This window comes from Vibrio sp. HA2012, assembly GCF_002812955.1.
GTDB lineage: Bacteria > Pseudomonadota > Gammaproteobacteria > Enterobacterales > Vibrionaceae > Vibrio.
Genome location: NZ_PFXK01000003.1, coordinates 346,029 through 461,371, shown reverse-complemented (window position 1 = coordinate 461,371; position 115,343 = coordinate 346,029). Strand labels below are relative to the sequence as shown.

The 115,343-nt window shown below is 43.7% G+C and carries 85 protein-coding genes and 1 pseudogene (2 of these 86 cut by a window edge); 46 read left to right on the top strand and 40 right to left on the bottom strand.

Features of this window, described 5'->3' with window-relative positions; all coding sequences use genetic code 11:
- The 4 genes from CSW98_RS08205 to CSW98_RS08190 all read left to right on the top strand — a co-directional run.
- Nucleotides 1-914 carry the 3' portion of a vWA domain-containing protein gene (locus tag CSW98_RS08205; RefSeq protein ID WP_100800053.1) on the top strand. Its footprint begins 877 nt before the window's first position, so only the last 914 of its 1,791 coding nucleotides appear in the window; its start codon lies beyond the left edge, outside the window; its stop codon occupies nucleotides 912-914.
- A gap of 22 nt (nucleotides 915-936) precedes the next feature.
- Nucleotides 937-2,595, top strand: a complete 1,659-nt coding sequence (locus CSW98_RS08200) for a BatD family protein (RefSeq protein WP_100799975.1) — start codon at nucleotides 937-939, stop codon at nucleotides 2,593-2,595.
- Between the two features lie 97 nt (nucleotides 2,596-2,692).
- The gene (locus CSW98_RS08195; RefSeq protein ID WP_100799974.1) at nucleotides 2,693-3,028 is read left to right on the top strand and encodes a fructose PTS transporter subunit IIB; all 336 of its coding nucleotides are present in this window, start codon (nucleotides 2,693-2,695) and stop codon (nucleotides 3,026-3,028) included.
- Nucleotides 3,029-3,139: 111 nt separating this feature from the next.
- Nucleotides 3,140-3,427 carry an Lpp/OprI family alanine-zipper lipoprotein gene (locus CSW98_RS08190; RefSeq protein ID WP_100799973.1) on the top strand — a complete coding sequence of 96 codons (288 nt, stop codon included), beginning with the start codon at nucleotides 3,140-3,142 and terminating at the stop codon, nucleotides 3,425-3,427.
- 68 nt (nucleotides 3,428-3,495) lie between these two features.
- On the opposite strand, the gene CSW98_RS08185 is transcribed toward CSW98_RS08190, so the two are convergent.
- Genes CSW98_RS08185 through CSW98_RS08170 form a run of 4 tightly spaced genes read right to left on the bottom strand, consistent with a single transcriptional unit; the run spans nucleotide 3,496 to nucleotide 7,665 of the window.
- Nucleotides 3,496-4,437, bottom strand: coding sequence for a L,D-transpeptidase family protein (locus CSW98_RS08185; RefSeq protein WP_443083655.1), 942 nt, complete (start codon nucleotides 4,435-4,437; stop codon nucleotides 3,496-3,498).
- Entirely contained in the window at nucleotides 4,412-5,851 is a 1,440-nt protein-coding gene (gene phrB, locus CSW98_RS08180) for a deoxyribodipyrimidine photo-lyase (RefSeq protein WP_100799971.1), read from the bottom strand. The genes CSW98_RS08185 and phrB overlap by 26 nt, the downstream gene beginning before the upstream one ends.
- 56 nt (nucleotides 5,852-5,907) lie before the next feature.
- Nucleotides 5,908-6,684, bottom strand: a complete 777-nt coding sequence (locus tag CSW98_RS08175) for a MerR family transcriptional regulator (protein ID WP_100799970.1) — start codon at nucleotides 6,682-6,684, stop codon at nucleotides 5,908-5,910.
- A gap of 12 nt (nucleotides 6,685-6,696) precedes the next feature.
- Nucleotides 6,697-7,665: a YbgA family protein gene (locus tag CSW98_RS08170; RefSeq protein WP_100799969.1), complete on the bottom strand. Its 969-nt coding sequence runs from the start codon at nucleotides 7,663-7,665 to the stop codon at nucleotides 6,697-6,699.
- A gap of 363 nt (nucleotides 7,666-8,028) precedes the next feature.
- Between CSW98_RS08170 and CSW98_RS08165 the strand changes: the two genes are divergently transcribed.
- Together CSW98_RS08165 and CSW98_RS08160 are read left to right on the top strand one after the other, a co-directional pair.
- A complete protein-coding gene (locus tag CSW98_RS08165; protein WP_100799968.1) occupies nucleotides 8,029-9,501 on the top strand; it encodes a tetratricopeptide repeat protein in 1,473 nt (490 codons plus the stop codon).
- Nucleotides 9,482-11,062, top strand: a complete 1,581-nt coding sequence (locus CSW98_RS08160; protein WP_100799967.1) for a GGDEF domain-containing protein — start codon at nucleotides 9,482-9,484, stop codon at nucleotides 11,060-11,062. The genes CSW98_RS08165 and CSW98_RS08160 overlap by 20 nt, the downstream gene beginning before the upstream one ends.
- Before the next feature lie 46 nt (nucleotides 11,063-11,108).
- On the opposite strand, the gene CSW98_RS08155 is transcribed toward CSW98_RS08160, so the two are convergent.
- The gene (locus CSW98_RS08155; RefSeq protein ID WP_100799966.1) at nucleotides 11,109-11,873 is read right to left on the bottom strand and encodes a siderophore-interacting protein; all 765 of its coding nucleotides are present in this window, start codon (nucleotides 11,871-11,873) and stop codon (nucleotides 11,109-11,111) included.
- Between the two features lie 245 nt (nucleotides 11,874-12,118).
- Here CSW98_RS08155 and CSW98_RS08150 point away from each other — a divergent pair, with 245 nt between their 5' ends.
- A complete protein-coding gene (locus CSW98_RS08150; protein WP_100800052.1) occupies nucleotides 12,119-13,141 on the top strand; it encodes a GGDEF domain-containing protein in 1,023 nt (340 codons plus the stop codon).
- Nucleotides 13,142-13,203: 62 nt separating this feature from the next.
- On the opposite strand, the gene CSW98_RS08145 is transcribed toward CSW98_RS08150, so the two are convergent.
- Nucleotides 13,204-14,562, bottom strand: a complete 1,359-nt coding sequence (locus CSW98_RS08145) for a diguanylate cyclase (RefSeq protein ID WP_232733491.1) — start codon at nucleotides 14,560-14,562, stop codon at nucleotides 13,204-13,206.
- A gap of 147 nt (nucleotides 14,563-14,709) precedes the next feature.
- Between CSW98_RS08145 and nhaD the strand changes: the two are divergent.
- Nucleotides 14,710-16,056 (top strand): annotated as a pseudogene (nhaD, locus tag CSW98_RS08140) (sodium:proton antiporter NhaD); the annotation flags it as partial.
- A 54-nt stretch (nucleotides 16,057-16,110) separates the two neighbouring features.
- Here nhaD and CSW98_RS08135 read toward each other — a convergent pair.
- Entirely contained in the window at nucleotides 16,111-16,362 is a 252-nt protein-coding gene (locus CSW98_RS08135; RefSeq protein ID WP_100799964.1) for a DUF3081 domain-containing protein, read from the bottom strand.
- A gap of 249 nt (nucleotides 16,363-16,611) precedes the next feature.
- On the opposite strand from CSW98_RS08135, the gene CSW98_RS08130 reads away from it, so the two are divergent.
- Nucleotides 16,612-18,276, top strand: a complete 1,665-nt coding sequence (locus CSW98_RS08130; protein WP_100799963.1) for a methyl-accepting chemotaxis protein — start codon at nucleotides 16,612-16,614, stop codon at nucleotides 18,274-18,276.
- A 76-nt stretch (nucleotides 18,277-18,352) separates the two neighbouring features.
- Here CSW98_RS08130 and CSW98_RS08125 read toward each other — a convergent pair whose 3' ends face one another.
- The 4 genes from CSW98_RS08125 to CSW98_RS08110 all read right to left on the bottom strand — a co-directional run bounded on the left by CSW98_RS08125 (nucleotide 18,353) and on the right by CSW98_RS08110 (nucleotide 22,168).
- Nucleotides 18,353-19,072 (bottom strand): YebC/PmpR family DNA-binding transcriptional regulator, encoded by a 720-nt coding sequence (locus CSW98_RS08125; protein WP_100799962.1) that lies wholly within the window; start codon nucleotides 19,070-19,072, stop codon nucleotides 18,353-18,355.
- Between the two features lie 64 nt (nucleotides 19,073-19,136).
- Nucleotides 19,137-19,346: a DUF3283 family protein gene (locus CSW98_RS08120; protein ID WP_100799961.1), complete on the bottom strand. Its 210-nt coding sequence runs from the start codon at nucleotides 19,344-19,346 to the stop codon at nucleotides 19,137-19,139.
- A gap of 136 nt (nucleotides 19,347-19,482) precedes the next feature.
- On the bottom strand, nucleotides 19,483-19,677 hold the full coding sequence (locus tag CSW98_RS08115; protein WP_100799960.1) for a hypothetical protein: 195 nt from the start codon (nucleotides 19,675-19,677) through the stop codon (nucleotides 19,483-19,485).
- Nucleotides 19,678-20,191: 514 nt separating this feature from the next.
- Complete coding sequence (locus CSW98_RS08110; protein ID WP_100799959.1) at nucleotides 20,192-22,168, bottom strand: replication initiator protein RctB domain-containing protein; 1,977 nt, start codon at nucleotides 22,166-22,168, stop codon at nucleotides 20,192-20,194.
- A gap of 1,292 nt (nucleotides 22,169-23,460) precedes the next feature.
- Between CSW98_RS08110 and CSW98_RS08105 the strand changes: the two genes are divergently transcribed.
- From CSW98_RS08105 to CSW98_RS08090, 4 genes are all read left to right on the top strand, one after another.
- Entirely contained in the window at nucleotides 23,461-24,678 is a 1,218-nt protein-coding gene (locus CSW98_RS08105) for a ParA family protein (protein WP_100799958.1), read from the top strand.
- A 6-nt stretch (nucleotides 24,679-24,684) separates the two neighbouring features.
- Entirely contained in the window at nucleotides 24,685-25,656 is a 972-nt protein-coding gene (locus CSW98_RS08100) for a ParB/RepB/Spo0J family partition protein (protein ID WP_100799957.1), read from the top strand.
- Nucleotides 25,657-25,788: 132 nt separating this feature from the next.
- Nucleotides 25,789-27,840: a tRNA(Met) cytidine acetyltransferase TmcA domain-containing protein gene (locus CSW98_RS08095; protein ID WP_198517314.1), complete on the top strand. Its 2,052-nt coding sequence runs from the start codon at nucleotides 25,789-25,791 to the stop codon at nucleotides 27,838-27,840.
- A 124-nt stretch (nucleotides 27,841-27,964) separates the two neighbouring features.
- On the top strand, nucleotides 27,965-29,650 hold the full coding sequence (locus CSW98_RS08090; RefSeq protein ID WP_100799955.1) for a flagellar assembly protein A: 1,686 nt from the start codon (nucleotides 27,965-27,967) through the stop codon (nucleotides 29,648-29,650).
- A gap of 52 nt (nucleotides 29,651-29,702) precedes the next feature.
- On the opposite strand, the gene CSW98_RS08085 is transcribed toward CSW98_RS08090, so the two are convergent.
- From CSW98_RS08085 to CSW98_RS08065, 5 genes are all read right to left on the bottom strand, one after another.
- Nucleotides 29,703-29,978 (bottom strand): nitrogenase-stabilizing/protective protein NifW, encoded by a 276-nt coding sequence (locus tag CSW98_RS08085; RefSeq protein ID WP_100799954.1) that lies wholly within the window; start codon nucleotides 29,976-29,978, stop codon nucleotides 29,703-29,705.
- A 27-nt stretch (nucleotides 29,979-30,005) separates the two neighbouring features.
- On the bottom strand, nucleotides 30,006-32,120 hold the full coding sequence (locus CSW98_RS08080; RefSeq protein WP_100799953.1) for a type I secretion system permease/ATPase: 2,115 nt from the start codon (nucleotides 32,118-32,120) through the stop codon (nucleotides 30,006-30,008).
- Nucleotides 32,121-32,156: 36 nt separating this feature from the next.
- The gene (locus tag CSW98_RS08075; RefSeq protein WP_100799952.1) at nucleotides 32,157-34,070 is read right to left on the bottom strand and encodes a bifunctional diguanylate cyclase/phosphodiesterase; all 1,914 of its coding nucleotides are present in this window, start codon (nucleotides 34,068-34,070) and stop codon (nucleotides 32,157-32,159) included.
- Nucleotides 34,067-34,750 (bottom strand): transglutaminase-like cysteine peptidase, encoded by a 684-nt coding sequence (locus CSW98_RS08070; RefSeq protein ID WP_443083657.1) that lies wholly within the window; start codon nucleotides 34,748-34,750, stop codon nucleotides 34,067-34,069. The genes CSW98_RS08075 and CSW98_RS08070 overlap by 4 nt, the downstream gene beginning before the upstream one ends.
- Nucleotides 34,751-34,844: 94 nt before the next feature.
- Nucleotides 34,845-36,236, bottom strand: a complete 1,392-nt coding sequence (locus CSW98_RS08065) for an HlyD family type I secretion periplasmic adaptor subunit (RefSeq protein WP_100799950.1) — start codon at nucleotides 36,234-36,236, stop codon at nucleotides 34,845-34,847.
- A gap of 165 nt (nucleotides 36,237-36,401) precedes the next feature.
- Here CSW98_RS08065 and pdxH point away from each other — a divergent pair, with 165 nt between their 5' ends.
- Nucleotides 36,402-37,037 carry a pyridoxamine 5'-phosphate oxidase gene (pdxH, locus tag CSW98_RS08060; RefSeq protein WP_100799949.1) on the top strand — a complete coding sequence of 212 codons (636 nt, stop codon included), beginning with the start codon at nucleotides 36,402-36,404 and terminating at the stop codon, nucleotides 37,035-37,037.
- A 192-nt stretch (nucleotides 37,038-37,229) separates the two neighbouring features.
- On the opposite strand, the gene CSW98_RS08055 is transcribed toward pdxH, so the two are convergent.
- Nucleotides 37,230-39,071: an SUMF1/EgtB/PvdO family nonheme iron enzyme gene (locus CSW98_RS08055; protein WP_100799948.1), complete on the bottom strand. Its 1,842-nt coding sequence runs from the start codon at nucleotides 39,069-39,071 to the stop codon at nucleotides 37,230-37,232.
- A 142-nt stretch (nucleotides 39,072-39,213) separates the two neighbouring features.
- Nucleotides 39,214-40,314 (bottom strand): PEGA domain-containing protein, encoded by a 1,101-nt coding sequence (locus CSW98_RS08050; protein WP_100800050.1) that lies wholly within the window; start codon nucleotides 40,312-40,314, stop codon nucleotides 39,214-39,216.
- A gap of 797 nt (nucleotides 40,315-41,111) precedes the next feature.
- Here CSW98_RS08050 and putP point away from each other — a divergent pair.
- Nucleotides 41,112-42,602, top strand: a complete 1,491-nt coding sequence (gene putP, locus CSW98_RS08045; RefSeq protein ID WP_100800049.1) for a sodium/proline symporter PutP — start codon at nucleotides 41,112-41,114, stop codon at nucleotides 42,600-42,602.
- A gap of 247 nt (nucleotides 42,603-42,849) precedes the next feature.
- Nucleotides 42,850-43,125 (top strand): hypothetical protein, encoded by a 276-nt coding sequence (locus CSW98_RS08040; protein WP_198517313.1) that lies wholly within the window; start codon nucleotides 42,850-42,852, stop codon nucleotides 43,123-43,125.
- 108 nt (nucleotides 43,126-43,233) lie between these two features.
- Here CSW98_RS08040 and CSW98_RS08035 read toward each other — a convergent pair whose 3' ends face one another.
- Entirely contained in the window at nucleotides 43,234-45,072 is a 1,839-nt protein-coding gene (locus tag CSW98_RS08035) for an ABC transporter ATP-binding protein (RefSeq protein WP_100799947.1), read from the bottom strand.
- A 254-nt stretch (nucleotides 45,073-45,326) separates the two neighbouring features.
- Entirely contained in the window at nucleotides 45,327-47,423 is a 2,097-nt protein-coding gene (gene glgX, locus CSW98_RS08030; RefSeq protein WP_100799946.1) for a glycogen debranching protein GlgX, read from the bottom strand.
- 460 nt (nucleotides 47,424-47,883) lie between these two features.
- Here glgX and CSW98_RS08025 point away from each other — a divergent pair, with 460 nt between their 5' ends.
- The 6 genes from CSW98_RS08025 to CSW98_RS08000 all read left to right on the top strand — a co-directional run bounded on the left by CSW98_RS08025 (nucleotide 47,884) and on the right by CSW98_RS08000 (nucleotide 59,032).
- Complete coding sequence (locus CSW98_RS08025) at nucleotides 47,884-49,170, top strand: carbohydrate porin (protein ID WP_100799945.1); 1,287 nt, start codon at nucleotides 47,884-47,886, stop codon at nucleotides 49,168-49,170.
- A 60-nt stretch (nucleotides 49,171-49,230) separates the two neighbouring features.
- Nucleotides 49,231-50,118, top strand: coding sequence for a MalM family protein (locus tag CSW98_RS08020; protein WP_100799944.1), 888 nt, complete (start codon nucleotides 49,231-49,233; stop codon nucleotides 50,116-50,118).
- A 40-nt stretch (nucleotides 50,119-50,158) separates the two neighbouring features.
- On the top strand, nucleotides 50,159-51,796 hold the full coding sequence (locus CSW98_RS08015) for a glycoside hydrolase family 13 protein (RefSeq protein WP_100799943.1): 1,638 nt from the start codon (nucleotides 50,159-50,161) through the stop codon (nucleotides 51,794-51,796).
- A gap of 12 nt (nucleotides 51,797-51,808) precedes the next feature.
- Nucleotides 51,809-54,460, top strand: a complete 2,652-nt coding sequence (locus tag CSW98_RS08010; RefSeq protein ID WP_100799942.1) for a glycoside hydrolase family 31 protein — start codon at nucleotides 51,809-51,811, stop codon at nucleotides 54,458-54,460.
- A gap of 187 nt (nucleotides 54,461-54,647) precedes the next feature.
- Nucleotides 54,648-56,075 (top strand): sensor domain-containing diguanylate cyclase, encoded by a 1,428-nt coding sequence (locus CSW98_RS08005; RefSeq protein ID WP_100799941.1) that lies wholly within the window; start codon nucleotides 54,648-54,650, stop codon nucleotides 56,073-56,075.
- A gap of 125 nt (nucleotides 56,076-56,200) precedes the next feature.
- Nucleotides 56,201-59,032 carry an alpha-amylase family glycosyl hydrolase gene (locus CSW98_RS08000; RefSeq protein ID WP_100799940.1) on the top strand — a complete coding sequence of 944 codons (2,832 nt, stop codon included), beginning with the start codon at nucleotides 56,201-56,203 and terminating at the stop codon, nucleotides 59,030-59,032.
- 57 nt (nucleotides 59,033-59,089) lie between these two features.
- Here CSW98_RS08000 and CSW98_RS07995 read toward each other — a convergent pair whose 3' ends face one another.
- Nucleotides 59,090-60,112, bottom strand: coding sequence for a LacI family DNA-binding transcriptional regulator (locus CSW98_RS07995; protein WP_100799939.1), 1,023 nt, complete (start codon nucleotides 60,110-60,112; stop codon nucleotides 59,090-59,092).
- A 187-nt stretch (nucleotides 60,113-60,299) separates the two neighbouring features.
- Between CSW98_RS07995 and CSW98_RS07990 the strand changes: the two genes are divergently transcribed.
- Complete coding sequence (locus CSW98_RS07990; RefSeq protein ID WP_198517312.1) at nucleotides 60,300-61,277, top strand: ADP-ribosylglycohydrolase family protein; 978 nt, start codon at nucleotides 60,300-60,302, stop codon at nucleotides 61,275-61,277.
- The gene (locus tag CSW98_RS07985; RefSeq protein ID WP_157810365.1) at nucleotides 61,267-62,127 is read left to right on the top strand and encodes an NAD(+)--dinitrogen-reductase ADP-D-ribosyltransferase; all 861 of its coding nucleotides are present in this window, start codon (nucleotides 61,267-61,269) and stop codon (nucleotides 62,125-62,127) included. The genes CSW98_RS07990 and CSW98_RS07985 overlap by 11 nt, the downstream gene beginning before the upstream one ends.
- A 53-nt stretch (nucleotides 62,128-62,180) precedes the next feature.
- Here the strand turns inward: CSW98_RS07985 and malE are convergent, their stop codons facing one another.
- Together malE and CSW98_RS07975 are read right to left on the bottom strand one after the other, a co-directional pair.
- Nucleotides 62,181-63,365, bottom strand: a complete 1,185-nt coding sequence (gene malE / locus CSW98_RS07980; protein WP_100799936.1) for a maltose/maltodextrin ABC transporter substrate-binding protein MalE — start codon at nucleotides 63,363-63,365, stop codon at nucleotides 62,181-62,183.
- 318 nt (nucleotides 63,366-63,683) lie between these two features.
- Nucleotides 63,684-65,438, bottom strand: a complete 1,755-nt coding sequence (locus CSW98_RS07975) for an alpha-amylase family glycosyl hydrolase (protein ID WP_100800048.1) — start codon at nucleotides 65,436-65,438, stop codon at nucleotides 63,684-63,686.
- Between the two features lie 303 nt (nucleotides 65,439-65,741).
- Here CSW98_RS07975 and CSW98_RS07970 point away from each other — a divergent pair, with 303 nt between their 5' ends.
- A complete protein-coding gene (locus CSW98_RS07970) occupies nucleotides 65,742-66,884 on the top strand; it encodes a tetratricopeptide repeat protein (protein WP_232733490.1) in 1,143 nt (380 codons plus the stop codon).
- A 67-nt stretch (nucleotides 66,885-66,951) separates the two neighbouring features.
- On the opposite strand, the gene sstT is transcribed toward CSW98_RS07970, so the two are convergent.
- The 5 genes from sstT to malT all read right to left on the bottom strand — a co-directional run bounded on the left by sstT (nucleotide 66,952) and on the right by malT (nucleotide 74,516).
- Complete coding sequence (gene sstT / locus CSW98_RS07965; protein WP_100799935.1) at nucleotides 66,952-68,172, bottom strand: serine/threonine transporter SstT; 1,221 nt, start codon at nucleotides 68,170-68,172, stop codon at nucleotides 66,952-66,954.
- A 250-nt stretch (nucleotides 68,173-68,422) separates the two neighbouring features.
- Nucleotides 68,423-69,505: a ribosome small subunit-dependent GTPase A gene (rsgA, locus tag CSW98_RS07960; RefSeq protein WP_100799934.1), complete on the bottom strand. Its 1,083-nt coding sequence runs from the start codon at nucleotides 69,503-69,505 to the stop codon at nucleotides 68,423-68,425.
- Between the two features lie 298 nt (nucleotides 69,506-69,803).
- Nucleotides 69,804-70,715, bottom strand: coding sequence for a polyprenyl-phosphate transporter (locus tag CSW98_RS07955; RefSeq protein ID WP_100799933.1), 912 nt, complete (start codon nucleotides 70,713-70,715; stop codon nucleotides 69,804-69,806).
- A gap of 358 nt (nucleotides 70,716-71,073) precedes the next feature.
- On the bottom strand, nucleotides 71,074-71,766 hold the full coding sequence (locus tag CSW98_RS07950; protein WP_100799932.1) for a DUF4336 domain-containing protein: 693 nt from the start codon (nucleotides 71,764-71,766) through the stop codon (nucleotides 71,074-71,076).
- Nucleotides 71,767-71,807: 41 nt separating this feature from the next.
- Nucleotides 71,808-74,516, bottom strand: coding sequence for an HTH-type transcriptional regulator MalT (gene malT / locus CSW98_RS07945; protein WP_100799931.1), 2,709 nt, complete (start codon nucleotides 74,514-74,516; stop codon nucleotides 71,808-71,810).
- 683 nt (nucleotides 74,517-75,199) lie between these two features.
- Here malT and CSW98_RS07940 point away from each other — a divergent pair.
- The 3 genes from CSW98_RS07940 to glgB all read left to right on the top strand — a co-directional run bounded on the left by CSW98_RS07940 (nucleotide 75,200) and on the right by glgB (nucleotide 82,547).
- On the top strand, nucleotides 75,200-77,653 hold the full coding sequence (locus tag CSW98_RS07940; protein ID WP_100799930.1) for a glycogen/starch/alpha-glucan phosphorylase: 2,454 nt from the start codon (nucleotides 75,200-75,202) through the stop codon (nucleotides 77,651-77,653).
- A gap of 163 nt (nucleotides 77,654-77,816) precedes the next feature.
- On the top strand, nucleotides 77,817-79,994 hold the full coding sequence (gene malQ, locus CSW98_RS07935) for a 4-alpha-glucanotransferase (RefSeq protein ID WP_100799929.1): 2,178 nt from the start codon (nucleotides 77,817-77,819) through the stop codon (nucleotides 79,992-79,994).
- 369 nt (nucleotides 79,995-80,363) lie between these two features.
- Entirely contained in the window at nucleotides 80,364-82,547 is a 2,184-nt protein-coding gene (glgB, locus tag CSW98_RS07930; protein ID WP_100799928.1) for a 1,4-alpha-glucan branching protein GlgB, read from the top strand.
- Nucleotides 82,548-82,648: 101 nt separating this feature from the next.
- On the opposite strand, the gene CSW98_RS07925 is transcribed toward glgB, so the two are convergent.
- The 5 genes from CSW98_RS07925 to CSW98_RS07905 form a co-directional block, all read right to left on the bottom strand.
- Entirely contained in the window at nucleotides 82,649-83,707 is a 1,059-nt protein-coding gene (locus tag CSW98_RS07925; RefSeq protein ID WP_100799927.1) for an ABC transporter ATP-binding protein, read from the bottom strand.
- Between the two features lie 123 nt (nucleotides 83,708-83,830).
- A complete protein-coding gene (locus CSW98_RS07920) occupies nucleotides 83,831-84,379 on the bottom strand; it encodes an ABC transporter transmembrane domain-containing protein (RefSeq protein ID WP_100799926.1) in 549 nt (182 codons plus the stop codon).
- Nucleotides 84,379-86,145 carry an ABC transporter ATP-binding protein gene (locus CSW98_RS07915; protein WP_198517311.1) on the bottom strand — a complete coding sequence of 589 codons (1,767 nt, stop codon included), beginning with the start codon at nucleotides 86,143-86,145 and terminating at the stop codon, nucleotides 84,379-84,381. Before CSW98_RS07915 ends, CSW98_RS07920 begins: the two co-directional genes overlap by 1 nt.
- A gap of 65 nt (nucleotides 86,146-86,210) precedes the next feature.
- Nucleotides 86,211-86,993: an SAM-dependent methyltransferase gene (locus CSW98_RS07910; protein ID WP_100799924.1), complete on the bottom strand. Its 783-nt coding sequence runs from the start codon at nucleotides 86,991-86,993 to the stop codon at nucleotides 86,211-86,213.
- Nucleotides 86,994-87,095: 102 nt separating this feature from the next.
- Nucleotides 87,096-87,554 (bottom strand): MarR family winged helix-turn-helix transcriptional regulator, encoded by a 459-nt coding sequence (locus tag CSW98_RS07905; RefSeq protein ID WP_100799923.1) that lies wholly within the window; start codon nucleotides 87,552-87,554, stop codon nucleotides 87,096-87,098.
- Between the two features lie 110 nt (nucleotides 87,555-87,664).
- On the opposite strand from CSW98_RS07905, the gene CSW98_RS17620 reads away from it, so the two are divergent.
- The 3 genes from CSW98_RS17620 (at nucleotide 87,665) to CSW98_RS07890 (ending at nucleotide 90,031) form a co-directional block, all read left to right on the top strand.
- On the top strand, nucleotides 87,665-87,976 hold the full coding sequence (locus tag CSW98_RS17620) for a hypothetical protein (protein WP_198517319.1): 312 nt from the start codon (nucleotides 87,665-87,667) through the stop codon (nucleotides 87,974-87,976).
- A gap of 101 nt (nucleotides 87,977-88,077) precedes the next feature.
- A complete protein-coding gene (locus tag CSW98_RS07895) occupies nucleotides 88,078-88,956 on the top strand; it encodes a LysR family transcriptional regulator (RefSeq protein WP_100799922.1) in 879 nt (292 codons plus the stop codon).
- A gap of 178 nt (nucleotides 88,957-89,134) precedes the next feature.
- The gene (locus tag CSW98_RS07890; RefSeq protein WP_100799921.1) at nucleotides 89,135-90,031 is read left to right on the top strand and encodes a cation diffusion facilitator family transporter; all 897 of its coding nucleotides are present in this window, start codon (nucleotides 89,135-89,137) and stop codon (nucleotides 90,029-90,031) included.
- A gap of 7 nt (nucleotides 90,032-90,038) precedes the next feature.
- Here the strand turns inward: CSW98_RS07890 and CSW98_RS07885 are convergent, their stop codons facing one another.
- The gene (locus CSW98_RS07885) at nucleotides 90,039-90,995 is read right to left on the bottom strand and encodes an AEC family transporter (RefSeq protein WP_100799920.1); all 957 of its coding nucleotides are present in this window, start codon (nucleotides 90,993-90,995) and stop codon (nucleotides 90,039-90,041) included.
- A 343-nt stretch (nucleotides 90,996-91,338) separates the two neighbouring features.
- Here CSW98_RS07885 and CSW98_RS07880 point away from each other — a divergent pair, with 343 nt between their 5' ends.
- The 6 genes from CSW98_RS07880 to CSW98_RS17555 all read left to right on the top strand — a co-directional run bounded on the left by CSW98_RS07880 (nucleotide 91,339) and on the right by CSW98_RS17555 (nucleotide 96,866).
- On the top strand, nucleotides 91,339-92,655 hold the full coding sequence (locus CSW98_RS07880) for a DEAD/DEAH box helicase (protein ID WP_100799919.1): 1,317 nt from the start codon (nucleotides 91,339-91,341) through the stop codon (nucleotides 92,653-92,655).
- Nucleotides 92,656-92,912: 257 nt separating this feature from the next.
- The gene (locus CSW98_RS07875) at nucleotides 92,913-93,734 is read left to right on the top strand and encodes a phosphate ABC transporter substrate-binding protein (RefSeq protein WP_100799918.1); all 822 of its coding nucleotides are present in this window, start codon (nucleotides 92,913-92,915) and stop codon (nucleotides 93,732-93,734) included.
- Nucleotides 93,735-93,837: 103 nt separating this feature from the next.
- Nucleotides 93,838-94,764, top strand: a complete 927-nt coding sequence (gene pstC / locus CSW98_RS07870; protein WP_100799917.1) for a phosphate ABC transporter permease subunit PstC — start codon at nucleotides 93,838-93,840, stop codon at nucleotides 94,762-94,764.
- Between the two features lie 6 nt (nucleotides 94,765-94,770).
- Nucleotides 94,771-95,634, top strand: a complete 864-nt coding sequence (gene pstA / locus CSW98_RS07865; RefSeq protein WP_100799916.1) for a phosphate ABC transporter permease PstA — start codon at nucleotides 94,771-94,773, stop codon at nucleotides 95,632-95,634.
- 58 nt (nucleotides 95,635-95,692) lie between these two features.
- Nucleotides 95,693-96,442 (top strand): phosphate ABC transporter ATP-binding protein PstB, encoded by a 750-nt coding sequence (gene pstB / locus CSW98_RS07860; RefSeq protein WP_100799915.1) that lies wholly within the window; start codon nucleotides 95,693-95,695, stop codon nucleotides 96,440-96,442.
- Nucleotides 96,443-96,722: 280 nt separating this feature from the next.
- Nucleotides 96,723-96,866, top strand: coding sequence for a hypothetical protein (locus CSW98_RS17555; protein WP_157810364.1), 144 nt, complete (start codon nucleotides 96,723-96,725; stop codon nucleotides 96,864-96,866).
- Nucleotides 96,867-97,010: 144 nt separating this feature from the next.
- Here CSW98_RS17555 and ptsP read toward each other — a convergent pair whose 3' ends face one another.
- The 3 genes from ptsP to dhaK are packed head-to-tail and all read right to left on the bottom strand — an operon-like array spanning nucleotide 97,011 to nucleotide 101,115.
- Nucleotides 97,011-99,407: a phosphoenolpyruvate--protein phosphotransferase gene (gene ptsP / locus CSW98_RS07855; RefSeq protein WP_100799914.1), complete on the bottom strand. Its 2,397-nt coding sequence runs from the start codon at nucleotides 99,405-99,407 to the stop codon at nucleotides 97,011-97,013.
- Between the two features lie 3 nt (nucleotides 99,408-99,410).
- On the bottom strand, nucleotides 99,411-100,049 hold the full coding sequence (gene dhaL / locus CSW98_RS07850) for a dihydroxyacetone kinase subunit DhaL (RefSeq protein WP_100799913.1): 639 nt from the start codon (nucleotides 100,047-100,049) through the stop codon (nucleotides 99,411-99,413).
- A gap of 1 nt (nucleotide 100,050) precedes the next feature.
- Complete coding sequence (gene dhaK / locus CSW98_RS07845; protein ID WP_100799912.1) at nucleotides 100,051-101,115, bottom strand: dihydroxyacetone kinase subunit DhaK; 1,065 nt, start codon at nucleotides 101,113-101,115, stop codon at nucleotides 100,051-100,053.
- 246 nt (nucleotides 101,116-101,361) lie between these two features.
- Between dhaK and CSW98_RS07840 the strand changes: the two genes are divergently transcribed.
- Entirely contained in the window at nucleotides 101,362-102,447 is a 1,086-nt protein-coding gene (locus tag CSW98_RS07840) for a glycerol dehydrogenase (protein ID WP_100799911.1), read from the top strand.
- 137 nt (nucleotides 102,448-102,584) lie between these two features.
- Here CSW98_RS07840 and CSW98_RS07835 read toward each other — a convergent pair whose 3' ends face one another.
- Together CSW98_RS07835 and CSW98_RS07830 are read right to left on the bottom strand one after the other, a co-directional pair.
- Nucleotides 102,585-103,343, bottom strand: coding sequence for a DeoR/GlpR family DNA-binding transcription regulator (locus CSW98_RS07835; protein WP_100799910.1), 759 nt, complete (start codon nucleotides 103,341-103,343; stop codon nucleotides 102,585-102,587).
- A gap of 15 nt (nucleotides 103,344-103,358) precedes the next feature.
- Nucleotides 103,359-104,258, bottom strand: a complete 900-nt coding sequence (locus tag CSW98_RS07830) for a sugar kinase (RefSeq protein WP_100799909.1) — start codon at nucleotides 104,256-104,258, stop codon at nucleotides 103,359-103,361.
- Between the two features lie 236 nt (nucleotides 104,259-104,494).
- On the opposite strand from CSW98_RS07830, the gene yihU reads away from it, so the two are divergent.
- The 8 genes from yihU to CSW98_RS07790 all read left to right on the top strand — a co-directional run bounded on the left by yihU (nucleotide 104,495) and on the right by CSW98_RS07790 (nucleotide 114,429).
- Complete coding sequence (yihU, locus tag CSW98_RS07825; RefSeq protein WP_332871197.1) at nucleotides 104,495-105,406, top strand: sulfolactaldehyde 3-reductase; 912 nt, start codon at nucleotides 104,495-104,497, stop codon at nucleotides 105,404-105,406.
- Nucleotides 105,407-105,448: 42 nt separating this feature from the next.
- Nucleotides 105,449-106,510, top strand: coding sequence for an aldose epimerase family protein (locus CSW98_RS07820; protein WP_100799907.1), 1,062 nt, complete (start codon nucleotides 105,449-105,451; stop codon nucleotides 106,508-106,510).
- A gap of 118 nt (nucleotides 106,511-106,628) precedes the next feature.
- Nucleotides 106,629-107,879, top strand: coding sequence for an AGE family epimerase/isomerase (locus tag CSW98_RS07815; RefSeq protein WP_100799906.1), 1,251 nt, complete (start codon nucleotides 106,629-106,631; stop codon nucleotides 107,877-107,879).
- A 286-nt stretch (nucleotides 107,880-108,165) separates the two neighbouring features.
- Nucleotides 108,166-109,026: a class II fructose-bisphosphate aldolase gene (locus tag CSW98_RS07810; RefSeq protein ID WP_100799905.1), complete on the top strand. Its 861-nt coding sequence runs from the start codon at nucleotides 108,166-108,168 to the stop codon at nucleotides 109,024-109,026.
- 290 nt (nucleotides 109,027-109,316) lie between these two features.
- Nucleotides 109,317-109,850, top strand: a complete 534-nt coding sequence (locus CSW98_RS07805; RefSeq protein ID WP_100799904.1) for a TRAP transporter small permease — start codon at nucleotides 109,317-109,319, stop codon at nucleotides 109,848-109,850.
- A gap of 11 nt (nucleotides 109,851-109,861) precedes the next feature.
- The gene (locus CSW98_RS07800; RefSeq protein WP_100799903.1) at nucleotides 109,862-111,151 is read left to right on the top strand and encodes a TRAP transporter large permease; all 1,290 of its coding nucleotides are present in this window, start codon (nucleotides 109,862-109,864) and stop codon (nucleotides 111,149-111,151) included.
- Nucleotides 111,152-111,217: 66 nt separating this feature from the next.
- Nucleotides 111,218-112,267, top strand: coding sequence for a TRAP transporter substrate-binding protein (locus CSW98_RS07795; protein ID WP_100799902.1), 1,050 nt, complete (start codon nucleotides 111,218-111,220; stop codon nucleotides 112,265-112,267).
- Nucleotides 112,268-112,422: 155 nt separating this feature from the next.
- Nucleotides 112,423-114,429: an alpha-glucosidase gene (locus CSW98_RS07790; protein WP_100799901.1), complete on the top strand. Its 2,007-nt coding sequence runs from the start codon at nucleotides 112,423-112,425 to the stop codon at nucleotides 114,427-114,429.
- A 357-nt stretch (nucleotides 114,430-114,786) separates the two neighbouring features.
- Here CSW98_RS07790 and CSW98_RS07785 read toward each other — a convergent pair whose 3' ends face one another.
- Nucleotides 114,787-115,343, bottom strand: partial view of a sulfite exporter TauE/SafE family protein gene (locus CSW98_RS07785; protein ID WP_100799900.1) — the 3' portion only. Its footprint extends 184 nt past the window's final position; 557 of the gene's 741 nt are visible here — the last part of the coding sequence; the start codon falls outside the window, past its right edge; the stop codon is at nucleotides 114,787-114,789.

Below are 115,343 nucleotides of genomic sequence, written 5' to 3'. Positions count from 1 at the left end.
AGCAGCAGACAGAAGAACGTATCAATAATGGGTTCTGGCTGGTACCGCTACTGCTGATCCCGGCCCTGCTGCTATTCCGCAAAGGGATGATTTTTCTCTGTGTGTTAACACTTACTTACTCTCTATCAACAGTTAATGCGGAGGCATCTGCATGGAAAACCGCTGATCAGGAGGGCTATAACGCTTATCGAAATGGCAATAAATCGCTGGCCACTAAGCTGTTCACCAATCCAAAATGGAAAGGTATCGCTGCCTATCAGGCCGGTGATTTTCCGACAGCAATTGAAGCTCTGCAGGGACTGCCTGACACTGATTCCCGCTATAATTTGGCCAATGCCTATGCTCAGAATGGCCAGTTGGATCAGGCACAAAAACTGTACCGCGACATTCTGACCGAAAACCCGGATTTTATGGATGCCAAAACTAACCTGGAAATTGTGAAACACGCACAGCAACAGCAACAGCAACAGCAACAGCAACAGCAACAGCAACAGCAACAGCAACAGCAACAGCAACAGCAACAGCAACAAAATCAAAAACCTAGTCCCGTTGAATCACAACCCCAACAAGCACTATCAGAAGAAAATACTGCAAATAATTCGGATAACAAACAAGAGAATAGACATGCGCCTAAAACTTCAGATTCATCCGGACAGATGAACGAACGCAGGCAAGACCGTCAACAGGACAATCCTGCGTCTTCACCACAGAAACAGGAATTAAGCCGTAATAGTAGCAAAGAGAACGAGACAACAACCGGAACAAAAGCAAAAATAGCCGGACAAGATGAACCGGAATTCCGCAGACTGGAACAGATAGAAAATACAACAGACCCTGGCCGCCTGCTCCGGGCACAAATACTCCTGCAAGCGAGAGACAAAGCAGCACCGAAACAAAGTACTCAGTCCTGGTAAACGAAAAAAAGATATAATAACCATGATCAGAAAAAGAAACTCACACTGGATATTCACATTACTGACAGGAGTGTTCAGTACCCATCTGTATGCCGCCACGGCCAGCGTAACAACCAATAAGATAGTGAAAGATGAAGTTTTTCAGCTCAGGATCAGCGCAGATGAAAATCTGGACTCCGGAGCCATCGACTTTTCGGTTCTGAGCAAAGATTTCTATCTGGGCAGACCCAACTTTGGCTCCTATACCAACTATGTAAACGGTGTAAAATCAGTACGCAGTGAATGGAGCATAACTCTGGCACCTTTAGTCACTGGCATTCTGACAATTCCAGCTTTTCAGGTCGGCAACGATACTACCACACCGATACACCTGACCGTTACTCAAGATACCAACACCCCTCAACCCGAGGATTTGATTGAGTTTCAGGTAAATATCAACCACAAAGAACTCTATCCGGGAGAAATTGCCCATATTGATACCCGACTACTGATTAAAACTGAACTAAGACGCCTACAAGAAGCCAAAATAGTCCAGCCCAGTATAGAAGGAGCAGATAAACAAGCCATTGAGTTAAAACCCAAAGGTAAAGCCAATCAATATCAAAGCATACTCAATGGCGTAGAAGTGACGGTTGTGGATCAACATTATGATCTGATTGCCAGACAAGCGGGAAAATACGTCATCAACGGACCGACGTTGAAAGGAGCCGTCATCGGCAAACAGACTGCAAACGGCAATACTCGTCTGATCCCGGTTAATACGCCTTCTGAATTACTGGTTATCGATGTACTGGAAAAACCACAGAACTATCAGGGCGTCTGGTTACCCAGCCCGAATCTGACACTCAGCCAAAAATGGCTGGATGAAAACGGCCGTGAACTGACAGAAGATACACAGGATCTTTCCCTGCGTGTTGGTACCCCCCTGACCCGGGAGATAACCCTTTCTGCCGAAGGAGTGGAACAAACTCAACTACCGATTCCACACGCAGACTACCCTGATACATTACGTGTATACGCTGAAAAACCCAATATCAGTCAGGAAGAAAACCTCGTGGTCATCAGCATTAAGCAGGTATTGATCCCTAAGCAGCAAGGCGAATTTACCTTACCAGATATCACGCTCCCCTGGTGGAATACCCGCACCAGACAACAGGCTCAGGCTCAACTGAAAGGCATACATATTTCCGTTGAAAAAAGTGAAACACCATCACTGACACTCTCCCCGGTTCCGCCTACTCGATCAGACGAAAAAGACATCAAACCAGAAATTATTCAGGTAGATGACCCAGGCTTCTGGCCTTATCTGAGTACTTTTTTTGCCGTACTCTGGTTACTGTTTACCGCCTTGTGGTATACAGAAAAACACCGGTATAAAACAAACGTTCAGGATACGGAAAAAGGCGAGGTTTCCCCGGCACTGGATGCCCTTATCCGCGCAGTTGAAAAGCATGACGGGATCCGGATTCCTGCAGCATTTGCTCAATGGAAACAAGAACAGACTAGCGCAGACAAAGCATTAACCGCAGCAATAGAAACAGAAATCACAACAATGATGGCCTCAACCTATACCCCGCAAGCCAATTCGGACTGGGACAATCAAACACTGCTCACTCTGCTTAAAAAAGCAGGGAAAATCCGGGAAAATAAAGGCCAGCAGTCAGTATTATCTTCACTATAACCTATGTGGTATTTTACTAAAAACTTTCAAATAACTCAGTAAGATGGAAAAAATGACGATATACTTAAAATACCTCTCAACTAACTGAGCGTATGACATGAATATTGTTGCCGTTACGTCCTGTATTAGTGGTGTTGCCTACACTTATATGGCAGCTGAGTTACTTGAACAGCACTGCCAGCAAAGAAACATCAATGTTGTTATCGAAACTCAGGGGGCCTTCGGTTCAGGCTTTACTCTGCATGATGAAGATATACGTAATGCCGATGTTGCTGTCCTTATTGCCGATGGTGATATAAAAGGTTTCCAGCGCTTTGATAACTGCCGCCAGATAAAAACCGATATAACCCATTTTTTAAGAAATCAGCTACCGCTGCTAAAGGCTCTCGACGAAATAAAAGGGATGCCAGCAAACACAGTAAAAACTGTATAGATTAGATTATTCACATGAAATCCTTACCGATATTATGTATTCTGAAAAATCCTAGCTAAACTGTATGATGTTCAGCCACCAAAAGCACAGCAACAGAAACAAGGAGTTCTTATGAACAAAACGTTATTATTAGCGGCAGGTATCAGTTCAGTGGTTCTATTAGCGGGCTGTTCATCTGCTTCTGATGAAACAACTCAGCTAAGTCAGTTGTCGCAACAGATATCCCAGCTAAGTCAAGATGTTGAAGCACTGAAAAACAGCCAGTCGGCGGTAACGACAGCCGCTCAGCAGGCAGAAGGCGCAGCCATGGCAGCCAAAGAAGCAGCAATGTCTGCACAGGATGAAGCGACCCGGGCCAACGAACGTATTGATAATATCGCACAATCCTATACGAAATAGCATCAGCCTCTTTTTTCCTTCCGTTATATCTGAACATATTATTCAGATATAACGGTTATTCTTCCGCTTCAGGGAGCCTGAATATCAGGCTCCACAATTTCTGTTGGCACTCCGCTTTGAACAGAAATAACCGCCTTTGCTTTATGCATCGGCAGATCAAATTCCGACATCCACCACTCCAGCTCTTGGGGGATCTCCAGTTCATCCTGTACACCATTTCTGTGGGTAAGCGGCTCATGAGCCTCAAGAAAAATGCTTCTGTCTGGCTCCAGAGAAATTTTTATCGGCTGATTAATCACCCGAACCCTTTCTCCCCGGCTTACTTGTTCAAACAGCCAGCGGATATTTTCCGGCTCCATCCGGATACAGCCGGAACTGACCCGTAAACCTATACCAAAATTCTTATTCGTTCCGTGGATCAGATAATCCCCCACACCATAAGCCAGCCTTAAAGCAAATTCACCCAGCGGATTATCCGGCCCGGCAGGAACCACATCCGGTAATGTAACGCCTTTTTTAGCGTATTCAGAACGAATAGACTGAGGTGGCGTCCAGGTCGGGTTAGGGATCTTCTCACTGATATAGGACTGCATCACCGGGGTATCACGTCCAATTCGGCCGATTCCGACAGGGAAAATATGTACTGTCCGGTTATCTTTGTCAAAAAAGTACAGGCGCAACTCAGCAAGATTAATCACTATCCCTTTTCTCTCCTCTTTAGGCAGAATAAACAGTGACGGAATAATCAGTACGTTTCCCGGCTCAGGCAGGAAAGGATCAACCCCCTTATTGGCAGCCATCAGCGAAAGCAGCCCCACATCATACTGTCTGGCAATCAACGCCATACTTTCACCTTTCGCGACGATGTGACGCTGAACTCTGCCAACCAGATTACTGCCGTCCAGAGGCAACCTGTAGCTGGCAGCAATACTGTTCAAACAAAACATTGTTCCTGCCAACAACAACAAAACTCGCATCATCCTTTCACCCGGCCTGTCTTTGTTTCGCATTCTGGTAAAGCATCAAAGTTATCGTCCTCTGCTGTTTATGATCAACCAGTGGAAAAGGATAATGCAGGCTATCATATCCCTTCCACAACCACGGCTTATGCAGATATCGGTCCGGGACACGGGCAAGTTCCGGGATCCAACGCCGCACAAATTGTCCATCAGAGTCAAATTTTTCTCCTTGACTGACAGGATTAAAAATCCGGAAATACGGCTGAGCATCACATCCGGTAGATGCAGACCACTGCCAGCCACCATTATTAGCGGCAAAATCGCCATCCACCAACTTGCGCATAAAATAGGTTTCCCCCCATCGCCAGTCGATGTGCAAATCCTTCGTCAGAAAACTGGCTACCACCATCCTTAATCGGTTGTGCATCCAACCCGTTCGATTCAGTTGTCTCATTGCTGCATCAATAATAGGGTATCCAGTTTCGCCCCTCTGCCATTTATTAAACCAGACAGTATTATTTCTCCAGGGAATCAGATCTCCCCATGAATGAAACGATTTTCTCTGGCTGATCTTTGGCTCCAACGCTACCAAATGTTGATAGAACTCCCGCCAGATAAATTCATTCAGCCAGCTTTCAGCCCCGCAATCCAAATCGTTCACCGCTCTTTCTCTCATAGCCGCCACACACTGACGGACAGACAAAGCCCCAATAGTTAAATATGGGGATAAACGACTGGTTCCATCTACCGCGGGAAAATCCCGCAAAACCGCATAATCAGCCAGTGAATGCATACTGTAATATCTCAAGCGATGCAGAATATCGGATGTATCAGTAAAGTAATCACTGCTGTTCTGTCGGGAATAACCAAAATGACTGTTAGAGTCAAAAACTGTAAAACCCACTCTATTCGCAGCAGGAAATGATAATATTGAATGAGGTACGGCACAGGATGGCTTACAGACATCCTGTGCCGTAAGAGCAAACTGTGTCAGCCATTTCCGTTTAAAAGGAGTAAATACCTTAAAATAACGCTGTTCCTGATTAAGAATACTCCCCGGGGGAAGCAAACACCTGTCATGATACAAGCAGGCTGAAATACCCAATGGGGCTGATTTTGCAACCAACTCATCATCACGTCTTTGTTCATTAAGTTCATATTCCCGGTTAACCGATATCGTTTTACAACCAAGTACACGGGCAAGCTCAACTATCGCCTGAACACTATGATTGTAATCTGGTTTTTCAGCATAAAGAAACGGGATATTCAGTTGTTCTAATTCACACCGCAACGCTTCAAGATGCCGGAAAATCAAATCAGCCTGTATCGGTGCCATATTGTGCTTCTGCCACTGTTGCGGGGTTGCTACGTATGCCGCCACAACAGATCCCCCTCGCTGAATAGCAGTAAATAACGCCGGGTTATCCAAGATACGTAAATCTTTCCTGAACCAAACCAAATGCATATTATCCTCTCATAACAAAAAGCCCCATTCACCAACCTGAAACCAACAAATAAAAGTTACAATTCAATCAGACCTGAGCAAATAACATCCATGCGAAGAGAAGAAGTAAGGTGAAAAATCTGTTTCAGAATATGAACGGGAAGTGTGCGATTAGCGAACAGATGCAATTGATTAAATTGTTCCAACCCGGACATATTTTTTATTCCGGAAACATCTTCGGCACCATCAAGAAATGTCACATGAAATCTCTTTTCTGCCTGTTTCCCTGCTTCATACAAAGCAGCAATACTCCCGATATGATCCAAACTAATAAAGAGTAATTTACCTTTATCTTTAGTAGAAGCCCGATTCTCTGCATCTATAATCTGATACAAATGATGGTTCATCAGTGATTGATATAACCCTTTCTGCAGCGTTCTCAGTGATGATTTAACGCTTACGAGTGACCGCTCAACCGGAGCAGAAAACTGACTTTCAGCTACTGAAAGTGGATATTCTTTCAGTACATTTGTAATTATAGTATCTGCTTTACCGCTATTTAATGAGGCTAAAGCTTCCAGTAAATCCGCCACCTCTTCTAATTCAGCAGCTTCACACCCTGATATTCCTTTTTCTTCAGTCCCCAACAGTGCTCTGACTTTTCCAACAGATACTCCTTTATCAAGCCAATTCTGAATTTGCCGAATACGTTCAAGATGTTCTTCGCTGTATAAACGATGTCCGCTTTCTGATCTCTGTGGCTGGATCAAACCATATCGTCTCTGCCACGCCCGCAGAGTAACCGGTTTAATTCCAGTTAAGGCAGCCACTTCTCTGATTGCATATAGTTTCATTTTATCTCCTGACTATAAGCTATAGCGCAAACGCAACGTGTGTGGATAAGGATCAAAGAAATTCTGTTGCTGAAGATAGCGGTTCGGATAATGGCTCAAATAATGCTCTAACAACGTAAGCGGAGCCATAAGAGGTCGAAACCCTAACCGATAATCCTGAATAACCTGAACTAACTCCTGTTTTTCCTGGCAGGAAAGCCTCCTCTTGAAATATCCCTGAATATGCATCAAAACATTAGTAGTATTGTTTCTACTAACGGGCTGTGACATTGCCTGCATGAGGCCTAACCGATAATCATAAAAAAACTGCTGAGGATCATATTCATTAACACTGGCTACCATTCTGCCTAATTTTTCATACAACTGCGGGCTATGTGCCATCAAAGTCAGTTTATATCGGGAATGAAACGCAATTATCTTTCCGGATTGACACGTCCTCACATCAGAATCATTTCCAATGGAATCATAAAAGTCCCGGAGGCAATACACCCGACTGATAAAATTTTCTCTCAGATGAGGATCGTTCAACCTACCGGCCTCTTCTACCGGCAACCAGGGCATGTTTTCCATCAACTCCCGTGTAAACACTCCAATACCTTTTTTATCCGCATAATCATTTTTATAGACTTTTACCTTTTCCATCCCACAGGTGGGTGATTTAGCACAAACTATGTATCCGCAAAGATCATCCCGCCTCAATGTATTGATCTTTTGCTTGGCATACTTCTGCATAGCCATCGTGTAATCTTTCGTTTGATTTTTATTTTCAACCAATGCAACTCTCTCTTTATCAGAGACCAACCGTATTGCTGGGCGGGGAACTGGTAAACCAATGCCAATTTCCGGACATAAAGGCATAAATAAGAAATAATTGGACAATTCATCTGCCACGAATTGATCTCTCTTATGTCCAGAGTCAAAACGAACCCTCTCACCGACAACACAAGCACTAACACCAACCAGAATCTTTGAAGAACACATAAAGCACCTATACAAAAATATCTTTTGTATAAAAGTAGCGCAACACACACATATGTACAAATAATATTTTTGTACAAAAATGTCATTAATTCTTAAATACAAATAAAAGTCAAATTATTGACAAGTCAGGTACTAAAGAAAAAAATTACCGTATTCTTAGCCATAAAGAAGGTACTTTGTCTATGGCATAATTTATGCTTTTCATAAAAAGTATGGAAATAATGCGGCTTAGAAAACCAATTTCCGTTAACGTTGCGGCAAAAATTTTCCTGCCACATACTTTACCCGGTATAGTGTTCCATACCAATCAGCATGGCAGAGAGTAGGAACATCTACCGTTCCGACAACATAACAGGTACGATCTTGGATACAGTTCACCTACAACTGGATAATGAATTAGACCGGCTCTCTTCTCTTATCGAGAAAGAGACAACAGCGACCTTATTTCAGGCACAGCAATGTCAGACACGAGCCGACCAGATGCTGTATCAGGAAGGCGGTATTCTGGCAGGGATCATCATTTCCCGCAGCTATTGGGAGCAGGAAAACTACCGTGATGGCCTTAAGGCCATAAAAGATGTATACAACCGGCTTAATCTGCTGGATACGGATCAGTTTCTTCCTGAAATTCTGCACATACATGCACTCCACTATTGGGGACAGGAAAAGTATCTCTCTGCTCAACAGTATTGGATCAATGCCCTGGAACAGGCGGCTCTGGTCGGGGAAACCGATGTTGAAATAGAATGTCTGATCGGTTTGGGTAATGTCTGGCGTATTACCCATGAATACAAGCTGGCAATGTCAACACATATTCTGGCTGTAAACGTTGCCAATAATGCCCGGATCAACTGTCTTGAAGGTAAGGCCCGGATTCAATTGGCATGGGACTATTACCTGCTTAACGACTATACGGAAATGCTTTCTGTACTGGATAGTGCTGAGGAAGTTTTAAAACATTACCCGAACAATACCTGGAAAGCAGAAATGTGGGATTTCCGGGCACTGGCTTTACTGGGGCTGGAACGTCTGGAAGATGCTGAAAAAGCCAGCCTGAATGCCTATCAGCTGGCTGTAAAAGAAAATATTTCCTGGATGAAAACCCACTCTTTTATCAGCCGTGCTCGTCTGGAACTTATCCGTGGTAATCTGGATAATGCGGAAAAAAACCTCTCTGCAGCAGAGAACTCTGCCCGAAAATTTGACAACGGTGAACTGCTTTCCCAGATCAGTTTTCAGCAATCTATCGTGGCAGAAAAACAGGGCAACCATGAAGGAGCACTGACGGCATTCCGAAAATACCGTAAACACTCGGTAAAAATGCTCAAAGAACAAACAAACCGTCTGAGCATGGACAAAGCCCACAGTTCAAAGCGACAGCTCGATCAACGGGCAAGAAAGTTGATTAACCGTATCCGCGGGCAGATTGAATTTAACCATAACGAAAGAGGCTTCTCTAATCTGGTTTCAGAAACTTACTGGTGGGAACAGATGGTACTGTTCAAAAGTGAACTGAAAGCCTCCAACCATGCTGTCATTATTATCTCGCATGATATTGCAGATTATCTGGAGATCTGCATTGAACTGGCACAATGCCTCTGCAATCGCCATGATCTGATAGCCCGGCTCAGTGAAGATAAAGTCGGTATGTTGCTGGCTGAAAAAGGAGAAAAAGCCGATAAGCTATTCTGTTTCCTGCAGCAAATGGTTAACAACTACCCATGGGAGCGACGTGAACTAACAGGCTCTCTCCCCTCTATAAGCCAGCACGATATTCTGGCTTTCCCGTTTACGCTGGATCAGTTGGAAGAAGACGATGGATATATTACTGAATAAAGTTGCGGATGCAGGATTGGATCCGGCTTCTGTTTCCGGGGAAGAAGCTCTCATATTCTGGGATCATGTGCGTCAGCATATTGCTACGTCTTTAACAGAAAAAGCTCACTGCCATTTGATCAGTGCCGAATACCGCAACCAGCTTAACCAGTTTCAGTTAAGTATCGAAGAATTAAAAAGTGCACTGGCTCTGCTTGTTCTCCCGGAAGATGCTGAAGAAATTATTACGATAAAAACCAGTCTGAGTGAAAGACTGGCCGAGCACGGTCACTATACAGAAGCATTAAAAGAATATGTGGAAATTTCCACACTGGCAGTCAAATACAGTTCTATTGATGATTATGCACAAGCTGTCTTAGGCATGGGGAATCTGTGCGAAGCATATGGAGACCACGCCAAGGCTCTTCGGTACTACCAAAAAATAGATGGTATCGATCACGCACTAGGCAGCCGGACGTTGCGGCTCAGATATAAACTGCATACGGTTGCCTGTCTGATATCTCTCAACAGAATTTCAGCAGCCAGTGAATTACTGAAAGAGTGTGATGAGCTCAGTATTCTGGTCAGCGACAAGGTCTTAACCGGACAAGTCATTCTGTATAGCGCCAAAATTCAGAGAAGAAAGAGACAATATCATGAAGCACTAAAAACGTTGTCAGGTGCCCATCATGCCGTTAACCGCAGTCATATATCATGGCTATCCAATATGCTCCGTCTGGAACAGGTACTCAACCTGAGCAAAATTGGCAAAATAGATCTGGCCACTATGCTGTTGACTAGTACAACAAAACGAATACAGAAAAATGCCTCCCCGCTCCTATTGCGCAAACTCTACGATACTCTGAGCTACATATTCAGACAGCAGAAAAACTTTATTCAGGCTCTGGAGTATGAAAAAAAGGGCTTTAGGATTGAAACGGATCTAATTAAAAGCATTCCAATCAGTGAACTCGGTGCTTACCAGCTACGCCGCCTAGCCCGTTTTGAACTTCAACTGAAGCTGATTATGTCAGAGCAGGAAAACCGGGAGCTAAAAGAAACGACTGAGCATCAGAAAGATGCAGTGGCTAAACTGCAGCAGGATGTATTTACCGATCCTCTGACCCAACTGCATAACCGTCGCTGGATGGATGTTAAGCTGAAAGATCTGCTCCTGCATGAAACCCCATTTGCCTTTCTCGTCATCGATATTGATCATTTTAAATCAATCAATGATGAACTCAGTCATCTGGTCGGTGACAAAGTGATCGTTAATGTTTCTCAGGAGTTGAAAAATCACTTTAAATTTAAAGGCTCCTCCTGTGTCCGTTTTGGCGGTGAAGAGTTCCTGATCATTCTGGAAAATGCCACTTTGGAGCGGGCAGAAATGCTGGCCGAACAGCTCAGAGAGCGGATCTTTCAATTCGGCTGGCACGATATCCTCGGTGAACGAGGCCTGACAGTCAGTATCGGTGTGACCCTGCATCGGGACGGGGAAAATACTCAACGCACCTTCTACCGGGCAGACAAAGCGCTATACCGGGCGAAAGCCAATGGCCGGAATCAGGTATGTTGTGAATAATCTGAGTGCCGTACAATAACGTTCTGAGCGATATAAAGCCTTATCCTTATAATGGTCGAGCCTTTTTCTCCAGACTGAATGTATCGGCATTCACACCACATTTCCAATAGCCAACGGCATGAATGCGGCTACGGCAGATCCCTAGTTCATCTTGCAGAAACGGGCGTAAGGCCCGGATATTCTTCGCCTCCAACCCCAAAAACACCTCCGTTTCTGGTGGGATATCCGCAGAAAAATTACGAACCATCTGTACCAGAGAGATATCCATTTCATCTTCCACCAGCCAATGAACCGTATGCATATCATCAATATCCAGCGAAATAGCATCCTCACGGGTCGGAACCACAATCACCACCTGCACACAGGCATCCGCATTAATTCTGGGCACATAACCATTAATCGCATTAACCGACGTAATATCACCAATCAGCAAATAACTGGACTCAGAAAAATTCGTTAGCTTAACCGGGCCGGGACCGGCAATACCCACATAATCACCGATTCTGGCATTAATAGCCCAGTCGGTTGCTGGCCCCTGATGACGATTCACCACAAAATCCATTACCAGTCTCTTATGCTCAGCATCAAATGAACGGATTGTATAAGAACGCATAGTCGGTCTTTCCGCAACATTGGTCAGATCCAGACAAGGCATTCGTTCGCCATCTTTAGGTACGATCACTTTGACATATGCGCCTTCCTGACCAACAGGAAAACCAGCCAGTCCTTCCCCACCCACAACAATTCTGCGTAAATGGGGAGAAAGATCAATAACTTCTACAACCTGTGTCAGTCGAGCTTTTCGTTTCATGAATACTCCTTTATATATTTTTAACTTTACTAAATATCAGTATGACGGAAAATATCGTTTTTTTCGACAGGTAATGAATTTTATTCTCATATAAAAGCCATATGTATTGATATTATTATTAAAAATACTGGTAAAATTTGCAGTTTATTTGCTTGTTTTCAGGCAAGACATAAAGAAATTCACTACTATTGTTATTAAATTGTATACGAATATAAATGGATAAAACCAACTGGTTTGACTGCAGCATGAAGAAAGATGAATTCCAGAAATCCACCGAAAACCTGCGTAAGGCTGTGCCACTGATGATAAAAAATCAGGTTCCAACCACACCGACGAACTATGCCTTATGGTATACCTACGTTGATGAAGCACAGCCTGAACTCAACATAGAGATGGATAAGATTGTGGCTGAATATGGTCTGTGCCCGCCAAGCTGCAGTGAACATCTCTATAGACATTACATTGCCGGTAAAAACGAAACCGATGTGCAGGAACTACGTTCTAATCTGGAAATTTTGGTCAATGAAATCTTTATGTCAATGAAAGATACTCTGGCCAATACTCAGGACTTTCAGCACATGATAGACAAACATTTCGGAAATCTGGAACAGATAAACCGGGACAGTGTTTCTTTCGAAGAAGTCATGGGGTTACTGCATAATTTTGTATCAGAATCGCATGATATCAAATCCTCCACCCTGTTCTTTAGCCAACAATTACAAAGTGCCAGCCAGGAAATTACAGAGCTGAAACAGCAACTGGAAAAAGTCCAGAAAGATGCGTTGTATGACAGCCTCTCCAGCCTGCTTAACCGGGGAGCTTTCGACAGGGATTTAGCAGCAATGTGTCAGGCCGAATCATCACAACCTCTGTGCCTGATCTTTATCGATATTGATCGTTTTAAGAATCTGAATGACCATTTCGGCCATATTTTCGGTGATATGGTCATTCAGGCCATAGCCAAACGCCTGCAACTCAGTTGCCGTGACGGTATTACAGCCTACCGCTATGGTGGCGAAGAATTTGCCATGCTGATACCAAACAAATCCCTGCGCATAGCTCGTCAGTTTGCCGATTCAGTTCGCCGTACCATTGAGAAAATATCCGTCAAAGATAAACGAACCGGAGAACAGGTAGAAAATATCACGGCATCATTCGGAGTCGCAGAACTGAAAGAAGGAGAGCAGCCGATCAATTTGATCGACAATGCCGATCAGCAACTCTATCAGGCCAAAACACTCGGTCGGAACCGGGTGATGCCGGTATAGCCAGATAAAGATACCAGGCAAGATCTGGGGCAGAATAACTTTTCATTAAATAACATACCCGTTTAAACAGAAGAACTTTTCTTTCCCTTCGCCCGGTACATGCTCCTGTCGGCAGCACTCATCAGGGCGTCAATATCCATACCGTACTGGTTATACACGGCATAACCAATACTTACACGAACAGGAATACTCATACCATCAAAATTGACCGGCGAATCTGTCAGGATCTGCTTAAGGTGACTGAGAATACGCTGAATATCCTCTTCATCCTGAACTCGGGTCAGGATAGCCAAAAACTCATCCCCCCCCACTCTGGCAATAATATCCGAACCTCTCAGAGCCAGACGGATACGTCTGGCCACCTCGATCAGAACCTTGTCTCCTGCTGCATGTCCATAGGTATCATTGATCGCTTTAAATCCATCCAGATCCAGATTCAGCAGAGTAAACCCCTGACCTTTTTTAAAAACATTATCCACCTGCTGTTCAAGGGTATACATAAGATAACGACGGTTGGGTAAATGGGTTAACTCATCTTCCAACGAATTCCGGTGAGCCTGATGGTAAAAATAATAAATAGTAATAAAGGCGATCAGCAGGATAAACAACACCGGATAACCCAGTAAACGAACAGCATATCGTTGCCTCCACGGTAACTGACTAAAAAGCTCTCCCTGCGCAACCGCCATAAACCAGGATCCGGAAGGAAAAGTTACCGTTTCCGTGACAAATATGTCTTCAAATACCTGTTTATCACCATAAAAAATAGCACCTTCGATACCCATACCATCCACACCCCGAACAGCAAAAGCATATTTTTTTTCCAACGTTTTTACTCCTACTTTTTCAAACAGGAGATCAACATCAATCACAGCACTACAGCTGCCCCAATACTCCGTATTGGCCGGAGGATCTGTAAAAACTGGACTACGAACAATCAGCCCCATTCCTCCCTGAACCAAATGAACCGGACCGGCCATAAACAGAGATTGCATTTCCCGTGATTTCTGTACCGTCCTCCACTGTTCAGGTACAGTACGAAAATCCGTTCCCAGTGCTCGTTCATTTCCCTCTAGCGGGTAAACAAACCGGATAATATCTTCGGGGGCTATGGCGACATTTCTTAAATATGAGGAATGACGGAATAACTCTGTTGCAACCTGATTCCATAGTTCGTTACCGGATTCCGGCCGCACAGAAATCAGCGTCGTCAGACTATTAGCAAAAAATATATCAGAATAGATAGCCGATTCCAGTTCAGAACGAAGAACCGTTAGTTCCTCCTGAGCCACCAGCCGAAGATGCTCTTTCTCCAGTTCCTGCTGCTGTATATGAAGGTGTTCTACGATCAATACTGCACAAGCTGTCATAAATACAAGCCCGAGAAAAACCATTAATCGCATACCTGCAACAGCTTTCATTTATCTATCCTGATACCAGAAACACGCTTACAATAGAGAAAAATCTAAGAATTCATACCATTATTAATGGTAGCTGAGATTTTCTTACTTTCACGTAAGAAGCTTTAGAATACACTGTTGGAGACGAGAATAACAATGATAGAAGGATTAACCCATTCAGCTATCGGCTATACTGCTCTGGCTGTCTTCGTGATCGCTTATAGCCTTGTCATGGCAGAAGAATATCTACAACTACGAAAATCGAAGCCTGTACTGCTCGCAGCCGGGCTTATCTGGATTATTATCGGCTATGTTTATCATCAGCAGGGGCAGACTGAGGTAGCCCGACAGGCCATCGAACACAACCTCTTGGAGTATGCTGAATTACTGTTGTTCCTGCTTGTTGCGATGACCTATATCAGTGCGATGGAGGAGCGACGTCTGTTCGACTGCCTACGCGCCTGGATGGTTGGTAAAGGATTTACCTTTAAGTCGCTGTTCTGGATGACAGGGATCCTGTCTTTTTTGATATCTCCTATCGCTGATAACCTGACAACAGCACTGCTGATGTGCACTGTCGTAATGAAAGTCGGGGGAAACCAGACTAAATTTATTAACCTGTCCTGCATTAATATTGTCATTGCTGCCAATGCTGGTGGTGCATTCAGCCCCTTTGGTGATATTACGACTCTTATGGTCTGGCAGGCAGGGATGCTTTCATTTTCTGAGTTCGGTAATCTGTTTATTCCGGCACTGGTTAACTATATGGTTCCTGCCGTCATTATGTCCGTATTTGTCCCGGGTATTCAGCCGGAGTCACTGCAGGAATATGTCGAGCTAAAACGAGGAGGACGACGCATCATCCTTCTGTTTCTGTTAACGATAGCCACCGCAGTCAGCTTTCATGGTCTCTTTCATTTTCCGCCGGTTATCGGCATGATGATGGGTCTGGCCTACTTGCAGTTTTTTGGCTATTTCCTGCGGAAAACACTGCCCGCATCTCTTGCAAAAAAACGCGCCAGAGCAGTTGCAACTCACGATGAAGCCGCATTAAAACGCCTGGGTTCTATCATTCCGTTTGATGTATTTAAACGGGTATCACATGCAGAATGGGACACCCTGCTGTTCTTTTATGGCGTGGTTATGTGTGTTGGTGGACTGAGCCTGCTCGGATATCTGGATCTAGTATCAGGGGTAATCTATACCCAATGGAACCCTATATGGGCAAACATCGCCATCGGAGCGCTCTCTGCCATTGTAGATAACATCCCTGTGATGTTTGCCGTACTCTCTATGCAACCGGATATGTCTGCAGGAAACTGGCTTTTAGTCACATTAACCGCAGGTGTAGGGGGCAGCCTACTGTCCATTGGCTCAGCGGCCGGGGTTGCCCTGATGGGTGCTGCCCACGGAAAATATACCTTCTTTAGTCACCTGAGATGGTCTCCGGTAATTATTCTCGGTTACAGCCTGAGCATTGTTGTCCACCTGATACTGAATACTACCCTATTCTGAAAAACGGGTCACAGGCCAAGCAAAAGCGGCCTGTGACAGATACAGGCACTATGGCTATTTAGATAACATGGCTACTTTTTTCAGAAAACTGTCCCGCAGATGTTCCTGATCATATTCCAGATGATAAGTATTATGGAATCCCACCCTTAGTTCTACTCCATTACCACGCATATACACGTTATAACCATCATAATCAGAAAAAGCTTCTACACCTTCATAAATTTTACCAAATTCCGTTGGTGTCCCTTTATCCATAACCGTTTCGTACGCTTTTAGCAATCTTTCAGGATCCAATTCATTTTTCATAATACGAACCTCTCCGTGCCACACATATTATACGAAGTAACCTCAGTATAAGTATGGCGGAGTTTTAAAGCTTCACCACTTAAACGCAACATTAACCTCAACAGAAAATATCACTGACCCCACAATTTCGGCATTAACCTCTATAATTATTCTCGCTTTTTAACATATATAGCGGATAATAATTATACGTATTCACAAAAAAAACATTAAAGCAACACCCCTTACTGGAAGCATAACTAGGACGTAACTATGAACTTCACTATTAAAACCAGGCTCTATATTCTGGCTATCGTACCTATCCTGATTATCTCTGTCGGCATGATGTTCTTTACCTATTCAGAGTTGAAAGAGATGAATGCCACACACGTGGTATCCACAAAAGATACCATCATGAAAACAAAACAGGATGAACTTAAGGCTTATCTGGAAATCGCCGACTCATCCATTACCCAGTTAAAAAACACTAATGCATCCCGGGAAGATGCCATCAACCAGTTGAAACAGATAAAATTCGGCACGGAAGGCTACCTGTTCGGTTACGATTCTAAGGGGGTCAGACTCCTTCTTGGAACAAGTGACAAAGGCATTGGTGATACATTCTGGAACCTTCAGGATACAACTAAGCTTTATCTGGTTCAGGAAATCATCAAACAGGCTAAGCAAGGCGGCGGATTTACTACCTATTTTTTCCCTAAACCGGGAGAAACAGAATCTTCACCGAAACTTAGTTATTCTATCTACTATCCTCAGTGGGATCTCGTTATTGGTACCGGGTTTTACATCGATAATGTAGAGAAGGTTGTTGAAAAAATGGAGGTTATTGCTGACCAGCAATCCATAGACAGTGTGAAATCCATCGCGATTATCTCTTTTGTCATCATTGTACTTGCAGGACTGTTTGCTATAGCGATCAACCAGAGCATTATCCGTCCATTGAAAACGTTTGACCGCTCTATTGCCCAGTTTGCCAGCGGAGATGCTGATCTGACAGCCCGGATGGAAAGTTTCAATATTCCTGAATTTTCTGTCCTGAGTAATAATTTCAATGCATTTGTTACTTCACTGCAGTCTATTATTAAAAACGTTTCCGAAGTCAGTAACGAAGTCTCTCAGGAAACACAGAATATGGCCGGACGGGCATCTCAGGTTAACGAACTGATAGAATCCGAACGGCAGGAAACTGAGCAGGTTGCTGCAGCGATGACGGAACTGACATCGACTGCTGGCGAAATATCCAGTAATGCCAGTCAGGCGGCTCAGGCAGCTAAAGAAGCAGAAGACACTACAGCAGAAGCCACAGAAATCTTTATGTCGGCGGCAGAATCAGTACAGGCTCTAGCAGGCGATGTGGCTAAAGCGAATGAAGTTGTTTCTGAGCTGGAAGGCAATGTACAGAATATCTCATCATCGCTGCTGGTCATTCAGGACATTGCTGAGCAGACTAACCTGCTGGCACTGAACGCTGCGATAGAAGCTGCCCGTGCAGGAGAACAGGGCCGAGGCTTCGCCGTCGTTGCGGATGAAGTACGCAAGCTGGCCAGCCGGACTCAGGAAAGCACACAGGAAATCCATCAGGTTATTGAACAGCTCAAGTCAGCTTCTGATGCTGCCGTAAAAACAATGGAAGTGGGGCTGAACCGTAGCACGGATACTGTCGATAAGGCCAGTGCAGCCAGAGAAGCCCTGAATAAAATCCAAAACTCAATTAACGTTATTATGGATATGAACGATCTGATTGCAACAGCAACCGAAGAACAGAGTCAGGTCGGTAATGATATTTCCAAACGGGTTGAATTTATTTCAGAACAGAGTAATCAGACAGCTATCATTGCCGGACAAAATCGGGAAGGTGGTGAACTGCTGAGTTTTAAAGCCAGAGATCTGGCAGAGCTAGTGGACAGATTTACTGTCTGAGGAACCAATTTACAGTGTAAATAAAACAGCCGGGATACCCCGGCTGTTTTATTATTATATTGCTGAATGCAGTGGCTTAATCAAGCTCTGCGTTATGATATACCTGCTGTACATCATCGCAGTCATCCAACATATCCAGAAACTTCTGGAATTGCTCGACATCTTCCCCACTAATCGGAGTATAGTTCTGTGGAACAAACGTAATTTCTTCTACATCCAGTGTTACATCAGACAATTGCCCGCTCAGTGCTGTTTTTGCTTTGAAGAATTCTGTATTAGGAGTGAATACTGTAATAACACCATCTTCACACTCGATGTCAGCCACATCTACATCTTCCATCATCAGCATTTCCAGAACAGACTCTTCATCATCGCCCTTAAACTGAAATACAGCCTGGTGGTCAAACATGTGAGACACTGCACCCGGGCTACCGATTTTAGCGCCATTTTTAACAAAGCACTGACGAACATCCTGAAACGTACGGTTACCGTTATCAGTCAGGCAGTCGACAATCACACTGCAACCACCCGGGCCAAAGCCTTCATAGCGTGCGGGCTGAAAATCTTCACCACCGCCACCTGCCGCTTTATCCAAAGCTTTATCAATAACATGGCCAGGAACCTGGTCTTTTTTTGCCTTTGTAATCAAATGCTTAAGTGATAAATTGGTATCAGGATCAGCCCCACCGTTTTTAGCACAAACGTAAATTTCTTTACCGTATTTAGAATAAACCTTAATTTTTGCGCCTTGTGTTTTTGCCATAGAGGCTTTGCGCACTTCAAAACTTCTTCCCATCGGGAGTTCTCTCTAATTCAATGTTGTTTCAATGCAAAGAAAAGGGGTATTTTATACAATCGTACTAAGCAACACCCATTACTTTTTTGTATTTTTCCACCGACTGTGTAAACCAAGCCTGTTCCTGTTCACTACGGATCGTCCTCAACTTAGCAGCAATAGCATCCGACCCTGTTTTTGCCTGTTTCAATCTCCACACCAAAAACGAAGCCTGCTTATCAAGCTCTATTTGATTTTTCTCATCCGGAGGCAGTAAAGATAAATTAATTGACACAGTTCCCGTTCCAGTCAGTCGCCTTACGTGGTGCAGAAATATAGCATAAAGTAGATTACAGAAACAAAATAAGGGCGACATAATGTCGCCCATCTATTAAAAACTTAAGTTACACTCTGTCAGGCAAACGTCAAACTCAGTCCAGCAGCCCCATTTCCTCTGCTTCTTCCATGGTTAACCCGCTTTCACGCAGATCTTTCATCATCTCAATACGACGTCGTGCCTGTGCAGATTTCACCTGTCTGGGAGACAGCCTGGATTCCTCTTCTTTAGGATCCCAGGTTGATGCTCTATCTGACATTTCTTCATGGTTTAAGGAATTAATCGACATATACACCTCCGAACAAAACCACGTCAGGGACACTGACTATTTAGCAAAGGGGTATATTCTTGTTAAGCAAAACTGATCCAGAATGTGAAGCAGGCATAACTTCCGACACTTAACTGTTCAATCTGTTATTAAGCTTTTGTACATCGGCTAATTCTGCATTATCTTTACTGGTTCATCCCGCAGAAAATCTGAACACTGGGGCGATGCGCTGCCATACATATAACAAGTTACCGTTATCACATAATTCAAAGTAAAAAGACGAAATTCTGCAAGCAGAATCAAGGCGTAAAGACTGATTTACCCTGATCATCGTTGCATCATACCGAAACGACAGGTAAAAAAATAGCGAGTACTTACTGACCCGCTAAACCATTATGAATGGATGTTATAAACAAGCTCTTCCGATAAACAGAAGGCCTAAAGGTTGTCTATTCGGGATTCAGTATAAATTTCTCTGAACATCCAATGTCAAGGTACTGTCATTTTTGTGTCCGGAAAAAATATCCGCTCAGATTCAATTACCGACAGCAACCTCATCGAGTGTCAAAAAAACATCTTCACTCATGTGACCTTCAAATATCTGCTTACATACTTTTCTTCTTACTGCCAGCCCAGATATCAGTCGTTCTATCGACAGATGTTTAGATTCCGACTGGCTATTAAATAATTCTATCGTTTTACTCAACGTGGAATGAGGCATGATATCTCCCCCGACTCTTAGCCAATCCAGCTTCTCAATCAGCTCCTGACACTCATCTCTGATTAAGGCTGGGGGATGGCCAGTCATGGCCGAAAGAGCCGTTATACTGCGTTCCAGAGCTTCTGGTGAAGTATATTTAGATAACGTGATCGTCAGTTCATCCGCATTGATCTCGACCAGATGCTTTCTCTGCTTAACCCGGCGCCCTAATCTTCCGCCAGAAGATACCGCATTTCGCTGGATCGGCTCAAATTCACCATCGATAATTTCAGCAAACTCTTCCAGCTTTTTCTTAGAGATCATTTCATTACGTAAAGGGTTAGGCAGAGTTGGTGCCATATTACGTTTACCGGCATTAGTCGTTCTGGCCCGGGAAAAACGCAGCACTTCTTCTACATCACAACGAATATCGACCTGATAATCACAAACCTTACCTTTTGCTTCGGTCTGACTCAACGTCAGATGATATCCCCACAAATTCACCGCAAAAAGATCGTCTCCACCTTTCCCTTCTGATAACTTTTTCAGTTCACGGATCAATTCAGAAGAAAAACGCCGCCATTCAATATTTCTGGCTAACTTTTGATTCAATTCACTCAGAAGCATGCTATCAGTAAAACGCCGGGACATGCGACTACGGAAAAACGAATACAATTGAAAGACCAGCGTATGTTGTTTCAGAATTTCAGGAGGAAACAGAAAGAAATAGTCCCGGGTCAGTAATTCTTCGTAGAAAGAAGGCTCCCAGACCAAAATGTACAGATTAGGTTTGATCCGGATCTCTCCGGCTGCATTCTCCGAAGGCGCTTCTTCAGAAGCAGTGATCGTACGAGCCAAAAAACGGAAACGATCACTCTTAAAGCCTTCTGGCATATTCTCGCTCATCCAGCGCCCGGCCAGCTCATGTAACTGAAAATCAGTAAATTCAATACGATCAATACTGTCCCTGATAGCATCTCTGGCAGGTCCGCTATCTTTTTTCCCTCTCATGGAGAGAATATCTGTTATATACAGAGGCGTTTTATTCGGAACCTGACTGGCATTAAGCTGATAACTTTCCTGTTGATGATCATGATATTGTACTGTCAGTGTAAAGAGCGCAAACAACGTCATAAGATCGTCGACTGTCATGATGTTTTTTGATGATCGGGTCTCAATGATGGCACGGGATCCTGATATGGAAACCATGCTTTTTTGATAACTCTTCCGGGTTCTTGGCGGCGCCAGAGCCTGATCGATGATCCCAGCCCAATTCGTTGGTGATACTACGAACTGATCTTTTTCATCTTTCATCACCGGTGGTGTATTTAACCCATATTCATTCAGCAAACGACGATTTACCTGAGTTTGGGCCAATGCTTTTGAGCGTTTCTGTTTTTCCGTCTGTTTCGTTGACTCTGTCATCAGGCTGGTTACTCCCAACATAGATACAAGCTGGCTCGGATTAACAAAACGGTGCAACATGGTTTTACCGGCTAAACCTTCTTCAAATCTGACAGGAGTTTGAGTGAACAAACCTATGTTGACAGCAGCTCTTAGACGTTGCTGAATAGCGGCACGTGTTAACCTTCGATCAGTTGCCTCAACTAGTTGTGTGGTTGAGACATAACCATCAGTACTGTTCAGCCCTTGTAACGAGATCAAATTCAGCAGTTCAATAATACTTTTGGTCACACCTTTGAAATGTTGATACTGTTCTATCCAGTCAATAATATTGTCTGATACTTCAAACAAATGCCCATCTTTATGACTGCGTGGTGCTTTGATGAGTATCTTATCGTCTGCCTTCATCTTGTGATCCATTTCTCATTAGCCGTAATATTGCTATCGTTCCAAAAGATTAAAGAAAAAAAGATCATAAATAAAGAGAAAAAAATTATTTTTTCTTTAACTGATCTTTTTGATTATTTTGATCTTTATTGATTATATGATCTATTGATCTGAGTGGTCTTTTTCTCGTATCTGATTGTTTTTAATAAGAAAAAAAATAACCTCTTCAGAAACATGATCAAGGATAGTTCAGAACGATGATCAATAACATTCTGCAAGCATGATCAATATAACTGGAATCGATGATCATGGTAGATCCGGAGAAATGATCAATGTTCTGATGGAGTGATGATCATGGTGGCTTAACAGCTTATCCACAGGCCATCGCTGAATTTTTGGATGATTGGACTGTAAATGATGTTTTTTTGCCAGCGGAACAATGATCAAGAAGAGTTATTTTTGTCTTCTTCGCTTTTCCTGATGCTTTTGTCACCAGTTTTATTTTGCCGCCTTTTTATCAGGGATGTCTGCTGAGTTGTCGGATTTTCCGTAACTATGATCAAGGGATACTGTATATGTTTTTTTGCCTTGTTGCTTACCTGAATCATAGAGTTATGCTCAGGAGAACTCCTGTATACCCCATTATATCTGGCATTGGCCGTAAGTTAGTGTTTTATTTCCATGCTTCCGGGAAATACTTTACCTTGATCATTGATCCGGAAATAAGATCCGGATCTGTTGTTTTTGTTTACTCTGTAAATGCCCTTGATCATGCTTCCTCTGTTTGGTTTATTCTCGGAAACATGATCAAGTGAACTTCTTGATCATGTTTCCGGTTATTTTAATTAGCGATAGCCTTTTTTTAGTTATGTATGATAAAAAATCGGTTTTCTGCTGTGCCGTATTTTTTTGTGATCTTTTATCGCTTGATTGATGTGAAAATAAGGATAGATTTTTATGCGTATCAGCGATTTCTTTTATTTAGCTGAGGGTAAACGCTCTATTTTTATTGGAATAACAACCACCGTAATTTGTCCTGTATTCATAATCGTTCCGGACTTCCCTGTCTGATAATAGTTTACAGTGTAAATAAGTGACACTGTAATATTTTAATAATAACCTGATCTACCGGTTAATAGTTATAAATTTTAATGAAATAATTTATGTGCTCAATGTCACTTTTTCAGCAATAACAAGTTAGATGTATTCTATGCTGTTTAATTACTCAATAATGCATGTTCAGCTTTTTATTGAAACTATAATAATTTGCTGTACAATCGGTTTTAGACCTAATCCTTATATGGAAATTAATAATGAAACGAGAGCAAACGATAGATAACCTCTACCAGCTTGCTGAACAGACAAAGCAAGTTCAGGCTGATCGTATAGAGATTGTTCTGGAAGAACGTAGTGATGATCATTTTCCTCCGATGTCTAAGGCATTGATGGAAACTCGCTCTGGACTGACTCGAAGAAAACTGGATGATGCGATCGCTAAGTTGGAAAATCAGGGTCATCAGTTTACAAAGAATAATGCTAATCACTATTCTATTTCCTTGTCTGAAGCTCACATGCTGATGAGTGCAGCTGGCGTTCCCAGTTTCTATGAGCGTAAAAAAGCAGCTCCGCATAAACCTTGGATCATCAATGTACAAAACCAAAAAGGTGGTACCGGAAAATCTATGTCAGCGGTTCACCTGGCGGCATGTCTGGCTCTTAACTTGGATAAACGCTATCGAATTTGCCTGATTGACCTTGATCCTCAGGGATCATTGCGATTATTCCTCAATCCTCAAATCAGTATTGAAGATCATGATAATATTTATTCTGCAGTAGATATTATGTTGGATAACGTACCTGAAGGTACTCAGGTTGACCGTGAATTTTTACATAAAAATGTATTGCTTCCGACTCAGTATCCTAACCTGAAAACGATTTCGGCATTTCCTGAAGATGCCATGTTTAATGCTGAGGCCTGGCAGCATCTTTCCAGGCATCAGTCGCTGGATATTGTCTGTTTGCTAAAAGAGAAGCTGATAGATCAGATTGCTGATGACTTTGATATCATTATGATCGATACCGGTCCGCATGTTGATCCTCTAGTCTGGAATGCAATGTATGCCTCAAACGCTTTGATTATTCCGTGTGCTGCTAAACGTCTGGACTGGGCTTCTACGGTTAACTTTTTTCAGCATTTACCAACAGTGTATGAGATGTTTCCTCCACACTGGAAAGGGCTGGAGTTTGTTCGCCTGATGCCGACTATGTTTGAAGATGATAATAAAAAGCAGCTCTCTGTTCTGACCGAAATGAATTATCTGCTGAATGATCAGGTCATGATGGCGACCATTCCAAGAAGCCGTGCATTTGAAACCTGTGCGGATACATACAGCACGGTTTTTGACCTGACTGTAAGTGATTTTGAAGGGGGTAAAAAGACTCTGGCAACGGCTCAGGATGCCGTACAGAAGAGCGCACTTGAACTGGAACGTGTACTGCACAGTCACTGGCCATCACTGAATCAGGAGTAATAGCAGATGGCACTAAAAACCTCTGAATTGAATGCAAAATTATTTGGAAAGGCGGACAAACGTCGTGCAACGACCCCGATGGAGGCTCAGTCAGCCGCCAAGGCTCGGGCCCAAATTATCGAACTGGCTGTGGCCGGAAAAGACGTGGTTGAGTTTGAGCTGGTTAAGATCCCTGCTCATGATGTAGAAACCCAAACGTGTGTATTTGCTGAAAATGCCCGTGAACAGTCTTTTCTTACAGAGCATGCTCTGTCGGATATTCTGGTTACGCTTAAAGAACGTGGTCAGCAATATCCCGCCGTTGGGAGAAAGATGGTTGATGGCAGGATTGAAGTTTTAGATGGCAGCCGCAGGCGTAAATCCTGCATTCTGTCCCAGCAAGATTTTTTAGTGTATGTTGCCGAGAATATTAATTCTGAACATGCAAAGTTCCTTTCTGATGTTGCTAACGCGCATAAGCCACTCTCTTTGTATGAACGAGGTAAAGAAATGCAGGCTAAACTGGACGCTGGTGAGGCAGCGGATCAAAAAGCGCTGGCACAGATGTTTCAGTGTAGCGAAGCGTTAGTGAGTGGAGCACTGAAAGCGGCTGCATTGCCATTAGAATTGTTACAGGCTTATCCTAATGTCAGTGATTTGGGGCGCCCAACTATCGTTAAACTGCATAAGCATTTTAGTGAACTGTCTCCCGAACACCAGTTAGCCGTGATCCGTAAGTGCAGAGAAGGTGACGGATTTGTCTGGCAACGCAGTAGTGCGCAGGGTGTGGCTCGTTTGACTAAAGATGTTTCGGAGCAACTGGAAAGCTGGATTCATGAGCTAACACCGCCTAAAGTTAATCAGATTGAGAAACATGAGTTGGTTAAAGGTCGTGCTACATATACCCGTAAAGGGGCAAATCTAGCCATCAGCCTGAAGAAAGTGGATGACGGTACGATGCAGGAAATTCTTTCTTTTCTGACATCTAGGTTGGGATGATTTTAATAAAATACGCCATGAAATATTGATTTACTATCGAAAGAGCCGCAATTTGCGGCTTTTTTGTATCTGTCTGCTATGCTGGCTGTGATACCATTTCCTCACTTTCAATCCAGTGAATTCCGATCAGCTATGAATGCCCCACTCCAGTTTTTAACTCGTTTATCTGCTTATGCCCGGCAGCAGAATTATCGTTTTGTTATACAACTTGATGGAACCTGGCAGTGGCAGTCTGATGTACTGATGCAGTTTATCCAGCAGGAAAAATATACCCGGGTACTTAAACTGGGAGGGTTACCGCTGCAGGGTATCAATACTCAGCCTTGCCACTTTGGAAGCCGGTTTCTGGGAATGGAACTGGATTGCCTGATCTACGATGACGCAGAAGGACTGGATGCGAATAGTTTGACAGCAGCTACAGGAGCTCTGGTTGGTGGTGGTCTATTGTTTTTATTATTTATGGACAAAAAAAGTTATTTTAGCCATTGGATAAATAGATCTTTCGAGACATACAGATTGAACCGATCTGCTTTTCTACTGACTGAAGGCGGAAAACTTCCTGAATTACCTTCAGTTTCAACAGTGATAACTGCTGGAGATAGTTATGCAGATCAGAAGAGAGCCATTGATGCTATTCGACACGTGGTCTCCGGACATCGTAAACGCCCTCTTGTTATCACAGCAGACCGGGGGCGAGGGAAAAGTAGTGCTCTGGGGCTAGCTTCAGCAGAGCTGATGAACAGCAAAAATATGCATATTATTATTACAGCTCCAGCCAGAAAATCGGTTGATTCTCTGTTTAAACATGCCCGGAGTGGGCTTACTAACCTGCAGAATGATTCACAAAATAAACTGCAAACTTGTCACTCCAGTTTGCGGTTTATCCCTCCTGATGAGCTATTGAAGGACAGAACTGAATGTGATTTGTTACTGGTTGATGAAGCATCATCAATACCGGTTCCTTTGCTACAGGCTTTAAGTCGTCATTACCACCGGGTAGTTTTTTCTACTACAGTGCATGGTTATGAAGGATGTGGAAGAGGATTTACTTTGAAGTTTACCCGCTGGCTGGATATCAACCGGCCGGGCTGGAATGCAGTTCATCTCACACAACCTATTCGCTGGCAGAAAGATGATCCTCTGGAAGACTGGATGTTTGAGGCATTTATACTGGATGCTGAAATGGAGGATTGTTTAACCGATGTCAGTATATCTGATCTGACATTTCGTCGTTTAGAGATATCCGAGCAACTGCTGCCGGCACAACTGAGAGATTGTTTTGCTTTGCTTGTTCAGGCTCATTATCAGACCTCACCTAATGATTTACTGCATATATTGACGGACCCTTCCATGCATCTTTTTCTTGCCCAGAGCGATAAGAAACAGATCACCGGCTGTATTTTGGTGACGGAAGAGGGGGGATTGGATGCTGGTCTTGCAAAACAGATTATGCATGGTGAGCGACGGCCTAAAGGTCAATTGATTGCAGGTACGATTGCCTGTCAGTTAGGTTATCAGGAAGGTGTGTTGCAGTCTGGTCTGCGTATTATGCGTATTGCAGTACATCCAGAATTACAGCAAAGAGGTATCGGTAGCTGGATGATTGAGCAGCTTCGGCAGCAGAAGGATGTCCGTTTTGACTATATGGCCACTAGTTTTGGTGTCACACCTGAGTTGTTGCGATTCTGGTCTGAAAATTCTTTTGTACCTCTGCGTTTAGGAGCTTCCCGGGATCATGCCAGCGGAACACATTCCTTATTAATGATTGACAGCTGTCAGTCACAACATTGGGTTACTGAATGCTATTCAGAATTTGCAGACCGTTTTTTTCCTCTATTGCCGGATATATTTTCTGATCTGGATCCTGTTTTAGTGCTTTCTCTGTTATCTGTATCCTCACCTTATTCATTTTCTTTGAAAAGCCGAGAGAGAACTTTACTGTACCGATACTGTCAGGGGACATGTTTGTATGAAAGTGTCTTACCCTATGCACGAAAATTGGCATTGAGTTTGCTTATTAATAAAAAGAACATCAATCTAGATGATGTTCAGGTTACAGTCACTAAATTGTTGCAATCCCGGAGCTGGAAAGAGGTCAGTGCATTATGTCTGCTTACGGGGCGAAAACAGTCGGAGCAGCAACTGAGAAAAGAAATTCAGCAGTTATTGGAATTTACAGTGTAAATCGATGCTCAATTTTACACTGTAAATTGAAAAGTGATGAGGGTTGGATAACTCGCTATCTGGTGAGCTATTTTATACGAAATTAGATAGACTTAAGTTCGGGTTGCATTCAGTAGGGGTCGGTATGTGGAAGGAACTGGTTCGTCTTTCAGATGATGGTAAACGTGTTATTGCACAGGTTCAGGCTGGTGAAGAAGTTAGTCAGCATCTAACTAGTGACGGACTTAGCCGACAGCTTGGCGTACTGGGGGTGAGCAGCTTTTTCCTTGATGATGAGGCTGTAACAAGTTTTGTTAATGCGGCTAAGGAAGGGAGTGCTGCGGCTTATGAAGGAATGGTTGTTGCTTCTCAGTTGAATGCTCAGGTTCAGGTTATTCTGTCAGATCACGATATGCTCGCCAGTATGGATATAACTGGGGCGTATGGCGGACGTGGGATTAATGGCCCCGAAGTACTACAGGCTTTGGCCGAAGCAAAAGTCCTCAAAGGTATTAATAAATTGGCACTGAAGAAAGTGCTTGCTGTGAGTAAGGAACTGGCTCCCGGTGAGAAGTTTACCCAACCGGTTGCTCTGGGTATCTATCCGGTACCGGGAAAAGATGCCCAGTTTATTCCGCAGATCCCGGATGTGAATAAGCAGGTTTTAGCACCACAGACAACTAACAGTAAGACTGGTAAAGTGGATATGCGTAATTTGGGTGAAACGATTACAGTCGAAGCCAATGAGCCGTTAATGAAACGAATTCCCGCAACAAAAGGTACACCGGGGTTCACCGTTTTAGGCCATATGATCGCACCTAAACCCGGGCATGATACGGTATTAAAAGCCGGTAAGGGTTCTGCTATTGACAGTAATGATCCCAATCTATTGATTGCTGAGCAACCGGGGATGCCAATCATTAAAAATAACAGTGTTGACGTTGACCCCGCACTGTGTTTGACCAAGGTTGATGCAACAACCGGTCACGTTAAGTTTAAAGGTAGTGTCGTTATTTCCGGTAATGTTGAGCCAGGAATGATCGTCAGAGCAACTGGTTCGATTACTATTGGAGGCTTTATCGAATCTGCTGATGTTCAGGCTCAGGAAGACATTGTTGTCGGACAAGGTATTATTGGCCATGCTGTTGATGATGATCAGGAGAGGGCCTGTCTGGTGAAGACAAACGGCAGTATCAGAACTAAGTATGCTCAGTACACTGTGCTTCAGGCTGCTAAAGATATTGAAATGGAAATCCATAGCCTGAGCAATGAAATTAAGTGTGGCGGGGATCTGACAGTATGTGATTCAGCAGATAAGCAGGGAACCCTGAGTGGTGGTCGAGCTATTGTGGCAGGTAAGGTTGTTTGTGTTAATTTGGGTGTTGAAGGGGATACGGCAACTTATGTGCAGGCATTTTCCCGTTATGATAAATATCGTGAACAATTAAATACGCTTCGGGACAATTACAAAACGGCTCAGGATGAAACAATGAAAGTTGTTCGTGCTGAGATTAATCTGAAGAAAAAGCCTAAGGCTGAGCGTACCCAAGACGAAATCGATCATATAGAGAAGCTGAAGCTTGATAGTGCCCAGATTATGGAACTGGCAAAGGCTAAAATGGAACGGGCAGAACATGAACTCGAATACCTGCTCAAGGAAAATCTGGTTCAGGCGCGGAGTAAAGTCTATACCCGGGTTACTGTTCAGTTTGGCGATGAAATAGTAATAACTAAACGGGAACATGCAGCATGTACATTTAGTTTTGATCAGTACCGGATTAAGTGTCGTTCTATGGTTGAAGGTGTGGAAGCCGATAGTGAAGACGCCTAGAGGCTCTTTTATAGACGGTTAACCCTATACAGAATAACAGGTGTTTTACCTTTTACCGACGTTGGCATGAAGTACATCCCCTGCAGGCTGAGCGTGAATGAGGATCTAAGCGACTACGCTGTACTTTGCAATATGCATTTTTTAAGGCCCGGCGAGCGGAAAACCAGTTATCCGGTTTTTCAAGTAGTAGGTAGCCGTTAAAGCGTTTTATCAACGGCATACGGTAGTCCTCAATGAAGCGACTGTCATAGTCTATCTCGAAATACTCCAACGCTTGTTCTATTGAAGTAAAATCCGTAATAATTTTCTTAATCTCTTTTTCACTCATAGCGATTATTTCCGGTGGCAAAAAATACTAGCCCATAATGTTTACTGTGCCATTTTTCAATGATTCCAGCACCTGTTCTTTTGAGCCGTCAGCAATGATTGTGCCTTTTTCCAGCAGGATCAACCTGTCAACAACATCGATCATAGACATTTTATGAGTGATCAGAATAAGGGTTTCGTGCTTTCTCATCTGTTTCAGCTGGTGTTTAATATGCAGTTCAGTTCGGTTATCCATTGCACTGGTTGGCTCATCCATTAAGAGTACCGGAGGTCTGCCCAGCATTGCCCGTGCAATAGCAACAGATTGACGTTGTCCCCCGGAAAGCAGCATTCCGCCTTCCCCGACCTGTCTTTCCAGCCCGGCGGGATCTTGCTGGGTGAACGATGTTACGCCAGCCCTGCTGGCTGCATCCATGACAGCTCTATCGTCAGCTAAGGGCTTGCCCAGCATAATATTTTCACGAATTGAACCAAAAAAAAGAATGCTCTCTTGAGGGACACAGCCAATATTTCTACGGACATCAATATGATGTAGCTGATTAATGTCGGTATCATCAATACGTATATACCCTTCTTTGGGTTGGTAAAGACCCATAATCAGTCGTTCTAATGTTGTTTTCCCTGACCCGACGCGACCTATGATAGCTACTTTTTCTCCTGGATTAATTTTCAGACTCAAATCCCGGATAGAAGCGGAAGATGAACCCGGGTAGTGGAATGTGACTTTATCCAGCTCTATTTTTCCGTGGATGATTGGTCTGTGAATATAGCGCTTTCCTTCCTCTTGCTCATCCGGCATTGCCATGAGTTGTCCGATAATCGTCATAGAGGATTTTGCCTGATTATAGCGGACGGACAGTAATGAAAGCTGAACCAGAGGGGCTATTGCCCGGCTACTGAGCATAGTTGCTGCGATCAGTCCCCCCATTGTAAGTTGGCCGTCTGCGATTAGATAGACTCCGAGTATAATCATTCCGACACTGCAGGACTGCTGAACGAAGCTGGCCATTGCCTGAATAGTATTGCTGATTTTATGGCTTTTGATATTCCAGTCTGCCATATGGGCAACAGCTTCTTCCCAGCGGAACTGAAACCGGGAAGCGGCTCCGAACAGTTTCACGGACTCCAGCCCAGCCAGACTTTCGATCAGGTTGGCGTACTTTTGTGAAGCCAGTCTAGAGCCTTCCTCAATACTCTGTTTCAATGGTTCCTGAATAAATAATGCATGTACAATTAATACCAAAGAACCTGCCAGAGGGATAAATACCATATCACCGGTTAACAGCCAGATGATGATGAGAAACATTACTGCAAAAGGCAAGTCTATAAGTGCTGAAATGGTTGCAGAAGTGAAAAACTCCCGAATAGATTCAAATTCTTGTAAGTGGCGGGCAAAGGCTCCGACAGAAGGGGGACGACTTTCCATCCTTATTCCCATTATTTTACTGAATAGTCGTGATGAAATGATGATGTCAGATTTTTTTCCTGCTATATCAATAAAATAACTTCTCAGTGATTTCAGAATAAAATCGAAAATAAAGATTACAAACACACCGGATGCCAGTACCCAGAGAGATTCAAAAGCCAGGTTAGGAACTACTTTATCATAGACAATTCGGGTAAATAGCGGAGCTGAAATAGCAAACAGATTGATCAGCAGTGAAGCGATTAGCACATCCCGATAAATACGGTGTGAGTCCAGTATCGTTCCCCAGAACCAATGTTTGTGGTGGGTTTTTAGTATTTCAGGAGAGCGCTCATCATAGCGGAACTGTTTTTTTACCAGAAAATACCGGCCGATATACTGGTTTTCCAGTTCTTTGAGCGGTAGAGATATCGGGGTCAGATGAGAATCAACCGTAACCACTTCTGTTTCCTGCTTACTTTCATCAATACTGAGAAGAACACAGGAATCACCGCCTTTTAATAATAAAACAGCGGGAAGAATTAACGTGGAAATTTTAGTTAATGGTGAACGATTTTCTGTCGCAATCAAACCGGCTCGCTCTGCTGAACGCGGAAACAGAAAAGGTGTCAGACGCCCGTCGGCCAGGGGCAACCCGTTGACCAGTGCTTCCGGTGAATTCGCCAGTCCGTAATAACGACTGATATAAACCAGAGATGTGAGCAAGGGATCGAGCATATGTCTGCAACCTTTTTCCTGTTATGTTCTTAATCTTTATTGTTTATCAACGATAAACCCTTGGAAAACTTCAATAAAGTGCTCTGATAAAAAGTCCAGCTGTGCCTGAGTTTCTACTCGTGAAGCAATGGTTGTTATACCCAGATTATGTGCTGTTCGGGAAATTGACGTTAAGGTATAGCGCTGTTTTTCATCTTCAATCTGATGGGTGTAGAGATAATCTAATTTAACGTAATGCGGTCTGAATTCATTTACATAATCAAGGGAATGGAAATGTCTGCCGTAGTTGTCTACCCCAAATTTTGCTCCACTGGCCGTAATGGCATTACACAATAGTGCCGTATGATGCTGGTGATGGATAAAACACAGCTCTGGGATTTCAAAATGCAATTTGTTGCTTACTGTTTTATGCTTGCTGAGCTCTTTGGTTAGCCAGCGGATAAAGCTTGGAGCGGATACACTACTGACAGTCAGGTTGATGGCCAGAACATCTTCAATGATGCCTTGTTCCAGTTTGTCTATCATGTTTGAGATGACGTATTGGTCGAAAATATATCCGGCATTGAGTTGTTCCAGTGCAAACAGATACTGGTTCGCAGTATAGCGTTCACCATCCATCTCTATGGCTGAGAAGACTTCTTTATGGAATATTGCACCATGTACATCATTAGCTGACTGGAATTTGAAGTGAATGGTATGGCTATGCATCGCTTCTTCCACCAGTGCTCTCCATTGCTGTTTTCCCAGTGTTGTCCGGCTGTCCTGCTCGGTGATGATTCCGAAGTGATTTTCCGGAGAAGAGTGAGCCAGAGAAACTGCGTTATCCATCAGAGAAAGAATCTCTCCACAGCCTTTAGGGCCGGTGTTATATACTACCCCGAGGATGCTTTCATCCGGTAATATACCAGCAGGATTGGTGCAGATAGTTTTGGTTTGGCAAACAATATCTTCTGCAACGACTCTCAGATCTTCTTCGCTGATATTGGGGAAAATAAAACCAAATTCTTCTGTGCTGATGCGGGCAATGGTCGCTTCATGTGAGCTGTCGGAGGCCTTGAGTTGATTTGCCAGTTCCTGTACTAGACGATCACCGTTTTCGTAGCCGTGTGTATCGTAGGCATCTTTAATGAATTTTGCTTGCAGCAGGGCGACACCACCGACAGCAGATTCATTCAGCCATTGATTCAACTGACTTAAAAAGAAAGAGCGGTTACCTAACTGGGATACGGGATCCATATAGGCGCGTTCCCGCAGTTTTTGTGCTTCTTGAGCCTGTGTCTGGAAATTTTTCTCAATTTGGCGGGACATAGCATTGATCCCGTCGACAACTGGAATGAGATCCTTAGTATTGGGTTGTGTCAGCGGTTCTCCAAATTTATTTTCAGCAATATCTTTCATCTTTCTGATGATAAGGCTCAATGGCCGCAGAGAACGTTTCAGCATCAGGGCAATCAACAGAAGGCCTGCCAGAATAGCCAGTGCAAATGCGATGATAAGATTGATAAGCGCATCCCAAAGCTGTTCATAGGCATCACCGGGGTGGCTGACGATTTCTATTTCGGCCAGTTGTAGCCAGCCACTGGTAATGATGCGCTGATCGTGTTGTTTAGTCAGAAAATTAAGGTCGATAAACCATTGCGGAACACTATGGGCAACAACCTTATAGGTGCGGACAATTTCTTTGTCATTATCAAGAAAATTGAGTTTGACGACGGAGTAGGAACTACCGTCAAACAGAGCATTGATTACCGATTCCGCAGCAACATAGTCATGTTTTTCCAGATAAGGAGCGAGAGCCAGTCCAACGGTATTGATGGTATTATTCATTTCTGAACGCTGTTGCTGCTCGAGAAAGTTAAGGGTCGTGGTGAACTCATTGGTTAGTACAGATCCAATAAGAAGCAAGAACACGGTTAACATTCCCGCTACAAGTTTGTTATATAATGTCATTTTGTCTTCTCAAAATATTCGTCGAGATTGACCACTGGTATATTCAGGGTCAGTGCATCTTTACGTGACCGCAATTCGTTCCATAAGCTTAAACGGGAAGATTTACCCGCGAGCTTACCGCCGGTTTTCTCTTTCATCAGCCATAGGTTTTGGCCGTTAAAACTATAAATTGGCAGCAGATCCGGCCGCTGGCTGGCCGGAAGGATCACTGGATTGATGTTATCCAGAACTAATGGTACTGAGCTGGGTTTGGCGTAATAGGTTAAAACCATATGGAACTCATTCAGTTTTATTGCCTTAACGTATGCCAGCCGGAGTTTTTGATCTGAGACACCCAGCTCTAGCAGGGAAAAATATTTAGATATGGTGAAATCTTCACAATCACCGCCATAGGCGCCAAGAAATTCCAAAGGAGTTGCCCAGTAATCCTTCTTTCCCCACAGATAGATATCATTTACGAAGTTCATTCCGTTGAAGAAGCGGTTTACTTCTGTCAGCTTGTCTATTTCAGAGGTAGCTGTCAGCCCGTCGATCATTTCCCGCCAGGTTTGTACCCGTTGTCCGGAATTACCTCCATATGCAGCCTGAACAGCATCTATCCAGCGCTGTTCCTGAGAATTAAGTGCAACTGAAGCCATAGACAATACCAGCAGACACACAAGGAGTATCCCTTTGTTTATCATAAAACAGATACCCTGATAAAATTGTCTAACATCTGCAAAAGGTGATTAATTAATGGCGACGAAGCAGGTTTGGGGCATATTACATTCATCCTTATTCTCTTAATGCTGTGTATCGTGCTGTTATAATAGGCTTTAATATATAGTCTAGTACAGTTCGTTTTCCTGTGATGATATCAACAGAGGTGGTCATTCCGGGAATGATAGGCAATTCACCACGGCTGCCAAACTGATGGTCATCAGTTCGGATCCGAACCAGATAAAAGCTGTTTCCTTCTTCATCCTGAATCGTATCAGCACTGATATGTTCCAGCATTCCTTCCAGCCCACCGTAGCGAGTAAAATCATAGGCACTGAACTTGACGATAGCCGGAAGACCCGGGCGCAGAAAGGCGATGTCCTGCGGAGCAATTTTAGCTTCTATTAGCAGAGTATCTTCTGTCGGAACAATCTCAACCAGATCCATACCTGGCTGGATGACGCCACCAACGGTATTTGTATAGAGTTTTTTTATGGTACCGGTGACTGGTGAAATAACGGTTGTCCGGTTTACTCTGTCTTGTAGTCCGACTGCGGACTCGGTCAGTGCAGACAACCTGTCCTGATCCTGATTCAGTTTTTCCTGTTGCTCGGAACGAAACTTCAGAGCAGCATTGATCCGGTTGAACATAGCTTCACGTATTGCGGCATTGATGACAGGGATTTTTAACCGGGCAGAGGTAAGTTCCCGATGGGTATCATTTAATTGACGTTGAAGTTTCAGCAATTCGATTTTAGGTACAATACCTTCTTTGGCCAGTGGTTCTGTGATTTCCAGCTCTTTTGCTGCAAAATCATAACCAATTTTGAGATTAGCAACTCTGGCCTTTACTTCGATAAGATCCTGTTGTTTCTGTTTGACCTGCTGACTGAGAAGGGATAGTTGGTTCTGCAGGTTTTCCAGATCCTGACGATATTCGGCAGTTTGTCTCTGAACTAGTGAGGATTGTGTTTGTAGCAAAGAGGAAGGAAATTCCAGTTTACGGAAATTTAGCTTTATGCTGTTTTCCCAGTTCTCCGTATCAACATTTTCTTTTATTTCAACACTGGCTATAGATGCTGACAATTGTAAAACATGGGCGGTCAGGTTGGCGACCTGTTGCTCTCTTTCCCTAAAATCAGAACGGAAACGGGTATCATCGATTAAGATCAGTGGCTGGTTTTCTTTTACCTGTTCTCCTTCCCGAACCAGAATTTGCTTTACCAGTCCGCCTTCTAGGTTTTGTACCACCTGAAGCTGGGAAGAGGGAATAACTTTACCTATTCCGACGGTGACCTTATCTATTTTAGCCTGGGATGCCCAACCGATTGCCGCGATGACAAAGCAGACGATAACCCAGAGCAGAATTCTTGCACTGGTTGGTGTATTCATCAGTAAGGCGGCAGTTTTGTCGTCTATGTAATCGAGTTCTGTTTTGCTGAGCTTTTTATATTGTTGGCGGCTCATGAGCATTTCCCGTCTGACGACCGTGCGGTTATGCAGGGCTATTAGTATAAGTCTATGCACAGATAGCTAAGATTGCGAAAAACAGTTCCCGGAGTTATTGTTTAATTGTGCTTGTGTTACGTCGTATGACAGCGCAAAATCGGGAAAAAATTCTGAGGAGTAGAAATGGAACTGTCTGATATACGCAGGGAATATACGAAGGGTGGCTTACGCAGACAAGATCTTAAGTCTGATCCCATTGAGCAGTTTAACCTTTGGTTGCAACAGGCAATTGATGCAAAACTGGCTGATCCTACTGCGATGACGGTCGCAACAGTAAGCCGGGAAGGGCAGCCATCTCAGCGTATCGTATTGTTAAAGCATGTGGACGAGAGAGGGTTTGTATTTTATACCAACCTTGGTAGTCGTAAAGCTGAGGAAATAGGCGAAAATAGTAAAGTGAGTCTTCACTTCCCCTGGCATCCGTTAGAAAGACAGGTGCATATAACAGGAACGGCTGAAAAGCTGACGGCACTGGAAAATATGAAGTATTTTTCATCCCGGCCTAAAGAGAGCCAGTTGGCTGCTTGGGCAAGTAAACAGAGCAGCCGTATCTCAGCTCGTGGTGTTCTTGAAGGCAAGTTTTTGGAATTAAAGAATAAATTTGCAAAAGGTGAGATCCCTGTCCCGTCATTTTGGGGAGGATTTCGTATTCGTCCTGAAACCATCGAATTCTGGCAGGGGGGGGAACATCGTTTGCACGATCGCTTTTTGTTTACCCGTGATGATGAGCAGTGGAGTATTGAGCGGCTGGCTCCTTAGTGGTTTGCCTGTGTCAGGCTTTTTATCTTTATTTGTTTTAAGCGTAAGAGCCTTGAGCAGGATTGGTTGATGCAGCGTTGAGTGCGGCATCTGTTACACAGCATAACGGTTTTGTTTCGATATAGACCTGTTATAAAGAAAAGGCCTTCTGTCATACAGAAGGCCTTTTCATAAAGCCAATGAGTCTTGTATTTAAAGCTCTCTTAATATCCGGAAACCAACATAATTAGAAGCTGTATTAGGGTCCTGAAATAATCGGCTTGCTGAGGATGCCTGATTGGGTGAAAAGCTCCAGGAGCCACCTTTGGTCACACCGCGAGTGTCACTAGTCCATTCCCATACGTTTCCTGCTACATCGTATAAACCAAAGCTGTTGGGCGGAAAACTTTTTACTGGGGATGTACTGTTATTCGACCACTTTGTTCCGCCCCAGCCAGTATTCGCATTGCCGGTACCAAAATTATCTCCCCACCAGTAGGTAGTTTGAGTTCCTGCTCTGGCTGCGATTTCCCATTCATCCTCTGTCGGAAGACGATAGGCAAAACCTGTTTCCTTCGACAGCCACCGGGTATATGCCTTAGCATCATTATGGCTCAGACAAACAGCAGGTGAATCAACGGTTTGCTTAAAGCCTGGATTACGCCAGTAGCTGTCCGGAACTGGAATTACCTGTGAGTTATTGACGGTAGTGCAGAGTTTCTGCAGTTCAGCATCGGTTTGATATCCAGTACTGCTTACAAAAATTTCAAATTGAGACACGGTAATGGGTGTTGCTGACAAGGCATAAGCTTTAGCCATATTGACCTGTTTTGCAGCATGTTCACCGATCAGGTATTGACCGGAACCAATCACTACCATTTCCGGTGCTTTAACGTTACTTTGCAGTGCGTCGGCAAAGACTCGTCCTGAATGCGGGAGGTTTTCTTCTTCCCTCAGTACGGCTCTCAACGTATGGTCACCCGTAATTTTCAGCTCCTGATGGAATGAACGGTATCCTTCTTTTTCTACAGTGATCATATGTGCTCCAACCGGGAGCATAATATCGACTGGGGTATTACCGTAGCTGACTCCATCAATGGATACTCGATCCTGATATTGATTCGAGTGAATGGTTAACGTTACCCATGGAATTTCTTTTTTCTGGCTATCTTCAGCCGGATTTTTACCCTCGGCAAAACAGTACTGAGAGTCAATATCTAATAGTTTACAAGGGGTATTTTTAGCCGGACGGGCTTCAAGGGTAACTTCCATTACAGTTTGATGCTTGTTCTGATCATAGAATTTGGAAACGGAAGTCTTATTTCCCAGAACATGAATATTTAGTGATGTGGTTCCAAGGTGTGCTTTAGCGACAGCAGACTCAGTTGTCTCGGCGATCAGCACATCCTGAAATTGCCCAACCGCTTTTTGTGTTGCCAGACTTTTTGTTTGTTCCCGGCATTGACCCAGTGTCATGGTCGGTTTACACGTGTTGGTGAAGCTGACGGAAATCTGTTTTTGCTGGTTTAGTTCTGCACGGATCCTTTCTGCCCGTGCTCGAAGTTTTCGTTGTTCTAGCTGTTCTTGCTCAGTATTTATATGTTTTAGTTTTGCTTCCCGTTGACTCAGTTCAGCATACATTTCCTGAATGCTGTGTTCAGCTTCCAGCCGTTCTTGCTGATTCTGTTTTACCTCCGCCCAGGCACTTTGATAAGCTCCCTGGCTCGGGCGAATATCAAAATCCGGTTCATCTAGAACACGTTTATAATCGCGATCCAGTGTTTTTCGGGTTTGGTTCAGTTTCTGATCCAGCTGTTCTGCAACCTTTTCCAGACGAGACTGATTTTCCTGAGCCAGGCGGATGGAATCTTTTTTATCGGCTACTTCTTTAGAAGCGGCTTCCATCTCCGTACGTTTGGTAAAGAGAGCATCGTCGATGCTTTGTACCATTTCTACGGGTGCATTTTCTACAGGTGTATCATCGGCCGCCATCGAAGGAGCCAGAGCAAAGCATGGTGCTAGTGCTATCAGTAGTGCAGGTAGTCCTTGTCGCATCGTCGTAATACTACTTTATTGATTAATCGGGCAATTGTTTATTCTATACGAAAACGCCACTTTGTCAGAATATCGTCAAAAGATAAATAGACAAAATGGCGTTTTAAGATCAAGTTTATGATTTTTGGCAACTAAATCAAAGTCAGCCTTCTTTGTTCGGCATAAGTTTTACCCAAACAGTATCATTACTGTTGATCGAAATCACGCGATTGTATGTTTCGTAACCATCTTTTGATACGGTTACCTGATGTCGCCCTGTGGGCAGAACGATTTCAACCGGGGTACTGCCGTATTTTACGCCATCGATAGTCACAGCATCATTGTACTGATCGGAACGAACAGTGACATTAGCCCACTGTTTGTCTTTATCTTTTCTTGACTGTACCTGACCTTTAAGACAATAGCGAGACTCAACATTCAGCAGGCTACAGGCTGCAGCCAATTCGGGTTTAGCCTGTAACTGTGCCTGCATCTGGGTCGAATATGTGTTATCTCCGGAAAAACCACTTTTGATAATCTGGCTTTCCTGAACATGGATGTTCAATTGAACACCTTCAAGGTTTTGTCTGGCGAGAGTTGATTCAGTCAAGCTGGAAAGAAGTTTATCTTTGAATGTTTTCACCGCTTTCTGTTTGGTCAGATATTTACCCTGACTAACGCATTCACCCAATGTCATGGTTGTTGAACAGGTGGTCGTGTAGCTGGTTTCCAGTACATCACTCTCTCTTAGTTCTGCGCTGATACGCTTAACACGAGCATCTATTCGCGACTCTTTCAGGTTTTCAAATTCGTTAACGAAACGGGCTTTCTTCTGTTTGATCTGTGAAAGACGCATTTCGCTTTCTGTGATGTTCTGGCGATTGGTCAGTGTGTCTGACTGGTTGTCTTTCACCGCTTTCCATGCATCCTGATATTGTTTCTGAAAGCTGCTCAGATCCGTTTCAGGGTCATCAAGCAGACGAGCGTATTGTTTATCCAGTGTGGACTTTGAGCGATTACGTTTCGCTTCCAGTTCACCTGCTTCTCGTTGTAATGCATCCTGATTCTGCTGAAGTTGTTTTAATGTCGCCGACTCAGAAGCATATTCCTCGTTTACGGCGTCTATGTCTGCCTTCTTCTGGTCAATCTTCGCATCAATTGCGACAACGGGGTCTACTTGCTGTAGTTCCTCTGCCGAGATAGATGCCGATAGCCAGAAAGGCGTTAGCGCAAGCATAAGCGCTGGGATACGGCGTTTGATCATAAGTCCCTGCATTGTATTTCGAAATTAAAAATCAATCCTTTACCGGAGGGCTTTTCATCGACTAAAGGTATGAAGCGTCAAGCCACTCAGTTTCAGGAGATAAAAATTAAAATAATAAATAATAACAGCCAGATAGTGTTGCTTGATAGCCAAGATCCAGCGACATTACTATTCATTGTAATGTGAGTTACCTCATCCGAATAGAGCTTATCATCTTTAATATGATAAATGTGATATTAATCGCCAAATTGAGCTATGAAAAATATTTTTTACACAGAGATATCAATCAGGTAGGTTTTTATTCCATGTATGTCAGTACGTTTTTATGTGTATTGACCATTTGTGGCCTGTTCATGGGTTCTGATATCAGACAGACAGTAGCCGTAACTTATTCGCTCTTGATCATTGTTCCGTAAACATGGCAAGCACAGGTTACTTTTGACAAATGTTTCTCTGGTGCTCAGAATATGCCCCCCTTTAATTCAGATCCTGCTACCCGGGAACGGATGCTTTGATTGTATGATGCAGACAGAAGAAAAGGAAAGGTTGCAGATAACAGAAGTGCCGTTCATCTCTTTATTTGCAGGTTATTCTAAAACGCTATGACATCAACGACCCCGGATTATGAGGTCGGTATATAGCAAACACAACCTTGATCATGTTTCCGGAATAACAAGAACTGATTTGGGAAACAGACAAGAAACCGGGCGAATAGCAAAGGAGCGCTGTTCGCTGCAGTCTCATTCTGCCGTTGTTTACGAGCAGAAGAAGAATAAAAGTAAGAGGATATTTTAATGATAGGGAATAGCTTAGCTATTACAGCAACGTTTGTTGCTTATTTAGCCGTTATGCTTGCGATTGGTTACTGGGCGTATCAGCGTACCATTAATTCCAGTGATTATTTTTTGGGGGGAAGAACATTAGGCCCTTGGCCTGCTGCACTTTCTGCCGGTGCATCAGATATGAGTGGCTGGTTGCTGCTGGGACTACCCGGTTACGCTTATGCTGCCGGAATTGAATCATTTTGGTTGGCAGGGGGACTGCTGGTGGGGACATGGGCTAACTGGCTTGTTAGTGCTAAGCGTTTACGGACTTATAGTATTACCACCGATGCCCTGACCATTCCGGAGTTTTTATCGCGTCGTTTTAATGACAGTTCAAAAATGATTCAGATTATTTCTGCATTTTTTATTCTGTTGTTCTTCCTTTTTTATACCAGCTCAGGATTAGTTGCCGGAGGAAAGCTGTTTGAAACCGTGTTTGGTCTTGATTACAGCATTGCTTTGGTTATCGGTACAGTATGTATTGTTTCTTATACCCTGTTCGGTGGCTTTTTGGCCGTATCTTGGACGGATCTGGTTCAGGGGCTGCTGATGGCCGCGGCATTGCTGATTGTTCCGATTGCATCTATGCAGGGGGGCTTTACACAACTGAGTACGGATTTATCTGCTGTGAATCCGGAGCTGCTGACGCTTTGGAACGATTCTAAAGGTGAGCCGTTAAGTGCAATTGCTATCATTTCTTTGTTGGCATGGGGGCTGGGGTATTTTGGGCAGCCACATATTCTGGCTCGTTTTAAGGCGTCTCGTACTAACCGGGAGTTGACGACAGCCCGTCGGATTGCTGTTATCTGGACGGGAATTTCTATGTTTGGAGCCATTTTGGTTGGTTTGGTTGGTTTATTATATGTGACAAACCATCCGCATATTCAGCTTGCTGATGGTGAGAAAATATTTATGCTACTGGTTAATGCGGTGTTTCACCCAGTTATTGCTGGTATTTTACTGGCGGCAATTTTGGCGGCTATTATGAGTACGGCAGATTCCCAGCTATTAGTTTCATCATCTGCTCTGGCAGAAGATTTTTATAAGCAACTGGTGAAGAAAGAGGCATCTTCTGAGGATATTGTTAAAGTAGGACGTTATGGGGTTATAGCCCTGTCAGTTGTTGCCTGTCTGCTGGCCGTGAATCCTGACAGTTCCGTACTTGGTTTAGTTTCCTATGCCTGGGCAGGGTTCGGTGCTGCATTTGGTCCGGCAATGGTATTGAGTCTGTACTGGTCAAGGATGAACCGTTACGGTGCTCTTGCCGGGATTCTGGTTGGGGGGACAACTATTGTTATCTGGAAACAATTAAGTGGGGGCTGGTTCGATGTATATGAAATCGTACCCGGGATCATCCTCTCAACGCTGGCGATTCTGCTTGTTAGTGTATTGACTCCGGCTCCGGATGATAAGGTAGCAGATGATTTTTCTGATTTTCAGAAAAAGCTGAAAGAGCTTGATTAACAAATAGTTAACAATGAACTTTATTGATGAAACCCTCTATGGTCTTGATAGACGATAGAGGGTTTTTTGATGTGATCTACATCCCGTTTTGGGTTTTTATTTGCTGGAGAAGCAGGATTTTTACACAAAAAACACGTTTTTTCTGAGAATTACTCTTATTATTTGAAGCGTCAATTATTTCTTTATGAGCTTAACCGACATTTACTTAGAGCCCATATATCCAGTTGTGAGATAAAGGAGTTCCCTCATGCCAGATCTGTACTGCGAAGTATGCAAAAAAGTGACACCCCATAAGTCTGTGATGCGTCGTAGTCCTGAGGTAGAACAGGTTTCATTGACTCAGAAACTGGCTCGGATCACCAATAGTCTCTTTTCCGGAAAAAATCATTATAAACTGGAACAGCAACATTTCTGCCGTTACTGTAATTGTCAGACAGTGACGTCCTCTGAACGGGGAAAAAAACCGACAAACAAGGAGACAGCCCTGATGGTAAAGGGCGAACCTGAGCAGGTCGGAGCTTGAGTCTCTGCTCTTCCCGGTTCTTACAGTAAAGAAACCCGGCTTAATCTGATTAAGCCGGGTTTTTTGCTATTTACAGTGTAAAGCTAACGCTCTGGAGGATAGGTAAACTTAGTTTTCATCACAACAGATGAACCCTCCGGTCTGGTGCTGCCAGAGGTGAGCATAGATCCCGTTACCGTGGATCAGTTCCTGATGGGTTCCCTGTTCAACAATCTGCCCTTTATCCAGTACGATCAATTTATCCATAGCAGCAATGGTGGATAGACGATGAGCAATCGCAATGACGGTTTTACCTTCCATCAGTTCATTCAGACTTTCCTGAATAGCGGCTTCCACTTCAGAGTCCAGTGCTGAGGTGGCTTCATCCAGAATGAGCAGGGGAGCATCTTTCAGCAGAACTCGGGAGATGGCGACGCGTTGTCGCTGGCCTCCGGAAAGTTTGACTCCCCGCTCCCCAACCTGGGCGTCATAACCGATATTACCGTAAGGATCATTCAGTAACTCAATAAATTCATGCGCATGAGCCTGTTTTGTTGCTCTGAGAAGTTCTTCTTCAGATGCATCCGGGTTTCCATAGAGGATATTTTCTCTGATAGAGCGGTGCAGAAGAGAGGTATCCTGAGTAACCATTCCGATATTACTACGCAGGGAGTCTTGTGTAACGTCAGAGATAGCCTGCCCGTCAATTTTGATTTGTCCTTCTTCTACGTCATGAAAGCGTAGCAAAAGGTTTACCAGTGTAGATTTTCCTGCCCCGGAGCGGCCGACCAGTCCGACTTTCTCACCCGGTTTTATATGCAGATTAAGATTGCTGATAATTCCTTTATCTTTATCACCATAATGGAAGCTGACGTTATCGAATTCAATACTGCCCTGTGTAACTTGCAGTGGCTGAGCTTTGGGTTTGTCCTGAATACTGATTGGTCTGGATAGGGTAGACATCCCGTCCATTACAGTACCCATATTTTCAAACAGTCCGCCAATTTCCCACATAATCCATTTCGACATACCGTTAATACGTAAAGCAAGGCTCATGGCTATTGCAATGGCTCCTACGGTAATGGCACTGTGCATCCAGAGCAGGATGGAGCTAGAAATGATACTGAACAGAAGCAGATAGTTGGCTATCTCAACACTAACATTGAAGCCGGTAACCAGACGCATTTGCCGGTGTACAGTATCCAGAAACTGATCCATACCTTCTTCCGCATACTGAGTCTCTCTTTTACTGTGGGAGAACAGTTTAACCGTTGCAATATTGGTGTAGCTATCTACGATACGTCCGGTCATTGTGGAACGGGCATCTGCCTGCTCCGAAGATACGGCCTTAAGCTTCGGCACAAAATAGAACTGGATACAGATATAAGCTGCCAGCCAGACCAGCATCGGCATCATCAGACGCCAGTCTGCCTGTGCCAACATTACCAGAATGGCTGTAAAATAGACGGATACATACACAAATACATCCAGCAATTTCATTACCGTTTCACGAACGGCCAGCGCCGTTTGCATGACTTTGGTTGCTATTCGTCCGGCAAACTCATCCTGATAGAAAGACAGACTTTGTTTCAACAGGTAGCGGTGTGCAAGCCAGCGGATAGACATGGGATAGTTACCCAGCAGGCTCTGATGGATAACCAGTGAGTAGGTGATAACCAGCGCAGGCATAATCACCAGCAACAGAATACCCAGTCCCCAGAGTGTGGTACTGTTTTCCTGCAAAAATGTTTCCGGATCATGGCTGGACAGCCAGTCAACCAGTTGTCCCATGAAACCAAACAGAGAAACTTCGATGATGGCAACTATAGTGCTGAGTAATGCCATAAGCAGTAATGGCTTTTCAAACCCCCGGGTGTAGTGGCGGCAAAAAGCCAGCAATCCTTTCGGAGGCTGACAGGGGTCTTGTTGGGGGAAAGCCTGAGTCAGACCTTCAAACAATTTATACATACATCGTCCTATTATTGTTATCCCGGAGTGAGTGACAGTATTTACTCGGACTACAAAGAAATATGGTGTACCGGAGCCTGTCGTGTTCATGTTGAGCAAGAACAACCTGAGAAGAATATCAGGCGGGATTTTGAGAACACATTACAACATGCTTATGCAAAAACAACCAGTCCCGCGTACCTTATACCGAGGTTCTTAATCCTGAAGTTGCTTCGGTATAAGGCATGCGAGAGTTGGTTCGAGTCAGCAGAAATCTAGTGCTGAGGGCTTTGGGTGAGGGATTTATTTCTTAGTATACCCAGAAAGGATTTGCCTTTTTTCTTCTCATTTCTTTTGTTTTCGGGAATATCTTTTGTGCCGGTTTCTTCTTGTTCTTCCGAGGCTACCACTGGTGGTTTTGTGGAGGCATGCAGGATAGCCATAGAGGCAGGGGCTAGTTGCATGTCATTAATGACCTGATCGCTGATGTTATCTCGCAGGTTTGTGTCACAAATGGTCATCCACTGCTGATTTTTGTCTGATGGAAGCTTGAAACGTGCAGTGGCACTGGATTGGTTGATCAGGTAGATCAGTTCATCACCATCTTGGTCGATACCAAGATGCAGTGCTACTGCATTGAGCTGGTTCCAGTCATCATGTTCCATATGCTTGCCATCAGGACGCCGCCAGCCAACCCGGTTTTGGTTGCGCTGTTCACCACTAAAAGCTCTGATAAATGGTGTCATATAGATTTTCCGGGCAGCAATGACTTCGCTTAGCCAACGTTGGAAATCATGTTTCAGATCTGATTCTGACCAATTGAGCCAACTTAGTTCGTTATCCTGACAGTACGCATTATTATTGCCGTTTTGTGTATGCGATAAGGTGTCAACGGTGAGAATATGAGGAATACCAAAGGAGAACAGCAGGCTTGCCATAAAATTACGTTTTTGCTTTTCTCTGACTGCAATAATCATCATATTGGCGGTTTTTCCCTCTTCACCATAATTGTCAGAACGGTTATCACCATGGCCGTCGTGGTTATTCTCTCCATTAGCTTCATTATGTTTGTGCTTGTAGGAAACCAGATCCTGAAGCGTAAAACCATCGTGATAAGTAATGTAATTGACTGTCAGTTTTTGCGGCCACCGGCTGGCACTGTAGAGATCCCTGGATCCCATTAAACGAGTGGCAAACTCTTTCAGAAAACCGCTGTCTCCGCGCCAGAAACTGCGGGTAATATCGCGAAATTTGTCGTTACATTCGTTCCAGCCATCCGGGAATCCGCCAACCTGATATCCGTTTGGTCCAATGTCCCAGGGTTCGGCTATCAGTTTAATTTCTTTGAGCACAGGATCTTGTGCGACAGATTTAAAGAAAGCGGAGTGGTAATTAAACTGATCCCCATTACGTCCCAGAGTTGCAGCCAGATCAAAGCGGAATCCGTCAACATGAAACTCCTGAACCCAATAACGCAGAGAGTCCATGACCAGATTAAGTGTGGCCTGATGGGTCAGATCCAGAGTATTTCCGCAACCAGCAAAATTGGCAAAATGCTCTCCATGGCGAATATAGTATCTGGAGTCCAACTCTTTCAGGTTAAAGACGGGACCGCCGGTTCCCCCTTCGGCTGTGTGGTTGTAAACCACATCCAGAATGACTTCTATGCCATGCCTGTGTAGCTCTCTGATAGCGGTTTTCAGCTCAATAACTGCATCGCGTTTGGCATATCTTGGATCCGGAACCATAAACAGAAACGGGTTATATCCCCAGTAATTGACTCTGTCCTGTTTCAGCAGGTGTTCTTCATGCATGCATGCAGCGATAGGAAGTAATTGCAGGGTATTGATATTCTGCGCTTTATAGAACGCCAGCATAGGGGCACTGACCAGCCCCAGATAATGTCCCTGCTGCGATGACGTGACTTCCGGGTGCAGTTTAGTTAACCCTTTGACATGGGTTTCGAACAGAACCGTTTCTTCACGGGGAATGCGTGGTGGATGGGTATCCTGCCAGTCAAACCGGTTATCGGTTACCACACATTTACTGATCTCCCAACCTTTTTCCGGGGTGAATGGCGGCTTATAGTATAAGGGCTTATCTAAAGCCCGGGCATAAGGATCAGAAAGCAGAAGAGAACCATTTTGGGTTTCTACCTTGTAGCCATACTTCTGCCCCGCCACTACGCCCTCGATATAGGTATGACGGCTTCCGGCATAATTTCCTTCAAGTTCGTGAACGGTAAACTCATCGTTTTCACCGAAAAGCACCAGCACAATATCATTATGGTGAGGTGCATAAATCGAAAAATTGCATCCACTACTATCTAACGTAGCGCCCAGTGGATAAGGGCGTGAGTACGAATGATTCATTTTTATATGTTCTGGTTCGGTATCATTTTGAATTTAGTATATTCTGAACTCTAAGTAAAAGCTCTAGTAGTAGAAAGATCAACCTCCTTTTTCTGCGTGGAATAAAAATATAATTAAAATATTACACAGAGAAATGAACATGAAAATTTGATGACAGTAACATTTTTCTGCCGGATTTAGTCCCGCTCCTCCTCAAAATCAGCCTCAGATCAGTGATGAACTCAACAAAAAGGGGTTAGCCAACATTTTCTCCGCCTTTCTCCTCCCCCCTGAATTAGACAAGGGTGGAGGACGTCAGCCTGTTCGTAACCGCTTAATATCTTCACCGTTGAAACAAAACGGGGGAGGTCACTCCCAGACAACTTAACCTTTCGCAAACAGCAACTTATTTACTGCCTTGATAAGTTGGCCCTATGTAAAAGGACAATTAAAAATAACGAATCGTTCAGGAGTTAGCGATATGAAAAAAGTTAGCGTACTTGCCGCAGCAGTGGCAACCGCATTTGTTACCGGTTCTGCTTTTGCTGCAGAAAAAGTCAATGGTACTGATGTAATCACCGATGGCTGGGAAGTGCATGGTTATGCGTCCATGAATGTCCGTCAGGTTGATGGTGAAACCACAGACAATGAATACGGTAAACCTGATTATAAAACTGCCGGTACTTTAGGCAGAAGTACCAACCAGGTTGAGATTACCGTGAAAAAACATACAGAACATGCCAATGGCGTATGGTCTGATTTTGTCGTCCGTTCTGAATATGGTAACGGTAACTCTTATGCTTACTCTTCTTCCGGTGGCCAGAAGTCGAACGATGAAAACCAGTTTGAAGTCAAAGAAACCTTTATTGAAATCGGTGCATTGCCATATTTGGGTGAAGATACTTCAGTCTGGGCGGGACAGCGTTTTCTGAATCGGTCTTCAGGTCTGCTTTCTGGTGAATTCTGGAAACAGTCTTCAGGTGTGGGTGCCGGTATCCAGACTAAGATTTCAGGTAACACGGCAGGTTTTGCTGTTATGGAAGCGGATCCTGATGCCGGATATGAAACTCATAATGCGGAACGCACGACTCTGACTTCTCATGATCTTTATTTGTACGGCGTTGATATTGGTATTGGCCGACTGGATTTTGACCTGAAATACATCAAGCAGGCGAATACATCTGGTACGACGGCGGATGATGGTGTCGGTGCATCGATTACACTGAACTCAAGCTATTATGGCCTGGATGGCTGGGCTCAGTCTGCTATTGCTTATGGTGAAGATGCAGCAACCCACCGTGTGAACTTTGGTCAGTGGTCTGGCGGTACAGAAGGTGAAAACTCTATCTTCCTGACATCGTATGGGGTATTGAATATCTCGGACAAATGGCAGATGGGTTCTGAAGTGACTTATCTTGGTACGCTGGATGAACTGTGGGGCACTGAGCTGACACGTTATCTGCTTGCAGTACGTCCTTCCTATAAAGTGAATGACAACCTGCGTCTGGAATTTACGGCTTCTTACGGATATGAAGAAGTGGGTGATGAAGGTGACTGGAGCCGTTCAGGTGATGCGGTAGAAGGCAGCTATATTAATCTGGAAATTGCGACGCCTCTGACGGTAAATGCCGACTTCTTTGGTCGTCCTCAGATCAAGCCATACATCAGCTATATTAAGGCTGATGATGAAGAAAGTGCTGCGATCATTGGTATTTCTGATGATGACAAAGAAGTTATCGTTGGCGTACACGCAGAAATCTGGTTCTAACCTCCCTAAGATAACAGGCAGCCATTCCGGCTGCCTTTTTTGCTTTAAAGAGAAATAATTATGAAAACAAATAAAACCATTCTCACTTTACTCCTCGGCTCTCTATTAACTGCTTGTGGTTCAACTCCTCCTGCGACGCCAGCAGCTGAGCCAGAACTTATTCCTTATTCTGATGTGTGTTGTACTCAACTTTCTCAATTGCCATTTATCAAACTGGCGGCAAATGAAACGCTTAATTTTCACCTTAACGCTGATTCGGATGCTGCTGCCTTTCAGGACGGCAATAGCTACTTTAGTGCATTTGAGTTTGCAGACCGTTCAGCCATCGTCACTGTCAGCATCAGCAGCTTTATGATTGATGGTAAGGTTTTTGCGCCGAAAATGGTTTCACTGGATGCAGATTTTAATCCGGTAGATTTCACCACACTGGAACAATTCGATATTAAGACATCTGATGCATTTACTAAGACTCAGTATTCTGCGGATTTTAAAGTTGATGCCCGGAAAACCCCTTATATCGTCATTTACACGCCAGAAGAGTATCTGGGCAGGCAGATCACCGTGGATCACCCAGCAAAGGTTCGGGCAAAAGAACTGGGTGAAGCAATGCCGATGGTAACGGATCTGCATTATGTTCATTCTCAGAGTGGTCAGGTATCCGTTGACGTTAAAACACTTTCTTTTCAGTCAGTAAAACATACGGCTGTCCCTGTCAGACCCGCTTCTGAAAAAGAAGTAAAAAGGGCGGTTTTACCTGAGAGTAAGTCTGTTCTTACTGAAACTCAGCCAGAAACGGTTTCGTATTATCGCTCTTCTATTACAAAAGCGGTTACCGAAAATAATATTCCTAAAGCTCTGGGGTTGCTGGAGGAAGCGAAAGTTCTGGGTGTCGAGGGAGCTCAGCAAGCTTTTGTCGAAGCGGTTAATTCGATTCGGTCAAAACCGTAATCGGTACAGAATAAGTATATAAATACAGTGAGGTTTAAAGATGGACAAGAAATGGTGGCATGATGCCGTGGTATATCAGGTTTATCCGCGCAGTTTTTATGATTCTGATAACGATGGAATCGGCGATATACCGGGAATTATCAGTAAATTGGATTATCTTCAGAAGCTGGGGGTGGATGTTATCTGGCTGTCTCCGGTCTACCGTTCACCTATGGATGATAACGGTTATGATATTTCTGACTATCAGGCGATCGCAGAAGAATTTGGCACGCTGGAAGATATGCATGAGCTGCTGGATGAGGCCAGACAACGTGGCATTCGCATTGTGATGGATTTGGTAGTGAATCATACCTCGGATGAACACCACTGGTTTACTGAAGCTAAAAAATCCCGGGATAATCCATACCGGGATTATTATATCTGGCGCGATCCTAATCCGGACGGTAGTGCTCCAAGCGATATACCTTCTATTTTTGGTGGCTCTGCGTGGGAGTGGGATAAAACAACGGGTCAATACTATTTTCATCTTTTCACTCGTAAACAACCGGATTTGAACTGGGAAAACCCGCGGGTTCAGGAAGAAGTCCATAAGATGATGAACTGGTGGATAGATCAGGGTATTGGCGGATTCCGGATGGATGTGATCGAACTGATAGGCAAAGAGATAGACAAGGGTATTACAGATAATGGTGAGCGTTTACACCCATTGCTACAGCAGATGAACCGGGCAACGTTTGGTACAAAAGATCTGATGACGGTAGGGGAAACCTGGGGGGCTAACCCGGAAATTGCTAAGTTGTACAGCCATCCGGATCGAGAAGAGTTATCCATGGTATTTCAGTTTGAGCACATTACTCTGACCTGGGGGAACGGGGACAAATGGAATCCGGTCGATCTGGAGCTGAAAGCTTTTAAGCGGGTGCTGACAAAATGGCAACTGGAACTGGCGGATGAAGGCTGGAATTCACTGTTCTGGAATAATCATGATTTGCCGCGAGCGGTGTCTCAGTATGGAAATGATAAAGAGTATCGGGTGGAATCGGCCAAAATGCTGGCGACCGTACTGCATTGCCTGAAAGGGACACCTTATATCTATCAGGGTGAAGAAATTGGTATGACTAATGTGTCTTTTGAGCAATTGGGTCAGTATCGCGATGTTGAAACCCTGAATCTTTATCGGGAGCGTACAGCCTCCGGAGTTTCTCATGAAGCCATGATGCATGCTCTGCATAAAAATAGTCGGGATAATGCCAGAACACCGATGCAATGGGAAAACAGTAAGCATGGCGGCTTTACGCAAGGACAGCCATGGATTGAGGTCAATCCGAACTATGCTGAAATTAACGTGGCTGCTGCTCTGGATGATCCTGACTCTATTTTTTACCATTATCAGAAACTTATCCGGTTGCGTAAACAGCATCCTTGTATTATCTACGGTGATTTTGAACCTTTGCTGGAAGACTATGAGCAAGTATTTGCTTATCTGCGCCGAGATAACAACGAAACGCTGTTGGTGATGAACAACTTCGGTGATGCAGTATGTCCGGTATCCCTGCCGCCTTCACTGGCGGGTCTTAAAGGAAGCTGCCTGATCAGTAATTACCAGCCACGTGAACAGCTAGAACAAGAATTCAGCCTTCAACCATATGAGTCCTTTGTGATCCAGCTTGACGCCTAAAAGAGAAAGACAATGTCAGTGAAAACCAAACCGTACCTTTTCGCCCTGTTGTGCATGGCGGGCACATTGGCCTCTGCCGCAGAGGTCACAGATACTTTTCAGTTTTTCAGCGGAGAAAAATATCAGCTCAGAGCGGTCGATGTATTCCGGATGGGGAAAGCCTATCCGGAAATGAAACTGCCAACGAAGTTGCGCCCTTTGTACAAAGAAGTATTTTTCTCTGAAGCGGAGTTCAGAATTGCTTTGGAGAAGGCTTTAGGTCACCGCTTTACTGATGCCCATTTTACTGAACTGGCGGAAAAATCGCGCGATGAAGCTCAGAAGCTGGTGGTAAAAGCCTATAGCAACAATATGATCCAGCTGGTTTATCAGAGTGCCGGAGATATTCAATTACCAGAACCGTCAGAATTTATTACGGTAGAGCATCAGCTTTCTCAAGGTGATCTGCATATCGGCAGCAGCTCCTTTTCTACCACTGATCTGAAAGCCAACGTGGATAGCCGGACTTTGTGTGTCGATGTTAAAACTCAGCACAGCGAACCGTTGGCGGTGATCTGCCCGGATCAAAGTGATGGTCTGACAGTGAGAGCCGGACAGTCGTACCGTTTAAACGGGCTGGGGCAGGAGTTTCAGAATCCGGGTGTGATTGACGGCAGCTGGAATGGCAAAGTCCGTCACTCCGGGAATAAGATGGAAGCGTTTAATGGTGGCGCGACCGGGAATACGCAGTTTCCGGTTTTGTATGCGACGAATCCGGACAAGCCGGATTTTGCGCTTTATCTGGATAATGTCTCGTCTGCGACATGGAATTTTAAGCAGCAGCCCTGGCATATTGAGCCAGCTGACGGCAAACGGAGCCTGTTCCTTTTTACTGCTGATGATTTGCCGGAGTTAAGACACACTTATATGGGGATGGTGGGTAAGCCACTGGTACCGCCACGGAAGATGTTTGGTATGTGGCTGTCGGAATACGGCTTTGATAACTGGCAGGAGCTGGATGATAAGTTGCATACCCTGAAACAGCACCATTTCCCTGTAGATGGCGTGGTGATGGACCTGCAATGGTTTGGTAATGTCAGCAGTGCTGATCCTATGAGTCAGATGGGCTCGCTGACCTGGGACCGGAAAAACTTTCCCCAGCCTGAGAAGAAGGTGGCTAGTCTGAAAGAGCAGGGGATAGGCATGGTGCTTATCGAAGAATCTTATGTCAGCGAAGGGCTGAAGTCTTTTCAGGTGATGGGGGATGCCGGTTATCTGGCCAAAGATCCTGACACCGGAAAGCCGATTGATACTGACTCTACCGGTATCGGCCACTGGTGGGGTAAAGGTGGCATGATCGACTGGACGAATCCTGAAGCCGCTAAATACTGGCATGACTGGAAACGTGCGCCGTTGATTGATATGGGCGTTATGGGGCACTGGACCGATCTGGGTGAGCCGGAAATCTATAATGGTAAGGGCATCTACTATCAGGAGAAGACACACCCTGAGGTCCATAATATCTACAACTATCGCTGGATAGAGAGTATCTACAACGGCTATCAGGCACACGGAACAAAACAGCGCCCGTTTATGATGACGCGTTCCGGCGGGCCGGGTATCCAGAAATTCGGTGCTTCTATGTGGTCAGCGGATATTGGTTCGAACCTTGACAGCCTGGCAGTGCATGCCGGGATGCAGGAAAATATGATGCTGTCTGGCATGGATTACTACGGCTCTGACATCGGTGGTTTTCATCGTAGTGGTCTGGGTGTTATCGGCAAAGAGAAAACCAAAGCACTGGACGAGACCTACACCCAGTGGTTTGCTTACAGCTCACTGCTCGACGTTCCTGTTCGCCCGCATACCGAGAACTTGTGTAACTGCAAGGAAACTGCACCGGATCGCATTGGTGAAACTAACAGTAATCGCTACAACCTTGAGCGCCGTTATCAGTTGATCCCGTATATGTATTCTCTTGCTCATCTTGCCCACAATAACGGAGCCCCTGTTTTCCCGAGCCTGAGTTATGAATATCCGAAAGATACGCAGGCTGTGCGAGCCAATCATAAAATGATTGGGTCAGATCTGTTGACGGTTGCGGTGGCTCATTTGTGGCAAACCAGTACCGATGTTTATCTGCCGGCCGGAACCTGGTTTGATTATACTTCCAATCAGGTTTACAACGGCGAGAAAGGCAGGGTGGTCACCGGTTATCCGTTACGGCGGGAACTGGATGGTGAACAGGTCTACACATTGCCTCTGTTTGCCAGAGAAGGGGCAATTATTCCTTATAACCCTCAGGAAAAAGCACTAAGCAGTGAAGTGCCTGAAACGCTTGCTCTGAAAGTGTTTGGTTTGGCTAAGCAGAGTGAGTTTACCTTGTATGAAGACGACGGTAAGACGACCGCCTATCTGAACGGTGCGGTACGCAAAACACACATAACCACTAAGGTGAACACTCCGTCTGCTAGTCTATTAATATCGTCAGCAGGGGACTATGCTGGTGCTCCTGAGTCCAGAGGCTTGCATATTGAGTGGCTGATGCCAGATCGGGCGATAGAGAAGGTGACGCTTAATGGTAAGGTGGTTAGTCAGTGGGATTATAACGATAACTTATTAGTGATTGATGCCGGGCCGTTTCAGGTGAGCGAAAATCAAAGGGTTGAAGTACAGTTTCGCTGAGCTGAACAACAATAGGTATGCCTGATGAGGAGAGTGACATGGGGAATGTTAAAATAAAAATGTGACATGTGCCACGTGAGATGGGTAATTAAACAGAAAATTATCATTAGTATATTAGGATTGTGCAATTCGACTTTTATCCCCGTTATCAATGAGGTGCCGGGGATTTTTATGGATTGATAGCATAATGACTCGCAGTAAATTTACCTGGCTACTTATCATCTTAATTTTGCTTGGTTTTATTATTACCAGCCTTGTGAGCTACCACGTTGCTCACAAAGCTTTGGAAGATCAAATTCAGCGAGATTCTCTCCCTCTCACCAGTGACAATATTTACTCTGAAATTCAGCAAGATCTTATTCGTCCTATCTTTATCTCTTCTTTGATGGCACAGGATACTTTTGTGCGTAACTGGACGTTATCTGGTGAGCAGAAGCCGGAGGAAATTTTTCAGTATCTTAACGAGATAAAACAGCAGTATGGAACTGTGACGAGTTTTTTTGTTTCAGACCGCACCCATCGTTATTATCATTATTCCGGTGCGTTAAAACGGATTTCGGAAGATGATCCTAAGGATCACTGGTATTTCCGGGTAAAAGCTCAAAACCCGGGAAAAGATTATGAAGTCAATATCGACCACGATAAGGCTAATCCTGATCAGGTCGTGGTATTTGTTAACTACCGGGTGTATGACTTTGATCATCGCTTTCTTGGTGTGATAGGCGTGGGGCTCAGTTCCAATGCTGTGGCTACAGTTATTGAAAAATATAAAAAGCGTTATGGACGAGAGGTGTATTTTATTGATGGACTCGGTCAAGTCACTCTTCAGGGAGCGCATCCATTAGGATTCAGCTCTATTCAGGAAAAAGAAGGACTACAAGAGCTTACAACTCAAATTTTGACAGCTCCAAGTACGAGTGGCAGCTATAAAGCGGAGGGGGAAGAATTTTACGTCAGCAGTCGCTGGGTTGAAGAATTCCAGTGGTATCTTATTGTTCAGCAGAAAGATAAATTTAATCGCCAGATTTTTATACAAACTCTTTTCAGTGATTTTTCCCTCAGTATTTTTGTTGCCATGATGGTCGTTCTGATTGCCCAATTTAGTTTCCGGAGTTATCAAAGTCGTCTTGAAAGAATGGCTACTATCGATAAATTAACCGGTATATATAACCGGCAGGCATTTGATGATCTCGTAGACAGAAGTTTTAATAATTCTGTACAGCCTAATGCTGTCGGTTCTGTTGCCTTATTGGATATCGATCATTTTAAGTCAGTGAATGACAATTATGGTCATCAGATTGGGGATCGGGTACTGCAGCGTGTTGCCGAAGAGTGCCAACGCCTTTTGTCTGATGCTGGTTTTGTATGCCGATGGGGGGGAGAAGAATTTATCATTCTTTTACCCGGATATAATGCTGATCAGGCAGAGAAGATTCTGGAAAGGCTCAGGCAGTCTATTGACCATCAGCAAGTTAAACCCAAAGTCAGTGTAAGTATTGGTGTTGCCGAACGGCAGGGCAGTGAAAGTATTGATTCGTTGATTCACCGGGCTGACATTGCCATGTATCAGGCGAAGGAACACGGACGAAACCAGGTTCGTGTAGCAACGTATTAATTGTTCTGAATACAATTAATGATCCATGGAATTCTCATTATTTTACTCTGGTCACACACTGCGCAAGTAAAACGTTTTACTCTTTAAAGGTTAAACGTTTTACTTGTGAGATTGGGAGTCAATTTATGAAACATGGTGTTACCGGACGACATGGTGTCATCGGGTGTATATTGTTTGCTTCAGCCGGTTTAATGACGGCTTGTGGTGGTGGAAGTTCGGTTGTTTATCATTCAGGAAAGAATCCAGATTCTGTCAAAACGGAGGGGGAACGACATTGTGCGGAGAATCCTCTTGGTGACACAAAAATATATCTGAAAGGAGGTATGAACAGCTGGAGTGCCGTCGAGGATTATGCCTTTACTTATATGTGTGATCAGTTTGAATTGGTTACCGATTTATCTGGTAGTTATGAATTTAAAATTGCTGATGCCGCTTGGTCTGAATTGACCAACTGGGGGGCGTCGGAACAGAGCCATACTTTGGCCGGACACAACAAAACAACTCTGGCATTACAAGGCGGAAACCTGAGTCATAATTTTGAGGGTGTGTACAAACTGATTGTCGAACCATCCGATTTGACTAACCCAACATTATCTATTGAGTCTTGTCAGGATGCTCCGTTTGAAGAAAAGCTTTATTTGCGTGGAGAATTTAACAACTGGGCAGGTAATAGTGATTATGCCATGACTTATTACTGCGATGGTTATTACGCGAACGTCTCACTGGATAAGGAATACAGTTTTAAAATTGCAGATGCTGAGTGGAGTCCTGATACCAGTTTCGGAGCTGCAGCGGGAAATAAAAATCCTTTGGTTTATCTGGCTGATAATGCATTAGTCAGTGATGCGTCTGCGAAAGGAAGCACTGGTAACCTTAATTTCGGATTTTCCGGAGCTTATACTGTTAAGCTCAGTTTTGATCCAAATGGTCACAATCCGGTATTACGGATTGCTCCGCAGACATATGTAGATACCAGAGCGGCAGAAGTGACGGATCCGATTGCATTAAGTGCCAGTTATAACTCCAGGAATCTCAAAGATAAATCACCTTTCGGAGCCGTAGAAGCCGGGAAAAATGTCGATTTTTCTTTTACTGCACAGACGGGGTTAGAAAGTGCAACCCTGATTATTGAGGACCGTGAACTGAAAGGAAATCAGGATACCATTCACTATTCCGAAATTAAACGCATACCAATGATTGTAGAGGATGAGGGAGAGACTCAACGCTGGCAGGCCAGTTATACTTTTCCTGATGTTCAGGTTTACGGATATTACTTTGAGTTTGTCGTAGGTGGTGAAACCTATTTACTGGAAAATAACAAATTAGAGGTATTTGAAACGTCTGAACGTGGTGCTGGTGGTGTGGGTGCCGTGGTATTTAAGCCTGATGACAACGGCAGTATTCATCGTTATCGTCACAGTAGTTATATGCCGGGCTTTACTATTCCTGACTGGGCGAAAGATGCCGTTTACTACTACATTTTCCCTGAGCGTTTTCGTAATGGTGACAAAAGTAATGATCCTAAACCCGGGGTGGATACCTATCATGGTCACTCTATCGAATCTCATGCCCGCTGGACAGAGGCTCCATGGGTTCCGGGAGATGGTTCAGATGGCGAATATTGTAATGATTTCTTCGGGGGGGATATTGCCGGAATCATAGAAAAACTGGATTATATTCAATCTCTTGGGGTGAATACCCTGTATATTAATCCCATGTTTGAGTCACCAAGTAACCATAAATATGACACCTCAGATTATCTGAATATCGATGATAATTTTGGTGATAATGCTTTGTTTGAAACACTTGCAGCAGAAGCAGAAAAAAGAAATATACGTATAGTTCTGGATACCTCTTTAAATCATACAGGAAGCGATTCGGTCTATTTTGACCGGGAAGGGCGTTTTGATGGTATTGGTGCATTTGAGGATGAAGAGATTCGTAAAGATTCTCCTTATAGTGACTGGTATGAATTTTTCCCACAGGAAAGCAGAGCGGATAATCAGTATCTGGGCTGGGCTGGTGTTTCAACATTGCCAGAACTGACGGAAAGTGACAGCTGGAAAGCTTTTGCCTATGGCAATGAAGATTCTGTTATGAATGTGTGGTTGGATCGTGGGGCTGACGGTTGGCGTATGGATGTGGCTCCATGGGTGTCGAACGAGTTTTGGCGGGACTGGCGTACCCATGTAAAAGCTCATGATCCGGATGCGGTGACCATTGCTGAAACATGGTTTGATGCGTCTGTACACCTGCTGGGAGATATGTTTGACTCCACTATGAATTATATTTTCCGGGATGCTGTACTGAGTTATGCATCGGGAGACAAAGCATCCGATATCTACCATAACTTTGAGCTGATGCGGGAAAACTATCCACCAGAGGCTTTCTATGGGCTGATGAACTTGCTATCGACCCACGATGCGTCCAGAGCGCTGTACCAGTTTGGCTATACATCGGATGATGTCGGTGCTGAGGTGATTACCGAAGCTAAACAGCGTCTGGAACTGGCGATTCTGTTTCAGATGAGTTTTCCCGGAGCTCCGGCCATCTTTTATGGTGACGAAGTAGGGGTAACAGGAGGAAAAGATCCTTATAACCGAGCAACTTACCCATGGGCTGATGCCGGAGGCCATCCGGATACAGACTTACTGAGTAATGTTAAGACATTCATTAAGCTGCGTAACGACAATATTGTTTTGCGTCGGGGAAGTATTGATGCCCCTGTGTATCTAGATGAACATCTGATTGTTCTGCTGCGGGAATATGATGGTGATTATGCCCTGACTGCTTTTAATAATTCTGCAGAGTCACAACAAGTCACATTAGATATCGATGATCTGTCTGATGCTACATTACAAGATTTATTAAGTTCTGATAATGTGGTTGTCGATAGTGACGGTGGGATGACATTTACCGTACCGGCTCTCTCTGGGCGTATTTTGTTAACTCAATAACTCAATAACTCAATAACTCAGATTGGATTAATTTAGTACTGCCGTTCATGTCATTGTTCAATTTACAGGGCGGCAGGTTTCCCCTTCAATAAGTGTTGGCAGAGTAGCCTGATCTCTGATTTTATCATTAACCAGTTGCATTACCGCTTGATACCCTCTCTGGACAATATCCTGACTGACCGTTGTCAGATTAAAAGGCAGATAACTCAATAAGGTTAAGTTGTCCATTCCGATAAGAGAGAACGTTTCCGGAACCCCTATTCCGGCAAGGTTAGCGGCTCGGTAGCAGCCTAAAGCCTGAACATCCGACATGGCCAGTACGGCGGTTACCCCTTCACTCAGTAACGTTTTTATCTGTTCAAAAACAGTTACAGCGGCATCAAGTTCACAGTTGCATTCCACGACAGATAAGGAGGCATTTTTTGTTGCTTGTGCTGCTGCTTTAATCCCATGGAGTCTGTCCCGGTATACAACCGATAACTGTAGTGGCCCGGCTAGTACTGCTATATTTCGATGTCCCAGCTTAATCAGATACTCCATAGCAATATAACCCATCTGCCGGTCATTGGTATTCAGGTAGTGAAGGTGAGTAGTTGCCGGGTATTTTTCCATCAGTATATGGTTATCAACAATAAGGGTTTTGAATGACCACTGAGAAATAATCTGATTGATAGATTCCGGAAAAATACCGATTAAAATAACTGCCTTAGGAGCTGGGCCGTGAGATAAGCGTTGTAATTCATCGGTATTTTTGACCCGCATAAATGAGAAATATAAATCGCTGTCTGATGCTCCTTTTTCAATACCTGTCAGAAAATCACTGAAAAAGGGACTATTCTGTAATGCTTTGTTCTGATGTGTGTCATCTTTGGGCATCAGAACCCAGACCATGTTGCTTGTTCCCCGTTTCAAGGATGCCGCATTCATATCTCTCTGATAACCCAATTGTTGTGAAATCTGATGAATTTTCTTGGCCGTTTCCGGGTTAACTTTGGTTAAACGACCATTAATAACATTTGAGACAGTGGCTATTGATACACCGGCAGCTTTTGCTACATCTTTGATGGTAATTCTCGGCATTTTACGGATACTTAAACAAAATTCAGGTCAAAATAATCATATAGCAATCATACCCTGAAAATGACATGAAAAATATGACAAGTGCAATGAAGCTGAAAGCTGCTTTATTAACCTTTCGGATAAAGTCATACTCTATATGGTGAAATAATCTCAAGATGTTTGTTCTACAAGAACAAAAAGACAATAAATGATGAAAGGAGTCATCATGGTGGAGTTTTCCGGGCAGGAGCAGCGAATAGCTCAGTCTCAGAATAAATCAAGAGGATGTCTGATTGGATTGGCTGTTGGAGATGCGATTGGAACGACGCTAGAGTTTCGTCCCCGTGGAACATTCAAGCCAATTACCGATATGGTGGGGGGCGGTCATTTTTGTCTGAAGAAAGGGCACTGGACAGATGATACCTCCATGGCATTGTGTCTGGGGCATAGCCTGGTGGAGTCAGATGGCTTTAATGCTCGTGATCAAATGCTGCGCTACTGTGACTGGCTGGATAATGGTTATATGAGCAGTATCGGTACCTGTTTTGATGTCGGAGTCAGTGTTTCTTCATCCCTGCGTCGTTTCCAGAAAACCGGAGAACCTTTTGCTGGTTCCAGAGCTCGCTGGAGTTCCGGAAACGGCTCAATTATGCGTTTAGCCCCCATCCCTATTTTCTATCATCAGTTTCCTTATCAGGCAGTTCATTATGGTGGAGAGAGTTCCCGAACCACGCATGGATCTGAACTCTGTATTGACGCTTGCTGTTATTTGTCACTATTGTTGACTTGTCTAATCAGTGGTGCAGATAAGTTAGCTTTCAGTACCATTGACTATCAGCCTCACACTAAGGAAATTCACGAGATTAAGTCTGGTGCTTTTCTGACTAAACCGTATGAAGAGCTGACAGGAAGCGGTTATGTTATTGAAAGTCTGGAATCGGCACTTTGGTGTTTTGTGAATACGGCATCTTTTGAAGAGTGTGTGCTAGCGGCGGCTAACCTTGGTAATGATGCGGATACAACCGCAGCCGTTGCTGGACAACTGGCCGGAGCATATTACGGACATCTTGGCATTCGTCGGGACTGGCTGAAAGCACTGCACCGGCATGATGAAATATGTTCTCTGGCTGATGCCTTGTATTGTTGGTCATTGCAGAAAACAGGGGGAATTGTTGATGAATTCTGATCCCTGTGTTGTGAATACATCAATCTATGTTCCCGGAGACGCGGAGGCAGCATTACTACTGCAGATCACGTTTCCTCTTAATCATTGTAATGTTCCGGCATCGCTTTTAGCCAGTGTGGCTTATCAGACGTGTCCGATACCTTTAGAAATAGATGGTATTAGGATCTGGTATTCCGGTTTATTCAACGCCTTACAGGATGAGTGTGATCCCGATATCCGGGCGTTGCGTTTTAATGATTTTATGACGGCACGGTTCCATTTGGCAAAGGTGCAAGCACCGGAACTGAGAGAAAGTGATCCGCCTCCCCGGCCCAAGGTCAACTATCGTCGTTTACTGCTGGGGTGGCTGTTCGACTCGGATAATGAGCAGGGAGCGGCATGGCGCAGCTGGGTTGAATCTCGGTTTGGACTGGTAACCTGCTTTCATCATGAGTTTGTATCCGGTCCTGACAGTCCTGAATATTTGCGCTTCCGAGGAAAGTGTACCCGGGCAACCTATAATACTAACGAATTGTATAGTCAGCTTGATTTGCTTTATAGCTTTTGTCAGCAGGAATTGCGTTTGCGATATCCTGAGGTGACTCATTTGACGCTTTATCGGGGGTGTAGTGAGTTACCCGAATATATCCTTGATGGTCAGTCGGTGCGTTTGTTTAATAATCTCAGCTCGTTTACTGCTGATCCGGAATCGGCACTCCGGTTCGGCTCTCAGATTTTTGCTGTTCAGGTTCCTCTCACTAAGATCGCCTGTTTTGAGTCTCTGCTTCCACACAGTTTACAGGGGGAACAGGAATTTATGGTGTTGGGAGGACTGTATCAGGTAGAGAAGGTCAGGCTGTTGGGGATATAATTCAGCCCGCCAGAAGGTAGCGGGCTGAATGGGGTTATATTAACGTCAGTGGGTTACTTAACCATTTGTTTTTCAGCGTCTGCCAGCGCAGCATCGACAGTCTGACGGTCATCAACAATATTGACAATGGCATTTTTAACCGCACCCCAGAAGGCATTCATTTCCGGGATATTTGGCATAATTTCGCCGTTGATGGCGTTATTCATGGTTGCTGCAATACGAACATCTTTATCCAGTTCTTTCTGGAAAGATTTCAGAGCAACGGCACCCAGTGCAGTATCATTGTTTACTGTACGCAGGCCATCATCCGTCAGCAGATAGTTTTCCAGAAATTCAACAGCCAGATCTTTGTTTGGTGATGCGGTACTGATACCCGCAGTCAGAACACCAACAAATGGTTTAGAAGATTGTCCATTGAACTTCGGCAGGGTAGTCACACCATAGTTGATACCGGATTTATCTATGTTACTCCAGGACCATGGGCCGTTGATTGTCATGGCAACATGACCCTGATTGAATTCAGCTTCAGAGACGGAATAATCCATATCCGAAGAAATAATACCTTTATCCACCAGCTTCTTCACAAATGTCATAGAGTTCTTCGCGCCAATGTTTGCGACACCTGTATCTTTGATATCATAACCGTCAGGAGTGTATTTGAATGCATAGCCACCGTCAGCAGCCATCAGTGGCCAAGTGAAATATGGTTCTTTCAGATTCCACATAATGGCTTTTTTGCCTTCTTTCTGAAGTTTGGCATTCAGAGCTTCAACTTCTTCCCAGTTTTGAGGTGGGTTTGGCACAAGGTCTTTGTTATAGATCAGCGACAGAGATTCTACAGCGATAGGATAACCAATAAGCTGTCCCTTGTATTTCACGGCATCCCATGCAAAATCGATAGTGCCTTCTTGAATTCGTTGGGATGGTTTAATTTCTGCCAGAAGCCCAGCTTCTGCATAGCCACCAAATCGGTCATGAGCAAAGATCATAATGTCCGGGCCATCACCTAGAGCTGCCGTTTGTGGGAACATATCCTGAAGAGAACTAGGATGAGCAACGGTGACTTTGATACCGGTCTCTTCTTCAAATCGTTCCCCGACTTCTGCTAATCCTTTGTAACCTTTATCACCACCGATCCAGACAGTCAGTTGTCCTTCTTCAATAGCGGCGTTAGCACTAAACGGGCTGATAGCGGCCAGAGTACTTAGTGCGATCATACTTAAGGTAATTTTTTTCATAGTTCTCTTCCATCGTATTTATATTGTTGGGTGGGCCGGCAAGCTGTATCTGTACCGTTCACTTCGGTCTATATTGTGTAGAAAGACAAGCTTAAGCTCATCCTACTATTCTCTACGCCCCTGAGGCTAAGGTTTATTTTTGTGATATCCGTTACCCTGATGGAGTCCGGATGAGAGATAAATATGCGCTCAGTCACAAATATTAATTTGATGAAAAACGGTAATGTGACGTTAGTCTGTTTCAGCATATTTGTTCTCCTCCTCCCTCTCTCGTCATCCCTGACTGTGTTTTAGGATGAGGTGCTAGTCTCTAATGTGTTACTCAGAACAAAAAGCCAAAGCCGCTAACGGTGGTAAAGTGAGCCCTCCTGTAATTTCACCGGCGTTACCGTCTATTTTTATGTTATTGTCTCCAATAATCATTTCTCTAAGACAATACTGGTTTTCAGTTAATTCCAGTTCCTGTGGTATATGAACCGGGAAATGGAATCCCTGTATTGGATTAAAATTGACGGCGACAATCACTATTTGCTGATCCAGTCTTCTTGCAAACAAAAAGCAGTCATCTTGACCTGCTCCCATATTGTCCTGATTTACAGTGTAAAGGTCGTGGTAGCGTCCGGTTAATGCTTTTGTCTGCAAAGAGAAATTTAGTACTGACTGATAAAATTGTCGTAGAGATTTTTCCTGTTCTGAAAGTTGTCCGCCATCGAACTTTCCATTATTCATCCAGCGCTGGTGGGCTGGTACGCCAATGTAATCAAAAATAGAAGTGCGGGAAGGCTGGCCGAATCCGGCCTGCTCTGATCCGGCTTCTCCTACTTCCTGACCGAAGTAGATCATGGTCGGGGATTTACTGAGCGTGGCACTAAGAAGCATTGCAGGCCTGGCAAGGTTCGGATTACCGGCAAATTCCGGAGAGGCGATTCGCTGCTCGTCATGGTTTTCCAGAAAGTGCAGCATATGCGGTTCTATATCAGCCAATCGTTGTTGCACGGTTACAATCTCGCGGGTTGAGGCTTTTTTCTGGATGATATTTTTCAAAAGGTCATATAAATCGACTTTGTTGTACAGATAATCCATTTTTCCTTTATAAAGATAGTCATGGTACAGATGAGGCTGGTATACCTCTGCCAGCAGAAAAGCGTCCGGATTACGCATCTTGATGGAAGCGTTCATATAGCTCCAGAACTCTACCGGCACCATCTCTGCCATATCGTAGCGAAACCCATCAACGCCTTTATCCAGCCAGTAAAGGGCAATATCGCGAAACTTTATCCAGGAATTCGGCACGTCTTTGTCCTGCCAGAATGCATAATGCTGGTAGTCATCTTTTTCGGCATAGTCATCCGGAAGTTCTGGAAAGTCTTTACTGCCGTCCGGACGAACTCCATAGTTAATTTTGGCGGTTTCATACCAGTCAGTAAAATCTGGTTTGGCTGTTCTGGCTGCGTTTCCAGTCCATTTTGCCGGATATTCAAGGTAGGGCTGTGTTGAAAATTCTTTGATCAGCGTTTGGTACTCATCCGGTATTTCCGGTACGTCAAATGCCTGCTGGGGAATATAGTAAAAATTATTATCTCGTGCATAAGCAACAGATGTGTTGTCACCTGCTCCTAAATCAGTGACTCCGCCGGGATTATTTAAACCCTGATAGCATCGGGCAACATGGTTGGGGACGATGTCGATAATCACCTTAAGACCATGGGCATGAGTGCGGGCAACTAAGGCATCGAATTCTTCCTGTCGTTTGTCCGGATTGTCCGCAAGATCCGGATTGACAGAGTAATAGTCTTTTACTGCATAAGGTGACCCGGCTCGGCCTTTTACTACGCAGGGGTGATCATTGCGGATCCCGTATTCACGGTAGTCAGTCAGCAGAGCGTGATGGGGAACACCGGTATACCAGATATGGGTTACCCCCAGTTCTTTTATTGCCTGAAGTGCCTTGGCGGTAAAGTGGCTGAATTTACCAATGCCATTTTGCTCTGAGCTTCCCCAGGGGATATATGTTTGCTGGGTATTCCCGAACAGACGAGTGAAGACCTGATAGATAACATATTTTTGTTGCATACCTTTATGCCATTTTTGTTGCAGGAAAAAGTGTATACCGAAGTAACTTCTGAATGGTTGTTCAGCGAATAAAATTCGTTCTTCGGCAGATAATTTTGAAGTCACTCCGGTATAGTAACAAAATGAATAGTGTGGGCTTCCTCCCCGTTCAGTAAATAGAGGGCGTAGAACATATTGATTTTCCTCTGACTAAAGGAGGAAATCATTTATGATGGGCTAAGAAAGAATCTTAATTTATTCCGTTGTGCTGCCGCTATAAATAAAAGCGGACAGCCGCAACGTCAACAATGAATGATGAATGCAATGAATATCGTTATCGGGATCACGGTTTTTTTCCTTCTTACCATCTTTATCTGGATGGGGGTGCTCTCTGCGAAAAAGAAAAATATAGCAGAAAAAAAAGCTGAGCAGGAACAGGCTTACCGTCGGGCGCTTGAGAGACAAAGAGAAGAAGAACATAAGGAACGGATATTTAAAGCAGACACCGGGCATGTTCAGACACAGCTTTATCTGGCAAAAGAGGCAGAGCGAACTAATCTGCGAGAGGCTCTGTACTGGTATGAACGGGCTGCTCTGCTGGGTAATGAAGTTGCTATGTATGGCGTGGTGCGGGTATGTGGAAGAGCAAAAGACGATATTATTTTAAAAGAGAAAGCGAAATTCTGGCAATTGGCGATTGATGCCGCTGAAGGAAATAAAACGGCTCAGTTTAAGTTAGGTCAGGCGTTTATTGCCGGGAACGGTATTGAACAGGATATCGAGCGGGGAATAAAAGCGATAGAGGAACTGGCGGAGGAGAATATTACTGAAGCTCAGATCTTTATCGGAGACTGGTATATTGCAGAGTCCAATCTAAACCCGAATCCAAGGTTATCAGCAGAATGGCATTTTCGTGCGGCACAACACGGCAGTACTGAGGGGCAGTTAAAGCTGGGTCATCATTATCGTGATGGTATCGGCGTTGGGCAGGACAGAATCCGGGCGTCTTATTGGTATGAAAGAGCCGGAGAGCAGGGGAATGCCGAGGCTCAGTTCTATGCCGGAGAAATATGGGTTGGTCTGGGTTCTAAAGGTAATGCGATTGCCTATATCTGGCTATTCTTATCGGCCCAGTTCGGTTTTGAAGGGGCCAAGCAGCGACGTGATGAGGTGGGTAATTTGCTGGGCGTTGATTCTATTGTTGGTCTCCAGTCGATGCTTAAACCTCTGGTCAGAAAAATGCACAATGGCCCATTAACAAAGCATTCTCTGATCAAAGCTCTGCATAAGTTATATAAACGTGATACTTATTTCCCGGATATTGATGGCAATGAATTTATGACGATTGAAAAAGTTCAGGATGCTATGGAGGAAGGGGAAGACGATGAGTTGTTGATAGGTGGAAACAAAGAGCTCCATACTCCACTGAATTTCAGTCAATCACCAATGGATAAAGGACACTCTTGAGAGTCTTTCCTTTTTAGCAGAAAAAACGGCCCGTTTAACACGAGCCGTTTTTTATTTAATGTAAATATCAGTTATTACGCTGGTGTTCTGCCTGACAGACTGCAGCGGTAAAGACAACATCGGTTGAGCTGTTCAGTGCTGTTTCAGCAGAATCCTGAAGCACACCGATGATAAAGCCGACACCAACGACCTGCATGGCAACATCGTTGGAAATACCGAACAGGCTACATGCCAGTGGGATAAGCAGCAGTGAACCGCCGGCAACTCCGGATGCTCCACAGGCAGAGATAGCGGCAACCACACTCAGAAGCAGTGCTGTCGGCAGGTCGACATCAATACCCAGCGTATGTACAGCAGCCAGTGTCAGAACGGTAATGGTAATTGCTGCACCGGCCATATTGATGGTCGCACCCAAAGGGATAGATACAGAATAAGTATCTTCATCCAGATCCAGTTTTTCACACAGAGACATATTTACCGGGATGTTAGCCGCACTGGAACGGGTAAAGAAGGCTGTCACACCACTTTCACGTAAGCACTGAAATACCAGAGGATATGGGTTCTGCTTGGTTTTTACATAGACGATGATTGGGTTTACAACCAGAGCGATAATAAACATTGCGCTTAGCAGTACAACCAGTAGTTGGGCATAACCAGCTAGAGCAGAGAATCCTGTGGTGGCAAATGTAGATGCGACCAGACCAAAGATACCAAATGGAGCCAGACGAATAATAAAACGAACAATCTGAGAAACACCGTGGCTCAGGTCTTCGAATACGGCTTTCGTTGTACCAGAGGCGTGATGAAGAGCAAGACCAAGACCGACAGCCCATACCAGAATACCGATATAATTTGCTTCTCTCAGAGCATTTACCGGATTATCTACCATCTTAAACAGAAGGGTATTCAGTACTTCAGTAATACCTTGTGGTGGTGTTGCACCTTCTGCTCCGGCAACCAGTGTCAATGTGGTCGGGAACATAAAGCTCAGAACAACAGCCGTAAATGCTGCCGCCAGAGTACCGATAAGATACAGTGTTACGATTGGGCGCATGTATGTATGTTGGTTACGTTTTTGGTTAGCGATAGAAGCTGCAACCAGAATGAAAACCAGAATGGGTGCTACAGCTTTTAGTGCGCCAACAAATAGCTTTCCAAGCAGTCCTGCATTAATCGCCAGTTCCGGAGATGCTGTCGCCAGCACTACACCGAAGACGATGCCGAATAAAATTTGTACGACAAGATTGCCACTGGCATATCTTGCGATAAGTGTGTTGTCGTTTTGCATGATTTTTCCTGTAAAGAATTATTGCTGTGTTTCAGCCTGATAGAATAGTTAATTTGGCTGTGGTGCACAGTTTAATCATCAGAGAGCATGTGTCTAGTAATAAGCGGAAATTGTCCGGTTAAAATGTTAAAAATGTCGCTTATATAGACAATTGTGTTGGATAAGTGTTTACTTAAAGTAATAAGGTAAATAAAAGGGAGCAGATTACCGGTCAGGTAAAACTCCCTTTTAAAAGGTTTAAATGGAAATATTAAGCTTTTTCCCGTGTCATTTTTATCTGATTTTTAACCCGCCGGTAAAACTTGCCAAGTTGACGATCTTGAGCCCGAAGTTCTGCCAGAGAAGCTCCGTTTCGCCCCTGTTCTTTCAGGAGTTTCAGATAATTTTTCAGGCGTCTTGGATCCAGCTCTCCGGTCTCAACTGCCAGAAGTACTGCACAGCCTGGTTCTCCCTGATGATGGCAGTCGGAGAAACGGCATCTGGTCGCCAGTGTTTCAATATCTGCAAAGGTTTCACTCACACCGTGCTGACAGTCTGCCAGTTGTAGTTCCCGCATTCCCGGAGTATCCAGTAATATGCCACCGCTGGGTAAAAAGTGCAGTGAACGGGAAGTTGTCGTATGACGGCCTTTGTCATCATCAGTTCTGATCCCGGCAGTTTTTTGTTCTTCCTGTTGCATCAGTGTATTAACCAGGGTTGATTTTCCGACCCCGGAAGAACCGAGAAAAGCAATGGTTTTCCCTTTCCCACACCATGCCGAAAGTACTTCAACACTTTGTCGGTCAAGGGCATTGACGTATTCAACCATCAGCAGTGGATCCAATTTTTGAACCTGTTGTCTTTTTTCCTGTGGATCGGCGCAGAGATCGGCCTTGGTTAATACAACAACAGACTCTACCCTAGCCTCACGGGTCAGCGTCAGATAGCGTTCAATCCGGCTCAGGTTAAAGTCCTGATTAAGGGAGCAGACAATAAATACTGTGTCGATGTTTGCAGCAATATACTGTTCTGCTATTTTGCTTCCGGCCGCTTTCCTGCGGAACAGTGAACTCCGTTCAAGCTTGCGAACAAAACGGTTTTTACTGTCCAGCAGAACCCAGTCTCCGACTGTTATATGAGGTAACTGGCTGGTTATCGGCAGGATCTGTACATTTTTCTCACCGAATAATTCATAGCTTGAACGGTGATGGGAAATAACACGAAAAGCTGATGCAGTTCCATATTCATCAAGCGAAAGCTGCTGCTGAAAAAACGGCTGCCAGCCAAGTTGACGTAAGGTTAATTCTGGTCGTCCGTTTTTACTTGATGATCGGACTATTTTTGATGATGACATAGTGAGATACCCTTGAGCGCACCTTGCCAGTGGCAAACACTTGCCGGCCAGATCCGCTGAAATAAACGTTACTCAGGCCATATGTTATTTAACAAAGGCCCAGTTCGGATATTTACACCGGGTAAACAGAAGGGAAATGAAAGAGTGTAACGTTGTAAGCAGGAATCCCCTGTCGTTAAGCCACTTCGTTTACCGGGTGGTTTTTACTTACAATCATCTTATATCCTCCTTTGGTGAGTTATCAGGTTAAGAATAGCAGAAAGCCGGCCAATATGGCAGGCTCCTTTTCGGGCAAAGGTTACTTATCTGCAAATTTTTCCAGAGCCAGAACAACGCCTATCCCGGCAAGCATCATGGTAATCGCAACCAGTAACTGATGGGGCTGAGATGTGATGGTTTCAAATTCAAACGGTGACAAGTTGTGCTGCAGCAGAGGAACCTGTTCGCCATGTGAGTTGGTTCTCCAGCTCAGGGTTTCCTTCCATGGCCAGATTTTTGGCAATGTTCCTGCCATTAGACCGGTCAGGAACATCAGGGTCGAATCTCTGTGGTGTTTCAGCAGCCATGACAGCAGGTGTGAGAAGCAGAGCAGACCGATAACACATCCACAGGCGAATATTAGCAGTATATCTGCCTGAAGTGATTTGGCAGCTCCAAGGATCGGTGCGTACATACCAATCAGCAGCAGGATAAAGCTGCCTGAAATACCCGGTAGGATCATGGCACATATCGCAATGGAACCGGCCAGAAGTACATTTACACTGGTCGGATCCATCTCCAGAGGTTTAAGTACGGTAATGGCATAGGCTGCAGTAAAGCCGAGCAGGGTGAATAGACCCCGGATAAGATCTCTTTGTTTGACCTGGCGTACGATGTGGTAGACAGAGACCAGAATTAGACCGAAGAAGAAAGACCAGAGCGGGATAGGGTGAGTGGCTAACAGCCATGAAATTACTTTTGCCAGTGTCAGGATACTGCAGATAATTCCGCTGAACAGGCTGAGCAGAAAAAAGCCGTTAATATGGTTAAATGCAGCTTTAAAACCATTTTTTCTCCAGATACCTACCAGAGCTGGATTAACCCGTCGGATACTTTCAAGCAGAGTATCGTAGATCCCGGTGATAAAGGCGATAGTGCCGCCGGATACGCCTGGAACAACATCAGCAGCTCCCATTGCCATACCCTTTAAAAAGGTGATTAAGTAATTCATTTATTCGTTTGTGTCTGATAAAGAAATAGGGATTATACGCGAAATTTTTATCACTTATGTGAAACATTCGTTTGAGAACGACAAAATCTGCACCGAGGCTCGCAGAATGAAAGGGTATTTTTGTTTTGCATTTGCAAAATGCAATTAAAATATGTGATCTTCTCCCAGATAATTAGTTTTTGCTGAAATATGATGGAAAATCGGGCAAACTATAAACGTAAAAGTTGGCACGCTATGTGCTAGATATTAAATGACCCTTCTTAAAGCCGAGGGTCACCTAGCCAACTGACGTTGTTAGTGAATATATTTGTTCACACTATCTATAAAGCCAATCGCGTTTTTGCGGTTGGCTCTTTTTTTAGAATGCCCACCAAAATGCCTGATAAAAGGCTTCTTTTCCATTCTGCGGTACGATTAAACCATTAGAAGACAGTAACCGGTCAAACGGCCAGGTCATGATTTCTTGTACAGAGGTTCGTATTCTTGCCATCTGAGTGATGTGTCGTTTGTCTGAATAGGGATACCTCAGATCCTGATGGATACCATGCATCCAGGTCAGTAGTTTCTGCCCTGTCGGCAGGTGAGGCTGAGCTGCCATCAGGTTGTCGGAGAGCAGTAGGGTATGGCTTTGAGGATCGCAAAAAATGAATTTTCTGGGTTTATTTGAGCCAAGAATGGCGGTTTGTAATAACTCCCCTTTCCATAAATCCGGACTTTGAGCAGACAGAGCTCCATCGAAGTTAAGATCGGAGCGGAGATTGATCAGGGACGGGGTGGCGTAAAACTGTGCCTGTGAATAGGCAAGCCACCATTCTGACAGTGTCTGATGGTAGGAAACTGACGGTGACACGACAGCTTTAATTGTCCCCAGAGCTGAAAGTTCTGTTTGCAGGCGGGTGGTAAGTTCTGCCGGGTTGTGAATAATCAATGAATCCTTGCTGATGCGTATGACGATCATCCTGTGGACATGACACATGCCATACCGTTTATATGGCATGTCCAGATACCAGAGTCTGTCTTTTTCCCACTCGATGAGTGTATTCCAGTCCATTGCTATTGCACTCACAGGTTATGAATTAAGAGGGATGCCCCTTAATAGCCCATTAACTTTATCAGACCTTCAGCTGTTTCTATCGCTTCTTTTCGGTTTGCAATATTAAGCTTCTGATACAAATTGCGAATATGAGTTTTAATTGTTGTTCCGGCTACGTCAAGTTCCTGAGCGATTTGCTCATTACTGAAACCGGAATAGATCAGGCCAAGTACCTGCCATTCTCGTTGCGTTAGCGGGCTGGTTCTGACCAGTTCAGGAATATCCGGATGATTAATCAGTTTATCCACAAAATCTTCATCAAAGTGTACGGAGCGGCTGCGTTGTTTGGATGAGATATTTTTGACCAGTTGCTGAGCCCTGTGTTTCTCCAGATCTCCCAGACCGTTTTTGCTGCTTAGTCTTTCAAGCAGATGGCCAATGCTGGCGCCGTCGATCAGGAAATTACCCACCATGCCGGTTTGATTGGTCATACTCAGTGCCGCTTTAATGTACTCTGTTGCTTTACTCTCATCACTGTTTTTGGTGGCGAGTACAGCGTCGGTGATCAGATTGCGGTTCTGATCCGTAAGCAGGCCATATTTCTCTGCCTCCTGGCGTAGAAAATTCAGAGTTTCAGCTGCCTGATCCCATTTGCCCAGGGCGATTTGAGCTCTGGCAATGTTGCGCCACTGAAGCTGTAAAAAGTGGTTACTTGCAGCTGCTGGACGAATCGTGGTCTCAAGCCAATGCGCCAGAGAGTCTGTGTCCCCTTTGGCTTGCCAGTAAAGAACCAGAGACATTGAGGCATTAGCTGTCCAGTCAACATGGTAGGTAGTCTGTAAAAGCAGATGCTGAATTTTTTCAATAAAACGTGAAGCCTTATCCAGCTCGCCCCTGCCAACCGCGATGCGGGCAAGCATCGAGTAGCTGTGCAGGTGGGCTTTCTCGTCCGGGCTGTCCAGCACATCAATACCTTTGTAAGCACATTCTTCAGCTTCTTCCAAACGATTCCAGCACCAGAGGATTTGTGCCCGGATACGCAAAAGAAATTCATGCAGAGGTAGCTGTTGCAGCTTCTGTTCTTCAATAAACCGGAACGCATTTTCCTGCAGCTCATATGCTGCCTGAATATAGCCCTGAGCGACCAGAATTTCACACTGTTGCAGCATGGCCCACAGTGCCTGATGGAAAAGCTGATATTGACGGGCCAGTTTCTCTGTCTGTTGCATCAGAGGCAATGCACGATCAAGTTGCCCCTGTACGTGATAAACCTCTCCGACTATGGATGTAGCAACAACCCGGCTGTGGTAAACCGTAGGATCCAACTGGCTTAGTGCGAGTTCTGCCAGTTCCAGAGCCCGTTGTGGATCATTTTTATTAATTGCAACCTGAGCAAGTAAGACATTTACCTGCCCCTCTTCATTCGCTGTCAGAGTGATACTCCGCTGTTGCATCTCCTGCTCTGTTTCTTTCAGCATATCTTCAACGGCATTGTATCTGTGCTGGCTTTGTGCCAGCCAGGCCCGGAGTAGAGGCAATTTCATTCCGGCATACAGATGTTCCCGGCTTAGCTGGGAAATGGCATCTTCCATAATGCTGAGTTCGCCGTGATTAAACATATGCCAGCCTTTTTCCAGTAGGATATGTGCGGCAAGTTCATGATCTTTGGATTTCTGCGCATGGAACAGAGCCTGGTGCGGGATATTCAGAGTCATCCATGCTTTAGCGGCTGCTTTGTGAAGAGTTTTTTCATCCTGAGGCATATGGGTATGACGCTGGTGGGTAAGAAACTCAGCAAACAGATGGTGAAAGCGGAACCAGTTCTGTTCTCCTTCCAGTGGGTAAATAAACAGTCCATAGCGATTTAATGATTCTAATACGCTGAGTGCGTCTTCCCGTTGTGTTACTTCTGCGACCAGCTTGTCATTAAAGGTAGACAGTACCGAGCATTGCATCAGAAAACGGCGAGTATCTGGATCAAGTAAGTCAAAGACCTCTTCCACCAGATAGTCCCATAAATGCGCATGATTAAACTGAGAAACAGACTCTGCCGACTGAGCCAGTGTTTTTCTCTGATGCTGTGCTTGCAAGGCAATAAGCTGGAGAGCTGAAGGCCAGCCTTCAACATAGTTTCTCAGGTTGTTAGCGGTAATATCATCAATACCGTCGGCCACCCGCTGATTGAAAAAACGGGTGGTTTCTTCGGTATCGAAGGCAAGTAGGCTGCTGTTGATTTCTATCATCAAATCCCGTACCCGGAGGTTGGCTGTTCCCAGTGGTGGTGTGGTTCGGCTGGTTACAACCAGAGTAATATTCTCTGGCAGGTTTTTCAGAAAAAAACGTATTCCTTCATGAATTTCCTCATTGCTGATCAGATGGTAATCGTCCAGAACGATGTATACCTTATGCTGATACTGGGCCAGCTCGGAAAACAGTTCACAGAGCAGGGAACGCAGTGAAGAAAATTGTCTGCGTTCGGCCAATGTTTGTGAATTCGGGCAACCGTTGTCCGTTGCTTTGTTGAGCGCTTGAATAAAGTAGTTAATAAAACGAAAGGTGTCGTTATCACTTTCGTCCAGACTATACCAGCCAACATGAGGTTTGTCCGCCAGCCACTGGGCAGCCATGGTGGTTTTCCCGTAACCGGCAGGTGAACGGAACAATACCAGTTTATAGAGAGGAGCCTGCTGTAATATGTCCAGCATTCTCGGACGGACAATCGCATTATGCAGTCGGCCGGGTTTTGTTAATTTTGAAGGAATCCACATAGGTAAGTCTTTTTGTTTTAAATGCCTGTCTCAAACACCAAAATCGGTGTTCCAGTATCCTGATGACCTGTTATTTATTCTTCGGGAAGCTTTTCCCGGCAAATCGTTCGAGTGCGAAGAGCGTAAAGCAGAGTACCCCGTACGAACTATGATCCAACTCTTATATGTCTAAATTTTTGACTTACAGCGCGGTCTACGCCTTTTATATGTGAGGAAGATCTCGGTTTGTGTTGGGCGATCGCTTATTTTGGTTGTATGCATATACAAAGATACATAAATGTCATGAATCTTATATAGGTTAATAAGAAATCAGGCTGACTGTTTGAGTGGATTTATTGATGTAGATCGATAAGTCAGTTAGTCAGCTTGAGGAGTAATTTGTGATTTAGGTGGCATTTTTGATGTTTGTAAGCTTTTCTTTAACGGATCGGCCGATTTTTTTTCTCAGAAGCTGTATCAATCGGTATGGGTGAATTGAATATTTAATGTGATTAATATCACCTTTTGAGTGTGAAAAACACCAAAGATTGTGATGTTGGTCTTAGGCGTCAGGTATGGGGCGTAGCTACGCCCTGAGTACTCCTCCTGATGCAGTCTGTGATTAGGAGGATGTTCTGTATTGAGTGTCGATGCAGGATAAATGGCAGTTGGATTTGGATTAAGTTAAGTAACGAGATTTCATTATGAAACCTACAGAACAGAAAAAGTTTGATAAAGCGTTGTTTCAGGCTGATGTAAAAAAACACCTGTCAGCAACTTATGCAAAAACAGAACAGACAGCGGATGCTCATGCGTGGTATCTGGCGATGGGGCGCGCTCTGGCAGAGCAGACCACTCTGGATATGTTGGAAACAGAAAATGATAGCAGAATTAAAAATTCCAAGAGTGTGAACTACTTATCGCTGGAATTTTTGATCGGTCGTCTGACGGGTAACAACCTGATCAGCATGGGATTGTATGAGCAGATTACCGAAGCAATGGCGGAACTGGGACAAAACTTGACTGATTTACTGGAGGAAGAGCGGGATCCTTCTCTGGGGAATGGTGGTCTGGGGCGTCTGGCTGCTTGCTTTATGGATTCATGTGCTGCACAGGAATTTCCGACAGTAGGTTACGGCCTGCACTATGAATACGGATTGTTTAAGCAATCCTTTACTGACGGACGTCAGCAAGAAGCTCCGGATGCCTGGCGCGGTGTAGAAGGTTATCCATGGGAGGTCGCTCGTCCCGAATTGGCTCAGCAGATTGGTTTCTACGGTCATGTCGAAGTTGTTAACGATAACGGTGTTGAAAAACGGAAATGGGTCCCGGGAATGTATGTAAAAGGTATGCCATGGGATCTGCCTATTGTCGGTTATCAGAGTGATACGGTTTATCCGCTGCGTTTGTGGGAATGTCAGGCGATAGCACCATTTTCTCTGGAAAGCTTCAATAATGGTGACTATTTTGAGGCTCAGCACTCGCTGATTGACGCAGGCAACATTACCAAAGTGCTTTATCCGAACGATAACCATGAAAAAGGTAAAACTCTGCGTTTGATGCAGCAGTACTTCCACAGTGCCGCCTCAGTGCGTGATATTCTTCGTCGCCATGATGAGGCCGGACATAAACTGGAAGACCTACCGAAGTACGAGACTATTCAGTTGAACGATACACATCCAACGATCGCTATCCCGGAACTGATGCGGATCTTTATGGATGAACGAGGTCTGTGCTGGGAAGATGCGTGGGAGATCTGTTCCCAGACGTTTGCCTATACAAATCATACCTTGCTCCCGGAGGCTCTGGAAACTTGGCCGGAATCTCTTATCCAGCGTTTGCTTCCTCGCCATATGGAGATCATTTACGAGATCAACCACCGGTTTCTGAAGGATGTACGTTCCAGATGGCCGGGTGATGTTGAGAAGCAGCGTAAATTATCGATCATCGAAGACGGTTTCCACCGTATGGTTCGTATGGCAAACCTGTGTGTTATCGGTTCTTATGCTGTAAATGGCGTGGCAGCTCTGCACTCCGAACTGGTTAAGCGTGATCTGTTTCCTGAATTTAATGAACTGTACCCGACACGTCTGCAGAATGTCACTAATGGTGTTACCCCTCGTCGTTGGCTGAAATTCTGTAACCCAGGATTGTCTGAGTTGATTACGGAGAAGATTGGTGACCAGTGGCCAGCGCATCTGGAGCAATTGGCTGATATCGCAAAATATGCCGATGATAAAGCATTCCAGAAGCAATATATGGCGGTGAAAAAAGCCAATAAACAGCGGCTTGCAGACTGGGTAAAAGAACACATGGGTATTGAACTGAATACTGATGCTATTTTTGACGTTCAGATTAAACGCCTGCATGAGTATAAACGTCAGCATCTGAACCTGTTGCATGTGCTCTCTCTGTATCATCGTCTGCTGAACACCCCAGGATTTGATATGGCACCGCGAGTGGTGTTCTTTGCGGCCAAAGCTGCGCCTGGATATCATCTGGCGAAAGAGATCATCTTTGCTATCAATAAGGTAGCAGAGAAAATTAATAATGATCCCCGGATCAACGATAAACTGAAAGTGGTATTTATTCCTGATTACCGTGTCAGTATGGCGGAAATTATTATCCCGGCTGCGGACGTTTCTGAACAAATCTCTACAGCCGGTAAGGAAGCTTCCGGTACCGGTAATATGAAGATGGCTCTGAACGGAGCTCTGACTATAGGTACGATGGATGGTGCCAACGTCGAGATCCGTGAAGAAGTGGGCGACGATAATATCTATATCTTCGGTCTGGAAGTCGATGGCGTGGAAGAGCTGCGTGCCTGCGGGTACAACCCGTTTGACTACTACAACGCTGATCACCTGCTGAAAGCCTCGATGGATCTGTTGTTGACGGATGAATTTACACCGGGAGAACCGGGTAAGTTGCGTGCGATCTATGATGCTCTGCTTGACGGAGGCGATCCTTACCTGTGTATGGCTGACTTCGCTTCATATGTAAAAGCACATGAGGCGATGGATGCTCAGTACCGGGATCAGGAAGGCTGGGCGCATAAAGCGATTCTTAATACGGCTCTGGTGGGTAAATTCAGCTCAGATCGTAGTATCCGCGATTATGTGAACAACATCTGGAAACTGGAAGCGGTTCACCGTTAATCAAATCATCATCAGTGTACTGGCCGGGACAAATGTCCCGGCTGATACCGAACCCAATAGTGGTTTTTCCCTTTAATTTCCGCGAAAACAAACTGCTATTGGATTTGGTATTAAGTACCCCTACAAAAATGAAGGTGTCGTTGCATCACCTTCGGAGAGAGCGATGAAACAACAATCGATATTAAAACAAGTCGCAGATATGGCCAGGATTTCAGACAGCTATATAAGCGCGTGGGGTGATGAGGCATTTGTGAAGGATGAAACGATTCTTCGTTTGCTTTCGTCGTTGGGCTACGACACATCAAATGATGAAAAGTTATTGAAGTCTGCAGAAAAGAAACACAAAAAGGATGTTCTGGAGCCGGTTTTGGTCGTCAAGAGTGGCGAACCGGTTGAAGTGCCTTTGCATCTGGGAGCCAGTGCCAGAGAAAGTGAGTTCAGTTGGCGTCTAGAAACTGAGCAGGGCCGTATTTTGGAAGGATATCTGCAATCACAGATCGTCCGTGATGAACGGGCGAGTGGTGGTCCTCTACTCTTTGAACTGCCGCGGGATCTGGAGTGGGGATATCATCAGCTTTTGGTGTACCGTAAACGCCGTAAAACGCCTTATGCTATGAGCCTGATTGTGACCCCTCAGGCCTGCTTTAAGCAAGATGCACTGGAGCTGGGGAAAAAACTTTGGGGACCGAGTGTACAACTGTATACGCTGCGTACTCAGCATAACTGGGGCATTGGTGACTTTGGTGATCTGAAACAACTGGTATCAGAAATTGCCTCCCGTGGCGGTGATTTTGTGGGGCTGAACCCCATTCATGCGCTATTTCCTGCTAACCCGGAAGGTGCCAGCCCGTATAGCCCGTCATCCCGTCGCTGGCTGAATATTCTGTATATTGATGTCAGTTCTGTGCCTGAATTTTCCTTGAGTGCAGAGGCGCAGCAATTGGTAGGCAGCAGCAGGTTTCAGAAACGCCTGCAGCAGGTGCGTGACACACACTGGGTTAACTACAGTGATGTTGCCAGCCTGAAGCTGAGCGTGCTGCCGCAGCTTTATACGGAATTCAAAACCCGTCATCTGGAGAAGGGCACTGAGAGGGCAAGACATTTCCTTGACTTTGTTGAAGAAGGCGGTGAAAGCCTGCTACATCAGGCGGCTTTTGATGCACTACATGCGGAGCTGCATGCTCAGGATCCCTCTATTTGGGGATGGCCAGTTTTTCCTGAAGAGTATCAGTCGTTTAGTAATCAGGCTGTTACGCGGTTTATTGAAGAAAACCGTGATAAAGTTAACCTGTATATGTACCTGCAGTGGGTTGCAGATAGCCAGATTAATGAAGCACAGGCTTTGGCAGAAGAGAAGGGTATGGCCATCGGTTTGTATCGTGATCTTGCTGTAGGAGTTGCAAATTCAGGATCAGAAACCTGGGCGGATGACGGTAATCTGGTGATGGATGCCAGTATCGGTGCGCCACCGGATATCCTCGGTCCTCTGGGACAAAACTGGGGTCTTCCGCCACTTAACCCTCAGACGCTGAAAGAACGTAGCTATGATGCCTATATTAAACTGTTACGGGCTAATATGAAGCATTGTGGTGCTCTGCGTATAGATCATGTACTCGGGTTGCTGCGTTTATGGTGGATCCCGGAAGGCAAAGGTGCAACGGAAGGAGCCTATATCTATTATCCGGTGGAAGATATGCTGGCCATACTGGCGCTGGAATCTCACCGCCATCAGTGCAGTGTGATCGGTGAAGATTTGGGTACTGTACCAGATGAAATTGTGGATATTCTGGCACAGGCTGGGATCCACTCGTACAAGGTCTTTTTCTTCGAAACAGCAGAAGACGGTGGTTACTATTCTCCGTCGCATTATACAGAACAGTCTATGTCAGCCTTGTGTACGCACGATATGCCGACTCTACGTGGGTTCTGGCATTGTGATGATCTGAAAACAGGTCGGGAACTGGGGTTGTATCCGGACGAGGAACAGCTGAAAGCGCTGTTCGATGACCGTTTACACTGTAAACAGGAGATCCTGAACAGTATTGCCTGGCATGGTTTTCTTCCAGAGGGGGTAGGTCATGATGCGAAGCTAGTACCGATGGATCGTTATCTTAGTGAAGCATTGCAATTGCATCTGGCATCCGGAGCGTCGGCACTACTTAGCATTCAGTTGGAAGACTGGCTGGAGATGGATCAGCCGGTAAATATTCCGGGAACCGTGGATGAATATCCTAACTGGCGACGTAAACTGTCGTTTAATCTGGATCAACTGTTCAGTAGTGAAGAAGTCAACCATATTGCCAGACGTCTGACGGATGTACGTAAATCTGTTGGTAATTAGCCCCTTATCTGGTTATTTGTAGGCAAAATTACACCGGACGGATACTGACAATGATGTCTGATATCCGTCCGGTGTTTTTGCCTGGAACAGGTATCAGATTACCAATGTAACTAATGAGAATCTAAGCGTTTTATGTTGAAACTTGTGTCTTCGTCACTCTATGGTAACGAGTAATTCGTTAAAATATTGTATACGCTATTAACACCCGCTGTATGGCGGGTATTTTTTTGTTAAATTTACGTTATTGTTTTGGTTTGTTATTTGTGCCGATTCTTTGCATAATCGTTGTTCGGCTAACCTGTTACGCAGGAAGCGTTTGTTTTTTAACCGGTATCAGGTACTACATTTTTAATAGATGGGAGACGTCAGTTGAAAACAGCAACTATTTCTAGAGAGAAAAAAATCTACAGTAAGCTTGAGAAGGCTGCTTTTTCAGATCCATTTTCCTTCCTGGGGCCTTATGATCGTGCTGGTGGTGTATCCCTCAGAGTATGGATGCCGGGAGCCGACAGGGTTGAGTTGGTTATTGGTGATGAGCCAAGGGTTGAGCTTGAAAAAGAAACAGAAGAGGCTTTTGTCCTGAAGCAGGAGCGGGATCTCAGTTTTACTCACTACAAGCTGGCGATCTACTGGGAAGGAGTGGAACAGGTTATTGATGATCCGTACCAGTATCACTCTATTTATGCTGAGTATGATGACTTGCATACTCCGATTCATATGTTCCACCATGTGGGAGCTCAGTTTGTTACTCTTGAACGTGACGGTGAACAAATTTCCGGAACACGTTTCCTGGTGTATGCACCGCATGCTTCTTCCATCAGTCTGATCGGTAATTTCAACTATTGGGACGGCCGTCGTAATCCCATGCAGCGGCTGGATTACGGTATTTGGGGTATTTTTGTACCAGATATGCCAGAAGGTACTCAATACAAATATGAGATCAAAGGCCCGCATGGTGAAGGTTTGCCGCATAAGGCTGACCCATGGGGGTTTTATGCTGAGCAGCATCCGTCTTTTGCTTCCATCACTTACGATCATACCCGTTATCAGTGGCAGGATAAAAAGTGGCAGAAGCGCCCTGTCACACAAAAGCCGAAGGAAGCCCTGTCTTTTTATGAATTACATGCCGGGTCATGGAAGCTGGATGATGAAGGAAATTTCCTCAATTACCGGGAGCTGGCGGCTCAGTTGGTACCCTATTTGGTGGATATGGGTTATACCCATGTTGAACTGATGCCGGTATCTGAATATCCGTTTTATGGTTCATGGGGATATCAGCCGGTAGGTCTGTTCGCGCCAACCAGCCGTTTTGGTACTCCTGATGATTTTAAATACTTTATCGATCAGTGCCATCAGGCAGGGCTGGGGGTCGTACTGGACTGGGTTCCTGCACACTTCCCGGCGGATGGTCACGGGTTGGCAAATTTTGATGGAACACCTTTGTATCACGATCCTGATCCGCGGCGTGGCTGGCATCAGGACTGGAATTCATTTATCTATGACGTGGGGCGTGAGGAAGTAAGACGTTTTCTGGTGTCGAATGCTCTTTACTGGTTTGAACAGTTCCATATTGATGGTATTCGTGTGGATGCGGTGGCTTCAATGTTATATCTGGATTACTCGCGCAGTCACGACCAGTGGATACCAAACATTGACGGTGGTAACGAGAATTATGAAGCCATTGCCATGTTCAAGTGGGTAAACGAAGAGATATACAAATATTTCCCGAATGCGATGACAATTGCAGAAGAATCTACAGCATTTCCGGGTGTTTCTACCCCTACTTTTCTTGGGGGGCTGGGGTTCGGTTTTAAGTGGAATATGGGCTGGATGCATGACAGTTTGTCTTATGTTCAGGAAGATCCGGTTCACCGTAAGTATCACCATAATACGATCACTTTCCCGCTAATTTATGCGCACAGTGAAAATTATGTACTTTCTCTCTCTCATGATGAGGTCGTGTACGGTAAACGTTCTATCATGGACAAAATGCCGGGTGACGAGTGGCAAAAAACCGCAAATATGCGGGCTTACTTGGGCTATATGTATGGTCAGCCAGGGAAGAAACTCAACTTTATGGGTACTGAATTCGGTCAGACGGCAGAATGGAATCACAATGATCAGCTGCAATGGTTCTTGCTGGACTACGAACGCCATCAGGGGATCCAGAAATTAACCCGTGATTTGAATATGCTGTACCGCAAAGAAAAGGCTTTACACGATCAGGATTGCGATCCGGCTGGTTTCCAGTGGCGTCTGCAGGATGAACGTGATGCCAGTATTCTAGCTCATGAGCGTATCAGTGAAACGGGAGAGCGTATTCTGATTATTACCAATTTCACTCCGGTACCGCATGAACGTTTTCGCCTGGGAATTCCGAATAAGGGTGTGTATAAGCTGATCCTGAATACCGATGATGAGAAGTATTATGGCAGTGGCTATGAAGTGTATCAGACGGTAAAAACTGAAGCGAAGATGAGCGAAGGACTGGAGCAGTCTCTGGGGCTGAGGATTCCGCCTCTGGCGACCGTATACTATAAACTCAGCAAATAATGTGGTTATATAAATTAGATAGAAAAAGACCCGGGTCGGTTAAGATCCGGGTCTTTTTTGCTGATGCTTTTACAACTGAATTCGGAGTGTTACCAGCAGTTTCAATTTGCGACAGTCCAACCTACAGAGCTTTCCTGAGCTTGCCATAAGTCATAATAGACACCTTTCTGCTGGAGCAAACTACCGTGGGAACCTTGTTCGCATATCCTACCTTCATTAAAAACAACGATTTTATCAGCATCTTTAATGGTTTTTAATCGATGAGCAATAACGATTACGGTTTTATTTTTTAATAAATTTGAGAATGCATTTTGTATATAAATTTCGTTCTCGGGATCCAGCGAAGCAGTTGCTTCATCAAGTAAAATGATGGGGGAGTCTTTTAAAATAGCCCTTGCAATTGAAATTCTTTGCTGCTCACCTCCTGAAAGGTTAGCGCCTTTTTCACCAACCATTGTTTGATATCCTTTGGGTAAAGCACTTATAAAATCATGCACATTCGCCTTTTGAGCTGCATCTATTATTTCTTCTTCTGTTGCACCTTGCTTACCTATTTTAATATTGTTGTATATTGTGTCATTAAACAAGGTTACATTTTGAAATACCATACTTATTTTCTGTAATACACACTCTGGGTCAATGTCCTTTATATTATGAGAACCAATTTTTATTTCTCCAGAATCAACGTCATAGAATCTTGCTATCAAATTTGTCATTGTTGTCTTTCCTGAGCCTGATGGCCCAACAAAAGCTGTCATAGAATTCTCTTCAATATCAAGGTTTACTCCTTTTAAGATTTCCTTCTTATCATATGAGAAGCGAACATTTTTAAATTCTATATTATTATCTTTGATGGAGACCATATTATCTGTTCCAGAAAGAAGGTTTTCATTAAGAACATCCCGTATGGATTCTCCTGCAATACCTAAATATTTTACTTTGACAAAATTAACTGCCATTACTTTTAGTTCTTCAAAAAATTTTGCGCTCACAACAATAAATACAACAAACTCTTTTACGCCTAGTTCACCACCAATCATCAGATATGATCCGATACATATTAGCATAACAAGGCCAAAGTCAATCGCTACACCGGTAAATACCATTACTGGACTCAATGTTCCTTCTGTCTTTAGGCTTTTAACCTTAAAGTCTCTCATTCTATCTATCAGGTTATCTAATTTATGAGATGAACTATTAAAAGACTTGATAAATTTTATGCCATTTACGAATTCTAAAAGACCATCAGATAATTGGTTTGATGACTCAAAAAGAGCTCTGCCTTACTTATTCATAATAGACCTTGCCCAAAGTAAAATAACTAAAGCTAATGGCATAGTGATTAATGTGGCTGCTGCCATTGTAGGGTCGATGAAAAACAGCACACTAACAACAATCAAGCTAAGAACCAGTGTGGAAATCATTGCAGGTAGTAGCATTGTGAGAATCATTTCTAGTTTATTTACATTATCTAATGCTTTATTTGATAATTCACCAACATCATGTTTATTAAAATACCCTAATGACAATTTTCTAATATGCTCTCCCAATCGAAGCCTTAAGTCTCTAATGATAATGTTTCCATCATTTCGCGAGACGCTTAGGTTTAGATATGAAAATAGTACTTTAAAAATGGCTCCAACTAATATAATCAGGTTATAATATATAAATCCTTCCAGAGTTAGTTTTTGATCCACAATATCAAAGAGAACCATACACAATACAGCGAAAGGGACAGCTGCTGAGAAAGCCTCTAAAACAGAAATGATCGCTATTCTTGCTAACCTAAGCTGATTTCCACCTTCTGAAAGCATTTTTAGTGTCTGAATCATTATGCAACTCCTATTTCAGTATTGATCGTATTTTTAATACCCCAGTCGTTTGCATCTATATAATTATCCCACATTTTTTTATAGACACCTCTTTTTTCTAGTAGTTGGGCATGCGTTCCTTTTTCCGAAATTTCACCGTTTTTAAATACTAAAATCTGGTCAGCATGTTGAATAGTCGATAATCTATGTGCAATGATCAAAACGGTTTTACCTTCTAAGAGCACTGAAAGTGCTGATTGAATTTGAGCTTCGTTTTCAGTATCTGCATAGGAAGTCGCTTCATCCAGAATAATAATGGGAGAGTCTTTACACAAAGCCCTGGCAATAGATATTCTTTGTTTCTCACCACCACTAAGATAAGTACCTTTTACTCCAAGTTGTGTGTCATACCCATCCTCAAGGTGCATTATGAAATCATGGCACTGGGCTTTTTTTGCTATTTCAATCACTTTATTTCGAGATATTGATTTATCCCACATGCGAATGTTTTCAAGGACTGTATCGTTAAACATGAATACGTCCTGAAATACAAAGCTTACTTTATTCATCAACACAGTACTGTCTATATCTCTGACATTTACACCTCCAATAGTGATACTTCCGTCGTCGACATCCCAGAATCTGGAGATAAGGCGTCCTACCGTCGTTTTTCCCGCCCCTGATGGACCGACTAATGCTGTCATATTGCCTTGCTTGGTAGAAAAATTAACATTATTGATTACTTTTTTATCTCCATATCCAAAGGATACATCTCTGAATTTAATGTCATAATTATCAATATTTTTAATCAATCCGTTAGAGTTTAATTCATGATTATTGAGTACACGATTTAAAACATTTACACCGCGAGAAATTTGGTTAATGTTGGAGACAAAACCTGTTATTTGTTTCATAAATCGGGTCAAACCAATTCCAAGAAACATAAACATTAGAAAATCAGTCAAGGACAATTGTCCGTATAGATACATGAATCCTCCAATAGGAAGAATTAATAATATACCTCCATCCATTAGAAGTGCATAAAGAACCATTACACCTGCCGCGCGTTTATTCATCCCAATCCAGAAGTTGCTATAGGTATCTACTTCTTTTGTATAACTATTAAAAGAAAATACGGTTTGGTTGAAAGCTTTTATAACTGGCATTCCTCGAATAAAGTCAATGATTGTCCTGTTCATTTTTCCTTTCAATATTGCAAACTGATTGAAATCATCTGCATCTCGTCTTACCCTGTATTGTTGCAGTGTGATCCCTAGCACCACTGGTAGAATACTGATCATAGCTAAGGGAATGTTGAAAGTTAACAGCCATAAAAATATTAATAATGGAATGAAAATAACTGAAAACATATCTACCAGATTATGGGCAACAAATCCTTCAATTGCCTCAATATCTTCCATCATTATTTTCTTTATTTCCCCAGATGTGGTTTTACCAAAATAACCTAAAGGAAGTCGTAGCATTTTATTTGCAAGTTTTACTCTTAGATCAAATAAAATATTATAGGCAGCTATGTGTGATACAGTCATTGCTATCCCTGAAAAGACTAATTGGGCTATAATAAACAAAGTTGCAATGAGTCCATAGGTGAAAAAATCATTAAGAACAAAAGGAGGATGTACTATTTTATCAAGTAAGAGAAAAGCTATATAATAAGGGCCAATAGAGCAGGCTGAACTAATAAATACTAGTAGCCCAGCTATCGTTAATCTTGTTTTTTCCGGAGAGGAAACTTTCAATAACAACTTAATCGGATTCGTTTTCATACTCGTCATCCACTATAATCAACTGGGGTAAATAATCACGACTTAAATTCAATGTTTTGCTTTAATTAAGCAATGTTAATAAATTCTTCTTTTATGTAACAATTTTCTTTATATTTTTCCTCCAAAAACTTACCTATGTATATGATATAATCCCAAGATAATTTTTTATTATTAATGATTTGAGGAAGTAATCGTAAGTGTGTATATATTATTTTTTCTCTTTCTTTAAATCCAGAAGTACATACAATCGCAGCAGGGGTATTTTCGGAGAAATTCCGGCTTAGCTGACTGACAACTTTATCTATGTCTAATCGCATAGAGAAAATTACAATGGTGCCGTCAATTTTTGCTATTTCTTCCATTCGTTTTTCATTGAAACCTTGACTCATGGCCTCAGTTATAATCACTGACCGGTTATAATCTTGTGTAATTTCTATACCAAGTGCTGCATTTGCGGCATTGAAAGATGAAATGCCGGGTATAACTTCAGGATTTAGATCTGAAAATTCAGTTAAGTATCCTGAATGAGGACCATAGAGCACAGGATCTCCAAAATCCATAATAACTATTTTTTTATTTTCTTTGATGCCATTTCGTATTAAAGAACGGATATTTTTCTCTTTATCTGAATATTTATCATCTGATGTTCTGAATAATGCATGCCCTGAATCGTATACTTCTTTACCAGATAAAAGTTCACTGTATTGTTTACGCATAAATGGCATTGCAAAAACCATATCAGCATCGAGTATGATGTTATAAGCCTTCAGTGTCATATTATCTAAATCACCAATACCGGCACTAACTAAATATAATTGGCCTATATCTTTCTGTATGTTTTTTCTCATAGAAATTCCTACTGAATGGTTAAATGCTCATATCTAATAAGCTCTATAAATTAAAAGAAGGTTAAGTTACTTAACCAATTGGTTAAAAAAAGGCCATAAAGACTACTCTTTTCCGGCATCTAACCTTGCTTTCATAACATTTTCAAAAACTGTCATAACTTCTTTAAATACCTGGATTTTTTCTTCAGATAACTTATTCAGATCTTGTTCCAGAATTTCTCTTTGCTCTCCATGTATACGCTGGTGTAAGTAAAAGGCATTCCATCCATCTTCTGTAAGGGTGAGTAAAATCTCTTTTCCGCTGTGTGGCGAGGCGCTTTTTTGAACGAGCCTCTTACGTTCTAGTTTTGTGACTATTTGGGATGCCGCACTCTTTGTGATGCCAAAGTACTTAGACAAATCGGTTACTTTACTGAATTGCCCCTTACCAATTGAATCAATAGTATGGATTTCACGAGTCGTTACTTCACAACCATTTTCAAGAATGATAGGCATCTCTTCAATTTGAGCATGTAATCTCGCAATCTTTTGAAATTTTGCTATGACTTTACTCGTTTCCATATTTCCCCATTAAAAAGAGATGAACAGCCGGATTTTTGTTGCGAATGATAATGATATTCATTTGTATGAATGGTAAAGCAGCTTAACCATCAAGTCAAGAATTTTGTAATTTGAGCATATGGATACATTTCAACTTACTTGCTACTGAAAAAGGGCTAAAAATGGTTATCCTTTTTCTACACAGATTTATCGGTACTGTCATCTATGATGATACATATTATGGGTTGCCGTTCAGCGTTCATGGAAAGATGATCTGCCTGGCGCATGATTTTCTACTGGATCTGAAATCAACCAATGGTTATGTTGTCGATAAAATTGAGGGCTTCACAATTGATTCTTCCGGTCAGGGCTTTGCGGTAACCGATAATGATGGTGTTGATGACAGTAGCGGTGAAACACTGTTTTTTAAAGTCGATCTTTAATATTTGGACGTATTCAAGGTACACTCAAGCGAGCTTTCGGGCTCGCTTAATTTTTTAGTGTTATTCTTCATTATAGAAACTCATCGATAGACGATACCATTATGAATTTATCTCAGGTAGAAGCATTTTGCCGGGTGGCAGACTCTGGCTCTGTTTCGGAGGCTGCGAGACAGCTGGAGTGCAACCGGACTAAGTTGAGTATGGCGATTAAGGTTCTGGAAAAAGAACTGGACATTGAGTTATTTGTGCGTAGCGGTAATCACTTGAGTCTATCTGAGGCCGGAAAAGCCATTTATAAGGATTGTGACAGTTTGCTGGCTACTGCTGCACGGATCAAACAGACTTGCAGGCAGGTTTCCGGTGACTTTAACGCCGAAATATGGATTGGCCGGGATGACTCTTTGCCAGATAAACTGTGGCAGGATCTTTCCTATAAACTGAATAATAAGTTTCCTGCAACATCATTTAATATTGTACTGGCCTCCAGTGGTGATTTGTCCAATCTTATCGAGACAAGACAAGTTGATTACGCATTTGGGGTTGATTATGAACGTATCGATGATCCGCGTATTATTTATCAGCCGCTGGGTAAAATTCGGATGATGTCTGTCTGCAAGGCTGGTCATCCATTGACGAAAAAGCGTAGGGTAACGGATGATGATCTTCGAAATGCGATGCAGGCTTCTATTGCGTACCTGAATGAGAAAGATAATCCGGAGCTGCGTCCGTTTTCCCGCCGGTATATCGGTTTTTCTACCTTTGATTATATGTTGACGACTATCCAGCAGGAGAATGCCTGGGGGGTATTACCAGAGCCTCTGATCCGTCACTTGTTGCGTAAAGAAGAGCTGGCAGTGATTCGGCATACCTATGGCCTGACACAGGAAGATTATTGCATGCTGATGGCTGCCGGAATGTCAGAACATCCGGGAATGGTGTGGTTAACAGACCAGATCCGCGATTTCCTGTTTGACTTCTGAGAAAGCGATGAGTCAGTCAGCGCCAAAATATTTGGCGGAAAAATAACGCATTATCATGTTGATTTTATTGAATTAATTGATTTTATTTGTAAGTTTACTATTCCATTCACAAAGATGTCGTTTGTAAATTATCGCGGGCTCACAAAGAATAAGAGCGTGTCTATTACTGAGATATTCTATGTGTGCCAGAACAAATCAACAGGAAAATAAGATTCTGACTGTTTCCGCCTTTCTTGCATCCGGCTTTGCTGTTGGTGGATTAATTTTGGGTCTGCTGGTCGGATCGCTGGTTATTGCGTTTGATGGTGTCTATTCATTAGTCAGTTTGCTGTTAACATTATTGTCGCTGGCTGTCTCTAAATTTATCCAAACCCCTTCTGCTAAAGCATTTCCATTTGGTAAAGCAGTATTAGAGCCGATAGTGATTGCCATCAAAGCCGCCGTTATTTTGGCTGTTGTTGGTTATTCTCTGCATTCAGCTGTGATGGCTTTGTTTACCGGTGGACGTGATATTGATATTTCTGTGGCAACCCTATTTGAGGCAGTAAGTGTATTGGTATGTGGTTATGCATGGTGGTTTATTGCCAGACACAGTCGTACCCGTTCTTCCGGCCTGATCGAAGCAGAAGCAAAACAGTGGCAGATGGATACCTTGCTGAGTGCAGCTGTTATGGTTGGCTTTGTTATTACTTGGGTTATGACTCTTTCTCCGTATGCGGAATACGCAGCTTATGCTGATCCTGTGATGATGTGCCTGATGTCGGTGTATTTTATTAAAGTACCATTTGATATGTTATGTGGTGCATTGCGTGAATTGATGATGATGTCTCCGGATGAAGAGATTTGTTCTGAGGTCGATGCCGGTGTACTGGCCGTAAACCGGGAAGCCCTGCAGGAAATTGAGCTGGCTGGGGTGATTAAGGTCGGACGTGAGCTCAGAGTAAACGTTGATGTGCACACAGATAATAACGGGCTGATCGCCGTCGATGATATTGAACGTACCCGTCGTTCACTGGCTCGTCGTTTATCCGTATTGCCGTTTGATCTGCAGCTTAATCTGAATATCGCCCGCTAGACAGTCTTTACATTAGTGTAAAGGCCGTCAGTACAAAAATACCGACAGTGCAGCTCAGCAGAGAGCCGATGGTGGTCAGAGCAATGATATTGGCCGCCAGCGAAACATTCCCCCCCATGGCTCTGGCCATCACATAGCTGGCTGCTGCCGTTGGAGCGCCAGACATAAAGAAGATAACCCCCAGAGGGACACCACGGAACCCGGCCATGAGTGCGGCTCCGGTAATAAAAAGTGGCGCCAGGATAAGCCGGTAACCCGTTGAAAACCAGGTGGACTTCTTATCATCTTTCAGTGAACGCATATTCAGGGTTCCTCCGGTACACAGAAGTGCCAGTGGTAGAGTCATATTAGCGAAATACTGTCCGGCATCCTGTACCATTTTGGGAACAGGGATGGACAAGGCGGTAAAAAGAAAACCTGCCAGTATGGAAAGAACCAGTGGATTGCGGGTGATTGTTCTGATAATCAGTGTCCATGCTTCTATTCCTTTGCTATTACCTTTCGGGGTTAAAGCAATAACAGCAAGTATATTGTACAGTACAGTCATGGGAGCAACATATATTGCTGCCTGAACAACACCATCGTCACCATAGGCATTAGCAACATAAGCAAGGGCAATGATAGCCGTATTTGCCCGGAAGCCTCCCTGAATAATTACCCCTTGATCATCTGGATTACGGAATATTTTTTTTGTGGAATAGCTGGTAAACAGAAAAAACAGCACATTAGCGATAATACCGAAAGTAATCAGCCCGGCACTGGCAGAAAAGTCATGATCAGATTTAACAATGCTAAGGAACAGTAGAGCCGGAAGTGTGACCTGAAAGACCAGTTTTGATGCTCCGTCAATAAAGCTATCATCAATCATCCGGAAACGTTTGAGGATCACACCCAGCAGTAACATTAGGCAGATAGGGCCGGTAATCGAAGCAGAAAAAAGCAGTTGAGATAAAAAGCTGTCCATAGCACTTCCGGAGTCAGTCTCTGCAGATTAAGCAGATAAGTTGATAAGAATCACAATTTATTACAGGAACTGAATACTGTAAATGGTTGACTGACTTTCTGTGTAGAACCATTATTATTTAACCTATAACGGCTCCTTTTTTTATGTATAACCGCTATATTTTTTTATGTATACCTACAACCTTTTTTACGTACAACGACATGCCTGATGTCCGCTAAGCAGAACTTTTTTCTGATGCGAACAAATTAAGCATCTTGAGGTTACTTAGGGCTCAGTTTACGGTATCATTGCGCGTTATTTTCTTCCTTTTTACCGCAGAAAACCCTATTACACGGAGCTCACCTTGTATTTTAAAGACTTAGGCTTAGACAATCGCTTACTGAAAAATCTTAATCATTATGGGTTCAGGCAAGCGACGGATATCCAGCGTCAGGCAATTCCGGTTGCCATTGCTGGTAAAGATCTGTTGGCATCGTCAAAAACCGGCTCAGGAAAAACGCTGGCATTTGTTCTGCCTGTCCTTCATAAGGCGCTAAAAACAAAAGCTTTTTCTGCGAAGGATCCAAGGGCTGTCATTCTCGCTCCGACCCGTGAACTGGCTAAGCAGGTTTATGGTGAGCTGAAAAGCATGTTGGGTGGACTTTCATACACGGCAACTTTGATCCTAGGGGGTGAAAACTTCAATGATCAGGTTAAAGCTCTGCGTCGTTATCCTAAATTTATTGTCGCAACACCGGGGCGTCTGGCAGACCATCTGGAGCATCGTTCTCTGTTTCTGGATGGTGTGGATACCTTGGTTCTGGACGAAGCGGATCGGATGTTGGATCTGGGATTTGCACCGGAACTGCGTCGTATACATAAAGCGGCAAAGCATCGTCGTCGTCAGACATTAATGTTTTCGGCGACTTTGGATCATGCGGAAGTGAACGATATTGCAGTAGAAATGCAGAATGAGCCAAAGCGCATTTCCATTGGTCATGCAAACTCTGAGCATACGGATATTACCCAGTCATTTTATCTGTGTGATCATCTGGATCATAAAGAAGCAATTTTGAACCGTATTCTGGAAGAAGCTGAATATAAGCAGGTGATTATCTTTACGGCAACCCGTGCCGATACGGATCGCCTGACCAAGGCGCTGAACGAAAAGGCACTGAAGGCTGTTGCTCTGAGCGGTAACCTTAACCAGACTCAGCGTAATACGATTATGAGTCAGTTTGAACGCTCGGTGTATAAGATACTGGTAACTACCGATGTGGCCTCCCGTGGGCTGGATATTGCCAATGTAACCCATGTAATTAACTTTGATATGCCTAAGCATACGGAAGAGTATGTTCATCGTGTTGGACGAACCGGACGTGCAGGGAATAAGGGGTCAGCACTTTCTTTAGTCGGTCCGAAGGACTGGGATAGTTTTAAACGGGTAGAGGCCTTTTTGCAGCAGTCGATAGCCTTCTCTGTTCTGGAAGGACTACAGGGTAAGTTTAAAGGTATTAAACCGCATAAGCCATCAATGTCAAAAGGCGTAAGTGCAAAAAGTAAGCATCAGAACACGAAGAAGAAGGTCGCGAAAAAAATGGTTAAACGGGATAAGAGCTTCTATCAGAATGTTGCTGTCGGGGACGACGTTTTTGTCCCGAAGAAAAACATCACGCAGTAATCACGTAGATAATGGGGCTGGTATTGCCCCATTTTACGTTTTGTTCCGTTAAACTCATTACTCCATCAAATTCTTTATTGCATAACAAGTTAAGTGTAATTCCCGTCTAAACGTCTACTGTCTTAATATCTGTAGTTGCATATATATCCTTGTCATAGAGTGTTCAACTTTGTGTAACACAAACGTCATATTTGAGTTCTAAAGTGACAACCGTTCAAGTGAAAAGTAACGGCATTCTGCCAATAAAGGAAATTGTAATGAAAAAGACAGTAATCGGTGCAATCGCTCTTGTAAGTGCTCTGGCAGTTAATACGGCTTCTGCAAAAGAAACTATTTCTGCAGTTGGTTCTTCAAGCGTCACTCCGCTAATGGAATATTTTGCTGAAACCTATACTAAGGCTCATTCTGACGTATTTATCGAAGTTCAGGGTCCTGGTTCATCTGCTGGTGTTAAAGCGGCAAAAAATGGCTCAGCAGATCTTGGTATGGCTTCACGTAACCTGAAAGAATCAGAGAAAGAACCAACGCTGAAGGCTGAGGTTATCGCTCGTGACGGTATCGCTGTTGTTGTTAACCCTAAGAATACACTAAAAGGTCTGACCGCTGAGCAGGTTGCCGCTATTTATAAAGGTGAGCTGACTAACTGGAAACAAGTGGGCGGTGATGACAAGCCTATCGTCGCTATTACTCGTGACACAGCGTCTGGTACTCGTGGTGCTTTTGAAGACATCATGGAACTGAAGAAAAAAGTGGGCGGTAAGAGTGTGTCTGCTATTTCTCAGCGTGCTCAGGTTGCTAACGGTAACGGTGGTCTGAAAACTATGGTTGCTTCTAACCCATACGCTATTGGTTATATCTCTCTGGGAACTGTTGACTCTTCTGTTCACGCTCTGGACATCGACGGTACTGCGGCGACTGTAGCAAACGTGAAAAATGGTTCTTATAAAGTTGCCCGTCCATTCCTGGTACTTTACAGAGAAGGCAAACCATCTGCAGCTACTCAGGCATTCCTGAGCTGGATGATGGAAGCAGAAGCTCAGGCTATCGTAGCTAAGAAAGGCTACATCTCAGTTAACTAATTAACTGAACTGAACGTAAAGATTATTGCTCAGCCCAGTTGTACTTTTAGGGGCTGGGCTTTTTCCTTCCATCTCGAATTCTTGTCGACATGTGAGACTTGTTATGACCATCGCAACGAGTAGTGAAAAGCCTATGACCAGCGACGTTAGCCAAACCAGAAAATTACGTGAACAAAAACGTGTGGACTGGAAAGAACGTATTTTCCACGGCTTATTTCTAACCAGTGCAGTAATCGGTATTGTTTCTCTCGCCATTATTGCGTATTTCATTTTCAGAGAGAGTATTCCCGCATTTGAAGAAGTGGGTGTTGCGGGTATCGTGTTGGGAGAGGACTGGCTTCCTCCGGCACTGTATGGTGTTTACACCATGATTATTGCTTCCGTCGTGTCTACACTTGGTGCCGTTGTGGTTGGTGTACCGATTGGGGTGTTGACGGCGATCTTTATTGCAGAGATTGCACCTAAAAGCCTTGCTGATGTCATCCGCCCGGCGATTGAATTGCTTGCCGGTATCCCGTCGGTGGTTTATGGCTTTTTTGGCCTTGTTATTATTGTTCCACTTATTCAGAACATATTTAGTATTCCTGCAGGTAATACTATTTTGGCCGGTATCATTGTTCTCGGTGTTATGATTCTTCCGACGGTTATTACTGTTTCTGAAACCTCTATCCGAGCGGTTCCCCGTTCATATAAGGAAGGCTCTCTGGCTCTGGGTGCTTCACATATCTTTACCATTTTTAAACTACTGGTTCCGGCAGCTCGTTCCGGGATTATGACCGGGGTTATTCTGGGTATTGGTCGTGCTTTGGGCGAGACGATGGCAATTATCATGGTTATGGGAAATGCCCCGGCAATGCCGAGAGGTATCCTAGATTCAGCCCGAACTCTGACGGCAAATATTGCAATTGAGATGTCCTACGCAAGTGGTGTGCATGCCAATGCACTTTATGCGACAGGTGTGGTTCTTCTGGTATTCATTATGTTCCTGAATGGGGCATTACTGTATCTGAACCGCCAGAAAGCAAGGTAATTAATGATGAATACAGTGAAATTAAAACAATCCCGTCAGATGAAAGATTCGGTTCTGAATGTATTTATTTGGGGGGCTGCGGCTTTGACAGTCGGCTTTCTGTTTTGGATCATTTGGTACATCCTGTCGAATGGTTTGCAGCATGTAAATTGGGAATTTATTACAGATAAGTACACAGTAACCAGCGATGAGAAAGGGATTTTCCCGATGATCATCTCGACGATCTATATGGTTATTGCTTCTATTTCTGTTGCGGCACCACTGGGTATTATGACGGCAATTTATCTGACGGAATATGCCAAAGTCGGCAGCCGGCTGGTCAAAATCATTCGTTTTTGTACAGAATCTCTGGCGGGGATCCCATCGATCATCTTCGGTCTGTTCGGTATGACATTTTTTGTCGCCGTACTTGGGCTCGGATTCTCGATTATTTCCGGTGCTCTGACTCTGAGTATTCTTATCCTTCCGGTTATTATTCGGACAACAGAAGAAGCATTAATGGCGGTTCCTCAGACCTATCGTGAAGGTTCATATGGTTTGGGTGCTTCAAAAATCTATACGATCTGGCGTCTCATTCTTCCCAGTGCGATTCCGGGTATCTTAACTTCGGTCATTCTGAGTATTGGTCGTGTAATTGGTGAATCTGCTCCTGTATTTCTTACTGCGGGTATGGTGGCTCGTGTTCCAGAATCACTATTTGATTCTGGCCGGACACTGACGGTTCACTTGTATAAGCTGACTACCGAGTTGTTTACCATTGATGAATGGAATCAAGCATATGGTACAGCAACGGTTCTGATTGTGGTGGTACTGATCATCAACATGGTAACCAAACTGATAGCGAAACGCTTTAATACCGCGACCTATTAATTACGCATAGCTTAGCGAACAGTTATTGCACGATTCAAAGAATTTAGAGATTAAGAAAATGAACAAATTTACTATTGAAAATCTGGATCTTTACTATGGTGACAATCAGGCACTGAAGTCCATTAATCTTCCGGTTCCTGTTCGTCAGGTAACGGCACTTATTGGCCCTTCCGGGTGTGGTAAATCGACGTTGCTGCGCTGTCTGAACCGCATGAATGATTTGATTGAAGGGGTGAAGATCACCGGTACGCTGCAAATGGACGGCGAAGATATCTACGGTAATATCGATGTTTCAGATTTGCGGATTAAAGTTGGTATGGTTTTCCAGAAACCGAACCCGTTTCCGATGAGCATTTATGAAAATGTTGCTTATGGTCTGCGGGCTCAGGGGATCAAGGATAAGAAGCATATCGATGAGGTTGTGGAACAATCCCTGCGTGGCGCTGCCTTATGGGATGAAGTAAAAGATCGCCTTAAATCGCACGCTTTTGGCTTGTCCGGTGGTCAGCAGCAGCGCTTGTGCATTGCCCGTACTATTGCAATGGAGCCGGATGTGATCCTGATGGATGAGCCAACATCAGCTCTGGATCCGATTGCAACCCATAAGATTGAAGAACTGATGGAAGAGCTGAAAAAGAGCTACACCATCGTTATTGTTACACACTCAATGCAGCAGGCTCGCCGTATTTCTGACCGGACAGCTTTCTTCCTGATGGGAGAGCTGGTGGAGCATGATGATACACAGATTATTTTTAATGATCCCAAAGATGACCGTACAAAAGGTTATGTAAACGGTGACTTCGGTTGATCCATGACCACAACAAATCCACTTCGCTGATGAGTGTTTTACTGAATTTACTGGCATTAAATCTATAACAATAAGCGATGGTACTATTGCCCCTCTTGATGAGGGGCTTTTTTTATTGGGGTTGTAATCGAGTAGAGTGTTTTTGTTGTGGTTGAATGTTTCTTTTTGTATTTTTGTGTAAATTAATTACAATATTTATTGACGAGTGTCACATAAAGATGCATGATTGTGATCAGTGACACACAATATGTATGTATATAAACAATAAAGGAGATTTACCATGAGTACTATTCTTTCTTCACAGGTCATTGGATCAGAAGTGAAAGCCCCGGCTCTTAGTGCAGTAAAAGAAATTGCTGGCATTTTAACTCTGTTTGCATATGTTGCTTTGCCTGTCTTTCTTTTGTCACTGACTTGGATGTAACGTTTCCGATTATCCAGAGGCATGTTAGTTTTTACTTTTTTGTTTTAATCTGAAGGATGAGGAGTATTGTTTTATTTTCGTGTGCACCAAAAACGGCAAACAAGAAATAATCCTATTTGCCGCTGAAGTAAGCACTAACTCAATCTAATAGTGGCTGAGCTCGCGAATCTGAGCTTTCAGACCCGGAAGCAGAGACGAACTGGCACTTAATTTATGGACACCAAGCCTGATTAAAAGCTGAGACATTTTTGTATCACCGGCCATTTCCCCACACATACTGACAGGAATACTGTTGTTTTCTGCTGCAATACAGGTTTTTTCAATCGCAGCGAGAACCGCTGTTTTCTTGTAATCTACCAGATGGGCTACTGCTGTATTCCCTCGGTCTGCGGCCATAATATATTGAGTCAGATCGTTAGTTCCTATACTGAAAAAATCAGCTTCTTTTGCCAGTTTATCAGCATTCATTACTGCTGCAGGAACTTCAATCATGATCCCAACTTTCATTGGATAATTACTTTCAGGTAGCTTTAGTTCATTACGACATTCGGTTATCAGTTCTTTCACGGCTATCAGTTCTGATACTTCAGAAACCATGGGTATCATTAACTGGATATTATGGTTCTCTTTTGCTGCGCGAAGTACCGCTTTGAGTTGAGGCTTAAACAGGGTTTCAGTATCCTGAAGGCACAGACGAACTCCACGCAGGCCCAGAAATGGGTTCTCTTCTTCTGCCATGGGATATGATGGAAGAGGTTTGTCCCCCCCGACATCCAGACTACGGATAGTAAGAGGCCGGCCTTCTAGAGCAACTGCAATATCACGATAAATTTCGTACTGTTCATCTTCTGTAGGTAGTGCCTGTTGTGACTGAAATACAAATTCAGTACGCAGCAGACCAACACCCTCAGCACCGTTTTCTAAAGCTGCTTTTACGTCATCTAGACCGCCAATATTGGCATGGATATCAACTTTAAGGCCATCAAGTGTCACCGCAGGTTTAGCTGCTTGCTCTTTTTTTACTTGTACATCTGTTATCCAGATATCACGTTCTTTGGTTAACCGAGACAGCGTTTCCGCATCAGGATTTAACCACAAGTGGCCGCATTTCCCGTCAAGAATGACCTCCTGTCGATCACTGGTCTCGGCCAGGCAGCCTTCCGCTTTAACCATGCACGGTATGCCCATGGCACGGGCAATAATTGCACTGTGAGCGGTTTTGCCACCTGCTTCCAGACAAATTCCTGCCACTTTGCCCGGATCCAGTTGAGCAGTTTGTGCCGGTGCCAGATCTTCTGCAAGAATAATGCTGTTCTCTGCTAACTCAACGATGGTCGCTTCGCTTCCGCTGAAAGCGTACATGGTTTGTCTGGCAACATCCCACACATCTGCTTCCCGCTCACGCATATACTCACTCTCTGAAGTCGCATATTCGTGAGCCAGAGCTGTCATTACTTTCATCAGTGCTGCCTGGGCAATAGCACCGCTTTTTATCTCGCTCTTGATTTTATCCAGAATGTCCGGGTCAGAGAGCATTAGCAGGTGGGCAGCAAAAATTCCAGCTTGTTCTTTTCCCAGACTTTTCTCTGCTTTCGTCTCCTGAGCTTTCATACTTGTGCAGGCTACGTCTATTGCGCGGATCAATGTATCCAGTTCGTCATCTACCGAAGTAAATGGACGATCCGGTACTTCCGGCATGATACTCCCTAGTTTGACAACGTGGCCAATAGCAATACCATCGCAAACCGGAATTCCAGTAATTGCTCCTTTAACTCTGACAATGTCAGCGCTTTTTTCAACAATTTCTGGTACTACATCGACAGATTCACCAAAGTTATCCTTGGCCAGAGCGTTAAAGGCTTCGATAACCTGGTTGGCATCTGAGCCGGAGGCAAGAATACGAATCGTGTCGTTTAATTTTACTCCCAGCTTAGCGATAGAGTTCAGGCTTTTGGCATTCACCTGAACTCCTGTTTTTTCCATCAGAATCTCAGACTCAAATTTTGCTAGTACGCTAACGATAGCCGCAGCCGGACGAGCATGTAGACCATGAGGATTCAGGATCAAATGGGAACATTCCAGAGCATCTGTTGCGATTTTGATATCGGTTGGTACAGCAGAGTGTTCTTCCTCTTCACCCAGATGTTCACGCTTTGCTGCAAGGCAACCCGTGGCTTCTGCAAGCACTGCTGACATTGGCAGATTGGCTGATGCTGCCACGGATGCGGCCATAGTCCCCTCAACAATCGGAGCTGAGCAAAGAGTAATATTTTCCGCACTATCCGGGTCCATCAGTTCAAGTGCCATTTCGGTGCTGAGCAGTGCCGATCCCATATCCATCATGATAATGACGCCACTTTCATCATAGACTTCTTCAATCGCAGCCATGATACGAATAGCGTCTGTACCAATCGGGTTTTCAGGATCATCGATGCCACCGGCTGCTGCTATTTTGCATCGGCCTTGGGTCATTTGATTGGCCAGTTCAACGATACCACCAGCAAGCAATTCGCTATGTGATACAACAACAATACCTACCATTTGTTATGCCTCATTTAATACCTTGTTTAAGGTTTCAATCATCAGCATAGTCGAGGTTGCTCCGGGATCCTGATGACCAATGCTCCGTTCACCCAGATAGCTTGCCCGTCCTTTTCTTGCCAGCATAGGAATGGTTTTTTCCGCACCGGCAGCCGCGGCTGAAGCCATCACTTGTAATGCTTCCTGTATGCTGTCTCCACGCTCTGACGCGGCATTCGCTTCAGCAATGACATCCCACCAGACATCACACATGGTTTTATCGCCAGGCTCTGCCTTTCCACGACTTACTACACCATCCACACCTGCCTGAAGTATCTCTGTCAGTTCAGCCAGATTCAGTGATTCTTTATTTGTAGATTTTGTTGCAGCCCGGATAAAGAATGTGCCATATAGAGGGCCTGACGCACCTCCGACTTTCGATAGTAGAGACATGCCTGTGGTCTTAAAGATGGTACCGATATCTTTGTCTTCTACCGATGGAAGTTTGCTTGCTACATCGCTAAATCCGCGATCCATATTCAGCCCGTGATCTGCATCGCCGATAGCAGCATCCAGTTCAGTCAATCTATTCCGGTTTTCTGAATAAACTGCACTGCAGTTATTTAGCCAGGTCAAAATTTGAGATTTTGTTATTTCAGACATATCAGCAACCCCAGCGCATTGACGGGGTTGCAACAGGAGCATCCCACAGTTCTAAGATTTCTTCATCTGCCTTTAGCAGTGTGATTGAGAAACCTTCCATATTCAGTGAAGTACAGTAGTTACCGACTAATGTACGGGCGATATTAAACCCCGCATCTTCTAACTCTTCATGCACTTTACGATAGGTGCCAAATAGTTCGGATTCAGGTGTACCGCCAAGACCATTAACAAGAACAATCAGATTATCGCCTTTATCCAGATTTTCTGTTGTTTGCTCTGTTTCAACCCACTCACCTGTTTCACGGTTCCAGATTTTCAGAATACGGGTATATGGCTGTGCTTCAAGCAGTTCTTTGAGCATTTCAGACGTTGTAGTATCTGCATTTTTATATTCACGACGTTCAATCCCCGGTTCACCATGAATGCCGACGCCAAATTCAATTTCGTCATCAGCCAGTACAAAGGAAGGCTTTCCATTTGCAGGAACAACACAAGCGGAAAGAGCAACACCGATCGAACGGGAGCGATTATTCAACCGAGTTGCCAAAGCTTCACAGTACTCAATATTTTTACCAGCATCGGCTGCAGCTCCGACTAACTTTTCAATAAGTACTGTTGCAGCAACCCCTCGGCGTCCGGCAGTGTACAGGGAATCCTTTACTGCAATATCATCGTCAATCACTATAGAACCGACGGTGATGCTGTCCATGTGCAGCATTTCTACAGCCATTTCAAAATTCAGTACATCTCCGGTGTAATTTTTAATGAGGTAAAGGACGCCTTTTTCATTTGGAATGGTTTTCCCACACTCGATCATTTGATCCGGTGTTGGTGAAGTAAATACGGCTCCCGGGCATGCTGCTGTTAACATACCTTTGCCGACAAAACCGGCATGAAGAGGTTCATGACCACTACCTCCGCCAGAAACCAGAGAAACTTTATCCTGGCTCTTTTCGTGATAGATAAAACACGGATCTTCAATCAGTTTTAAATCTGGATTCGCGAGAGCAAGACCTTTGACTTGCTCCGAAACTACATTTTCAACATCGTTTATTAATTTCTTCATCACATTCACTTCACTATTGTCAGATAAACTTTATTTGTATTGGCAGGAAGAACCTAAAGTGGGACTACTATATGTCACTAAATGTAATATTAACAACACATAAAACAAATTAAGTGACACGTTTCAAAATAAAACGAGCATAAAGCGACACGATTTCACAAAATGAGCCTCTGATCACGGTTGTACAGACATTTTGTTGGTTACATAAGCAACGCAAACCCTATCCATAACTAGAAGAGGTCTAAAATGGACAAAATTATCATTTCACCAAGCAAATATATCCAGGGCGCTAACGTGATGGCGAGTATTGGTGAATATGTCAAACCACTTGGTACTAAAGTTCTGGCCATCGCTGATGGTTTTGTGACTGGCTTGGTTGGTGAAACGGTTAAAAAAAGTTGTGAAGATGCTGGTGTAGAAATTGTTATGGCGGAATTCGTGGGTGAATGTAGCCGTCCTGAAATTGAACGCGTGATGCACATTGCAAAGGAAATTGGAGCAGAAGCTGTAGTAGGGATTGGTGGAGGAAAGACTCTTGATACCGCCAAGTCAGCGGCTTTTTTCAATAAAATTCCTGTTGTTGTTGTTCCAACCATCGCATCAACAGACGCACCGACATCTGCACTGGCTGTTGTTTATACACCAGAAGGAGAATTCAGTGAATATCTGATGATCCCAAATAATCCGAATATGGTGATCATGGATACACAGATAATTGCAGGAGCTCCAACACGCTTGCTTGTTTCTGGTATGGGAGATGCTCTGTCTACTTACTTTGAGGCTCGCGCAAATGGTATCTCAGGCAAAGCAACGATGGCTGGTGGCGCACCGACCCGTTCAGCTCAGGCTTTGGCCAAGTTATGCTATGAAACTTTGATTGAAGATGGCCTGAAAGCCAAAATTGCCTGTGATCAGAATTTATCTAATGCGGCTGTGGAAAATATCATCGAAGCTAACACCTACCTTTCCGGTATTGGATTCGAGTCTTCAGGCCTTGCTGCTGCACATGCAATCCACAATGGTCTGACAAAGCTGGAAGAGTGTCATCACCTGTATCATGGTGAAAAAGTAGCGTTTGGCACACTGACTCAACTGGTACTTGAGAATGCGCCGATGGCAGAAATCAACGAAGTACTGAATTTCTGTAAATCTGTTGGTTTGCCAACCAACCTCAAGGATATGGGAGTAGCGGAAATTAATCGTGATGATTTGATGGAAGTGGCTAAAGCTTCTTGCGCTGAAGGTGAAACTATCCACAATATGCCATTTGAAGTGACGCCTGAATTGGTGCTTGCTGCATTGTTAACGGCAAATGAACTGGGTTCGATGTAACGATCTATTTGTATAGTAAATAAAATAATGCCAGCGGATGTCGCTGGCATTATTTCTTTATTATGAGCGGTATTCAGTATTTATATTGATGAAGTGAGTTCAGATACCGGTGTCTCTGAACCGGTTATCAGAAAAAACTACATACAAATTTCTAAACGTACATCATGCTGCTTAATGACACTCATCACATCACCCGGAGGCTGTGAATCAGTAAATAATACGGTTGCCTGACTGATGTTACCCAGCTCAATGGAGCCTTTTGGTACGAACTTGGTTGAGTCCAGTGCAACAAATACATTTCTGGCGGACTTCATCACGGCCTGAGCGATCGCAGTTTCATTCAGATCATATTCTAACAGAGTACCGTCCTGATCCATGGAACCCGCACTAGTAATCAAATAGTCAAATCTAAAGTTGCTAATAAAATCAATGGCTTCTGTTCCCATAATGCCGCCATTTGATGCTCTGATTTTTCCACTGGGGATTAGCACATCAAAGCTTTTACTACTGTGCAATACATTCGCAACTCTGAGTGAATTGGTTACGATATGCAGGTTATTTTTTTTCAGCAAATGGCTGGCAATGACTTCGGTGGTGGTACCAATAGTAAGGAAAATTGTCGAATTATCAGGGATCATCTGAGCAATGCGTTCAGCAATAGCATTCTTTTCCTGTGTTTCTGATACCTTACGAATTTCATAATCAAGGTTAACTGTACTGGAAGGAGAGCTGGCGCCACCATGATGGCGAACCAGCAGTCGTTCTTCACTCAGTTTTTTTATATCTCGTCTGATTGTCTGGGTTGAAACTTCTAAGATTTCTGCCAGCTCTTCGACGGTGCAGTAACCTTTATCAATAACTAATTGTAGTAATTTCTCTTGTCTTGGATTAGTCACGATAATACCTTGTATTTAACTGGAGCACTGATTGGCTATTTCCGTATTTACGGTCATTCTGTCAGGAATACCGTCACGTCCGCCTAATTTAGTGCATTTAAGTGCTGCAACTGTATTGGAAAATATTACTGCCTGACGTGTTTCCATCTTCTCAGAAACAGCTACAGCAAAAGCGCCATGAAATACATCACCGGCTCCGGTGGTGTCAACGACATGAACTTTTCTGCCTTTCTGGTGCATAATCTGACCATTTTCCAGCCAGTAGCAGCCTTCTGCGCCGACAGTAACATAAACCATCCCATTTGTCTTTTTCTGAGCAATTTTCAACCCTTCAATCGGATTGCTGGTTTCGCTCAATTTTGCTAATCCTGGTTCAGAAAATGCCACATGATCAGCCAGTTCGACTAATTCGTCTATCGGTTCCGGAGAAAGATCGGCATCAAGTACGGATGGAATTCCATAAATACGAGCCTGCTCAAGGGCATATTTGGCGCCTTCTGGCCAACGAACATCAACTAGAATGGCTGAATACTTTGAAAAATCAACAGATAATAATGGTTCTATATCACGACTTAAGGATTTATCCTGATAATTTATGATCATACGCTCGCCTTCATCATCAACGAGTATGGCTGAAAAAGCCGAGCAGGCGTTGGGTATTTGAATACATTTTTCAACTCCTACCCCATAACCAGAGAGTTCGGAAAGCATGGTATCAGCGACGGAATCACTTCCGACACGACCAATAAAATCGACAGACTTTCCTAGCTTAGATACCGCTACAGCAGCAGTGGCAGCGGGGCCTCCTCCCACTTCAAAGTAGTCCGTTGCCACATATTTACCCCCTGTGGTCGGTAATTCAGCAACACGCTGAATCCGATCCAATACCGTTATTCCCAGACATGCTATCGGCATAGTTAAATTCTCTTCTTCTATCGTTAGTTATGCTGATAAAAGTAAGTTGTTATGTCCTTATTTTTACCAACTTCAGCGTCATCTTATGGACACTGTATAATAAAACATGATACGTAGACTACGATTTTTATCACAAAACAACATTCAAGTACATAAAACAACAAAATGTGACATGCGTTGCTGTTGCGTAAGTCAAAAGATTGTATTGTTGAATTATCAACATAATCTCTTGCAATATGAAAAAGGAACAGGACATGTCAACTATCGGATTCATCGGTTTGGGACAGATGGGAAGCCCTATGGCTGCAACTCTTATTAAAGGTGGCCATGCATTAAAAGTTTTTGATATCAGTACTGATGCAGTAGCAAGTCTGGTAGAACAGGGGGCGAAAGCTGCAGTCTCCCCTGCTGATGCTGCTATGGATGCAGAGTTTATCATTACCATGTTACCTAATGGTGCATTAGTCAGAAGTGTTATCTTCGGAGATGACAGTATTACAACAACTATGCGTAAAGATGCACTCTTGATTGATATGTCGACAATCCATCCATTCGAAACTGATGCTCTGATTAAGGAAATGGCAAAAAAAGGCTTTGAGATGATGGAAGCCCCTGTCGGGCGGACATCTGACCATGCAGTAAAGGGAGAACTTCTGATCCTTGCGGGCGGAACGAAAGAGCAGATTATTAAGGCCCAGCCTCTGTTTGACTGTATGGGTAGTGAAACTATTGATGCCGGCGGTGCAGGTATGGGTATCCGTGTAAAAATAATTAATAACTATATGAGCATTGCGTTAAATGCGTTGTCTGCTGAAGCTGCAACACTGGCAGAAGCGCTTGGCCTGGAGTTTGATACGGCGTTAAAAGTGATGAGTGGGACTCCTGCTGGTAAAGGACACTTTACTACGACTTGGCCGGGTAAGGTGCTGGCTGGCAATTTGGCTCCTGCATTTATGATTGACCTTGCGCATAAAGATTTGGGTATTGCATTAGATCTTGCTAATCAGGTTCATGTACCTATGCCATGTGGTGCTGCATCACGTGAGCTATACAGTATTGCTAAAGCAGCAGGACGTGGTCGCCAGGACTGGACTGCAGTACTTGAGCAGCTCCGGGTAACGTCTGGTCTGGAACCAAAAATCCAATAATTCGGCACCTTAACGTTAAACGGATCATACAGAGGCAATATTGTGAAACTTACACGCATTCCATGGGGTTCAGTTGAAGGTCAGGATAAACCCGTGCAACTGTTTACTCTGGAAAATGAAACAGGCACAAAGGTTTCGGTAACTAATTACGGTTGTATTGTTACTTCTATTGAGACGCCTGACCGTAGAGGTAGACTGGCAGACGTAGTTTTGGGTTATGAAAATCTGGATAAGTATTTGGCCGGTCATCCATTTTTTGGTGCGATTGCAGGTCGGTGTGCAAACCGTATTAAAGATGGAAAGTATTCTCTGGATGGAGAGCATTTTCAGCTCGAAACGAATGAGTTGCCGACTGGTCAGCATATTCATGGTGGCAGGAAAGGTTTTGATAAATATGTGTGGGATTACGCCGTCGAAGAGAAGGAACGCGGTATTTTTTTACATTTTAACCGAGTTTCACCAGACGGTGAATCTGGCTATGGCGGTACCTTAAATGTAGTTCATACCATCGGTCTGGATGAAGATAATCAGCTTCATTACAATTTCAGAGCAACGACGGATAAACCTACAGTTGTCAATCTGGTCAACCACAGTTATTACAATCTTGCCGGTCATGATTCGGGAAGTACCGATGGACATGTACTAAAGTTATATGCTGATTTTTATACTCCGGTTGCAGATAACATGATCCCGACGGGGGAAATTTTATCAGTAAAAGGTTCCGGACTGGACTTCTCTACCCCGGCGACTATTGCTGAGAATAAGTTAAATGTGCCTGATGGCGCTTATGACCATAACTATATTCTGCACAAACGTGAGACTGAAGGTGAATATGCATTTGCTGCGGAATTATATGAACCTGAATCTGGCCGTGTAATGGTTGTTTTGACGACTCAGCCTGCTGTTCAGTTTTATAACGCGTTTAAATTGTCGAATAAGCCCTGGTTTGGCCGCAATGGTTATAAATATGAAGCGTGTGGTGCTCTGTGTCTGGAAACGCAGCATTTTCCTGACAGCCCTAATTGCGCTCATTTTTCTACGATCCGCCTGAACCCTGGTGAAGTGTATGAAGAGAAGACGCTTCACCGGTTTGGTGTCCGGTAAGCTGTAACCAGATTTATTTTTATCGGCATTCCGAGTGAACCTCTGCCGATATAACTAACAGAAATTGAATCTGCTGACAGCGACTTTCAGCAGTAACAAAGAAATAGAGGAATATTGTATGAAGTGGATTAATACCCGATCCCATAATTCTTGGTTAGAAACTGAAACCGATCGGATTTTTGAATTTGGAAGAAATGCGGTGGTTCCAAACGGGTTTGGCTGGATTGGCAATAATGGCAACATTCGTGAAGAAATGGGAACCCGTCTATGGATCACGGCAAGGATGCTACATTGCTATTCTTTGGCTGCTTTAATGGGACGTCCTGGTGCGTATGATCTTGTTGAACATGGTATTGCTGCATTGGAGGGTCCATTAAAAGATAAAACTTATGGCGGTTGGTATGCCACTGTTGATAATGAAGGTGATGGCATTATTGATGCGTCAAAGCAGGGGTATCAGCACTGTTTCGCTCTGCTTGGTGCGGCAAGTGCAGTAACCACCGGACATCCAAGGGCGCAAGCTTTGCTGGATGAGGCCATTGAGGTATATGAAAGCCATTTCTGGTGTGAAGAGAAGCAAATGTGCTACGAGTCATGGGATGAGAAGTTTACTGAAACAGAAGACTACCGTGGTGGTAATGCTGCAATGCATTCTGTTGAAGCTTTTCTGATCGTTTACGATGTAACCAAAGATAAGAAATGGCTAGACAGAGCGCTGCACGTTACTGAATTTATGATTCATAAGACAGCCAAGAACTTAAGCTACCGTGTTAATGAGCATTTTGATTCTAACTGGACGCCATTGCCGGATTACAACAAAGAAACTCCAGCCAGCCATTTCCGCGCTTATGGCGGTACTCCGGGTCACTGGATCGAGTGGGGACGTTTGATCTGTCATCTTCGTGCAACACTGCTTGATATGGGGGCCGATACTCCAGATTGGTTACTGGAAGACGCTAAAGGGTTATTTGATGCGTCGGTGCGTGATGCATGGTATGTGGATGGTGCTCCGGGTTTTGTCTATTCTGTTGACTGGGATGGTAAGCCTGTTGTGCGGGAACGTATTCGTTGGCCGGTTGTTGAGGCAATAGGTACTGCTTATGCGTTATACACAGTAACCGGCGATAAAAAGTATGAAGAATTTTATCGAATCTGGTGGGATTATTGTCGTACTTATCTGATTGATTATGAAGGTTGTTCCTGGTGGCAAGAGCTGGATTCAAATAACCGTGCCGGAACCAGCAAGGTATGGGATGGTAAGCAAGATATTTATCACCTGATGCATTGCTTAGTTATCCCTCGGTTACCTCTGACTCCTGGGTTGGCGCCTGCTCTGGCTGCTGGCCTGCTGGATAACAGCATGAAATGATTTTCTGACGTTTCAAACATGACTTTGTTGTCAATGATTGACTGAAAGATGGCAGCCTTGGGCTGTCATCTTTTTATTTGTCCTTATTATTTTCCCTGTCCCTACTTTCATCTTTCTACTTATTTTGTCTGAATTATGGTGTTGTTTAGTCAGAAAATGTGCGTTATCGCGTGTTAATGTCCTTTTTTGAGCGTTAATGTAAAAAAGTGATACACAACTAACATATTTTGACATTGCTTGCTGGTAAATTGTTTTTATTGAAACAAAACACACGAGGATTTACTCAATGCCATACGTATCAGGTAAAAAAATGATCAAAGAAGCGTGGGAAAACGGCTACGCAATAGGGGCTTTTACCGCGCATAACTTAGAAACATTTAAAGCGGTTCTGCTGGCGGCTGAAGAAGAACAGTCACCAATCATGATCCAAATTGGTCAGAAAGCAATAAATGAAATGGGAATGAAGCCACTGCGTGATGCGGTTGACTCTTTAATTGAGTATCACAACATTACTGTTCCAATCTGTATTCATCTGGATCATAGCCGTCAGTTTGAACAGTGCATGGAGGCCGCTACCCGCAATTTTCAGTCGTTGATGTTTGACGGTTCAGCTTTGCCGTTTGAAGAAAATATTCGTATTACTAAGGCGGTTGCTGACGTTGCTCATGCTCTTGGTTTAGGTGCAGAGGGTGAAATTGGTAAGATTGGCGGAACGGAAGATGACATTACTGTTGATGAAAAAGATGCCATGATTACTACCGTTGCTGAGGCTCTGGACTTTTCTGAGCGGACGGGTATTGACTATATAGCTGTATCTATTGGCACTGCCCACGGTGTATATAAAACAACACCAGAACTGAAATTTGATCGTCTGACAGAAATTAAAGAGGCGGTTAAAAAACCTATTGTTCTGCATGGTGGTTCGGGCGTTCCGGATGATCAGATTACTGAAGCAGTGAAACGTGGAGTCGCTAAGGTCAATGTGGATACAGAACTGCGTCAGGCGTTTATCAAAGGTGTTCAAAGTCACTGGGATGGGAAGCGTGATGACTTTATTTTAGCGGATGTGATGAACACTGGTATTGCAGCCATGAAGGAAGTTGTCCGGCATAAGATCCGTCTGTTTGGTTCTAATGGTAAGGCATAAGCGATATACCTGATACGGCTTGTGTTCAGGGGATTCCCTGGCCAAGTTGTAAATATGACATTTAATGTATAAAAAATAACAGATGTTGTTTAGATGTGAAAAGTGTCACGGTTGAGGATAATCAATATGCTAGGATGAACCGTGAAAGTACTGACGGGTTCTGAATGCAAAGTTATCGACTATAGATCAGGCCAACTATCATTTTTATATAAAGGCCACTGATGTATACAACCGATATATACAGAAGGCATTTATACACCCTGTTATTCTGATTATTTAATGGTGATTATATGTTTAAGGGTATCGAAAAGGCATTGAATAAAATTAATGCACCAATAGCAAATATTGCAGCCCGATTTTCAGGTATCTTATTGTTAATTATGACAGCCATCGTTTTGCTTCAGGTTGGATGTCGTTATATTCTTAATATTCCTCTGAGCTGGACAGACGAAACATCTCGTTTCATGATGATTTATATGACATATCTATGTCTGCCTATTGTATATCTGCGTGATCAAAATATAGCGATGACGTTTATAACCGATAAATTTAAGAATATGCGAGTCTATCATTTATTTATGATGGTTGCACATATTTCGGCACTGGCACTGTTTATTATATGGATTTATTATGGATGGGCGTTTTATCAAACCGGTAGTGTCATGGCGGATAGTTTACCCATTCCCATGTATACCATCTATATTATTCCTCCAGTGATGTTAGCAATGTCTTGTTTAGCCGCATTTGAAAAGCTGGCTGCAGAAATACACACATTAATTCACTTTGCTGACAGCGAAAAAAAGTTAGCTGAAGTAGCAGAATAGGACGCAGTATTATGATTTCTCCAATTTTTCTAGTCTATTTCCTGTCATTTCTGATTATTGGTGTGCCGGTTCTTTTTGCTCTTGGCTTGTCTCCAATTATCACTTTTTTCCAGGATGATCAGATATTGTTTATTAACATGCTGTATCAACGTTTGTATTCTGGTCTGGATAATTTTCTGTTGCTGGCTTTACCATTCTTTATGCTGGCGGGTGAATGTATGTCCAGTGGTGGTATTACGCCCCGCATTGTTTCATTTGCACAGACCCGTGTTCAGCATATGCGTGGTGGTCTTGGGCATGTGGTTATCATTGCGGCAACAATGTTTGGTGCGTTAACCGGCTCTTCTGTGGCTGCAACATCTGCAATCGGTAACATGCTTATCCCTGAAATGAAGAAGTATAAGTACGATACCGCATACGCGGCAGCACTTACTGCGGCAGCGACAGTGTTGGGAACCATTATTCCACCGTCAGGTATCATGCTGATTTATGCATTCGTGATGAATACGTCGGTGGCGGCAATGTTTATGTCAGGTATTGTTCCGGGGCTTATTTTCTGTCTTGGATTGATGCTGGTGAACCGTATTCAGATCCGTCATTACCCTGATGTTCAGCCTTTCGAACGTGCAAGCAAAGAAGAACGCCGTAAGAGTTTTAAAATGGCGATTCTGCCGCTGATGACGCCGGTGATTATTCTGGGTGGTATCTACGGAGGTATTTTTACACCAACAGAAGCAGCCGCAGTTGCGGTACTTTATGCCATTATTTTATCTGTCTACATTCTGAAGGTAAGTACTATTAAGGCAACTTATGCATTGTTTGCAAAAGTTGCGGTAAACGCAGCCGCTATTCTGATTATTGTGGCAGCAGCCAGTGGTTTTGCATCAGCTATCAGTTTTTCTGGTATTTCTAACAGTGTTGCAGCGTTCTTTAATGGTATTACCGATAATCCGTATATCCTGTTTTTCATTATCAACGTGTTTCTGTTTATTGTTGGTATGTTCCTGGATGCAGGGCCAGCTATTCTTATTTTTGCTCCCATTATTGCCCCAATAATGATTGGTGCCGGAATTGACCCGATACATTTTGGTGTGGTTATGGTATGCAACTTGTCTATCGGTTTGGCTACTCCACCGATGGGGCTGGTATTGTTTGTCGCATCCGGCGTATCAGGTGTACCGCTACAACATATTTCGAAAGCAATCCTGCCATTCCTGGCTATTGAATTCTTAATTATTTTCCTGATTTCATTCTTCCCATCATTGGTCATCGGTTTGCCGCAGCTGCTAGGGATGATGTAACCAAGATAAAGAATATTTACTTACTACGTGAAATAAAACCTGAATATAAATAAAAAGGAACATTACATGAATAAAACATTACTTGGATTAGCAATGACGGCGATATTAACATCAGGAGCAGCTAATGCGGCTGATTTTAAACTGACCGTTCCGCATGTGTCTAACCTTGATAGTTATAATCATCAGTCTCTGCTGGTGTTCAAAAACTATGTTGAATCCCGCTCTAATGGCCGTATTGAAGTTGATATTTACCCATCAGGCCAACTTTGTGGTAATGCAAAAGAGTGCCTTGCAGGCATTCAGGCTGGTATGTTCGACTATTTCCAGACGACGATCGCTGAATTGGCTAACTATTGGCAGCCAATCGGTGCATTTGACCTGCCTTACGTTCTGCCTAACGACCGTGTTGCGGAGTGTGTGTATGACGATGAAGCATTTCTGGGTGAAATACGTGAAAACATCCTGAAAAAGGCACCTAATTCACGTTTGATGATGGTATCTAATTCTGGTGGCTGGCGTAATATTGCAACCACGAAGAAACAAGTTAAATCTCCAGAAGATGTAAAGGGTCTGAAAATCCGTACTGTACCAGCCAGAATTCAGCAAGAACTGGTAAAAGAGTTAGGGGGGGCTCCAACGCCTATCGCATGGCCGGAAGTATATACTGCATTGTCAACAGGTGTCGTAGACGGTACTAAGAACGGTATTGTTGATATCGTACAAAATCGTTTTCAGGAAAGTTTAGATTATATCGTCCTTGATGGTCATGCGTACATGGGGGGCGCATGGGTATTTAATGATAAGAAATTCAAATCTATGCCTGATGATCTGAAACGTGTCCTTATTGATGGTATTTCTGCTCAGAACCAGTATTTACGTTCATATCCTAAGCATCGTGAATACAGTGCTTATGAGGAATTCAAGAAGGCTGGTGGTACAGTTTATAACCCAAGTGATGCAGAAAAAGCGGCTTTCCAGGCTGCGGCAGCACCGGTACGTGATTACTTCCTGAACACAGCGGGTGAAGAAGGTAAACAGTGGTTGGAACGTTTCCAGAATGAAATAAAAACCTGTGAAGCTAAAATTGATGCTGACTATCAGGTTCAATTTAAATAAAGATTATTATTTATATCTGTTTATTAATTTAATATTAATGAATATTCCTCTCCCTTTAGGGAGAGGAATATATATAGAGCGTTTATCAATGTTTTTTATTAAAAAGTATTGATAAGCTATTTTACTCAAAAATGTATTTTAATCGGAGTTATAAAATGAACATATCCGGCAATGAAAGTTCATTCGTTATTCAGCATAAAGGCAGAACTATCCTTGAGCATAGCACAGAAAAACCAGTAATTTATTTAGGTATAGGCGAAGCTAATTACGATATGTATCGTGGTAACTTCGATATTACTGACTATGTTACAGAAAGACTTCCATTACGTCAGTTTTCTGTGGAAGAAGCTGGCGACAAAAGTATTATTACTTTCAATTTTGATAATGAAGCTGTTATCAAAATGACAGTAAGCGAAACGGATAAAGGCCGTTTAAAGGCAGAATTTAAAGCAATAGATAACAAATATAATCGATTCTGGCTGCGCATCTCCGCTACTGAAAATGAAAAAGTATATGGGTGTGGTGAACAGCTGACATACTTCAATTTACGCGGAAAGAATTTCCCACTTTGGTCATCGGAACCGGGAGTGGGGCGGAATAAAAATAGTTATGTTACCTGGCTTGCAGATACGAAAGATAAAGCCGGAGGAGATTACTACAATACTAACTACCCTCAGCCAACATTTATTTCTGATTGTAAATATTTTTGCCATTTAGAAACAACGGCTTATGCTGATTTTGATTTTACGAATGGTGAGTTTCATGAATTGCAGTGTTGGAACATCCCTGAGTATTTACTTCTGGATGCCGAAGAGTCATTTCCTGCACTGATGAAAAATATTACGGATGTTTTTGGGCGTCAGCCAGAATTACCTGAGTGGGTCTATAACGGTGTTATTTTGGGTATTCAGGGGGGAACGGATATTACGCTTGAGAAAATCAGTAATGCGAAAGCCGCTGGAGTAGAAGTCGCCGGAGCATGGTGTCAGGACTGGCAAGGGATCAAAATGACATCATTTGGCAAACGTCTGCAGTGGGATTGGGTGTGGAATAAAGAACTTTATCCAGAGTTGGACAGGAAGATTCATGAACTTAAAGAAGAAGGGGTTCGTTTCCTGGGGTATATCAATCCGTATGTACTGGAAGATTTTCCATTGTATAACGAAGCGATTGAAAAAGGTTATCTGGCAACAAAACAGGATGGTTCTAAATACCTAGTTGATTTCGGCGAATTTTATTGTGGTGTTGTCGATTTTACGAATCCGGACGCATGTGAGTGGTATAAGGATATCATTAAAAAGAACATGCTCGAGTTCGGACTTGATGGCTGGATGGGTGATTTTGGTGAATATTTGCCAACAGACTGTTCATTAAGTAATGGAGTTAGTGCGGAAATTGAGCATAACAAGTGGCCGTACCGGTGGGCAAAAGTGCAGCATGAAGCCATTGAAGAAGCGGGCAGAACAGAGGATATTTTGTTCTTTATGCGTTCAGGTGGTACCGGGATTCAAGGTTATTGTCATACGCTTTGGGGGGGGGATCAGTTGGTTGACTGGTGTATTGATGATGGTCTGGCTTCTGTTATTCCAGCAGCATTATCTTCTGGTTTGATGGGAAATGGTATTCATCATTCAGACATTGGCGGTTATACCACACTGCATGGCTGTAAACGTCCGAAGGAGTTATTACTGCGCTGGGCGGAGATGGCTGCATTTACCCCAATTATGCGTACGCACGAAGGGAACCGTCCGGGTGATAACCATCAGTTTGACAGCGATGCGGAAACATTGGCACATTTTGCACGTATGACAAAAATTTACAAACATTTGAAACCATATATCCAGAAGGCGGTAAAAGAAAACGCTGAAGTTGGTATACCGGTTCAACGTCCGCTGTTTATGCATTATGAACAGGATGCTGAAGCATATGAGATTAAGTTCCAGTATCTGTTTGGTCGTGATGTTTTGGTGGCACCGGTCTATAACGAAGGTCAGATAGTGCAGAAATTATACCTTCCTGAAGATGAATGGGTTCATGTCTGGACTGGTGAAACCTATACCGGGGGGTGGGTTGAAGTCGAAACACCTATTGGTAAGCCGGCGGTATTTTACCGTAAAGATGCAGAACAGTCGGAGCTACTCAGTCAAATGAGTCAGTTCTGAACTTTGCCTATTGAGGTTATTTCAGAAACATAATAAATATCAACATCATGCTCACTTGGCCCCTTTATAAGGGGCCTTTTTTATATCAGTTATTTCAGATGTTCATCTAAAGTACTTAGGTGTGCATACCAATTCAGTACACCAAGGATTTATATTGACTAGGATTGTGTTGGTATTAAAGAATTGAGTGTGGGAACTCAGTGTCTGATTAATGAGTTAAGTTTAAAGAACAGAACTGAGTGAATAGAACAGTCTTTCCTTTCTAAGTTATTTCATCTGATGTGAATTAAAAAATAGGCCATCGATGTAGATGGCCTATTTAGTGCGGTTTTCAATATATTTCTTTTGACAGGACCGTCAGAAATGGATGTTTTTTATTACTAATGCACAACCAACAAAAAGTAAGAAGCAATGCACAATATGATGGTAGTTAATTTTATATTTTTGCAGCAAGTGATAGGCAAACATACCCCCAGCCAAGCCAATAGCAAATGCAGGCAAAGCAGATATTACCAGTGATAGTACATCATCAGTTATCAATCCTTCATTCCAGAAACTAATATTGGCTCCGATCATTTGTAACATAAAGAAGAAGGTTAATGTTGATTTTACCTGATCAGCAGTCCAGGGCTGCATTGATGTATATGCGATCACCGGAGGACCGGATTCACCAACACTTGCTCCTAAAATTCCAGAAGTAAAACCTGCACCGATAGTGACTGGTATGGAGGTCTTATGGAATAAGGGTTTGGTTGAACGCATTGAATGCAGGCTTGAGATGATCAGTACCATACCCATAGTAAGCAGAATGTACTGTGATGGCAGGCTAGCCAGCAGCTTAGCGCCGACAAATGAAGCTGGAATTGAACCTGCGAACAGAATCAATCCGGTTTTATGCTGAATTGAGTGGCGCA

Excerpts from the sequence above, each read along its gene's own strand:
- CSW98_RS08065 (WP_100799950.1), bottom strand. The coding sequence starts at position 36,236 with ATGAGCCGCCAACAATATAAAAAGCTCAGCAAAACAGAACTCGATTAC.
- CSW98_RS08075 (WP_100799952.1), bottom strand. The coding sequence starts at position 34,070 with ATGACATTATATAACAAACTTGTAGCGGGAATGTTAACCGTGTTCTTG.
- CSW98_RS08055 (WP_100799948.1), bottom strand. The coding sequence starts at position 39,071 with ATGCGACAAGGACTACCTGCACTACTGATAGCACTAGCACCATGCTTT.
- dhaK (WP_100799912.1), bottom strand. The coding sequence starts at position 101,115 with ATGAAGAAATTAATAAACGATGTTGAAAATGTAGTTTCGGAGCAAGTC.
- CSW98_RS08105 (WP_100799958.1), top strand. The coding sequence starts at position 23,461 with ATGAAACGAGAGCAAACGATAGATAACCTCTACCAGCTTGCTGAACAG.
- malT (WP_100799931.1), bottom strand. The coding sequence starts at position 74,516 with ATGTGGATTCCTTCAAAATTAACAAAACCCGGCCGACTGCATAATGCG.
- phrB (WP_100799971.1), bottom strand. The coding sequence starts at position 5,851 with ATGCATTTGGTTTGGTTCAGGAAAGATTTACGTATCTTGGATAACCCG.
- CSW98_RS07805 (WP_100799904.1), top strand. The coding sequence starts at position 109,317 with ATGTTTAAGGGTATCGAAAAGGCATTGAATAAAATTAATGCACCAATA.
- CSW98_RS07890 (WP_100799921.1), top strand. The coding sequence starts at position 89,135 with ATGTGTGCCAGAACAAATCAACAGGAAAATAAGATTCTGACTGTTTCC.
- CSW98_RS07795 (WP_100799902.1), top strand. The coding sequence starts at position 111,218 with ATGAATAAAACATTACTTGGATTAGCAATGACGGCGATATTAACATCA.
- CSW98_RS08195 (WP_100799974.1), top strand. The coding sequence starts at position 2,693 with ATGAATATTGTTGCCGTTACGTCCTGTATTAGTGGTGTTGCCTACACT.
- CSW98_RS08200 (WP_100799975.1), top strand. The coding sequence starts at position 937 with ATGATCAGAAAAAGAAACTCACACTGGATATTCACATTACTGACAGGA.
- CSW98_RS07815 (WP_100799906.1), top strand. The coding sequence starts at position 106,629 with ATGAAGTGGATTAATACCCGATCCCATAATTCTTGGTTAGAAACTGAA.
- pstC (WP_100799917.1), top strand. The coding sequence starts at position 93,838 with ATGACCATCGCAACGAGTAGTGAAAAGCCTATGACCAGCGACGTTAGC.
- CSW98_RS08000 (WP_100799940.1), top strand. The coding sequence starts at position 56,201 with ATGAAACATGGTGTTACCGGACGACATGGTGTCATCGGGTGTATATTG.
- CSW98_RS07895 (WP_100799922.1), top strand. The coding sequence starts at position 88,078 with ATGAATTTATCTCAGGTAGAAGCATTTTGCCGGGTGGCAGACTCTGGC.
- glgX (WP_100799946.1), bottom strand. The coding sequence starts at position 47,423 with ATGAATCATTCGTACTCACGCCCTTATCCACTGGGCGCTACGTTAGAT.
- CSW98_RS07905 (WP_100799923.1), bottom strand. The coding sequence starts at position 87,554 with ATGGAAACGAGTAAAGTCATAGCAAAATTTCAAAAGATTGCGAGATTA.
- malQ (WP_100799929.1), top strand. The coding sequence starts at position 77,817 with ATGAAACAACAATCGATATTAAAACAAGTCGCAGATATGGCCAGGATT.
- CSW98_RS07925 (WP_100799927.1), bottom strand. The coding sequence starts at position 83,707 with ATGAGAGACTTTAAGGTTAAAAGCCTAAAGACAGAAGGAACATTGAGT.
- rsgA (WP_100799934.1), bottom strand. The coding sequence starts at position 69,505 with ATGTCATCATCAAAAATAGTCCGATCATCAAGTAAAAACGGACGACCA.
- malE (WP_100799936.1), bottom strand. The coding sequence starts at position 63,365 with ATGAAAAAAATTACCTTAAGTATGATCGCACTAAGTACTCTGGCCGCT.
- pstA (WP_100799916.1), top strand. The coding sequence starts at position 94,771 with ATGAATACAGTGAAATTAAAACAATCCCGTCAGATGAAAGATTCGGTT.
- CSW98_RS07950 (WP_100799932.1), bottom strand. The coding sequence starts at position 71,766 with ATGGACTGGAATACACTCATCGAGTGGGAAAAAGACAGACTCTGGTAT.
- pstB (WP_100799915.1), top strand. The coding sequence starts at position 95,693 with ATGAACAAATTTACTATTGAAAATCTGGATCTTTACTATGGTGACAAT.
- CSW98_RS07830 (WP_100799909.1), bottom strand. The coding sequence starts at position 104,258 with ATGCCGATAGCATGTCTGGGAATAACGGTATTGGATCGGATTCAGCGT.
- CSW98_RS08020 (WP_100799944.1), top strand. The coding sequence starts at position 49,231 with ATGAAAACAAATAAAACCATTCTCACTTTACTCCTCGGCTCTCTATTA.
- CSW98_RS08130 (WP_100799963.1), top strand. The coding sequence starts at position 16,612 with ATGAACTTCACTATTAAAACCAGGCTCTATATTCTGGCTATCGTACCT.
- dhaL (WP_100799913.1), bottom strand. The coding sequence starts at position 100,049 with ATGTCTGAAATAACAAAATCTCAAATTTTGACCTGGCTAAATAACTGC.
- sstT (WP_100799935.1), bottom strand. The coding sequence starts at position 68,172 with ATGCAAAACGACAACACACTTATCGCAAGATATGCCAGTGGCAATCTT.
- CSW98_RS07985 (WP_157810365.1), top strand. The coding sequence starts at position 61,267 with ATGAATTCTGATCCCTGTGTTGTGAATACATCAATCTATGTTCCCGGA.
- CSW98_RS08050 (WP_100800050.1), bottom strand. The coding sequence starts at position 40,314 with ATGATCAAACGCCGTATCCCAGCGCTTATGCTTGCGCTAACGCCTTTC.
- ptsP (WP_100799914.1), bottom strand. The coding sequence starts at position 99,407 with ATGGTAGGTATTGTTGTTGTATCACATAGCGAATTGCTTGCTGGTGGT.
- CSW98_RS08115 (WP_100799960.1), bottom strand. The coding sequence starts at position 19,677 with ATGTCGATTAATTCCTTAAACCATGAAGAAATGTCAGATAGAGCATCA.
- CSW98_RS07910 (WP_100799924.1), bottom strand. The coding sequence starts at position 86,993 with ATGAGAAAAAACATACAGAAAGATATAGGCCAATTATATTTAGTTAGT.
- CSW98_RS08135 (WP_100799964.1), bottom strand. The coding sequence starts at position 16,362 with ATGAAAAATGAATTGGATCCTGAAAGATTGCTAAAAGCGTACGAAACG.
- CSW98_RS07885 (WP_100799920.1), bottom strand. The coding sequence starts at position 90,995 with ATGGACAGCTTTTTATCTCAACTGCTTTTTTCTGCTTCGATTACCGGC.
- CSW98_RS08110 (WP_100799959.1), bottom strand. The coding sequence starts at position 22,168 with ATGAAGGCAGACGATAAGATACTCATCAAAGCACCACGCAGTCATAAA.
- CSW98_RS07940 (WP_100799930.1), top strand. The coding sequence starts at position 75,200 with ATGAAACCTACAGAACAGAAAAAGTTTGATAAAGCGTTGTTTCAGGCT.
- CSW98_RS07970 (WP_232733490.1), top strand. The coding sequence starts at position 65,742 with ATGAATATCGTTATCGGGATCACGGTTTTTTTCCTTCTTACCATCTTT.
- CSW98_RS07975 (WP_100800048.1), bottom strand. The coding sequence starts at position 65,438 with ATGCAACAAAAATATGTTATCTATCAGGTCTTCACTCGTCTGTTCGGG.
- CSW98_RS07990 (WP_198517312.1), top strand. The coding sequence starts at position 60,300 with ATGATGAAAGGAGTCATCATGGTGGAGTTTTCCGGGCAGGAGCAGCGA.
- CSW98_RS07840 (WP_100799911.1), top strand. The coding sequence starts at position 101,362 with ATGGACAAAATTATCATTTCACCAAGCAAATATATCCAGGGCGCTAAC.
- CSW98_RS07800 (WP_100799903.1), top strand. The coding sequence starts at position 109,862 with ATGATTTCTCCAATTTTTCTAGTCTATTTCCTGTCATTTCTGATTATT.
- CSW98_RS07920 (WP_100799926.1), bottom strand. The coding sequence starts at position 84,379 with ATGATTCAGACACTAAAAATGCTTTCAGAAGGTGGAAATCAGCTTAGG.
- CSW98_RS08005 (WP_100799941.1), top strand. The coding sequence starts at position 54,648 with ATGACTCGCAGTAAATTTACCTGGCTACTTATCATCTTAATTTTGCTT.
- CSW98_RS08035 (WP_100799947.1), bottom strand. The coding sequence starts at position 45,072 with ATGTATAAATTGTTTGAAGGTCTGACTCAGGCTTTCCCCCAACAAGAC.
- CSW98_RS08100 (WP_100799957.1), top strand. The coding sequence starts at position 24,685 with ATGGCACTAAAAACCTCTGAATTGAATGCAAAATTATTTGGAAAGGCG.
- CSW98_RS08170 (WP_100799969.1), bottom strand. The coding sequence starts at position 7,665 with ATGTGTTCTTCAAAGATTCTGGTTGGTGTTAGTGCTTGTGTTGTCGGT.
- CSW98_RS07790 (WP_100799901.1), top strand. The coding sequence starts at position 112,423 with ATGAACATATCCGGCAATGAAAGTTCATTCGTTATTCAGCATAAAGGC.
- CSW98_RS08010 (WP_100799942.1), top strand. The coding sequence starts at position 51,809 with ATGTCAGTGAAAACCAAACCGTACCTTTTCGCCCTGTTGTGCATGGCG.
- CSW98_RS08015 (WP_100799943.1), top strand. The coding sequence starts at position 50,159 with ATGGACAAGAAATGGTGGCATGATGCCGTGGTATATCAGGTTTATCCG.
- CSW98_RS08025 (WP_100799945.1), top strand. The coding sequence starts at position 47,884 with ATGAAAAAAGTTAGCGTACTTGCCGCAGCAGTGGCAACCGCATTTGTT.
- CSW98_RS08145 (WP_232733491.1), bottom strand. The coding sequence starts at position 14,562 with ATGAAAGCTGTTGCAGGTATGCGATTAATGGTTTTTCTCGGGCTTGTA.
- CSW98_RS07810 (WP_100799905.1), top strand. The coding sequence starts at position 108,166 with ATGCCATACGTATCAGGTAAAAAAATGATCAAAGAAGCGTGGGAAAAC.
- yihU (WP_332871197.1), top strand. The coding sequence starts at position 104,495 with ATGAAAAAGGAACAGGACATGTCAACTATCGGATTCATCGGTTTGGGA.
- CSW98_RS07915 (WP_198517311.1), bottom strand. The coding sequence starts at position 86,145 with ATGAAAACGAATCCGATTAAGTTGTTATTGAAAGTTTCCTCTCCGGAA.
- CSW98_RS07955 (WP_100799933.1), bottom strand. The coding sequence starts at position 70,715 with ATGAATTACTTAATCACCTTTTTAAAGGGTATGGCAATGGGAGCTGCT.
- CSW98_RS08150 (WP_100800052.1), top strand. The coding sequence starts at position 12,119 with ATGAAGAAAGATGAATTCCAGAAATCCACCGAAAACCTGCGTAAGGCT.
- CSW98_RS17555 (WP_157810364.1), top strand. The coding sequence starts at position 96,723 with ATGAGTACTATTCTTTCTTCACAGGTCATTGGATCAGAAGTGAAAGCC.
- pdxH (WP_100799949.1), top strand. The coding sequence starts at position 36,402 with ATGGAACTGTCTGATATACGCAGGGAATATACGAAGGGTGGCTTACGC.
- CSW98_RS07875 (WP_100799918.1), top strand. The coding sequence starts at position 92,913 with ATGAAAAAGACAGTAATCGGTGCAATCGCTCTTGTAAGTGCTCTGGCA.
- CSW98_RS08090 (WP_100799955.1), top strand. The coding sequence starts at position 27,965 with ATGTGGAAGGAACTGGTTCGTCTTTCAGATGATGGTAAACGTGTTATT.
- CSW98_RS08125 (WP_100799962.1), bottom strand. The coding sequence starts at position 19,072 with ATGGGAAGAAGTTTTGAAGTGCGCAAAGCCTCTATGGCAAAAACACAA.
- CSW98_RS07995 (WP_100799939.1), bottom strand. The coding sequence starts at position 60,112 with ATGCCGAGAATTACCATCAAAGATGTAGCAAAAGCTGCCGGTGTATCA.
- CSW98_RS08155 (WP_100799966.1), bottom strand. The coding sequence starts at position 11,873 with ATGAAACGAAAAGCTCGACTGACACAGGTTGTAGAAGTTATTGATCTT.
- CSW98_RS08160 (WP_100799967.1), top strand. The coding sequence starts at position 9,482 with ATGGATATATTACTGAATAAAGTTGCGGATGCAGGATTGGATCCGGCT.
- CSW98_RS08085 (WP_100799954.1), bottom strand. The coding sequence starts at position 29,978 with ATGAGTGAAAAAGAGATTAAGAAAATTATTACGGATTTTACTTCAATA.
- CSW98_RS08080 (WP_100799953.1), bottom strand. The coding sequence starts at position 32,120 with ATGCTCGATCCCTTGCTCACATCTCTGGTTTATATCAGTCGTTATTAC.
- CSW98_RS08095 (WP_198517314.1), top strand. The coding sequence starts at position 25,789 with ATGAATGCCCCACTCCAGTTTTTAACTCGTTTATCTGCTTATGCCCGG.
- CSW98_RS08040 (WP_198517313.1), top strand. The coding sequence starts at position 42,850 with ATGCCAGATCTGTACTGCGAAGTATGCAAAAAAGTGACACCCCATAAG.
- CSW98_RS08175 (WP_100799970.1), bottom strand. The coding sequence starts at position 6,684 with ATGAAACTATATGCAATCAGAGAAGTGGCTGCCTTAACTGGAATTAAA.
- CSW98_RS08190 (WP_100799973.1), top strand. The coding sequence starts at position 3,140 with ATGAACAAAACGTTATTATTAGCGGCAGGTATCAGTTCAGTGGTTCTA.
- CSW98_RS08185 (WP_443083655.1), bottom strand. The coding sequence starts at position 4,437 with ATGCGAAACAAAGACAGGCCGGGTGAAAGGATGATGCGAGTTTTGTTG.